This is a genomic window from uncultured Tateyamaria sp., from assembly GCF_947494755.1.
Classification (GTDB): Bacteria; Pseudomonadota; Alphaproteobacteria; order Rhodobacterales; family Rhodobacteraceae; genus Tateyamaria.
Genome location: NZ_CANLVZ010000014.1, coordinates 1 through 113,079, shown reverse-complemented (window position 1 = coordinate 113,079; position 113,079 = coordinate 1). Strand labels below are relative to the sequence as shown.

115 protein-coding genes and 5 pseudogenes (1 of these 120 only partly in view) are annotated in these 113,079 nt (G+C 59.5%); 57 read left to right on the top strand and 63 right to left on the bottom strand.

Annotation, left to right across the window (positions count from 1 at the left end; genetic code table 11):
• The 3 genes in view from Q0908_RS16540 to Q0908_RS16530 are tightly spaced (at most 24 nt apart) and all read right to left on the bottom strand, a layout consistent with a single transcriptional unit that may run on beyond the window.
• Window positions 1-206 carry the beginning of an ABC transporter substrate-binding protein gene (locus tag Q0908_RS16540; RefSeq protein ID WP_299287020.1) on the bottom strand. 1,420 nt of this gene lie to the left of the window's left edge, so the window shows 206 of its 1,626 coding nt (coding positions 1-206); the start codon lies at window positions 204-206; its stop codon lies off the left edge, out of view.
• A 24-nt stretch (window positions 207-230) separates the two neighbouring features.
• Window positions 231-1,727: an amidase gene (locus Q0908_RS16535; protein WP_299287017.1), complete on the bottom strand. Its 1,497-nt coding sequence runs from the start codon at window positions 1,725-1,727 to the stop codon at window positions 231-233.
• A complete protein-coding gene (locus Q0908_RS16530; protein WP_299287013.1) occupies window positions 1,702-3,030 on the bottom strand; it encodes an aminotransferase class III-fold pyridoxal phosphate-dependent enzyme in 1,329 nt (442 codons plus the stop codon). Before Q0908_RS16530 ends, Q0908_RS16535 begins: the two co-directional genes overlap by 26 nt.
• Window positions 3,031-3,144: 114 nt before the next feature.
• Here Q0908_RS16530 and Q0908_RS16525 point away from each other — a divergent pair, with 114 nt between their 5' ends.
• A complete protein-coding gene (locus tag Q0908_RS16525) occupies window positions 3,145-4,089 on the top strand; it encodes a LysR substrate-binding domain-containing protein (protein ID WP_299287010.1) in 945 nt (314 codons plus the stop codon).
• Between the two features lie 317 nt (window positions 4,090-4,406).
• On the opposite strand, the gene Q0908_RS16520 is transcribed toward Q0908_RS16525, so the two are convergent.
• The 5 genes from Q0908_RS16520 to Q0908_RS16500 form a co-directional block, all read right to left on the bottom strand.
• Window positions 4,407-4,805, bottom strand: a complete 399-nt coding sequence (locus Q0908_RS16520) for an MAPEG family protein (RefSeq protein ID WP_299287007.1) — start codon at window positions 4,803-4,805, stop codon at window positions 4,407-4,409.
• 30 nt (window positions 4,806-4,835) lie between these two features.
• On the bottom strand, window positions 4,836-5,150 hold the full coding sequence (locus Q0908_RS16515; RefSeq protein WP_299287004.1) for a DUF1330 domain-containing protein: 315 nt from the start codon (window positions 5,148-5,150) through the stop codon (window positions 4,836-4,838).
• A gap of 10 nt (window positions 5,151-5,160) precedes the next feature.
• Window positions 5,161-6,141, bottom strand: coding sequence for a haloalkane dehalogenase (locus Q0908_RS16510; protein WP_299286999.1), 981 nt, complete (start codon window positions 6,139-6,141; stop codon window positions 5,161-5,163).
• Between the two features lie 32 nt (window positions 6,142-6,173).
• Window positions 6,174-7,118, bottom strand: a complete 945-nt coding sequence (locus Q0908_RS16505; protein ID WP_299286996.1) for an alpha/beta fold hydrolase — start codon at window positions 7,116-7,118, stop codon at window positions 6,174-6,176.
• A gap of 105 nt (window positions 7,119-7,223) precedes the next feature.
• Window positions 7,224-8,090 carry a LysR family transcriptional regulator gene (locus tag Q0908_RS16500; RefSeq protein ID WP_299286993.1) on the bottom strand — a complete coding sequence of 289 codons (867 nt, stop codon included), beginning with the start codon at window positions 8,088-8,090 and terminating at the stop codon, window positions 7,224-7,226.
• Between the two features lie 103 nt (window positions 8,091-8,193).
• Between Q0908_RS16500 and Q0908_RS16495 the strand changes: the two genes are divergently transcribed.
• The 3 genes and pseudogenes from Q0908_RS16495 to Q0908_RS16485 all read left to right on the top strand — a co-directional run.
• Entirely contained in the window at window positions 8,194-9,198 is a 1,005-nt protein-coding gene (locus Q0908_RS16495) for a zinc-dependent alcohol dehydrogenase family protein (protein ID WP_299286991.1), read from the top strand.
• 145 nt (window positions 9,199-9,343) lie between these two features.
• A pseudogene (locus Q0908_RS16490) lies at window positions 9,344-10,230 on the top strand (site-specific integrase).
• A 12-nt stretch (window positions 10,231-10,242) separates the two neighbouring features.
• Window positions 10,243-11,120: pseudogene (locus tag Q0908_RS16485) on the top strand (transposase); the annotation flags it as partial.
• Between the two features lie 38 nt (window positions 11,121-11,158).
• On the opposite strand, the pseudogene Q0908_RS16480 reads toward Q0908_RS16485, so the two are convergent.
• Together Q0908_RS16480 and Q0908_RS16475 are read right to left on the bottom strand one after the other, a co-directional pair.
• Window positions 11,159-11,689, bottom strand: a pseudogene (locus Q0908_RS16480) (IS3 family transposase); the annotation flags it as partial.
• Between the two features lie 68 nt (window positions 11,690-11,757).
• A pseudogene (locus tag Q0908_RS16475) lies at window positions 11,758-12,572 on the bottom strand (IS3 family transposase); the annotation flags it as partial.
• Window positions 12,573-12,678: 106 nt separating this feature from the next.
• Here Q0908_RS16475 and Q0908_RS16470 point away from each other — a divergent pair.
• Window positions 12,679-12,807 (top strand): hypothetical protein, encoded by a 129-nt coding sequence (locus Q0908_RS16470; protein WP_299286988.1) that lies wholly within the window; start codon window positions 12,679-12,681, stop codon window positions 12,805-12,807.
• Here Q0908_RS16470 and Q0908_RS16465 read toward each other — a convergent pair.
• The 3 genes from Q0908_RS16465 to pncA all read right to left on the bottom strand — a co-directional run bounded on the left by Q0908_RS16465 (window position 12,804) and on the right by pncA (window position 15,514).
• On the bottom strand, window positions 12,804-13,424 hold the full coding sequence (locus tag Q0908_RS16465) for a hypothetical protein (RefSeq protein WP_299286985.1): 621 nt from the start codon (window positions 13,422-13,424) through the stop codon (window positions 12,804-12,806). The genes Q0908_RS16470 and Q0908_RS16465 overlap by 4 nt on opposite strands.
• A gap of 136 nt (window positions 13,425-13,560) precedes the next feature.
• Entirely contained in the window at window positions 13,561-14,853 is a 1,293-nt protein-coding gene (gene pncB / locus Q0908_RS16460; RefSeq protein ID WP_299286982.1) for a nicotinate phosphoribosyltransferase, read from the bottom strand.
• Between the two features lie 64 nt (window positions 14,854-14,917).
• A complete protein-coding gene (gene pncA / locus Q0908_RS16455) occupies window positions 14,918-15,514 on the bottom strand; it encodes a bifunctional nicotinamidase/pyrazinamidase (protein ID WP_299286979.1) in 597 nt (198 codons plus the stop codon).
• A gap of 84 nt (window positions 15,515-15,598) precedes the next feature.
• Here pncA and Q0908_RS16450 point away from each other — a divergent pair, with 84 nt between their 5' ends.
• Entirely contained in the window at window positions 15,599-16,519 is a 921-nt protein-coding gene (locus tag Q0908_RS16450) for a rhodanese-related sulfurtransferase (protein WP_299287041.1), read from the top strand.
• A gap of 34 nt (window positions 16,520-16,553) precedes the next feature.
• Here the strand turns inward: Q0908_RS16450 and Q0908_RS16445 are convergent, their stop codons facing one another.
• Window positions 16,554-17,768, bottom strand: coding sequence for an MFS transporter (locus Q0908_RS16445; RefSeq protein WP_299286976.1), 1,215 nt, complete (start codon window positions 17,766-17,768; stop codon window positions 16,554-16,556).
• A gap of 132 nt (window positions 17,769-17,900) precedes the next feature.
• Here Q0908_RS16445 and Q0908_RS16440 point away from each other — a divergent pair, with 132 nt between their 5' ends.
• From Q0908_RS16440 to Q0908_RS16420, 5 genes are all read left to right on the top strand, one after another.
• On the top strand, window positions 17,901-18,725 hold the full coding sequence (locus tag Q0908_RS16440) for a flagellar motor protein MotB (protein WP_299286973.1): 825 nt from the start codon (window positions 17,901-17,903) through the stop codon (window positions 18,723-18,725).
• A gap of 88 nt (window positions 18,726-18,813) precedes the next feature.
• On the top strand, window positions 18,814-20,133 hold the full coding sequence (locus tag Q0908_RS16435) for a flagellar hook protein FlgE (RefSeq protein ID WP_299286970.1): 1,320 nt from the start codon (window positions 18,814-18,816) through the stop codon (window positions 20,131-20,133).
• 45 nt (window positions 20,134-20,178) lie between these two features.
• Window positions 20,179-21,633: a flagellar hook-associated protein FlgK gene (gene flgK / locus Q0908_RS16430; RefSeq protein WP_299286967.1), complete on the top strand. Its 1,455-nt coding sequence runs from the start codon at window positions 20,179-20,181 to the stop codon at window positions 21,631-21,633.
• Between the two features lie 2 nt (window positions 21,634-21,635).
• Entirely contained in the window at window positions 21,636-22,643 is a 1,008-nt protein-coding gene (locus Q0908_RS16425; RefSeq protein ID WP_299286964.1) for a flagellin, read from the top strand.
• Entirely contained in the window at window positions 22,640-23,740 is a 1,101-nt protein-coding gene (locus tag Q0908_RS16420) for a flagellar basal body P-ring protein FlgI (protein ID WP_299286961.1), read from the top strand. Before Q0908_RS16425 ends, Q0908_RS16420 begins: the two co-directional genes overlap by 4 nt.
• Window positions 23,741-23,854: 114 nt before the next feature.
• On the opposite strand, the gene fliP is transcribed toward Q0908_RS16420, so the two are convergent.
• The 4 genes from fliP to fliF are packed head-to-tail and all read right to left on the bottom strand — an operon-like array spanning window position 23,855 to window position 27,095.
• On the bottom strand, window positions 23,855-24,580 hold the full coding sequence (gene fliP / locus Q0908_RS16415) for a flagellar type III secretion system pore protein FliP (RefSeq protein WP_299286958.1): 726 nt from the start codon (window positions 24,578-24,580) through the stop codon (window positions 23,855-23,857).
• A gap of 4 nt (window positions 24,581-24,584) precedes the next feature.
• Window positions 24,585-24,878 (bottom strand): FliM/FliN family flagellar motor C-terminal domain-containing protein, encoded by a 294-nt coding sequence (locus Q0908_RS16410; protein ID WP_299286955.1) that lies wholly within the window; start codon window positions 24,876-24,878, stop codon window positions 24,585-24,587.
• Complete coding sequence (locus Q0908_RS16405) at window positions 24,871-25,470, bottom strand: hypothetical protein (protein ID WP_299286952.1); 600 nt, start codon at window positions 25,468-25,470, stop codon at window positions 24,871-24,873. The genes Q0908_RS16410 and Q0908_RS16405 overlap by 8 nt, the downstream gene beginning before the upstream one ends.
• Window positions 25,470-27,095, bottom strand: a complete 1,626-nt coding sequence (gene fliF / locus Q0908_RS16400) for a flagellar basal-body MS-ring/collar protein FliF (RefSeq protein ID WP_299286950.1) — start codon at window positions 27,093-27,095, stop codon at window positions 25,470-25,472. Before fliF ends, Q0908_RS16405 begins: the two co-directional genes overlap by 1 nt.
• Before the next feature lie 116 nt (window positions 27,096-27,211).
• Between fliF and Q0908_RS16395 the strand changes: the two genes are divergently transcribed.
• The 8 genes from Q0908_RS16395 to Q0908_RS16360 all read left to right on the top strand — a co-directional run bounded on the left by Q0908_RS16395 (window position 27,212) and on the right by Q0908_RS16360 (window position 34,428).
• Window positions 27,212-27,706 (top strand): flagellar basal body-associated FliL family protein, encoded by a 495-nt coding sequence (locus Q0908_RS16395; protein ID WP_366869362.1) that lies wholly within the window; start codon window positions 27,212-27,214, stop codon window positions 27,704-27,706.
• A 10-nt stretch (window positions 27,707-27,716) separates the two neighbouring features.
• Window positions 27,717-28,100, top strand: a complete 384-nt coding sequence (locus Q0908_RS16390) for a hypothetical protein (RefSeq protein WP_299286947.1) — start codon at window positions 27,717-27,719, stop codon at window positions 28,098-28,100.
• Entirely contained in the window at window positions 28,097-28,702 is a 606-nt protein-coding gene (locus Q0908_RS16385; RefSeq protein ID WP_299286944.1) for a hypothetical protein, read from the top strand. The genes Q0908_RS16390 and Q0908_RS16385 overlap by 4 nt, the downstream gene beginning before the upstream one ends.
• Before the next feature lie 17 nt (window positions 28,703-28,719).
• On the top strand, window positions 28,720-29,589 hold the full coding sequence (motA, locus tag Q0908_RS16380; protein WP_299286941.1) for a flagellar motor stator protein MotA: 870 nt from the start codon (window positions 28,720-28,722) through the stop codon (window positions 29,587-29,589).
• Window positions 29,589-31,598 carry a hypothetical protein gene (locus tag Q0908_RS16375; RefSeq protein WP_299286938.1) on the top strand — a complete coding sequence of 670 codons (2,010 nt, stop codon included), beginning with the start codon at window positions 29,589-29,591 and terminating at the stop codon, window positions 31,596-31,598. Before motA ends, Q0908_RS16375 begins: the two co-directional genes overlap by 1 nt.
• Window positions 31,599-31,792: 194 nt before the next feature.
• A complete protein-coding gene (locus Q0908_RS16370; protein ID WP_299286935.1) occupies window positions 31,793-32,191 on the top strand; it encodes a rhodanese-like domain-containing protein in 399 nt (132 codons plus the stop codon).
• Window positions 32,188-33,051 carry an MBL fold metallo-hydrolase gene (locus Q0908_RS16365; protein ID WP_299286932.1) on the top strand — a complete coding sequence of 288 codons (864 nt, stop codon included), beginning with the start codon at window positions 32,188-32,190 and terminating at the stop codon, window positions 33,049-33,051. The genes Q0908_RS16370 and Q0908_RS16365 overlap by 4 nt, the downstream gene beginning before the upstream one ends.
• Before the next feature lie 99 nt (window positions 33,052-33,150).
• Window positions 33,151-34,428 (top strand): acetylornithine deacetylase/succinyl-diaminopimelate desuccinylase family protein, encoded by a 1,278-nt coding sequence (locus tag Q0908_RS16360; RefSeq protein ID WP_299286929.1) that lies wholly within the window; start codon window positions 33,151-33,153, stop codon window positions 34,426-34,428.
• On the opposite strand, the gene Q0908_RS16355 is transcribed toward Q0908_RS16360, so the two are convergent.
• Complete coding sequence (locus Q0908_RS16355; protein ID WP_299286927.1) at window positions 34,425-35,663, bottom strand: Hsp70 family protein; 1,239 nt, start codon at window positions 35,661-35,663, stop codon at window positions 34,425-34,427. The genes Q0908_RS16360 and Q0908_RS16355 overlap by 4 nt on opposite strands.
• A 129-nt stretch (window positions 35,664-35,792) precedes the next feature.
• Here Q0908_RS16355 and Q0908_RS16350 point away from each other — a divergent pair, with 129 nt between their 5' ends.
• From Q0908_RS16350 to Q0908_RS20445, 5 genes and pseudogenes are all read left to right on the top strand, one after another.
• Window positions 35,793-37,271 carry an ABC transporter substrate-binding protein gene (locus Q0908_RS16350; RefSeq protein ID WP_299286924.1) on the top strand — a complete coding sequence of 493 codons (1,479 nt, stop codon included), beginning with the start codon at window positions 35,793-35,795 and terminating at the stop codon, window positions 37,269-37,271.
• An 80-nt stretch (window positions 37,272-37,351) separates the two neighbouring features.
• The gene (locus Q0908_RS16345; RefSeq protein WP_299286921.1) at window positions 37,352-37,540 is read left to right on the top strand and encodes a hypothetical protein; all 189 of its coding nucleotides are present in this window, start codon (window positions 37,352-37,354) and stop codon (window positions 37,538-37,540) included.
• A 188-nt stretch (window positions 37,541-37,728) separates the two neighbouring features.
• Window positions 37,729-37,992, top strand: a pseudogene (locus Q0908_RS16340) (hypothetical protein); the annotation flags it as partial.
• Between the two features lie 34 nt (window positions 37,993-38,026).
• Window positions 38,027-38,176, top strand: coding sequence for a hypothetical protein (locus Q0908_RS16335; RefSeq protein ID WP_299286918.1), 150 nt, complete (start codon window positions 38,027-38,029; stop codon window positions 38,174-38,176).
• 24 nt (window positions 38,177-38,200) lie between these two features.
• On the top strand, window positions 38,201-38,347 hold the full coding sequence (locus Q0908_RS20445) for a hypothetical protein (protein ID WP_366869357.1): 147 nt from the start codon (window positions 38,201-38,203) through the stop codon (window positions 38,345-38,347).
• 361 nt (window positions 38,348-38,708) lie between these two features.
• Here Q0908_RS20445 and Q0908_RS16330 read toward each other — a convergent pair whose 3' ends face one another.
• The gene (locus tag Q0908_RS16330) at window positions 38,709-39,806 is read right to left on the bottom strand and encodes an acetoin utilization protein AcuC (protein ID WP_299286915.1); all 1,098 of its coding nucleotides are present in this window, start codon (window positions 39,804-39,806) and stop codon (window positions 38,709-38,711) included.
• A gap of 111 nt (window positions 39,807-39,917) precedes the next feature.
• Between Q0908_RS16330 and Q0908_RS16325 the strand changes: the two genes are divergently transcribed.
• The 11 genes from Q0908_RS16325 (at window position 39,918) to Q0908_RS16275 (ending at window position 50,260) form a co-directional block, all read left to right on the top strand.
• A complete protein-coding gene (locus Q0908_RS16325; RefSeq protein ID WP_299286912.1) occupies window positions 39,918-40,865 on the top strand; it encodes an ABC transporter permease in 948 nt (315 codons plus the stop codon).
• Window positions 40,862-41,677, top strand: a complete 816-nt coding sequence (locus Q0908_RS16320; RefSeq protein WP_299286909.1) for an ABC transporter permease — start codon at window positions 40,862-40,864, stop codon at window positions 41,675-41,677. Before Q0908_RS16325 ends, Q0908_RS16320 begins: the two co-directional genes overlap by 4 nt.
• On the top strand, window positions 41,674-43,266 hold the full coding sequence (locus Q0908_RS16315) for an ABC transporter ATP-binding protein (protein WP_299286906.1): 1,593 nt from the start codon (window positions 41,674-41,676) through the stop codon (window positions 43,264-43,266). Before Q0908_RS16320 ends, Q0908_RS16315 begins: the two co-directional genes overlap by 4 nt.
• On the top strand, window positions 43,263-44,705 hold the full coding sequence (locus Q0908_RS16310) for an aldehyde dehydrogenase family protein (protein WP_299286903.1): 1,443 nt from the start codon (window positions 43,263-43,265) through the stop codon (window positions 44,703-44,705). The genes Q0908_RS16315 and Q0908_RS16310 overlap by 4 nt, the downstream gene beginning before the upstream one ends.
• Window positions 44,698-45,192, top strand: a complete 495-nt coding sequence (locus tag Q0908_RS16305) for a GNAT family N-acetyltransferase (RefSeq protein WP_299286900.1) — start codon at window positions 44,698-44,700, stop codon at window positions 45,190-45,192. Before Q0908_RS16310 ends, Q0908_RS16305 begins: the two co-directional genes overlap by 8 nt.
• Entirely contained in the window at window positions 45,189-45,908 is a 720-nt protein-coding gene (locus tag Q0908_RS16300) for an SDR family NAD(P)-dependent oxidoreductase (RefSeq protein ID WP_299286897.1), read from the top strand. The genes Q0908_RS16305 and Q0908_RS16300 overlap by 4 nt, the downstream gene beginning before the upstream one ends.
• 69 nt (window positions 45,909-45,977) lie before the next feature.
• Entirely contained in the window at window positions 45,978-46,718 is a 741-nt protein-coding gene (locus tag Q0908_RS16295) for a glucose 1-dehydrogenase (RefSeq protein WP_299286894.1), read from the top strand.
• Window positions 46,715-47,065 carry a cupin domain-containing protein gene (locus tag Q0908_RS16290; RefSeq protein ID WP_299286891.1) on the top strand — a complete coding sequence of 117 codons (351 nt, stop codon included), beginning with the start codon at window positions 46,715-46,717 and terminating at the stop codon, window positions 47,063-47,065. Before Q0908_RS16295 ends, Q0908_RS16290 begins: the two co-directional genes overlap by 4 nt.
• A 46-nt stretch (window positions 47,066-47,111) precedes the next feature.
• Window positions 47,112-48,116: a P1 family peptidase gene (locus Q0908_RS16285; RefSeq protein WP_299286888.1), complete on the top strand. Its 1,005-nt coding sequence runs from the start codon at window positions 47,112-47,114 to the stop codon at window positions 48,114-48,116.
• Window positions 48,103-48,894: an alpha/beta fold hydrolase gene (locus tag Q0908_RS16280; RefSeq protein ID WP_299286885.1), complete on the top strand. Its 792-nt coding sequence runs from the start codon at window positions 48,103-48,105 to the stop codon at window positions 48,892-48,894. Before Q0908_RS16285 ends, Q0908_RS16280 begins: the two co-directional genes overlap by 14 nt.
• A gap of 10 nt (window positions 48,895-48,904) precedes the next feature.
• Window positions 48,905-50,260 (top strand): tetratricopeptide repeat protein, encoded by a 1,356-nt coding sequence (locus Q0908_RS16275; protein ID WP_299286882.1) that lies wholly within the window; start codon window positions 48,905-48,907, stop codon window positions 50,258-50,260.
• Between the two features lie 89 nt (window positions 50,261-50,349).
• Here the strand turns inward: Q0908_RS16275 and dxs are convergent, their stop codons facing one another.
• The 14 genes from dxs to Q0908_RS16205 form a co-directional block, all read right to left on the bottom strand.
• Entirely contained in the window at window positions 50,350-52,263 is a 1,914-nt protein-coding gene (gene dxs, locus Q0908_RS16270; protein WP_299286879.1) for a 1-deoxy-D-xylulose-5-phosphate synthase, read from the bottom strand.
• A 245-nt stretch (window positions 52,264-52,508) separates the two neighbouring features.
• Window positions 52,509-53,633, bottom strand: a complete 1,125-nt coding sequence (pufC, locus tag Q0908_RS16265; RefSeq protein WP_299286876.1) for a photosynthetic reaction center cytochrome PufC — start codon at window positions 53,631-53,633, stop codon at window positions 52,509-52,511.
• 2 nt (window positions 53,634-53,635) lie between these two features.
• Entirely contained in the window at window positions 53,636-54,622 is a 987-nt protein-coding gene (gene pufM / locus Q0908_RS16260; protein ID WP_299286873.1) for a photosynthetic reaction center subunit M, read from the bottom strand.
• A 4-nt stretch (window positions 54,623-54,626) separates the two neighbouring features.
• Entirely contained in the window at window positions 54,627-55,490 is an 864-nt protein-coding gene (gene pufL / locus Q0908_RS16255; protein ID WP_299286870.1) for a photosynthetic reaction center subunit L, read from the bottom strand.
• Between the two features lie 138 nt (window positions 55,491-55,628).
• Window positions 55,629-55,787, bottom strand: coding sequence for a light-harvesting antenna LH1, alpha subunit (gene pufA, locus Q0908_RS16250; protein ID WP_159975336.1), 159 nt, complete (start codon window positions 55,785-55,787; stop codon window positions 55,629-55,631).
• A gap of 14 nt (window positions 55,788-55,801) precedes the next feature.
• Complete coding sequence (pufB, locus tag Q0908_RS16245; RefSeq protein WP_223421471.1) at window positions 55,802-55,945, bottom strand: light-harvesting antenna LH1, beta subunit; 144 nt, start codon at window positions 55,943-55,945, stop codon at window positions 55,802-55,804.
• Window positions 55,946-56,131: 186 nt separating this feature from the next.
• A complete protein-coding gene (pufQ, locus tag Q0908_RS16240) occupies window positions 56,132-56,359 on the bottom strand; it encodes a cytochrome PufQ (protein WP_299286867.1) in 228 nt (75 codons plus the stop codon).
• A complete protein-coding gene (bchZ, locus tag Q0908_RS16235) occupies window positions 56,356-57,879 on the bottom strand; it encodes a chlorophyllide a reductase subunit Z (RefSeq protein WP_299286864.1) in 1,524 nt (507 codons plus the stop codon). The genes pufQ and bchZ overlap by 4 nt, the downstream gene beginning before the upstream one ends.
• A gap of 91 nt (window positions 57,880-57,970) precedes the next feature.
• Entirely contained in the window at window positions 57,971-59,542 is a 1,572-nt protein-coding gene (gene bchY / locus Q0908_RS16230) for a chlorophyllide a reductase subunit Y (RefSeq protein WP_299286861.1), read from the bottom strand.
• On the bottom strand, window positions 59,539-59,730 hold the full coding sequence (locus tag Q0908_RS16225; protein ID WP_299286859.1) for a hypothetical protein: 192 nt from the start codon (window positions 59,728-59,730) through the stop codon (window positions 59,539-59,541). The genes bchY and Q0908_RS16225 overlap by 4 nt, the downstream gene beginning before the upstream one ends.
• The gene (locus tag Q0908_RS16220; protein WP_299286857.1) at window positions 59,717-60,718 is read right to left on the bottom strand and encodes a chlorophyllide a reductase iron protein subunit X; all 1,002 of its coding nucleotides are present in this window, start codon (window positions 60,716-60,718) and stop codon (window positions 59,717-59,719) included. The genes Q0908_RS16225 and Q0908_RS16220 overlap by 14 nt, the downstream gene beginning before the upstream one ends.
• Before the next feature lie 2 nt (window positions 60,719-60,720).
• Entirely contained in the window at window positions 60,721-61,656 is a 936-nt protein-coding gene (gene bchC / locus Q0908_RS16215) for a chlorophyll synthesis pathway protein BchC (RefSeq protein WP_299286855.1), read from the bottom strand.
• Between the two features lie 118 nt (window positions 61,657-61,774).
• On the bottom strand, window positions 61,775-62,887 hold the full coding sequence (locus tag Q0908_RS16210; protein WP_299286853.1) for a methyltransferase: 1,113 nt from the start codon (window positions 62,885-62,887) through the stop codon (window positions 61,775-61,777).
• Window positions 62,887-63,768, bottom strand: a complete 882-nt coding sequence (locus Q0908_RS16205) for a polyprenyl synthetase family protein (protein WP_299286851.1) — start codon at window positions 63,766-63,768, stop codon at window positions 62,887-62,889. Before Q0908_RS16205 ends, Q0908_RS16210 begins: the two co-directional genes overlap by 1 nt.
• Window positions 63,769-63,867: 99 nt before the next feature.
• On the opposite strand from Q0908_RS16205, the gene crtD reads away from it, so the two are divergent.
• Window positions 63,868-65,445: a 1-hydroxycarotenoid 3,4-desaturase CrtD gene (gene crtD, locus Q0908_RS16200; protein ID WP_366869348.1), complete on the top strand. Its 1,578-nt coding sequence runs from the start codon at window positions 63,868-63,870 to the stop codon at window positions 65,443-65,445.
• Window positions 65,442-66,314 carry a carotenoid 1,2-hydratase gene (gene crtC / locus Q0908_RS16195; protein WP_299287032.1) on the top strand — a complete coding sequence of 291 codons (873 nt, stop codon included), beginning with the start codon at window positions 65,442-65,444 and terminating at the stop codon, window positions 66,312-66,314. Before crtD ends, crtC begins: the two co-directional genes overlap by 4 nt.
• Window positions 66,315-66,385: 71 nt before the next feature.
• Here the strand turns inward: crtC and Q0908_RS16190 are convergent, their stop codons facing one another.
• From Q0908_RS16190 to Q0908_RS16180, 3 genes are read right to left on the bottom strand one after another with little or no spacing between them, the layout of a single operon-like run.
• Window positions 66,386-66,868 (bottom strand): TspO/MBR family protein, encoded by a 483-nt coding sequence (locus Q0908_RS16190; protein ID WP_299286849.1) that lies wholly within the window; start codon window positions 66,866-66,868, stop codon window positions 66,386-66,388.
• 5 nt (window positions 66,869-66,873) lie between these two features.
• Entirely contained in the window at window positions 66,874-67,908 is a 1,035-nt protein-coding gene (gene crtB / locus Q0908_RS16185; RefSeq protein ID WP_299286847.1) for a 15-cis-phytoene synthase, read from the bottom strand.
• A complete protein-coding gene (locus Q0908_RS16180) occupies window positions 67,905-69,431 on the bottom strand; it encodes a phytoene desaturase (protein ID WP_299286845.1) in 1,527 nt (508 codons plus the stop codon). Before Q0908_RS16180 ends, crtB begins: the two co-directional genes overlap by 4 nt.
• 98 nt (window positions 69,432-69,529) lie before the next feature.
• On the opposite strand from Q0908_RS16180, the gene crtA reads away from it, so the two are divergent.
• Genes crtA through Q0908_RS16150 form a run of 6 tightly spaced genes read left to right on the top strand, consistent with a single transcriptional unit; the run spans window position 69,530 to window position 74,539 of the window.
• Window positions 69,530-70,237: a spheroidene monooxygenase gene (gene crtA / locus Q0908_RS16175; protein ID WP_299286843.1), complete on the top strand. Its 708-nt coding sequence runs from the start codon at window positions 69,530-69,532 to the stop codon at window positions 70,235-70,237.
• Window positions 70,237-71,241: a magnesium chelatase ATPase subunit I gene (gene bchI / locus Q0908_RS16170; protein ID WP_299287029.1), complete on the top strand. Its 1,005-nt coding sequence runs from the start codon at window positions 70,237-70,239 to the stop codon at window positions 71,239-71,241. Before crtA ends, bchI begins: the two co-directional genes overlap by 1 nt.
• Before the next feature lie 13 nt (window positions 71,242-71,254).
• On the top strand, window positions 71,255-72,904 hold the full coding sequence (locus Q0908_RS16165; protein WP_299286841.1) for a magnesium chelatase subunit D: 1,650 nt from the start codon (window positions 71,255-71,257) through the stop codon (window positions 72,902-72,904).
• A gap of 3 nt (window positions 72,905-72,907) precedes the next feature.
• On the top strand, window positions 72,908-73,792 hold the full coding sequence (bchO, locus tag Q0908_RS16160; protein WP_299286839.1) for an alpha/beta fold hydrolase BchO: 885 nt from the start codon (window positions 72,908-72,910) through the stop codon (window positions 73,790-73,792).
• Entirely contained in the window at window positions 73,789-74,037 is a 249-nt protein-coding gene (locus Q0908_RS16155; RefSeq protein WP_299286828.1) for a hypothetical protein, read from the top strand. The genes bchO and Q0908_RS16155 overlap by 4 nt, the downstream gene beginning before the upstream one ends.
• A gap of 4 nt (window positions 74,038-74,041) precedes the next feature.
• The gene (locus tag Q0908_RS16150) at window positions 74,042-74,539 is read left to right on the top strand and encodes a DinB family protein (protein ID WP_299286825.1); all 498 of its coding nucleotides are present in this window, start codon (window positions 74,042-74,044) and stop codon (window positions 74,537-74,539) included.
• On the opposite strand, the gene Q0908_RS16145 is transcribed toward Q0908_RS16150, so the two are convergent.
• From Q0908_RS16145 to bchF, 16 genes are all read right to left on the bottom strand, one after another.
• Window positions 74,536-75,204, bottom strand: a complete 669-nt coding sequence (locus tag Q0908_RS16145) for a transporter substrate-binding domain-containing protein (RefSeq protein WP_299286822.1) — start codon at window positions 75,202-75,204, stop codon at window positions 74,536-74,538. The genes Q0908_RS16150 and Q0908_RS16145 overlap by 4 nt on opposite strands.
• Window positions 75,205-75,464: 260 nt before the next feature.
• On the bottom strand, window positions 75,465-75,914 hold the full coding sequence (locus Q0908_RS16140) for a c-type cytochrome (protein WP_299286819.1): 450 nt from the start codon (window positions 75,912-75,914) through the stop codon (window positions 75,465-75,467).
• Window positions 75,915-76,026: 112 nt separating this feature from the next.
• Complete coding sequence (hemA, locus tag Q0908_RS16135; RefSeq protein ID WP_299286816.1) at window positions 76,027-77,241, bottom strand: 5-aminolevulinate synthase; 1,215 nt, start codon at window positions 77,239-77,241, stop codon at window positions 76,027-76,029.
• Complete coding sequence (puhE, locus tag Q0908_RS16130) at window positions 77,231-78,040, bottom strand: putative photosynthetic complex assembly protein PuhE (RefSeq protein ID WP_299286814.1); 810 nt, start codon at window positions 78,038-78,040, stop codon at window positions 77,231-77,233. Before puhE ends, hemA begins: the two co-directional genes overlap by 11 nt.
• A 127-nt stretch (window positions 78,041-78,167) precedes the next feature.
• The gene (gene acsF / locus Q0908_RS16125) at window positions 78,168-79,262 is read right to left on the bottom strand and encodes a magnesium-protoporphyrin IX monomethyl ester (oxidative) cyclase (RefSeq protein WP_299286811.1); all 1,095 of its coding nucleotides are present in this window, start codon (window positions 79,260-79,262) and stop codon (window positions 78,168-78,170) included.
• Window positions 79,259-79,555 carry a hypothetical protein gene (locus Q0908_RS16120; RefSeq protein WP_299147401.1) on the bottom strand — a complete coding sequence of 99 codons (297 nt, stop codon included), beginning with the start codon at window positions 79,553-79,555 and terminating at the stop codon, window positions 79,259-79,261. Before Q0908_RS16120 ends, acsF begins: the two co-directional genes overlap by 4 nt.
• An 18-nt stretch (window positions 79,556-79,573) precedes the next feature.
• Window positions 79,574-80,041: a photosynthetic complex assembly protein PuhC gene (gene puhC / locus Q0908_RS16115; RefSeq protein WP_299286806.1), complete on the bottom strand. Its 468-nt coding sequence runs from the start codon at window positions 80,039-80,041 to the stop codon at window positions 79,574-79,576.
• Window positions 80,042-80,047: 6 nt separating this feature from the next.
• On the bottom strand, window positions 80,048-80,680 hold the full coding sequence (puhB, locus tag Q0908_RS16110) for a photosynthetic complex putative assembly protein PuhB (RefSeq protein WP_299286803.1): 633 nt from the start codon (window positions 80,678-80,680) through the stop codon (window positions 80,048-80,050).
• Between the two features lie 66 nt (window positions 80,681-80,746).
• On the bottom strand, window positions 80,747-81,517 hold the full coding sequence (puhA, locus tag Q0908_RS16105; protein WP_299286800.1) for a photosynthetic reaction center subunit H: 771 nt from the start codon (window positions 81,515-81,517) through the stop codon (window positions 80,747-80,749).
• Between the two features lie 24 nt (window positions 81,518-81,541).
• The gene (locus tag Q0908_RS16100; protein WP_299286797.1) at window positions 81,542-82,966 is read right to left on the bottom strand and encodes a PucC family protein; all 1,425 of its coding nucleotides are present in this window, start codon (window positions 82,964-82,966) and stop codon (window positions 81,542-81,544) included.
• Complete coding sequence (bchM, locus tag Q0908_RS16095) at window positions 82,963-83,646, bottom strand: magnesium protoporphyrin IX methyltransferase (protein WP_299286794.1); 684 nt, start codon at window positions 83,644-83,646, stop codon at window positions 82,963-82,965. Before bchM ends, Q0908_RS16100 begins: the two co-directional genes overlap by 4 nt.
• Window positions 83,646-84,545: a ferredoxin:protochlorophyllide reductase (ATP-dependent) iron-sulfur ATP-binding protein gene (gene bchL / locus Q0908_RS16090; protein ID WP_299286791.1), complete on the bottom strand. Its 900-nt coding sequence runs from the start codon at window positions 84,543-84,545 to the stop codon at window positions 83,646-83,648. The genes bchM and bchL overlap by 1 nt, the downstream gene beginning before the upstream one ends.
• A 91-nt stretch (window positions 84,546-84,636) precedes the next feature.
• Window positions 84,637-88,167 (bottom strand): magnesium chelatase subunit H, encoded by a 3,531-nt coding sequence (locus Q0908_RS16085; protein ID WP_299286788.1) that lies wholly within the window; start codon window positions 88,165-88,167, stop codon window positions 84,637-84,639.
• A gap of 19 nt (window positions 88,168-88,186) precedes the next feature.
• The gene (gene bchB, locus Q0908_RS16080) at window positions 88,187-89,737 is read right to left on the bottom strand and encodes a ferredoxin:protochlorophyllide reductase (ATP-dependent) subunit B (protein ID WP_299286785.1); all 1,551 of its coding nucleotides are present in this window, start codon (window positions 89,735-89,737) and stop codon (window positions 88,187-88,189) included.
• 40 nt (window positions 89,738-89,777) lie between these two features.
• Window positions 89,778-91,061 carry a ferredoxin:protochlorophyllide reductase (ATP-dependent) subunit N gene (locus tag Q0908_RS16075; RefSeq protein ID WP_299286781.1) on the bottom strand — a complete coding sequence of 428 codons (1,284 nt, stop codon included), beginning with the start codon at window positions 91,059-91,061 and terminating at the stop codon, window positions 89,778-89,780.
• On the bottom strand, window positions 91,058-91,546 hold the full coding sequence (gene bchF, locus Q0908_RS16070; RefSeq protein WP_299286778.1) for a 2-vinyl bacteriochlorophyllide hydratase: 489 nt from the start codon (window positions 91,544-91,546) through the stop codon (window positions 91,058-91,060). The genes Q0908_RS16075 and bchF overlap by 4 nt, the downstream gene beginning before the upstream one ends.
• A gap of 320 nt (window positions 91,547-91,866) precedes the next feature.
• Here bchF and Q0908_RS16065 point away from each other — a divergent pair, with 320 nt between their 5' ends.
• The 9 genes from Q0908_RS16065 (at window position 91,867) to glpK (ending at window position 101,684) form a co-directional block, all read left to right on the top strand.
• Window positions 91,867-92,649 (top strand): hypothetical protein, encoded by a 783-nt coding sequence (locus Q0908_RS16065; RefSeq protein ID WP_299286774.1) that lies wholly within the window; start codon window positions 91,867-91,869, stop codon window positions 92,647-92,649.
• Window positions 92,646-94,067 (top strand): transcriptional regulator PpsR, encoded by a 1,422-nt coding sequence (ppsR, locus tag Q0908_RS16060; RefSeq protein ID WP_299286771.1) that lies wholly within the window; start codon window positions 92,646-92,648, stop codon window positions 94,065-94,067. Before Q0908_RS16065 ends, ppsR begins: the two co-directional genes overlap by 4 nt.
• 48 nt (window positions 94,068-94,115) lie before the next feature.
• Window positions 94,116-95,015 (top strand): chlorophyll synthase ChlG, encoded by a 900-nt coding sequence (gene chlG, locus Q0908_RS16055; RefSeq protein ID WP_299286768.1) that lies wholly within the window; start codon window positions 94,116-94,118, stop codon window positions 95,013-95,015.
• Window positions 95,012-96,271 (top strand): PucC family protein, encoded by a 1,260-nt coding sequence (locus tag Q0908_RS16050; protein ID WP_299286765.1) that lies wholly within the window; start codon window positions 95,012-95,014, stop codon window positions 96,269-96,271. Before chlG ends, Q0908_RS16050 begins: the two co-directional genes overlap by 4 nt.
• A gap of 4 nt (window positions 96,272-96,275) precedes the next feature.
• The gene (locus tag Q0908_RS16045; protein ID WP_299286762.1) at window positions 96,276-97,454 is read left to right on the top strand and encodes a geranylgeranyl diphosphate reductase; all 1,179 of its coding nucleotides are present in this window, start codon (window positions 96,276-96,278) and stop codon (window positions 97,452-97,454) included.
• A complete protein-coding gene (idi, locus tag Q0908_RS16040) occupies window positions 97,451-97,984 on the top strand; it encodes an isopentenyl-diphosphate delta-isomerase (RefSeq protein ID WP_299286759.1) in 534 nt (177 codons plus the stop codon). Before Q0908_RS16045 ends, idi begins: the two co-directional genes overlap by 4 nt.
• On the top strand, window positions 97,981-98,610 hold the full coding sequence (locus Q0908_RS16035; protein ID WP_299286757.1) for a LysE family translocator: 630 nt from the start codon (window positions 97,981-97,983) through the stop codon (window positions 98,608-98,610). The genes idi and Q0908_RS16035 overlap by 4 nt, the downstream gene beginning before the upstream one ends.
• A 69-nt stretch (window positions 98,611-98,679) precedes the next feature.
• Complete coding sequence (gene glpD / locus Q0908_RS16030) at window positions 98,680-100,215, top strand: glycerol-3-phosphate dehydrogenase (RefSeq protein WP_299286755.1); 1,536 nt, start codon at window positions 98,680-98,682, stop codon at window positions 100,213-100,215.
• A complete protein-coding gene (glpK, locus tag Q0908_RS16025; RefSeq protein WP_299286721.1) occupies window positions 100,212-101,684 on the top strand; it encodes a glycerol kinase GlpK in 1,473 nt (490 codons plus the stop codon). The genes glpD and glpK overlap by 4 nt, the downstream gene beginning before the upstream one ends.
• A gap of 3 nt (window positions 101,685-101,687) precedes the next feature.
• Here the strand turns inward: glpK and Q0908_RS16020 are convergent, their stop codons facing one another.
• Window positions 101,688-102,389, bottom strand: coding sequence for a fumarylacetoacetate hydrolase family protein (locus Q0908_RS16020; protein ID WP_299286718.1), 702 nt, complete (start codon window positions 102,387-102,389; stop codon window positions 101,688-101,690).
• A 250-nt stretch (window positions 102,390-102,639) separates the two neighbouring features.
• Between Q0908_RS16020 and flhA the strand changes: the two genes are divergently transcribed.
• Genes flhA through Q0908_RS16000 form a run of 4 tightly spaced genes read left to right on the top strand, consistent with a single transcriptional unit; the run spans window position 102,640 to window position 106,968 of the window.
• The gene (gene flhA, locus Q0908_RS16015) at window positions 102,640-104,715 is read left to right on the top strand and encodes a flagellar biosynthesis protein FlhA (RefSeq protein ID WP_299286715.1); all 2,076 of its coding nucleotides are present in this window, start codon (window positions 102,640-102,642) and stop codon (window positions 104,713-104,715) included.
• Window positions 104,716-104,741: 26 nt separating this feature from the next.
• Entirely contained in the window at window positions 104,742-105,482 is a 741-nt protein-coding gene (locus Q0908_RS16010) for a flagellar biosynthetic protein FliR (protein WP_299287026.1), read from the top strand.
• Window positions 105,479-106,570 carry a flagellar type III secretion system protein FlhB gene (locus tag Q0908_RS16005; protein WP_299286712.1) on the top strand — a complete coding sequence of 364 codons (1,092 nt, stop codon included), beginning with the start codon at window positions 105,479-105,481 and terminating at the stop codon, window positions 106,568-106,570. Before Q0908_RS16010 ends, Q0908_RS16005 begins: the two co-directional genes overlap by 4 nt.
• The gene (locus tag Q0908_RS16000; protein ID WP_299286709.1) at window positions 106,567-106,968 is read left to right on the top strand and encodes a hypothetical protein; all 402 of its coding nucleotides are present in this window, start codon (window positions 106,567-106,569) and stop codon (window positions 106,966-106,968) included. Before Q0908_RS16005 ends, Q0908_RS16000 begins: the two co-directional genes overlap by 4 nt.
• Window positions 106,969-106,972: 4 nt before the next feature.
• Here the strand turns inward: Q0908_RS16000 and Q0908_RS15995 are convergent, their stop codons facing one another.
• Genes Q0908_RS15995 through Q0908_RS15955 form a run of 9 tightly spaced genes read right to left on the bottom strand, consistent with a single transcriptional unit; the run spans window position 106,973 to window position 111,629 of the window.
• Window positions 106,973-107,455: a flagellar basal body-associated FliL family protein gene (locus tag Q0908_RS15995; RefSeq protein WP_299286706.1), complete on the bottom strand. Its 483-nt coding sequence runs from the start codon at window positions 107,453-107,455 to the stop codon at window positions 106,973-106,975.
• 12 nt (window positions 107,456-107,467) lie between these two features.
• Window positions 107,468-108,217 carry a flagellar basal body L-ring protein FlgH gene (flgH, locus tag Q0908_RS15990; RefSeq protein ID WP_299286703.1) on the bottom strand — a complete coding sequence of 250 codons (750 nt, stop codon included), beginning with the start codon at window positions 108,215-108,217 and terminating at the stop codon, window positions 107,468-107,470.
• Window positions 108,217-108,630 carry a flagellar basal body P-ring formation chaperone FlgA gene (flgA, locus tag Q0908_RS15985; RefSeq protein WP_299286700.1) on the bottom strand — a complete coding sequence of 138 codons (414 nt, stop codon included), beginning with the start codon at window positions 108,628-108,630 and terminating at the stop codon, window positions 108,217-108,219. Before flgA ends, flgH begins: the two co-directional genes overlap by 1 nt.
• Window positions 108,630-109,415, bottom strand: a complete 786-nt coding sequence (flgG, locus tag Q0908_RS15980; protein ID WP_299286697.1) for a flagellar basal-body rod protein FlgG — start codon at window positions 109,413-109,415, stop codon at window positions 108,630-108,632. Before flgG ends, flgA begins: the two co-directional genes overlap by 1 nt.
• A gap of 10 nt (window positions 109,416-109,425) precedes the next feature.
• Entirely contained in the window at window positions 109,426-110,145 is a 720-nt protein-coding gene (locus tag Q0908_RS15975; protein WP_299286694.1) for a flagellar hook-basal body complex protein, read from the bottom strand.
• A gap of 1 nt (window position 110,146) precedes the next feature.
• The gene (locus Q0908_RS15970; protein WP_299286691.1) at window positions 110,147-110,416 is read right to left on the bottom strand and encodes a flagellar biosynthetic protein FliQ; all 270 of its coding nucleotides are present in this window, start codon (window positions 110,414-110,416) and stop codon (window positions 110,147-110,149) included.
• Window position 110,417: 1 nt separating this feature from the next.
• Window positions 110,418-110,702, bottom strand: coding sequence for a flagellar hook-basal body complex protein FliE (gene fliE, locus Q0908_RS15965; protein ID WP_299286688.1), 285 nt, complete (start codon window positions 110,700-110,702; stop codon window positions 110,418-110,420).
• Between the two features lie 25 nt (window positions 110,703-110,727).
• The gene (flgC, locus tag Q0908_RS15960; protein ID WP_299286685.1) at window positions 110,728-111,120 is read right to left on the bottom strand and encodes a flagellar basal body rod protein FlgC; all 393 of its coding nucleotides are present in this window, start codon (window positions 111,118-111,120) and stop codon (window positions 110,728-110,730) included.
• An 11-nt stretch (window positions 111,121-111,131) separates the two neighbouring features.
• Entirely contained in the window at window positions 111,132-111,629 is a 498-nt protein-coding gene (locus tag Q0908_RS15955) for a FlgB family protein (RefSeq protein WP_366869332.1), read from the bottom strand.
• Here Q0908_RS15955 and Q0908_RS15950 point away from each other — a divergent pair.
• On the top strand, window positions 111,607-112,941 hold the full coding sequence (locus tag Q0908_RS15950) for a FliI/YscN family ATPase (protein ID WP_299286681.1): 1,335 nt from the start codon (window positions 111,607-111,609) through the stop codon (window positions 112,939-112,941). The genes Q0908_RS15955 and Q0908_RS15950 overlap by 23 nt on opposite strands.
• Window positions 112,942-113,079: the final 138 nt, after the last annotated feature.

Here is a 113,079-nt window from a genome sequence, read left to right as displayed (position 1 = left end):
GTTTCCATATTGACCCGCAAGGTACCACCGGCAACCGGGGCCGCTGCTGCAGGTGTGGGCAAAGTTGCACCGATAATCCCGTAGGCCGCACTGGCCGAAAGTCCCAGCATCGTAGCGCGTGACAGGAAGTCCCGTCTGCTTAGCTTGCTCTCGGCATATTCGCGGGCATAAAGGGCAATGCCCGGATGGATCTGTTCATTTTTCATGTCAGCGACCTCCAGTATCTGCTGTTATTTTGACGTGTGCAGGTCGTTGCCTGCGGCTGCTTGATTTTGTTCTGCATGCCAGTCTGGCTTGGGGATGATCTGACCAAAGCCACCAAGTTCGGCCTCGTAGGCCAACGCCGCGTCAAAGGCGTCTTGATCGCGAAAAGGTTTGGCCACGATCTGAATGCCGGTGGGGCATCCGTTGCGGGCAATGCCTGAGGGCACCGACAGCACAGGATGGCTGCTGAGCATATTGAAAGGCACAGTCAGCGCCCAGCCAAGAACCGGATCAACAGGCTTTCCGTTGATGCGCAGACGGTCTTGGCTGTGATCAAAAATTGCGTCCACAGCGGGAAGCGCGGTCGTGGGACAGATGAAAACATCAAAGCCGGCCATCGCAGCGGCAAAGTCCTGACCCATCTGTCCTGCGGTGCATAACGCGTTGTAGAACCCTTGCGCCGACCCTGCCTTGCCCTGCTCGATCCACGTTGCGGTGTAGGGACAGATCAAATCAGACTGACCTTCCGACGCTTCCGCCATCCAGCTTGAGAATATATGCGCCAGGTGGGTTTTGCCCGCGTCGATCACGGAGACATCCCAGGGCAGCGCGATTTCGGTCACGGTGGCACCACAGGATTTGAAGATTTCGAGGGCGGCACGCGTGTTGCGGGCAACATCCGCGTCGATCTCAAAAAATCCCAGATCAAGGGAGGTGGCGATACGCAGGCCCGTAAGCGGTTTGACCTTCGCGCTCAGTTCAAGCCGAGGGTGCAGTGTGGTCACATCGCCGGGATGTGGACCGCACATGGCATTTTGCATCAGAACCGTGTCCGCAAGGCTGCGCGCCAGCGGCCCGGTATGGCAGAAGTAATCAAGGTTGAAAGGCGGTGTGACAGGGTTGCGCCCCTTGGGCGGTTTATACCCGACAACACCACAGCAGGACGCCGGGACGCGGATGGACCCGCCGATGTCTGACCCCACCGCGAGCGTCGCGGCCCCGATGGCAAGGCTGGCGGCCGCCCCGCCCGAGGACCCACCCGGCGTCAGATTGCGATTATGCGGATTGCGCGTCACACCGCCTGCGCGGGAATGGGTAAAGAGCGCACCACTGAACTCTGGCGTGCGGGTGGTCCCAATCAGCGCAGCACCAGCGCGCAGCATTGTATCGTTCTCGGGCGATGTCGTTTGGCGCGGTTTTCGGTCGGACGTTAGCGATCCATAGCTGGTGGGCCACCCTGCAAGGTTGCCGGTATCCTTGAGCGCGACGCAAATCCCTTCAAGCGCGCGCGGTGCATCGCCCTTGCCCCCGTAGCGATCCTCTGATGCGCGCGCCATATACAGCGCCGTCTCGGGGGCCAGATGGGCAAACGCGTTGATCCCCTCTTGTGATGCTTCGGCCCGCGCCAGCACCGCTTGCGTCATTTCCACCGGAGACAGCGCGCGCTTTGCAAAAAGCTCCAATGCCGCCACCGCACTCAGATCGCAGAGCGCCGCATCAGCCATGCTGCGCAACCGGGGCATGTGCCTCTGCAACGGACAGAATGCTGTCGGCCATAACATCCATGATTTGATCAATTTCCGCATCTGTGCAGATATAGGGCGGTGCGATGGCGAGCACGTCACTGATTACCCGAAAGAACACGCCGCGCGCCTGCGCCGCGTCGGAAACCCTGCGGCACAGATCGGCGCCTCCGGGCGTGGTGGTGTCAAATTCAACCCCGGCCAGCATCCCTTCGCAGCGCACGTCAAGTACACCGGGAAACTGTCGGATCGCTTCCAACCGTGTCGACATGATCTGCCCGAGCCGTTTGACATGCTGTGGCAAGCCCATCTCTTCGTAGATATCCAGACATTCCATCGCAATGGCAGCACCCACCGGATGCCCGCCGTAGGTGACACCGTGGCCAAAGACTTCCAGTTCCTGCGCCTGGCGCGCCACGGTATCGCGCACTTCATCTGTCATCGCGACGGCAGAAAGGGGGAACAGCCCCCCCGTCAACTGCTTGGCCATCGTCATCATGTCAGGCTCGATACCGTAGGTCTCGCAGGCGAACCATTCTCCGGTTCGGCCAAAGCCGGTGATGATCTCATCCGCGATCAGCAGGATGTCGTGGCGCGCCAACACGTTTTGCACCTCGGCCCAATATCCATCAGGCGGCAAATAAACGCCACCGGAGCCGATTGCAGGCTCACCAATAAATGCGCCGATTGTATCGGCCCCATGCGCGCGGATCAGCGCGTCCAGTTCAGCCGCGCGACGCTTGGAAAAGGCCACCTCGCGTTCGCCCGGAAGCGCATCAAGCAGGTAGTGTGGTCGCCCCGTGCGCAGCACCCTTTCGTCGGGCACATCAAATCCATCATGCGTCGCCGACATCGCGGTCAGCGCCGCACTCATGCTGCCTGACCCGTGATAGGCCGCTTCGCGGGCTATGATGCGCTTTTTGTCCGTCTTGCCACGGGCGTTTTGATAGTAGCTGACGATCTTGGCGGCAGTATCCACCGCCTCTGACCCCGCCGTGCCGAAAAGCACATGGTTCAGCCCGGCGGGCAGTTTTTGCACCAACCGCGCGGCCAGATCCTCGACGGGGGTATGGGTGCGGCCCAAAAAGCTGTGATAATATCCAAGCGAAGTCATCTGTGCTGCTGCACGGTCGGCCAGCCGGTGGTTTGTGAGGCCAAGCGGGCAACACCACAGGGCGGACACCGCATCAATAAATTCGCGCCCATCAACATCAGTCACCCGGATACCGTTCGCCTTGGCCATGCGGTGCGGCGGTGTCGTCTCTGCGCCGATCAAATCGGAAAATGGATAAAGCTGTGCCATGCGTGAAGGGTCCTTGCCGAAGGGCGGATCGAAATTTTCCCCCATTAACCCGCATGATAAATTCTCTGTCAAAAGAGAAAATATCGCGATATGCATGCGCAATAGGAATGCGAAATGCACAACCTGCCAAGTTTGAACATGTTGCTGGTGTTTGTTGAGGCCGCGCGCGTGCAAAGTTTCAGCGTTGCCGCCGAACGTCTGGGCGTGACCCAATCCGCTGTCAGCAAACAAGTGTCCGCGCTGGAAGCGCAGATGGGCCAGCCCCTGTTCACCCGCCACCACCGCCGCGTTGAACTGACCGAATACGGAGCCGAGGTCGCGCAGGCTGCCGCGCCCGCGTTTGAGCATCTGTCAAACCGCCTGAATGCAATCGGCAGCGTCCAGACCCGGCAAATCCGCTTTGTGGGGGATGCCGATTTCGTGCAATTGTGGCTCTTTCCCAAACTGCCCGCGTTTGAGCGGGCGCATCCCAAGATACGGGTGTCGATCCATACCCAGGTTGAGATGAGCAAAGCGCCGGATATGGATTACGACTGCGGCATCATCTGGGGGCGCGGCAATTGGCAGAACTGCCAATACGAACCCTTTCTGACCAACCGCGTGTTCCCGGTGGCCAAACCCGGTTTCTTCGATCATCTGAACCGCGTGCCCCGACTTGACGATATCGACGACAGCCAGTTGATCCATGACCAGACCCGTTTCTGGTGGACGGCGCTGCGCAACGCGGTGGGGTTGCCGGGTTTCGATGCGGATTCGGGGCGCATCTACAATCAAAGCTATCTCTGCCTTGAAGCGGCGGCGCGCGGCGAAGGCGTTACCATAGGTGATGAGGTAACGACACGAGACTATCTGCAAAGCGGTCGCCTCGTCCGGCCCTTCGCAACCGCACTGCCCGCACATGATAGCTATTTCCTCGTGCGACCCCGCCACTCACGAATTTCAGAGCCAACGGAAGCGTTCCTCCGATGGCTGAGACAAGAGGCCGACGCACATGAAAGCTGGTTCAGGAGGTCGAAGGATGCAAACTGCGAAGTTTTGTCCAATGCAAGTCAGTCTTGAAGAATGCTTTGTTTACAACACTAATCCTTGATCGGCGTTAAATAGCATTTCGTTCAAAAAACCGAAAAAGAGGTCGAATGCTAAGATCGAATGCCAAAAAAAATAACATAGGATTGACTACAAGCCACTGAGACCCGGACTGGCCTAAACCGGCCCACAGCCGACATTGAGCCGACAACTTAAATTCTGCAGTCGCTGCCCTTATTCCGGACATTCGCTGCAGGCGCGAACACATACGAATCTTATAAGGCAGGTTTAATTGGCCAATCACAACTCGCTTTCTCGGAAATGTTGGCAAGTCAGCTCAGCTGCGAGGTTCATGCAGCAACAGCGAAGATGCACTGAAACGCCAGATAGAGTGACCCTAGCGAGCCACATGTAAATCCCAGTATTCGAATGAACGGGATGCCTGTGTAGTACAGAAGCACAAAAGCGGCACGTCCGATCACTATGATTGCTGCCGCGAGTGCTGGACCCTCACCTGTGACGCCCAAAAACGTCGCGCCTGCCAATACCGGAACGATGTAGGCTGCAGACTCGACTTGGTTTTGGTAGGCACGCTGAATACGTAGGCCTAGAGGACCTCGTTCTACCAAAGGGCGGTTAGAGGAGAAGCCGTAACCGAAACCCTGACTGATGTAGGCGTAGGCAATTTCAATGGTAAGCGCGGTCATAGTGACAAGCGCAAAGCCTACAAGGGCAAATTCAAAGCTCATATTCCTAGTCTTTCTTCTGTTACTTGGCTGTTAAGCCATTGGTGTCAGCGCAACGAGGGTTGATACTGATTGGTCGGTTGCGGCTTGTCGTGCTTCAATAAGCGGAAGATAATCGGGATCGGCATACCAAGCGTCCAGCGCAACCTGTGACGGGAAGCGCAGAACGGCCATGACGTTGGCTTTGAGTTCTCCTTCCAGCGCAGTCAGCTGAGGGGTGGCAACTATGGCTTCTACACCGTGCCGATCATTGATCACCTTCAAGGGGGCGACATAGCCAGCCTGAAAGCTGCCCATGTCTTCGACTTGAAGAGAGGCGACAAGGAATACCGGAGTTTGTGTGCTCATCTTTCACTCCTCAGCTCGGCAGCCGGTCGACCCAATCGCGCAGCGCGCGACCGATGGCTGCAGGGTGATCTTCCTGGACGAAGTGAACGCAGGGGCCGAGGAACACATCTTCCAGATTGGACGCGTTGGCCTTCACGTATTCGACGACCGGTGGTGGCATCAATGCACCTGGTGCAACGTGAAACATCAGTTTCGGCATGTCGGTAGAGTACAGCCAGTCTCCGTTTGCGGTGATCACTTCGGCGGTGTCCGCAGGCTCGCCGGCGATGGGAACCTGTCGCGGCCAGACCAAGGTGGGTTTGCGGCTCTCAGGCGTTGGGAATGGTGCCCGGTAGTTGTCCAGCACCTCTTGCGACAGCGGAGTCGCGACGGCCATCTTGCCCAAAACTTCTTCGACAAAGAAATTGCCCTGCAACACCGCCTCTTCACCTGCGGGGGAGCGGAGCATGCCAAAGAGTTGCGCACTTGGCTCTCCCATCGCCTCAAGGCTTGGTGCCGGAAGCGCGGGTGGAATCCCTGCTTCCATGAACGCGACGGCCTTTACGTTACCTTCGTTCAGGCGCGCGTATCGCATCCCCAAGACCGAGCCCCAGTCATGGATAACCAAGGTGATGTCCTGCAACCCAAGGGCTTCAATAAAACCGTCGAGATATTCCGCATGGTCAGCGAACGTGTAGTCGATGTCGGGCTTGTCGCTGTCGCCCATGCCGATGAGATCGGGTGCGATGGCGCGATGCGTGTCGGTGACAAACGGGATGATATTGCGCCACAGGTAAGAAGAGGTCGGATTACCATGCAAGAAAAGCACTACCGGGCCATCTCCCTCATCGACATAGGTCATTTTTGAACCGTTAACCTCAACAGATTTTTTCTCGAATGGCATGTCTGCGGAAGGGGTAAACTCTTCGGCGTGCGCAGGAAGCGCCGACATGACGGCGACTGCTGCAGCGGTGCCTTGCAGAACGGAACGTCGGGAAATATTGAGGGTCATACGTCGTCTCCTTGTAGGTCGTGAGTGGTGTATCAATCGGCCCTCGTGGCCAAAAACGTGCGCAACTGACGCACGAGGGCGTCGGGCTCATCGTCTTGCAGATAATGACGCGCTGTTTTGAACTCGGTGACGCCAGCCTGAGGCAAACGTTTCTTCCAGGCGGCCAATGCTCCGATTGGGATCAGCGGGTCTTTCAACCCCCAGAAGATATGTGCAGGGCCGTCGAACTGTTCGACATACGGGCCTGTCTCTTCGAGCAGGATCTTGGCCGCCGGATGCGCGGTGTTGGTCGGGATCATGCGCGGAAACGCCATGACACCGGCGCGTTCCGAACTGTTCCGGAAGATGTCGCGATATGCCCGCTTCGCCGCTCCCTTTCGCTTGGTCGCGGTGGCCATTGTCATGACCTGCCGCTCAAAGAAACCCAAGCGGCGCACCATGAAGTCGCCCATACCCTTGGACCGCATCATGAGGAGCGGTGGGGGCAATTTAAGTTTTTCCGGGTCCATCCCGTCGACCGGTGGATAAAACCCAAATGTGTTCATCACCACCAGTGCCTTGATGCGCTCAGGATGACGGGCCGCGACACCAAGGCCAATTGGGCCGCCCCAGTCTTGCATCACAAGGGTAATGTTATTGAGGTCAAGCCGGAGCACCAGAGCCTCAAGATGATCGATGTGGGCCTTCAGCGTATAGGCGGCTTCGTCATCAGGCTTATCAGACAGACCGAAGCCAATATGGTCAGGCACGACGATGCGACGCTCTGTTGAGAGGCCCTTTACCAGCGCGCGATACAGGAATGACCATGATGGATTGCCATGTACCGCAAGCACTGTGGAGCGCTCATTCTCCGCACCCTCATCGAGGTAGTGCATCTGGCCCATTGGTGTCTGGATGAAGTGCGACTTGAACGGATACGCGTCCTCAAGGCCCAGCTCTTTGATGCGTGGATGCACGTCTTTGAATGTGTCGAGCATAGGAGTTTCCGAACCAAAGTTGCAGCGTTGGTTCAAAAGTAGCAGCGCAATTTCGCAACATCACGGAGTATATTTGCAGATAATTGGTGCATTCTTGCGCCGGACTTACGATTCGCCGATCAGGCGCTTCCGATGCTTGCGCAAGACGGTCTCTGCAAAGACCATGAAGGCCTGCACACGCGCGGTCTGGCGCAGGTCGTTGTGCGTAAGCAACCAAATGTCGCGGCTTTTGACAGGAGCTTTCTTGCCCGCGCGCTGTAGGTCCGGGTCTGCGTCGCCAAACAAGCATGGCAGGATCGCAAGACCTAAGCCCTCGCGTGCCGCCGCCTGTTGCGCCGGGATGGTCGGGAAGACGCCCCAAACGGGGTTATCAGGGAACTCTGATGTTCGGACCCATTCAGGCGCACCTTGCGTCGCCGCCCCCCAACCAAGCCAGCGATATAATTTTGGATTGCGAGACAGATAGTCAGGCGTTGCATAGGCCGCCTCTGTATATGCATAGAGGCGTTTGCCCACCAAAGTGTCCGGCGGGTTGTTGTCCAGCCTGACGGCAAAATCCGCCTCGCGCCGCGCAACGTCCCGGATCGATAATGAGGTGTCAAACCGCAATTCGATTGACGGGTGTTGCGCGGTAAAACCTGGCAACTCCGGCATGAAGAGCACATTGAGCAACGGCTCGGGCATCGTGACGGTCAAGGGACCGGCCAGTTCGTCGTCAAGGCCCGCGATGCTGCGTTCCGCATCAATCAATGCTTCGCTAAAGGTCTGCGCGACCCGGTACAGGGTCTCTCCGGCAGAGGTCAGAAGCAACCCGTCCGGCGTTCGGTTGAACAGGCTCGTACCGAGGCTTTCTTCCAGCGAGTCGATCCTTCGCCCAACCGTGGTGTGATGGACACCAAGAGCTTCCCCGGCCGCACGAACTGTCTTGTGCTGAACGACAGCGCACAGCGTTTTGATGTCTTCCCAGTCCAAACTGACCTCGCATTTTTGCACCACTTAGCTGCCAATACGCTACGTGACCTTGCGAAAAAGCACCAGTAGATTTCTAGAGGAATACGCCTCGAAAGGACAAACCATGCCAATCACCGCACAATTTGACGCGCTTGGAGGCCCTGAGAATATCAAGCTGCTCGATGTCTCCGTTGAACCGCCAGCAGCCGATGAAGTCCAAATCCGCATGCGCGCGGCGGGCCTCAATCGGGCTGAGTTGCTCTATGTGGCTGGTCATTATCTCGTCGAACCACCAATCCCAAATGCACCACTAGGTGCCGAAGGTGCGGGAGAGATCATAAGCGTGGGTTCTGGTGTCGAGGGTTTCGCACAAGGTGACCGGGTTTGCGTGCTGCCGATGATGGATTGGGCACAATACGGCACCTTGGCCGAAGTCGTAAACGTACCAGCCAATGCTTTGGAACGGATTCCGGACAGCATAAGTTTCGAAGATGCCGCCGCATTCTCGATGGCCTATGCAACAGCTTACGGTATGATCGTTCAAGCGGGAGAAATGCCCCTGAACGCAGCGGGCAAAACGGCCGTCATTACCGGGGCGAGTTCCAGCGTAGGAACCGCCGCTTTTCAGATACTGAAGCAGATCGGTGCCACCAGTATCGCAACCACCAGAACGCAGAAAAAGGTTGCCGACCTCAAGAATGCGGGTGCGGATCACGTGATTGTCACGGATGACGAAGATATCGGCGCCCGCCTGAAAGAGATCACAAATGGAAAGGGCGTGGACCTTGTCTGCGACTCAATCATCGGAGATATGATCGCCCCCGCCGCCGAAGCTCTTGTCCCTGAGGGAAATATGGTTCTGATGGGCTTTCAGTCGGGTGAAATTCCGGGTCTTCCCTTCTATCCAATTCTGACCAAAGGCATCACCATCCGCGGCTTTCATCTGGTCTGGCACCTTCTGGATCATGCAGACCGACGCAGAAGAGCAGTCGACTTCCTGCGTCCGCTCTGGGCCAGTGGAGAGCTTAAGCCAATTATCGATCGCGCTTTCCCGCTCTCCGATGTCTCGGGCGCCTATGCGTACATGGCAACCAACAGGCATCTAGGAAAGATCGTCGTGAAAATTTGATGGGTTTCCGGCCCAAGGACTAAGCCGCTTGTCGCGGCAATGGCGCTTGTGGTTGGCGTTTTTCTTTCCACCAGATTTAGGCTCATTTTGAGAGCTGGCTGATCCGCCTGACGATTGAGGTTTCTCAATCGGACAGGAGGTTCCAATGACACAGGAGAAGATGAGCCCGCTGCGTGCGCGGTTGATGGAGGACATGCGTATCCGCGGGATGGGCGACAAGGCTCAGAAGTCGCATATCAGGGCGATCAAGGATTTCGCCAAGTTTTTGGGGCATTCGCCGGATACAGCCACGCCCGAAGAATTGCGCTCCTATCAACTGCACATGACCGATACCGGGGTGACGCCCTCGACCTTCAACACGCGGATCGTGGCGCTGAGGTTCTTCTTCGGCATCACCTGCGGACGAGAAGACATGAAGCGGTTCATGCAGTTCAAGAGCCAGCCCAAGAAGCTGCCAACGGTGTTCAGCGTGCAGGAGGTATCTGACCTGTTGATGGCGACACCGGGGCCGGGTCTGAAGTACCGGGCTGCGCTCAGTATTTCCTATGGTTCTGGTCTGCGCGCGTCCGAGGTTTGCAATCTCAAGATCAGCGATATCGACAGCGATCGGATGTTGATCCACGTTGATCACGGCAAGGGCGGAAAGGATCGCAAGGTGATGCTGTCGCCTGGGCTGCTGGGCCTGTTGCGGGACTACAGGTGCGAAGCACGGCCCGAGGGCCGGCTGTTTCCCGGCAAGTCAAAGATCAACCCGATATCGTCTCGTTAGTTGAACAGGGCTTTCACATCCGCAAAACACATGGCTGGCATTTCAAAACCGGCCACGCTGCAAACATTGCGGCACAGCTTTGCCACGCATCTGCTGGAGGCAAACACCGACGTACGTGTCATTCGGTTTTGCTGGGCCATGCCAAGCTGACGACCACGGCACAGTACACCCACGTTGCCACCAAGACGATCAAGGACACCGTCAGCCCCTACGAGATGCTGGCCAATCTGCAGGATCAGACGCCGCGGCGAAGCCTGGCGTGATGCACCAGGGCGTTGTCCCGCCCAAAGTTGGAGATCGCGGACATTTTCCGAAGCTATGGCCTCGCGTGGCGGCAGGCCAATGCAGGACATGTCAGCCTCAGCCAGCTCAAGGTGATGTCGTCGATTGAAGCTTGTCGAACCGAGGCGCTCGGCGGACATGTGGCCGTGTGCAGCAAATGTGACCACCACCAGATTGCCTATAACTCTTGCAAGAACCGCCACTGCCCAAAATGCCAGGGACCGGCAGCGCGTGACTGGATGGAGGCGAGAGCCGAAGACCTGCTGCCGGTGGAATACTTCCACGTGGTCTTCACAATGCCCGCGGAGATCGCCAAGATCGCTTATGGAACAAGAAGGCGGTCTATGGCCTGCTGTTCAAAGCGTCGGCGGAAACGGTGACGACAATTGCCGCCGATCCAAAGCGCATGGGCGCAAAAGTTGGGCTGACCAGTGCCTTGCACACATGGGGCTCAGCCCTGACGCACTATCCGCACATCCACATGATCGTCCCTGGCGGTGGCCTGTCACCGTACGGCATCAAGTGGGTCGCTTGCAAGCCTGGGTTCTTTCTGCACGTGAGGGTATTGGCGCGGTTATTCCGTTGCCTGTTCATTGACGGTCTGTTGGCACTACGCCAAGCGGGAGAGCTTTCCTTCTTCGGTGATCACGAAGGACTGGTCGACACCGCCACCTTCACCAAATGGCTCGCCCCTTTCCGCAAATCCGAATGGGTCGTCTATGCCAAGCCACCCTTCGGCGGGCCGGCGGCGGTACTGGCCTATCTCAGCCGCTACACCCACCGGGTCGCGATCTCAAACCATCGCTTCAAAAGCGCTGATGCCGACACCGTGGCATTCCGCTGGAAGGACTACCGGGTCAAACGTGGCGATTGGACCTGTCCCGTTTTTGTGCCGCCCCAAGTGCTCGTTTAGGCCACTTTTCGTTCGAAGGCGACGGGGCTTTTCCAGCCCAGTGCTGAGTGTCGCCGTCTCGGATTATAGAATCCGTTGATGTACTGGAAGATGGCCAGCTCAGCATCCCGCCGCGTTTGCCATGACCTTCGCCAAATCAGCTCAGCTTTGATCGTTTTGACGAAGGTTTCGACGGCAGAATTGTCATAACAGTTGCCTTTGCCGCTCATCGATACCCTGAACCCGTGCTGGCGCAGGAGTTTCTGGTAGTCGTGTGAGCAGTATTGCGACCCGCGATCGGTATGATGGATACAGCCTTTGGGGGGCTGGCGTAGTGCAACCGCCATCTTCAACGCACGGATCGCCAAGCCACGTTTCATGCGATTGCTGACTGCCCAGCCGATAACACGCCGAGAATGCAGATCAAGAATGACAGCCAGGTAGAGCCATCCTTCGCGGGTCCACACGTAGCTGATGTCGCCTGCCCATTTCTGGTTGGGCGCTTTCGCTGTGAAGTCCCGGTTCAACAGGTTCGGTGCGGTGTTGAAGGTGATCAGCCCCACTTGAGTGGTCCAAATTGATTGTTAGTGCATGATCGGCCTTTGGTCCATCTGAACGACGGGATGCCACGCAAGATGAACAGGTCGCTCAAGACATCGATGACGTTGCCCGAGTTCAGCTTGCGATCCACGCGTATGGCCAGGCATTCGCGGCTGTACTCGTCGATGATGTTGAGCGTGCGGAACGCTTTCCCGTCGTCGGTGCGGCAATGCACGAAGTCGTAGCTCCAAACATGGTCGCGATGTTCAGGCCGAAGCCGGACACATGATCCGGCATTCAGCCAAAGCCGCCCCTTCTTCGGTTGTTTCATTGGCACTTTCAGCCCCTCCCGCCGCCATAGCCTTTCGACACGTTTGTTGTTCACATGCCAGCCAGCATCTCTCAGCAACGCGGCGATCCGACGATAGCCATAGCGGCCATACTGCCGGGTCAATGCTGTCATATCGGCCAGCAAACGTTCTTCGTCTGGGCGACCAACAGGTATCCGGCGCTGCGTAGATCGGTGTTGTCTCAGAACACGGCAGGCGCGGCGTTCCGAGACATTCAGCTCAGCGCGAACACGATCAATGCAGGCTCGGCGACGAGCGGGGCTTAGAAGTTTCCCTTTGCGGCCTCCGCCAAGATCAGCTTGTCCAGCGTCAGATCCGATACGGCCTTTCTCAAACGCTCGTTCTCTTTCTGTAGACGCTTCAGTTCCTTCAATTGATCCGTGCCCATTCCACCGTATTTCTTCTTCCAGCGGTAGAACGTTTGTTCAGTCACACCAATCTGGCGGATCGCATCCAGACGCGGCATCCCTTGCCCCGTCAGAACCTCAACCTGCCGCAACTTCGTGACAATCTCTTCCGGCTTTGGTCGCTTGTTTGCCATGTGTTTCCTCCGTTTTCCTAAACATAGCGAAGGACCACTTCAGTGGGGGAGGATCAGCGGGTAGACCGGACGCTTACGCTATTTCGGCATTCCGCTGGCTTTTGTATTGGGCTGGCTGTTTTTTGACGAAACCCCGTGGGACGCCTTGTTCCCCGGCGCGCTACTGATCGCGACCGGGGGGCTGATGATCGTCTGGCGGGAACGGCGGCGCGCCCGGGCGGCGCAACGCCTCTAGCGCCGCAAAATAGCGTCTCGTGCCGCTTGGGCTTCGCGTGTCAGTTGGGCTGTTGCGCTCATGTGCCAGTGGAGCCCGGAATGACCTCGGTCAGAGGCATCCTGCAGGTTGGTTTGAACCGTTTCAGTGTTCGATATTGTATCGCTCAGTGCGGCGGCAATCCGGTTCTGGCTTTGACGGATGCTATCGGCCTGTGCGGCATAGTCAGCTTCCGAAATCAGGCCCAAGTCTCGTTCCATATCCAGGTTTTTCAAGCGGGCATTGTGGGTGTGCACTGCTGCCTCGACACTGTCCATCTGGTCGTTCATCGCACGCAAATTGCGCACCAACGCATCCGCGGAGACGAGTTTGTTGCGGCCATCCGTTTGGGCGGCGCTGGTCACGCCGTGCCGTGCCTGCGAGCGGCGCACGAGGGTTTGAGCGAGTGCGCTCAACGCGTCAGCTTCGGTTGTCACGTTAATGGTTTCGCCAATTTCGGCAGGGGCGGTTGACGGCCCGCGCTGTTCCGAAAATCCGATCAAAGACACATCCAGCCGCGATGTCTCTTCTATGCCTGAAGCGCACCCTGCCAAGGCCGCTGCGCTCAGGAACATCCCTGTTTTTACAAAACTATACATGACGCGATTGCCCGTCCTTCTTCGTAATTATCTGCTCTTTGAAGGCGAGATATCGCGCAATTGTGGTTAATTTTGGGCCATTGTATAATTTTGCGAAACAATTGAGGCAGCCAGAGGCGTTTGTGCCAAAGACTGCTCAGACCTCGACGGCTTGCGCCTCTTGCGCGCCCACCTGGAAGACCCGTTTGTACCGCTCGATTTCGGATTGCGGGCCCATCGCCTTGTTGGGGTTGTCCGACAGCTTGACCGTTGGCCTTCCGTTGGCCGAGATCGCCTTGCAGACCAACGAGAATGGTGCCAGCCGATCATCCTTGGTCAGCCCTTTGAAATCATTGGTCAGCATCGTGCCCCACCCGAACGACACTTTGACCCGGCCCGCGAATTGTTTGTGCAACTCAACGATCTTTGCGGCGTCCAGCCCGTCCGAGAAGATGACCAGCTTTTCGCGTGGGTCTTCGCCGCGGGTTTTCCACCACTTGATCGCGTTTTCTGCGCCGGTCGCCGGATCGCCACTGTCGATCCGTATCCCGGTCCAGCCCGCCAGCCAGTCGGGGGCGTTGTCCAGAAACCCTTGGGTGCCGTAAGTGTCGGGCAGGATCACCCGCAGATTGCCATCATGTTCCTCGTGCCAATCGCTCAGGACGTCATAGGGGGCCTGAGCCAGTGCAGCATCATCCTCGGCCAGTGCGGAATAGACCATCGGAAGTTCATGGGCGTTGGTCCCGATGGCCGCCACATCCCGGTTCTTGGCGATCAGGCAGTTTGACGTGCCCACAAAGGCTTCGCCCAACCCTTCGCCCATGGCCTGCACGCACCAGTCCTGCCACAGAAAGGAATGCCGCCGCCGCGTCCCGAAATCAGCCACCCGCAGCCCCTCATGGCCGCGCAGCACTTCGATCTTTTCCCACAGCTTGGTCATGGCGCGCGCATAAAGCACTTGCAGCTCGAACCGGCCCATTTCGTTCAGAACGGCACGGCCGCGCAATTCCATGAGCACCGCAAGCGCAGGGATTTCCCACAACATGACCTCGGGCCAGGACCCTTCGAACGTCAACTCATACTGATCGCCGCGTCGTTCGAGGTGATAGGCGGGCAGTTGTAGGGTTTCGAACCAGTCCATGAACTCGGGCGTGAACATCTGGCGTTTGCCGTAGAATGTGTTGCCGCGCATCCATGTGCTTTCGCCCCGGCTGAGCGACAGTGAGCGGATGTGATCGAGTTGTTCGCGTAGCTCGCCCTCGTCAATAAGGTCGGCCAGCGGCACATGTTTGGACCGGTTGATCAGGCTGAATGTGACTTGGGTATCCGGCTTGTTGCGGAACACAGATTGGCACATAAGCAGCTTGTAAAAATCGGTGTCGATCAGGGATCGGACAATCGGGTCGATCTTCCATTTGTGGTTCCAGACGCGGGTGGCGATATCGACCATTGCGGTGTCCTTGTCGGTGGCTTGACACGTTGTGCCTCAGGTTCGGGGCAAGCTGCAAGCTGCCTCACGTTAACGTAACCCCGGCGTCCTTCATGCCTGCCTTCGCAGTGGCGAGCGATCCATCCAGATCGATGGCGCGGCACAGGTCCAGCCGAACCGTCACATCGAACCCGAGCCTGGCGGCGTCCACCGCCGAAAAGTTCACACAGAAGTCCGTGGCCAGCCCCACAAGCGTCAGCGTGTCGATCCCGCGTGTCCGCAGATAGCCCTCAAGCCCGGTTGCCGTCGTGTGATCGTTTTCGAAAAAAGCCGAGTAGCTGTCGATGCCGGGGCGATATCCCTTGCGCACGATCATCTGTGCGCGTTCGACGTTAAGGTCGGGGTGGAACGCGGCCCCATGGCTGCCTTGGATGCAGTGATCCGGCCACAGCGCCTGCGGCCCATAGGACATATCGATCATATCATAGGCTGCGTGCCCCGGATGAGAGGACGCGAATGATGAATGACCTGCCGGGTGCCAGTCCTGCGTCAGTATCACGGCCTCTGCTGTGTCCATCAGCGCATTGATCCCGCCGACAATCAGATCACCCTCAGGCACGGCGAGCGCACCGCCGGGGCAAAAGTCGTTCTGAACATCGATCACGATCAGGGCATGGGTCATGGGCTTCTCCACTGTGCTGCCCGGCCAGTGTCGCACCGCCTCGCCCCCTTGCACAAGGGTATCCCGTTGCCCTATTTCGCAGATATGTTCACCATCGCTGCTCTTTATCACTTCACCCGGTTTGCCGATATCGGGGCGCTCAAACCGCCATTGGTTGCGCTCTGTACTGCCAATGATGTGCGCGGATCACTGTTGCTGGCCCCCGAAGGCATCAACGGCACCATCGCGGGGCCGCGCGCGGGCATTGACGCCGTGCTGGCCCATATCCGCGCGCTGCCCGGTTGCGCCGATCTGGAGTGGAAGGAGAGCACCAGCCCCACCGCCCCATTCGGCAAGATGAAGGTGCGGTTGAAGCGTGAGATCGTCACCATGGGTCAGCCCGACGTCGATCCCACTGCTCGCACGGGTCACTATGTCGAGGCCGCAAATTGGAATGATCTGATTGGCCGCGATGATGTGGCCGTGATTGACACCCGTAACGACTATGAGGTCGCCATCGGGACCTTTGACGGCGCCGTCGATCCGGCCACTGCCAGCTTTGGGGAGTTTCCGGCGTGGTGGGAGGCGAATAAGGAACGGTTTCAGGGCAAAAAGATCGCGATGTTCTGTACGGGTGGCATTCGCTGTGAGAAATCGACGAATTACCTGCTTGGGCAGGGGGTCGAGGATGTCTATCACCTCAAGGGTGGCATTCTGAAATATCTCGAAGAAGTCCCGCTGGTCGACAGCACATGGCAGGGCGAATGCTTTGTCTTTGATGGGCGCGTCAGTGTCGGCCATGGCTTGGCCGTTGGTCCGCATCTGCTGTGTCACGCCTGCCGTCGCCCGATCCTGCCTGCGGACCGGGACCGGCCCGAATTTGAGCAAGGGGTCGCCTGTCATCATTGCGCGGATGAGACATCGGATGCGGACAAGGCCCGGTTTCGCGAGCGTCAGAAACAGATGGTTCTGGCGCGCGATCGCGGCACCGCCCATATGACCGGTCATGTCACAGACAAGGGCTGAAGTGGGCGGACGACACGTCCGCCTTACGGGCTGATCACGCCGGTTGCATGACCCCTCGGGCTCGGCTGCGTGACAGCAGCCACAGCATGATCGCGATGTTCGCGCCGTTCCAGACGATCCCATTCCAGAACGCCATTTGATAGCTGCCCGTCACGTCGTAAATCCACCCCGACATCCAACCGCCGAGCGCCATGCCCATGATCGTTGCCATCAGCACGAACCCGACCCGCGCGCCAGCCTCTCGTGCGGGCATGTATTCGCGCACGATGATCGCGTAGCTTGGGACGATCCCGCCTTGGCTTAGCCCAAAGACCAGGCTCACCACATAGAGCGAGATCAGCGCATCCGATGGCAAGTAAAGAGCAAGCGCAATGGCCTGCGCGATGGATCCCAAAAGCAAGGTCCGCACCCCGCCCAATTTGTCCGCGAGCAACCCCGAGATCAATCTCGATCCGACGCCGCCCACCAACATCAACGACAGCATCTCTGCCCCCACCGCCGGGCCATAGCCGAGATCAACGCAGTAACTCACGATATGCACCTGTGGCATCGACATCGCCACGCAGCACCCGACGCCTGCCACGCCCAGCAGACAGGCGAGTGCTGTCGGAGACAGCCCTGCGGATCGCGCGTTGGCCGAAGACGCGGCCTCGGCCATTTGGTGCGCACTGTCGGGGACTTGCCGCCGTAACGCGAAAGCCAGAGGCACAACAACCAACACCGTCGCCGCCGCAAGAACGGCGTAAGTGGCCCGCCATCCATCTTCGGCCAGCACGCCCGCCAGGATCAGTGGCCAGATCGCCCCTGACAGGTAGTTTCCGCTTGCCGCAATCGCGACCGCAATGCCGCGCCGTTTCATGAACCAATGCGAGATGTCCGCAATCAGCGGGCCAAATCCGACTGACGTTCCAAAGCCCACGATCAGTTGTGCCAAGGACAGCGCCCAGATCGAGCCTGCGGCCATCGCGAGCCCGTATCCCCCCGCAATGCCCAACGCGCAGACAACCAACACTGGCGTGACACCCCATCGGTCCACCGCTCGGCCCACGATGAAATTACCCGTCGCGAACCCGATCATGGTCAGCGTGTAAGGCAGGCTCGCGTCTGCCCGGCTTACCCCGAATTCGGCCTGAACCGCAGGCATGATGACAATGATCGCCCACATGCCCGCATTCGCCACCATCGCAATGGTCAATGTCAGCGCAAGCCGCGTCCACGAATATCGGCTGTCATGTGTTGATGCGGTCATGCGCTCATCTGTGACCTTAATCGGCACCCATGCAAGCACCGACTTTCATTTCGTACAATTGGATGTGTTAAGCCAAGGGTAAGGCCCCTGCTCTACAAAACTCCTCGGGTGAGAAAAACCGAGGTACGGGCCATGACGGTGCAGGCGAACGCGCAACCGATCATCATCAAGCGAAAGAAAGTCATTCAGGGTGGTGGCCACCACGGCGGGGCCTGGAAAGTCGCGTATGCGGACTTTGTGACGGCCATGATGGCGTTCTTCATGCTGATGTGGCTTTTGAATGCCACGACCGAAAAACAGCGCAAAGGCATTGCCGACTACTTTTCGCCCACAATCCCCATCAGTCGCGTTTCGGGTGGTGGTGATGGCAGCTTTGGGGGTGACAGCGTGTTTTCCGAAAATACGCTGCCTCAGAACGGAACAGGTGCATCTTCGCAGCGCCCCACCGAAGCCCGTGAGGCGCGTGGTGAACTCGGAGAGGACAGAGCCGCCGAAGATGAGGTGTTTCAGTCACTCGAAGCCCGCCTGATCGGGCATGGTGGCGAATCCAAGCTGATGGACAATGATTTCCAGCATATCGTGACGGAGTTGACGGACGAGGGCCTGGTGATTGAGGTCTTTGCAAGCGAACGGTCTGCGATATTTGAGTCGGGCACCGAAACACCCACGCAAATGCTGATCGATCTGACGGAATGGATTGCCGCGTCGACCGCGACGGTGGACAACGGCATCGCAATCAATGGCCACGTGCCGACCCAAGCCATTGTGGTTGCGAACAATTCGACATGGCAATCCTCAGCGGCTCGAGCGACGCAGATGCGAAAATTGCTTGAGCAATTCGGCGTTGCGCCGGGCCGGATGCAGCGTGTGACGGGCCATGCGGATCGTGAACCGGCCGTCCCCAATACCATGGCCGTACGGAACGACCGGCTGGAAATCATTTTGCTGCGCGAATGAATAGGTTGGATTTTATCTGTTAGCCTGACGTTAAGAGCAGAGGCCTAACTGTGGCACCATCAAGTCGATGCAGCAGAAAGGCGTATCCATGACAATTTCTTCGTCGCTCAATGCAGGTGTTGCGGGGCTTCAATCGAATGCCACGCGTCTTGCGTCCATCTCCGACAATATCGCGAACTCGTCGACCTATGGGTACAAGCGTGTCCAGACTGATTTCCATTCCATGGTTATCTCAGGGTCGGGATCGGGTTCATACTCCGCAGGCGGGGTGCGCGCGACAACGTCCCGACTGATTGACCAAAGCGGGTCGCTTGTGTCGACCGCGAACGCCACCGACCTTGCAGTCAGAGGGCGAGGCATGTTGCCGGTGGCGCAGGCCACCGACATCAATAACAGCAACGGCGACAGTCAGATGTACCTGACAACGACCGGCTCGTTCCGTACGGATGCAGAAGGGTATCTGCGCTCCGACTCTGGGCTTGTTCTGTTGGGTTGGCCCGCTCTGCCTGATGGGACAATACCGACATTTCCACGTGATACTGCCGATGGGCTCGAACCTGTACAGATCAACGTGAACCAGTTTTCTGGCGAACCGACGACCAAGCTGTCACTAGGGCTGAACCTGCCCGCAACCGACACGGATCCAGGCGCGCCAGGGGATACCCAGAACCTGTCGGTTGAGTATTTTGACAACCTGGGCACATCGGAAAACATCAACATCAGTTTCACCCCAACTGTGCCGGCCTCAGGGTCTGCTTCTTCGAACGAGTGGACGATGCAACTGTCTGACTCGGCATTGGGCGGCGCGGTCATTGGCGAATACGTTCTGACGTTCGACGACAGCCGGACATCCGGCGGTACATTGGCATCGGTTGCGATGACACCCGCGGCCATTGGGGGCGCCTATGATCCGGCAACTGGCAACATCGTCATTGCAGCCGAAGGTGGCCCTCTGGAAATCAACATCGGACAGTTGGGTGACAGCGATGGGATCACACAGCTCTCCGACAGCTTTGCGCCTGTGTCGATTTCCAAAGACGGCTCACCGGTCGGTAACATGACCAATGTCGAGGTCGATGCGAACGGCTTTGTCACTGCGTTCTTCGACACCGGGATCAACCGGACGATCTATCAGATCCCCTTGGTGGACTTGCCCAATCCCAATGGAATGGTCGCTCTGGATCAGCAGACGTATTTGCCATCCCCTGAAAGCGGAAGCTTCTTTCTCTGGGATGCAGGTGACGGCCCCACTGGTGACATCGTCTCCTATGCGCGTGAGGAATCCGCGGTTGATGTGGCGGGCGAACTTACCGCCATGATCCAGACCCAGCGGGCGTACTCCTCGAATGCAAAAGTGATCCAGACCGTGGACGAGATGCTGCAGGAAACGACGAACATCAAACGTTAACCCGCGGGCTCTCGCGGCCCGCCAACAGAAACGGAACACCTTGCCATGACGATCACAAGCGCATTGAATTCCGCCATGTCCGGGCTGCGGGCTGCCGGACGCGCCTCTGAATTGGTGTCGAGCAATATCGCGAACGCATCAACTCCAGGATACGCGCGCCGAACCCTGTCCATCGGATCCTACAGCATCGGCGACATCGGTGGGGTCAGGATCAACGGAATTCAGCGCCACGTTGACGCACAGATCGTCTCTGATCGACGGTTGGCCGGTTCGGAATTCGGCTATCGATCCGAAACGACATCGTACTTCAACCGGATTGAGGATCTGGTGGGCACGCCCGATCAAGCGGGATCTTTGTCAGCGCGACTGGCCGATTTCGAGAATGCGCTGATCACGGCCAGCAGCCGTCCGGACGCCCTTGAGCGATTGGATAGCGCAGCACATGGGGCACGCGACCTCGGCCGCGCCATCAAGTTGGTCGCGGATGGCATCCAATCAGAACGCACAGATGCGGATCGCAACATCGCGGATCAAGTTACGCGCCTGAATGACACACTCAAAAGTATCGAAACACTGAACGTTCGGATCACAGCGACCAACAACCAGAATATGGATTCGTCCGCGTTGCAGGATCAACGCAGGATACTGATCGACGAAGTCAGCGAAATGGTTCCAGTGCGAACGGTAAATCGCGATCACGGTGCGGTTGCTCTATATTCGACGGGTGGGTCGATCCTATTGGATGGCCGCGCTGTGGAAATCGGTTTTGAGCCCGCCAATATCGTTACACCATATATGTCGATTGACGATGGCACGCTGTCTGGTCTGACAATCAACGGGTTCGCACTCAACACATCTTCGGAGTTGGGGCGACTTCACGGCGGTACGCTCGGAGCTCAATTTGAAATTCGCGACGAACGCGCGCCTGAAGCACAAATCAAGATCGATGCACTTGCACGAGACATTATTGAACGGTTTCAAGATCCTGCCGTCGATCCAACGCTGTCAGCAGTTGACCCCGGCCTGTTCACCGACCGTGGCGCGGCACTTGACCCATTACAAGAGACAGGACTGGCCAATCGCATTGAGATCAATGAATTGGTCGACCCCACGCAAGGCGGCGATGTCTGGCGGATACGCGATGGGTTGGGGGCACTCGCGGCTGGTTCATCTGGAAATGCGATACTTCTCAATGCCTTGTCAGATGCACTGACGATATCTCGCGTGGTGAACTCAGGCGGTTTCGGGTCGCCCCCGCTGACGGCACCCGAGCTGACCGCGCGCTTTTCTTCGCAACTCGGGGCGGATCGGTTGCGAGAGGATCAGCAACTCGGCTTCGCCTCGGCACAGTTTTACGAGCTGACCCAATTGGAACTTGCCGATGGCGTAGATACCGACGCCGAGTTGCAAAACCTGATGATCATCGAGCAGGCATATGCGGCCAACGCGCGTGTCATTGAAACGGTCGATCAGATGTTCGACACCCTCTTAAGGATTTGACAATGAGCAGTTTTTCCCTTGGTGACCTCGCCCAAACTTTTATGCTTCAACGCCAAGGTGCCGCGTTGAAGGCCAACATGACACGCCTCAACGAGGAGTTGGCAACCGGGCAAGTCAGCGACGTGAAATCGGTCCTCGCCGGCAACACCAGCTATCTGAGCGACATCGAACGAGATCTTAAGACGCTGTCGGGTTTTCGCGTGGCGACCACAGAGGCTGCGCAATACGCTGAATCCATTCAGCTATCATTGGAAAGGGTCAGTGATAGCAGTGAGAGTTTTGGGACCTCGCTGCTCAAGATTTCATCAAATGCGACCGGTTCGGTTCTGGACCAGTTTTCCGATGATGCAGAATCTCAGCTGGCCAATATCGTGGGCGTACTGAATACCAGTGTGGGTGGGCGCAGCCTCTTTGCTGGTGATGCGACGAATCAGCGGCCGATGGCAGATGCGGAAGTCATTCTGGACGGTCTCCGCGCCGCGACTGCCGGAGCAGCGACGCCCCAGGACCTGCGAACCGCAGCAGAGATCTGGTTCAATGATCCCGCTGGATTTGTAGCGACGGCCTACACTGGCTCCGCGACCGAAATAGCTCCGCTGCGGATTGGCCAAAACGAGAAGGTTTCCGTGCAGATCAAGGGCGACGATCCGATATTCAAAGACATCATCAAGCAGTATGCACTTGCCGCCATCACTGGAGATGCCGCGTTTTCTTTCAGCGCAACAGATCGTCAGGAACTGCTCGCCGAGGCAGGCCGCAGTCTCTTTTCCACGCAAACCGATATGACCGCTTTGCGTGCCAAGATTGGATCAGCGCAGGCACGCATCGATGAGGTTGGAGCCAGAAACGCGACTGAACAAACATCGCTGCAATTTGCGAAGGGCGCTTTGTTGCAGGCAGATCCCTACGAGACAGCAACTGAACTGGAGGCAGTCCAATTTCAACTTCAAAGTCTATATACCGTCACCGCGCGCATGTCAGATCTATCGTTTGTGAACTTCGTTCGATGAGGTGGCTCTCTTTCTTTCTGATCACTCTTTTCTGCGCTCAGGTCGCTGATGCCAGTTCCGTGCGCATTAAGGATCTGGTTGAGTTCGACGGCGTTCGTGGAAATGACTTGGTTGGCTATGGGCTGGTGGTAGGCCTTGATGGAACCGGAGATGGACTGCGCAACGCGCCATTCACCGAAGACATCATGACCAACATTTTGGAACGTCTTGGGATCAATGTTACCGGCGAGCAATTTCGACCGAAGAATGTTGCAGCTGTATTTGTCACATCCGCGCTGCCGCCATTTGCCAGGAGCGGATCTCAGATCGATGTGACGGTTTCGGCAATTGGTGATGCCAAAAGCCTGTTAGGCGGAACCCTGATTATGACGCCCATGAACGCCGCCGATGGTGAAATATATGCGGTGGCGCAAGGCACCATTATCGCAGGCGGCGCAGTGGCAGAAGGTGATGGGGCACGCGTAACACAAGGCGTTCCAACCTCTGGCGTGATTCCGTCGGGTGCTCGTGTGGAACGTGAGATCGACTTTGAACTCAGCAGCCTCACGGACATGCGGCTCGCCTTGCGCGACGCCGACTTTACCACTGCCGCTCGGATTGAAAGCGCGATTAACAATGATTTTGGACGGCAGGTCGCGACCATGCTGGATTCTGGCACAGTCAGTCTGAACGTGCCTCGGACCCGTATGCGGTCAGTTGCACATGCCTTGGGACGCATTGAAAATATCGCAGTTGAACCTGAACGAAAGGCCCGTGTGGTCGTGGATCAAAGGTCGGGTACAATTGTGATGGGCGATGATGTGCGAATATCGCGGGTTGCTGTGTCGCAAGGCAATCTCACCTTACGTATCCAAGAACAGCCTATCACCGTGCAACCGAATCCCTTCGCGCAGGGCGAGACCGTTGTGGTTCCTCGGACGACGGTCGACATTGAGGACGAAGAAGGGCCCAGCCTCGCCGAAGTGCCAGACGGTGCGTCTTTGTCCGAGGTCATTGCAGGTCTGAATGCGCTTGGAGTCGCGCCTCGCGACATGATCGACATTCTGAAGAGTATCAAAGCAGCCGGCGCCTTGCATGCAGAATTCGTAGTGCGATAAGAGAACATGCAAGGTGTGGAGCCACTCTCTGGATACTTGCCAACACTCTTAAATCCAATACGGCTGTCTTGAAACGACGCCAAATAGTGTCATTTGGCCTTGCCGTTTCGCCCGTCAAAAGTAGCTGCGAACCAAGCTACCGGCAATAAGGCTCCAACCATCTGCGACAACAAAGAACGCAAGTTTAAACGGCAACGAGACGATTGCAGGTGGTACCATCATCATCCCCATGCTCATCAGCACGGCCGCTGCGACCAAATCGATGATTAAGAATGGCAAAAAAATCAAAAACCCGATCTGAAACGCTCTCGCGATCTCGGACAATAGGAAACTGGGCACCAAAACCGACAGCGGGGCATCTGGTGATAGCTCAAGCCCTTGCGTATCTGGTCTGAGGTCGGCCATAGCGCCAAAAGTGTCGGCATCCAGACGCGCGGACATGAAACCGCGAAAGGGTTCAATCGTTCGTGCAAATGCGGTTTCCACGTCTATCAAGTTTTTCGTCAATGGTTGAAGCCCATCGGTCCAAGCCTGCATAAAGACAGGCTCCATCACGAAATACGTGAGAAACAGCGCAAGACTTACGATCAACATGTTTGGGGGCGATTGCTGAAGCCCGATTGCCTGTCTCAAAATGGAGAGCACAGTCACCAGAAAGGGGAAGCACGTTACCATTATGGCCAGCCCTGGCGCGAGGCTCAGCACTGTGATCAGAGCGATGAGTTGCAACGTCCTGGCGCTTAACGAATTCTCATCACCAAGTGAGATCGCGATATCTTGAGCCAAAGCCCCTGTCGGGAGAAGGCAGACAATCCCCAATAAAATGATACGCAGCTTCATCGCATCAAATGCTCGACCCAAGGTCGATGATTTCAGTCAGTCTCACGACCAGCTGGCCATCGTCATCACCGTCGGCCTCTTCCAGCTTTCCGCGGGCGATCAGCTTGTTGCCGACAAAAAGGTCAACCGGGTCATCGACGCGTTTGTCCAAGGTCAGGACCGCATTCGACCCTAGCATAACCAAGTCGCGAACCATGGGCCTGGCCCGACCGACCGACACGGTGATCTCGATTGGGACGGCCGTGAACGGGTTGTGCGTGTCGGAGGCCAGTGTTTGCGTATTGGGTAAATCATTCATCAGTCACCTGTGGCATTTGCGTTTCAAAGAACGTTGAAATTTCGTTTGTGATGTCGGCAACGACCCTGTCCAAATCCACCTCAATCTCTCGGTCGCCCAGACGTAATACGACCTGCGTCGGACCCATCAGATCATCAGCAACAACCTCGAACGGTGCCGGTACGTTGTCAGATAGGACCGCACGCACAGCCTCTTCGTTCGCCGTCGCAATCGCGAGTTCGATGGGTCGATCCAGGTTTTTTCGTGCAGCATCCAAAATGACGTCCTGGATGTGCGCGCCAAGACTCTGTTGCGCAGCCTGCGGGAGAATTTTGCGGGTGACTTGAGTCATAATGGTCTGAACCGACGCCGTCATCGCCGCGCGCAATTCGTGGTACTCAAACGACGCGGCCTGCAAACTTGAAGCCAGACCGCTGGAGACATGCGTCAGCGTATTGGATTGCGCCTTTATCGCGTCCTCCCAGCCAGCCTGATATCCGTTCTCAAACGCTTGCAGCTTGAGTTCCTCGATTTCTTCAACTGACAAAAGCGACTTGCTGGCGGTGGTCGGTCTTATCGTCCCAAAATCCTGAAAGAGGTGTGCTGCTGACATCAAGCGCGCTCCTCTTCTTCAAGCCAGCTTCTCAGGATTTCGACTGTTTCTTCTTGTCGATCACCAATCATGGCGCGCAGCCGGTCGACGGGATCTGCCGACGCGGTCGGCGCACCGCCCGCTTCAGCGGAAAAGTTGAGAGCAGGCAAATCAGATGGTGCAGCCAGGTTTGAGTCCAACGGAATATTCAGAAAGCCATCCGACGCGCCGTCAACCTCGCCCATAAGCGCGGGTTGTTCACCTGATGCCTCACCTTCTGTCGGTGGCAAACTCAAGGGCGCAATTGGGGTCCGCGTCAAGACGGGTCGCACCACGAATAGCCCCAAGACCAAAGCTACAACCGCCAGGACGGCCATTTGGATCGCTGACATGATGTCGATGTGGAAATTGTCCAGAAAAGATGAGTGGACTTGCGTGCCCAAAGGCGCAACCGACTGCAAGGCCATCGATTTAATTGTAATGATGTCACCGCGCGTCTCGTCAAACCCAACTGCGGACGCCACCAACTCGCGCAGTGCTTCGATCTCTTCCTCACCTCGCGGAATGGTTTCAGGCCCCGCACCTTCACCTTCCTGAGTCGCATCGTTGACCAAAACGGCGACCGTCACGCGTTTGATCGCACCAGCCGCACGCACCACTGCCCGCTCTGTTTCGGACACTTCGTAGTTAATCCGCTCGCGTGTTTCTGAGTTTTCGGAAGACGCGCTATCGCCTTCCGCACCGTCCCCATCAGGTAGGTTCGATGCTACGGTTACATTACCATTCCCAGCTTCGTTCGAGTTGCTTGTCCGCTCTTCGGTATCGGTGCTGATCACCACGCGCCCATCCGGGTCGAACCGCCGCTCGCGAATTTCTTCGGTCTCGGTCACCGTGTCGACGCTGACTTCGACGATGGCGTTGCCGGGACCTACGCGCGCCTCCAGCAGACGTTCGACGCGTTCGCGCAGCATTTGCGCTTTGTCATCGGCACCGCCGGTCGGTGCGACGTCTTCAGAACCGCCAATCAGGTTACCATTCGCGTCGATGACAGCGACGTCGTCAGACGACAAACCGGCAACCGCTGACGATACCAAAAAACGAATGGCCTTGCCCTGAGCAGTTGTAAGTCCCGATCCATTTGGGGTTACCGACACGGACGCCGTTGGTGTCACGCTGCGTTGAAACGGATTTGACCCAGTTGAGGCGATGTGAACCCGTGCCATGGCGATGTGAGGTTGAGACGCAATTGTTCGGGCCAACTCACCCTCTTTTGCGCGCCAATAGGCTGCGTCAAACATCTGCGATGTCGTTCCGAAACCTGACAGCGAATCGAGCAGCTCGTAGCCTTGGCTGCTATTGGTGGGCAGACCTTCGCTGGCCAATGTCATGCGCAACTGATCGCGATCAGCACTATCGACAAAAATCGATCCACCCCGCACCTCGAACGCGATGCCGCGTTGCTCAAGGGCACTCACGACATCCCCGGCAGGGCCGCTTTCCAGGCCAGCATAAAGGAGCGTCAGGGACGGTGACGTTGCGATGCGCGACATCGCAAGTACCGCCAAGACGACCGCCAGTGTCGCGACCACCACCGTGATTTGCCGCCGTATATCCAAGCCGAACCAGACATTTAGCAATTGCTGCACAATTTCCTCCGTCCTGCCCCACATTCTGTGTGGCGATGTAACAGCAATGACCGATCAGCCTTAACAATCGGTTAGTTGATCTGTGCCAAAACGGTTTTCGACAAATAGCAGACGGTATGAACATGACGGACGCAGCTGCGGCAGAATCCGATAGCTCTGAAAAAGCATCGAAAAAGCCAATCATTATTGGTTTGCTGGCCGCAATCTTGGCGGGTGGAGGCAGCTTTTACGCGACTTTCGCCGGACTGGTTCTTGCCCCCGACTCGGCGGTTGAAGCGACCGCATCGTCAGGTGAAGGGGATGCGTTGCCGAAGGTGGCATATGTTGAGATGGATCCGCTCGTCATATCGCTTGATCCCACGTCTCACTCTCGTCACCTGAGATTTCGCGCCCAGTTGGAGACGCCTTATCAATACGCTGACGAAGTCAGGTCAGCATTGCCCCGCGTTATCGACATCCTAAACGGATATCTTCGTGCGCTTGAGGCGCGAGATATCGAAGACTCGGCGTCCCTGTTTCGCATTCGAGCGCAAATGTTACGACGCATTCAAGCTGTCACGGGTCCGGGCCGCGTGAACGACCTGCTGATCATGGAATTTGTACTGCATTGAGGGATAAATCATGGATTTGATATCTGATATCTTGCTTATGGCAGGCGCTCTAGGGGCAGGGTTTTACTGCTTCATTCTCGGTCGACGGCTGAAGCGGTTCAACGATCTTGAAAAAGGCGTGGGCGGGGCCGTCGCGGTCCTGTCTGCGCAGGTGGACGACCTCAGCAAGATGCTCGCCGCTGCCCAAGATGTCGCAACAGAGTCAGCCAACACGCTCACACAGGTGGCGGAAAATGCTGCGCAAACCTCGAAACGGCTGGAGCTGCAAATCGCATCCCTTCACGATATTCCGGACAAACCAGAACCTAAAGCGCAACCCGTCCGATCGACTGACAAAGTCCCGCAGCCGGATCAGCCCATGTTCGTTCGGCGACCGGTGGGAGGCAGCAGATGAGCAAAATGTCTAAAGTTAGAAACAGCATGCGTGTTTCCGGTTCTACTCTGATCATTTCATCACTGTTGGTCAGCTCGGCATTTTTGCGCTTTGGCACTGATACTGGGGCCGCCATCGCTCAGACAACGATGTCCGTAATGGAAACAGATGTCGTTTCGACGGAAAATGACACATCAAAACAAGCAGATGCCTCGAGTGGCAGCGCGCAGCTGCTAGAGGCTCTCCTGAAACGAGAGGCAGAAGTTGAAAGGCAGGAAGCCGCCCTTGCGCAGCGCGAGAACAACCTCAAGGCGACCAAGGCAGAAGTCGAGCGCCGCATAGGCGTTCTCGAAGCCTCGGAGGCTCGTCTGAGGCAGATGATCACACAAGCGGAAGCGACAGCCGAAGACGACGTTCTGCGACTGACAACAGTCTATGAGAATATGAAGCCCAAGGATGCCGCGGCTCTTTTTGAAACGATGGAGCCTGAATTTGCCGCCGGATTTCTCGCCCGAATGCAGCCGGAAGCCGCCGCAAAGCTTTTGGCGGGTCTCAATCCAGAAACTGCGTATTCCATCAGCGCGATTGTTGCCGGTCGAAATGCCCGCGCTTCCAATTTGTAGATCGAAAGGGCCGAGACATGATTGGCATAGTTGGAATTATTACCGTATTCGTAATGGTATTTGGCGGATATCTGGCCGCTGGCGGGAAAATGGGGATTATTCTAAAGTCACTCCCATTTGAAATGACGATGATCATCGGGGCGGCAGTTGGCGCTTTTCTGATCAGCAACTCCATGTCGGAGATAAAGCATACTATCAAGGACCTTGGAAAAGTCTTCAAGGGCCCCAAATGGATCGCCGAAGACTATACTGCGCTTCTATGTCTGCTTTTTGAATTGATCCGTCTCGCCCGACAGAACCCGGTGGGTCTAGAGGAACATATCGAGAACCCAAGCGAGTCTGCGATCTTCAACAACTACCCCAAAATCTCGGCCGATGCCGAAGCCGTGAATCTAATCTGCGACACTCTTCGGTCGGCATCAATGAACTATGATGATCCACATCAGGTCGAAGAGGTTCTGGAAAAGCGGCTTAGTTCGAACCTTCATCATTCGATGCATTCGAGCCACGCGCTACAAACTGTGGCAGATGGCCTACCCGCACTCGGCATTGTCGCGGCTGTGTTGGGTGTGATCAAAACGATGGCATCAATCGACCAACCGCCTGAAATCTTGGGAAAATTGATTGGTGGGGCCCTCGTGGGTACATTTCTCGGGGTTTTTCTGGCCTACGGCTTGGTCGGCCCGTTCAGCGCCAAAGTGAAAGCCGTCGTGGAAGAAGATTCCCAATTCTATCAACTCATTCGTGAGGTCCTTGTCGCGAATCTATACAACCATGCCACGAACACGTGCATTGAGGTAGGTCGCCAAAACGCCCCGATCCATCATCGGCCAACATTTACGGAACTTGAAGATGCGCTGAAAGACACCAAACAGAGGGCGGCTTGATGGTATGGCGACTTGCCGTTCTATTTTTCCTTTTTCATCAGCCTGCTCATGGTGCGCCTATAGCGATCCGCGCAGGCGCCCATGATGAATTTACCAGGATCGTATTATACGACGCGGTTGATATGCAGTGGTCGACAATTGTCATGGGCCGTAAGCTCGAGATCCTTTTTGCAGGTCAGGTGCCTGAATTTGACATTGAACAGATATTCGCCCGAATTGACAAGCGTCACATATCCAACGTTTCGGTTGAAGACTCAAGACTTGTCGTAACGATGTCATGTGACTGCGTAGTGCGCCATGTCCCAAGAAGTGATCTTTTGGTTTTTGACATTCTCGAGAAGAGTTTCGAATCTGAAAAGAGGTTAGACCCTAACTCCCTAGAAATCCTACCAGCTGAAGTCCAAGCCGACTCTGCTTCGTTGAACACCGAAGCGGCAAGAAAAGAGACGGTTGGGCCAGAGAATACGTCATGGGAGAAATTCCTTACGTATGGCTATCAAATCCCTAACTTTGAAGAATATCTTTTCGCCAAAAGTACCAACGATAATACATCAATCACAATGTATAATTTCACAATTGGCAATCCAGACGAAATGAAGCCGCAAAAAGAAGACAAAAATAGCAACCAGAAAATGAACAATGCAGATTCAAATTTCAAAATTACGACGGCACATCCTGACAATAAAATCACTCAAACATCAGATGTAGAGAATATACTACGGAGAGCCGCAAATGAGCTCTCAGTAATTGCATCTGACGCGTATAGTGGTCGTTGCTTAGATGACGATAAATTTGAAATAAAAAAATGGGTGGAAGAGGGCGCGACCCTCTCGGAAGTAATATCGCAAACACGCTCTGCGGACTTCGAACGTACATCAGGGTCGAGCGACGATCACAATATCCAAACCATCAGAACATATCTCTACTATGGGTTTGGATTAGAGGCTCGACAACTACTTAACACGTACCCGTCGATAGCTGCGCGACACCCTGAGCTCTTTTGGTTGGCAGAGATTATGGAGCCGAGCTCAAGCACCTATAGTGAGACTGCTTTTTTTCTATCCTTTGAGGAATGCTCCGACATCGCGGCCTTTTGGGCGATCTTAGACTCCAAACATACGGCTAGTTTTTCGAAATCTGTAGTCGAGGGTGCGCAGCGAGGGTTTGCAGCACTCCCATTGCACTTGAAAACGCACCTAGGGTCGAAATTTGTAAATCGGTTGCAGGTCGTTGGAGAGGTAGAGGCTGCAAGTGCTGTCAACAGAGGCCTTGAACTGACCGATACGTATAAAGAGAAGAACATAATCCATCTATTGAACTCAATCGAGAACAAGGGAATAATTGATGTATCTTCTATTGGCGAAACACCCGCAACGGCTCTTGAAAGTCATGTTCGCGCCGAGTTTCAAGCTGGAAATACGATAGATACAGATACAATCACGCTTATCGAGTCATACATTACAGAACTTCAAGACAGCGGTTTGCGAGAGCCTCTGATCAGGATACTCGCAATTGCGCTGAGCACCAGAGGTGATTTCTCTGGTGCCTTTGAAAATATCTCAAGGTTAAGCGACGACGAGAAAAAGCACGCGCTGTTTCGATCAATTTTCAAACGACTTATCAGTGATTCCACAGACATCGAATTTGTTGAGAATATGTATTGTATTGATCCAATGAAACTATCTGACCTCGACAAGGGGCTGATCGACAACACCGTACAGCGCCTAATGTCTCTCGGATTCGATGATCTTGCTGAGAGCGTTGCTTCAAGTGGTTTCACCCAACCTGATTTAGGCAGACAACCGACCTCGGAGGCAGAACGGGTGGCTTTGACCTCTCCCGATCAAGACACAACAATCGATCGACCCAACATGGTGTTAAAGTCGCGTTCGACGGACGATCTGGCATCGAATACCACTCCTCTGGGTCTCGACGACATTCAGGGCATCTTACTTGAAAGCGAGGAATTTAGAATTCGCTCGCTGCGCGACACATTGGGTGGCGAGTGATCCGATCAGACGCGATGAAAGGCAACTTTCATCTCTGATGGTTTTACAGGACGCTGCCCATGCCAAGTTGATCGAGCCTAGGTGAGCAGACATCAGAACCTGTAATCAGACGGGACGACCTAAAGACGAACCTTGAAGCAAGGCGTCCTGGGTGACACACTCTTTTTGTCCCGTGGATATGGGTGAGGAAACTGATGGCCTTAAAACAAACAGCTGCCACGATGGTCGCAGCCGCGCGCGCCCGAATTCAAGAAGTGGAAACCAGCGATGCCATCGCGATGCTGTCCAACCCAGATGTGGTGGTCGTCGACATTCGCGATGTCCGAGAACGTGAGCGCACCGGTTTCATCCCCGGCTCCGTTCACGCACCGCGCGGTATGATCGAGTTTTGGGTTGATCCTGACAGTCCCTATTTCAAGGATGTGTTTGGCCAGCCGAACAAGACATATCTGTTCCATTGCGCATCGGGCTGGCGGTCTGCGCTTACCGTAGCGACACTACAGGACATGGGTTTTGAAGCGGCGCATCTGCGTGACGGATTCGCGGACTGGGTGGCGCACAACGGCCCGGTGGAGAGGAACGAGAAGCCATGAAGGTCAAGCCCTCAGTCACCCCCTTTTTTGACAAGCGTTCCAACACCATTTCCTACATCGTGCAAGAGCCAAACGGCCCCGGATGTGCCGTCATCGACGCAGTCATGGACATTGACTATGCAGCTGGTGCGCTAAACTTTGATGGGGCGGATGCGATGATCGCGCATATCAAAGCCCATGATCTGCGACTTGACTGGATCATCGAAACCCACGTGCACGCCGACCATTTGTCAGGCGCGCCCTATATTCAACAAGCATTGGGCGGCCAAATCGGGATCGGCGCGAAGATAACGGAAATTCAGGATACGTTCGGAAAAGTGTTCAACGAGGGTACAGAATTTCAGCGGGATGGATCGCAGTTCGATGCGCTTTTCACGGATGGCGATACCTACCAGGTCGGCGCGATGACCTGCACTGCGATGCACACCCCGGGACACACCCCCGCGTGCATGGTACATATCATGGGCGACGCCGCCTTTGTCGGAGATACATTGTTCATGCCCGACGGGGGGTCGGCGCGCGCGGATTTCCCGGGTGGCGACGCAGGTCAGCTATATGACAGCATAATGCGCGTGCTCAGCCTGCCAGATGAGATGCGTCTTTTCATCTGCCATGATTATGGCCCCGGCGGTCGGGCCATCGCCTGGGAAACGACGGTGGCAGAGGAACGGGAAAACAATATCCACGTCGGCGGGGGCAAAACCCGCGAGGATTTCATCAAATTCCGAACCGAACGTGACGCCCAACTCGCCATGCCGTCCCTGATCATTCCCGCCCTTCAGGTGAACATGCGGGCGGGCCAGATCCCGAGGGACGACGCAGGCGACATGGCGCTTAAAGTCCCACTTGGCAAACTCTGACAGAGAACCGCAGACGACACGTCGTGGTCCAAGACATCCGCCATAAAAGAGACGGCGCGCGCCCTTGTCATTTCAGAACCGCAGCACAAGACTGGGCATATGACACTGTCCACCCGTATTGATGCCAAACGCGACGATCTGATCGATCTGACCCAGACCTTGATTCGTATCCCGACGCTTAATCCGCCCGGACGGCACTATCATGATATCTGCGCGCTGCTGGATGCCCGGTTCAAGGTGCACGGGCTGACCACTCAGATGATCAGGGCTCATGGTACCCCCGGCGATAGCGACGCATACCCGCGATGGAACATCGTTGCACGCAAGGACGGGAGCCGGACGGGAGCATGCGTTCATTTCAACAGCCACCATGATGTGGTCGAAGTCGGGCATGGTTGGACGCGCGACCCGTTCGGCGCTCAGATCGATGGCGATAGAATCTATGGCCGCGGTGCCTGCGATATGAAAGGCGGGTTGGCCGCATCCATCATCGCCGCCGAAGCGTTCATCGAAGAACATCCCGACTTTGCGGGGGCAATAGAAATCAGCGCAACGGCAGACGAGGAATCGGGCGGGTATGGCGGCGTCGCCTTCCTCGCTGAAATGGGTCTGTTTGCGCCAGATCGCGTGCAACATGTGATCATCCCCGAGCCGCTGAACAAGGACCGGATTTGCCTTGGGCATCGCGGCGGCTGGTGGGCGGAAATTGAGACAAAGGGCGAGATCGCGCACGGCTCCATGCCCTTTCTTGGCGATTGCGCGGTGCGGCATATGGGGGCTGTGCTGGACACATTCGAAAGCGATCTGTTTCCGGCCATGGCCGCGCGGCGCACAGAGATGCCCGTTGTGCCGGACAGCGCGCGCCAATCGACGATGAACATCAACTCAATCCATGGTGGTCAGCCCGAACCCGCAGACGATTACACCGGCCTGCCCGCCCACTGCGTTCCCGACAGTTGCCGCATCGTGATTGATCGCCGCTTTCTGGTCGAAGAAAATGTCGAAGACGTGCGCGCCGAAGTCGTTGGTCTGCTCGAAGGGCTCAAGGCCACGCGGGATCGGTTCGACTATGAGATCCGCGAGTTGAACGTCGTCCTTCCATCCATGACAGACAAGACTGCGCCCGTGGTCGAAACGGTGCACGCCGCCATCGAACAGGTTCTGGGCGTCAGCCCGACATATGTGGCCTCGCCCGGATCGTATGATCAAAAACACATCGACCGGATCGGCAAGTTGCGCAATTGCATCGCTTATGGACCCGGCGAGTTGGAACTCGCGCACAAGCCTGATGAGTGGATCGGGATCACGGACATGCTCGACAGCGCCAAAGTGATGGGGGCCGCGCTGGAAAGTCTATTGCTGCCGAAAGCAGACTAACTTGCGGCCAAGGCCAGACCTTCGACAATGGCGGTCATGGCGGCCCCTCGATGCACTTCGGCGCGGGGCAATAACGTGCGCAGCGCGTCCTCGACCACCTGCATCAGACTGGATCCGCCAACAAAGATCAGCCGGTTCACGGCATCAGGTTCCACCCCACCCATCTCCAGCGTTGTCGCCGCCGCCGCGCGGATTTGATCCGCCATGGGGGCAAGCGTGGATGTCATAGCGATGGGATATAGCGGCACAGTCATGCCGCGCTCGATAGCCGCCAGGTCAATCTGCGGAATGCTGGCCGTCGCGCCATTTGCGCCAATTTTGGCGGCCTCAACCGCAAAGGCCACATCGTGACCCAACTCATCCTCTAGCACGCGCACAAGCCGGTTCAACTTGTCCGGCTCGCGGGCATATTGCGCCAATTCCGCTGCGGCGCGCCGTGTGTCAGGGGCATAGAGAAAAGGGATTTTCTGCCACGTGGCCAGATCGGTAAAGATCGCATTCGGAGCCGCATGGGACTGATCGCCAAACGCATGTTTGATCTGACTGCCCATGCCCAGTTCAGGCATGACAAAGGCCAGGCTCAAGGCTCGGTCAAAGTTCGTGCCTCCAAGGCGCACGCCATGGCTGGCCAGAATATCGATACCCACCCCCTGCCCTTGTCGGAACAAGGTGAAATCAGACGTCCCGCCACCGATATCAACAACCAGCGCCACGTCGCCAGGCTGCAAGGCGGCCCGGTTCGCCAGCGCCGCTGCCTCGGGTTCGGGCATGAAGCGGACCGTTTCAAAGCCCGCCACGTGGTAGCATTCCGTCAGATCGACCAGCGCCTGGGTATTGCGGGCAGGATCAGCCGAATGAAACAGGACTGGCCGACCGGACAGAGCCTCGGTGAATGTCTGTCCTGTCGCGGATTCCGCACGCTGTTTCAACTCTGCCAGAAAGCGGGCAACGATGGTGATGAAATCCAACCGTTCGCCAAGCAAGACCCGGCTTTCGCGCATAAGCGATGTGCCCAGCAAGGACTTGAGGGCACGCATATAGCGCCCCTCATCCCCCGCAATCAGCGCAGCGTTTGCAGGGCGGCCATAGATGGCCTTGCGCGCCTCAAAGTCGAAAAACACGGCCGTGGGCAGGGTCGTTTCACCCGACTCAAGCGGGATCAGATGCGCTTGCCCGTCCACCGCCACGCCCACAGCCGAATTCGACGTCCCGAAATCCACACCCAGAACTGCCATCGCGCCTGCCCAACCGTCCAAAAGGCCGACCGATTACCCCAACGGCAGCCTCAAGCCAAGTGTCCAAGACTGGTCAACGCGCCCCGACTTAGCTAGCCTTTCGCCAAACATCACCCAAGGGAGACTCCCATGTTCCACACCCGCACGCTTATTATTGGTGTCGCCACGGCTGCGCTGATGGCCGGAATGGCCAGCGCCAAGACGGACATCACCGTCGCGATCCAGCTTGAACCCCCCCATCTTGATCCCACATCAGCCGCTGCCGGGGCCATCGACTCGGTGCTTTATTCCAATGTGTTCGAGGGGCTAACCCGCTTTATGGGCGACGGATCGGTTGTGCCGGGCCTCGCGGCAAGCTGGGAGATTTCCGATGACGGGCTGACCTATACCTTTGCACTGCGCGAGGGCGTCACCTTTCACGACGGCACCACGATGGACGCAGAGGACGTGAAGTTCACATTTGATCGCATCCTGGCCGAAGACAGCGCGAATGCTCAGAAGGCGCTTTTCGAAGGGATCACGAGTGTCGAAGTGGTTGACCCTCAGACTGTGCGCATGACCCTTGGTGCGCCCAACGGCAACATGCTGTTCAACCTGGCGTGGGGGGACGCGGTGATCGTTGCCCCTGAATCCATCGAGAACATCAAACAGCAGCCCATCGGCACCGGCCCTTTTAAATTCGACAGCTGGACTCAAGGCGACAAAATCGAGATTAGCCGCGCCGAAAGCTATTGGGGCGATGCCCCCGCGCTGGAAAAGGCGACCTTCAAGTTCATCTCTGACCCGACGGCGGCCTTTGCCTCGGTCATGGCCGAAGACGTGGACGTGTTCTCGGGCTTTCCGGCACCTGAAAACCTGCCTCAGTTTGAGGCGGACCCGCGTTTTCAAGTGCTGATCGGCTCGACCGAGGGCGAGACGATCTTGTCCACCAACAACAAGAAGCCTCCTTTCGACGATGTGCGCGTCCGGCAGGCGCTGGCCCATGCCATTGACCGTCAGGCCATCATTGACGGCGCGATGTTTGGCTATGGGACCCCCATCGGAACCCATTTCGCCCCCCACAATCCCGCTTACGTCGATCTGACAGGCGGGTCGGCGTTTGATCCGGACAAGGCCCGCGCGTTGCTGGCCGAGGCTGGCATGGCGGACGGGTTTAAAACCACGTTGCACCTGCCACCGCCGTCCTATGCCCGCCGTGGCGGCGAGATCATCGCAGCCCAGCTGGCCGATGTTGGCATCACTGCCGAGATCATCAATGTGGAGTGGGCGCAGTGGCTTGAAACCGTGTTTCGCGGCAAAGATTTCGGCCTGACCATCGTGAGCCACACCGAGCCGATGGATATCGGCATCTATGCCAATCCCGACTACTACTTTCAGTACGACAACCCGGCCTTTCAGGAGTTGATGGCGACCCTCAATGCCACGACCGACCCTGATACCCGCACCAACCTGATGGCCAAGGCGCAAGAGACCATTTCGGGTGACGCTGTGAACGGGTACCTGTTCCAACTGGCGCAGTTGTCGGTGGCCAAGGCCGAGGTGCAAGGGCTGTGGGTGAACGCGCCAACCCAGGCGACGGACTTGACCGGGGTAAGCTGGGCCGAGTGATACATCGCTCCAGCCGGTATGAAACAGCAGGGCGCACCAACAGGTGCGCCTTACTTTTTGGCCCCTCAAAGGAACACGTGATGCAGATACACCGCGCCGGGACCCGCCCGACACAACGCGCCAATCCGGACTATTTCACTGGCGCTGTCCGGCAGGATCCGATCATGGCAAGCCAGGCCCCCGCCCGTCTTCACGCCTTGTCCTTGCGGTTCGAACCCGGTGCGCGGACAGCGGGCATACCCATCCTTTGGGCCAGACGCTATATGTGACGCCGGGTGTCGGCTTGCTGTGCTTGCACGGTCAAAGCCCCGAACGCATTCATGCTGGTGATACTGTCTGGATTCCTGATCTTCGCCCTGAAATTCGGACACTGACGTAAGCTGCAATGTGTTGCTGCTGATCTTCAACACGAAGGAGATCAGGAAAGCCGCCGCGGAAGCAACATCATCCGGAATTCCAAGCGACGGTCGCGTTGAAACCGCTGAAAGGCGAAGAAACGGTCAGTGAGCTGGCGCATCGGTTTGGGGTTCATCCCACGATGATCCATCAATGGAAGCGTGCGCGACCTGAAGGGGCGTCTGGCGTCTTTGAGCGCGGCGGCCGCAAAGCACCGCAGGGTGATGAAGAGCAGGTCAAAGACCTGCACGCCAAGATCGGGGAGTTGGCTGTCGCCGACGGTACGGGGGCTTGCGCGGCCCCACTGGGGCCATGGTCCCCCTAGCTTTGGCCAGAAAGCTCGAACCTAAGACCGGAAAGTGAGGCGCAAGATAATTGACCCGAACCTATCGGGCTTGTCCGTGGGAAAGCAGTGCAAACGGCTGTCGATCTCGCGCGCGCCATTTTACCGGGAGCCCAAGGGCGAAGGTGAGATGAACCTCGATCTGATGCGGTTGATCGACAAGTAGTCCCTGGAGACGCCGTTTTATGGCGTGCGTCAGACGACGTGGCACCTGCGCAATGAGGATCATCCCGCGAACGAGAAACGGATCAAACGTTTGATGCGCTTGATGGGTCTCATGCAGATCTATCAAAAGCCCAACACCCGCTACCCGCCAGCGCATGCAACGCATGTGTGAGAGGGGGCAAGGTGGCGAAGGGGCACAAGATTTACCCCTATCTGCAGCGCGGCCTTCGCGTGGACCGACCCAACCGAGTTTGGTGTTCTGACCTTACCTATCTGTCTATGCAACGTGGCTTCTTATATATAGTGCCCATCCTGAACTTGCATAGGCACAAGGTGCTTGCATGGCGGATATTGGCACAGGGCTGCCGCAACCACGCCCATGCCTCATATCGCCATGCAGGAAGCGTTGGACGGCTCGGCCGGAACGTGGCTCGAGCATGTGAGTGATGCGGATTGCGCTGCGTGATGGAGGGGGGCCAGCCCCCCGGCCTTGCGGCCTCCCCCCGCGATTTATCTGGCGAAATGAAGTTGGATCAAAGTGCGTTGACGCGTCTGCGTACCTCATCACTGATGGGGCCGTGCCTTGGACTGTCGGCCAACGTTGTGAACCAGTGATCGGGTGGGTTTTTGCCCCGACGATTGCCGTCGAACCTCAAGTTGCGCAGGATCGTTTCGGACTCTGTCTTCATGCGGTCGGGAATGGCAAATCCATTCAGTGTACCCCACACCCCCGTCCATAAGCGCCCGACAGACCACGGGTTATACCCGCCCCCTCCCAAGACCAGCAGACGGGAGGCGAGGCCCATGATGCTTTGGACAATGCTCCAATGCGCTTGATTCGACAGGGACAGGTGGGCTTGGGGGTCTTCTTCGACCCCGTCGGCACCGCATTGCAAGACGATGGCATCGGGTTTGAAGCTTGCGACATGAGGCAGGATCACGTGATCCCGGATCAGCGCCATGTCGTCGTCATGCAGCCCGCGCGGCACGGCCAGGTTGATGGTGCTGCCCTGTCCGGTCACTCCGGTCGGGCCGCTGCGCGGCCACAATCCATCCTCATGCACCGACACCATCAGCACGTCCGTATCATCGCCAAACGCAACCTCGACCCCGTCCGGATGATGGGCGTCGATGTCGATATAGGCGACGCGGCGCGCCCCGTTTTGGCGCAGCGACAGGATCGCGAGCACCGGATCATTGAGATAGCAAAACCCGCCCGCCCGATCAGGCATACCGTGATGTGTGCCACCTGCGGGATGATAGACGATGCCCCCCTTGGCCAGTAATTCACCTGCCAGCAGCGACCCACCCGCGGCTGTTGCGGGACGGCGATACATCTCGGGGAACACAGGGTTCGACGGGGTGCCGAGGGCGTGGCGTGCCTTGACCGTATCACTGACATGTTGTGCCACTTCTGCGGCGTGTAGTGCCGCGACATAGTCTGGCGTGTGCCAGACCGTCAGCGTATCCGGCTTCGCACGCGGACTGGGCACGTATGCTTGCGTAGGCAACCACCCCAGGGCGCGCGAAAGGTCCATCACCGTCGACACCCGCGGCACGCGCAACGGATGCCAGCCGCCATAAGACGATCCGCGATAGATTTCCGAGCCGATGAACAAGGGGCGTTTCATACCGCGACCATAGCGACTGTGCCCGGATCGGCGAGGGGGCAGGCCGCCGCAGCCCCTTTGCACATCGACCCGCTTGCCTGCCCCTCTGACCACGCCTAACGTCGCGATCATATGTTGCGCTACACCCTCAAACGCTTGCTGTCCTTGATGATCAGCCTTGCCATCGCATCGCTGGTGATCTTTGCGGTGATCGAGGTCGCACCAGGTGATCCCGCATCCTTCATGCTGGGGATCAACGCGCAAGAGGACACGTTGGCCGCCTTGCGCGCCGAGCTTGGCCTAGATCAATCCAAACTTCAGCGGTATCTGGGCTGGGTTGCAGGCATGCTTCAGGGCGACTTTGGCACCTCGTATCAGTACCGCACGCCCGTGGCCCAGATGATCGGGGATCGGTTGTGGGTGTCCCTACCCCTTGCGATCTACGCGCTGACGCTGTCCACCTTGATCGCCTTTCCCGCTGGGATTTACGCCGCCGCACGACGGGGCAAGGCGGGCGACATCGGCGTGATGGGTGCGACCCAGATCGGTGTGGCCATCCCGAACTTCTGGTTTGCGATGATGCTGGTACTCGTCTTTGCGATCAATCTGCGCTGGTTTAGTGCGGGCGGATTTGCGGGGTGGGACAAGGGCACCTTTGCAGCCCTCAAATCGCTGACGTTGCCTGCGATTGCCCTTGCCTTGCCACAGGCCGCGATCCTTGCGCGGGTGATGCGTTCTGCCCTTCTGGATGTGATGGGCGAGGATTTTATGCGCACCGCACGCGCCAAGGGACTGACCCGCGCTCAGGCATTGCGCCGCCACGGGTTGCGCAATGCCATGATCCCGGTACTGACGATCCTTGGCTTGCAGTTGTCATTCCTGCTGGCCGGGGGGATCATCATCGAGCAGGTCTTCTATCTGCCCGGTCTGGGCCGTCTGATTTTCCAAAGCATTTCGGCGCGTGACCTGATCGTGGTGGAAAGCGTGACGATGCTGCTTGTTTTTGCAGTGATCGTGGTGAATTTCCTCGTCGATCTGGCCTACGCCGCCGTTGACCCACGGTTGAGGGCACGCACATGAGCCGCACGTTGATCTTGGGCGGCGCGCTCTCTGTCTTGGTTGTTCTGGCCGCTTTGACGTCGTTCATTTGGACGCCGTTTGAACATACGGCGATGAATATTCCGGCTAAGTTGCAGACTCCGAATGGCACGCATTGGTTTGGCACAGACCACTTTGGGCGGGACATGTTTTCGATGATCATGGTGGGCGCGCGCACCTCGATTGCGGTGGCCTTCGTGGCCGTAGGCATCGGGATCGGGCTGGGTGTTCCCTTGGGCCTCTGGGCCGCAGCCCGCCAAGGGGGTTGGGTAGACGAAGTCATCATGCGCGGCAATGACCTGATCTTTGCCTTTCCCAGCCTCGTGATCGCAATTCTGATCACAGCGATTTTTGGCGCAGGTGCGATCAACGCGATCATCGCCATCGGCATTTTCAACATCCCCGTTTTTGCCCGTGTGACGCGCGGTGGCGCACTGCCCATCTGGGCGCGCGAGTTCATTCTGGCCGCGCGCGTTGCGGGCAAGGGAGCGGCGCGGATCAGCTATGAGCATGTGCTGCCCAATATCGCCAATCTGCTGATCGTGCAGGCGACAATCCAGTTCTCGCTCGGGATCTTGGCAGAGGCGGCGCTGTCCTATGTTGGCCTTGGCGCGCAACCCCCGACCCCAAGTTGGGGGCGGATGCTGGCCGATGCGCAAACGCTGGTCAGCATCGCACCACATATGGCGCTGGTGCCCGGTTTTGCGATTATCTTGACGGTGCTGGGTCTGAACCTGTTGGGCGACGGGTTGCGCGACGCGCTTGATCCCAAGCTGCGCGTGGCCGGGGTATGAGCCTGCTGTCGGTCGAGAACCTGTCCTTGTCGATCCGGGGGACATCCATCCTTCGGGATGTGTCGTTGCAACTTGATGCAGGTGAGGTGGTGGCGATCACTGGCGAAAGCGGGTCAGGCAAATCCATGACCGCGCTGGCCGTGATACAGCTGCTGCCCGAGGGATCAGAGGTTGATGGGCAGATCGTGCTGGATGGCGATGACGTGACAGCCATGAACGAGGCGGCCCTGTGCCGTCTGCGCGGCGACGTCGTCAGCATGGTCTTTCAGGAACCCATGACGGCGTTGAACCCCGTCCAGACCATCGGTGCGCAGGTGGCCGAAACCGTGCGTCTACACCGCCCCGATCTTGACCCGGTAAAGCGCGCGTCCGAGGTGCTGACCCGCGTGGGATTGGCACCCGATCTGATCCCGATGTCGCGCTATCCGCACGAGCTGTCCGGCGGGCAACGTCAGCGCGTGGTGATCGCCATTGCGATCGCCTGTGGGCCAAAGCTTTTGATCGCGGACGAGCCGACAACCGCACTGGATGTCACGACCCAAGCTCAGATTCTCGATTTGTTGGTGCAGCTTGCCGGCGAGGATGGGATGGGCCTGATGATGATCACCCATGACCTCGCTGTTGTCGCCCAAATGGCGCAGCGCATCATCGTCATGCAAAACGGTGAAGTGGTCGAGGCGGGGAACACCTCCACCTTACTCGCCAACCCTCAGCATCCCTATACCCGGGCCTTGTTTGCCGCATCCAACCATCAGGTTACCCTGCCAGAGATTGCGCAAACCACCCCTTTGCTGCGTGTCAAAAACGTGGTGCGCGATTATGTTCTGCCCCGCACCCGGCTCTTTCAGCGCCCCGCCACCCACCGTGCGGTGGATCATGTCAGTTTTGACATCGCCCGTGGCGAACGGGTTGGACTGGTCGGTGAATCCGGTTGCGGAAAATCGACCCTGACCCGCGCCATTCTCGGGCTCGAGGCGGTACAGTCAGGTTCCATCACATTGGATGGTGCGCCAGTGTTCAGCGGCGGTACGCCCGACCTTTCCGTGCGCCGCCGTATGCAAGTCGTATTTCAGGACCCTTACGGCAGCTTCAACCCACGCCACCGTGTTGCGCGCCTGATCACCGAACCCTTTCATCTGCTCGAGACGCGCCCTGACAACACAGATGAGCGGATTGCCGTGGCGCTGACGGCCGTGGGCCTGTCCCCGGACGACGCTGAAAAATATCCACATCAGTTTTCCGGCGGCCAACGCCAAAGGCTCGCCATTGCGCGCGCGCTGATCATCCGGCCCGACCTGATCGTGTTTGACGAGGCGGTGAGCGCGCTTGACGTGTCCGTGCGGGCCCAAATCCTTGACCTGATTGCCGAGCTTTGCGTGCAATACGACCTGACCTACCTCTTTATCTCGCACGACCTGAGCGTGGTGCGCACGATTACGGATCGGGTGTTGGTGATGCAGGCGGGCCAAATCGTCGAGCAAGGCGCGACCGAAGCGGTATTCACTGCCCCCACACACCCCTATACTCGAACCCTGATTGATGCGGCCCCGATCCTGCCTGTGTCCCCCAAGACGAAAGTGATGCCATGACCGACGCCATATGGTTTGACCCCTCACTGATGTTGATTGGCGGCGCGTGGCGTGCGGCAGATTCGACGCTGAGCTTGACCAACCCATCTGACGGGAGTGCATTGGCCCAGATCGCGCGGGGCGGTGCTGCTGAGATTGACGCCGCAGTCACTGCCGCCCACCACGCCCGCCAAAGCGAGTGGGGCCGCATGAGCGCGACCGAACGGGGCCGTATCCTTACCCGCATTGGCAACGCGGTCCTCGAACGGGTCGACCAACTGGCTGAGATCGAAGCGCATGATGTGGGCAAACCCCTGACCCAGGCGCGCGCCGATGCTGGCGCCCTGGCCCGCTACATGGAATTTTACGGCGGTGCGGCAGACAAGGTCATGGGCGAAACCATCCCCTATCTGGATGGCTATACCGTCTACACGCTGCGCGAACCGCATGGGGTGACAGGTCATATCGTGCCTTGGAACTATCCCATGCAGATCATCGGGCGCAGCGTGGGCGCGGCCCTTGCCATGGGCAACGCCTGCGTCCTGAAACCAGCGGAAGAGGCCTGCCTGACCGCGCTCGCCTTTGCCCATATCTGCCAGGACGCAGGGCTGCCCGACGGCGTGCTGAATGTCGTGCCGGGTCTCGGGGCGGAAGCAGGTGCCGCGCTGGCCGCGCACCCGGATGTGCAACATATCAGCTTCACCGGTTCCGTGCGCACAGGCGCATTGGTGCAACAGGCCGCGGGGGCAAACGTGGTGCCAGTCACCCTCGAATTGGGCGGCAAGTCCCCCCAATTGGTGTTTGAGGATGCGGACCTTGAGGCGGCCCTGCCGTTTCTTGTCAATGCAGGCATCCAGAACGCGGGCCAGACCTGCTCCGCCTCTTCCCGCATTCTGGTGCAGCGCGGGATCTACGATGCGGTGTGTGACGGTATGGCAGAGGCCTATGCTGACCTGACCGTGGGGCCAGCGATGGACGATCTGCGGGTTGGTCCGTTGATCTCAACCCGCCAAAAGGAAATCGTGGACGGCTTTCTGGCGCAAGGGGCCGACTTGCAGATCGCGGCCAAAGGCGCGTTACAAAATGCCCCCCACAGCGGAGCCTATGTCGTTCCGACGCTGTTTGCAGACGTCCCCCCCGATCACGCCCTCGCACGTGACGAAATCTTTGGGCCCGTTCAGGTTCTGATCCCGTTTGACACCGAAGAGGACGCCGCGGCCATCGCCAACAGCACCGATTACGGCCTCGTTGCCAGCATCTGGACGGCTAATGGCGCGCGCCAGATGCGGCTGGCCAAGCAACTGCGGGCCGGTCAGGTGTTCATCAACAACTATGGCGCTGGCGGCGGAGTCGAATTGCCCTTTGGCGGGGTCGGTAAATCGGGCCACGGGCGCGAAAAAGGGTTCGAAGCGCTTTACGGCTTTTCGACCCTCAAAACCGTCGCAGCCCATCATGGGTGAGATCGCGCAACTCCATTACCCCAAGGACAGCGCGCAAGTGCTCGATCTGTGCCAGCGCGCAAGCGACTACGTGCGGCTGGAAACCGCGATGGCCCCGGATGCCGCTTACATCCGCGAGACAATGACGGACGCACCGCCCAACGTTCCATCCAATCAAGTCTGGTGCTGGGGGCATCGGTCTGACACGCTTGATGCGATCGCGACCTGCCTCAAAGGGTATTACGAGCCTGACGACTGGTACTTGGGTCTGCTGCTGCTGGATCCCGCCAAACGGGGTGCCGGACTTGGCAAGCGAATGGCACAGCATGTGATCGAACAAGCCCGCGCAGACAATGCAGCCTGTCTGCGGATCGCCGTGCTTGACATCAACCCAAGGGCACGGGCCTTTTGGATGCGACTTGGCTTTGTCCACGAAAAATCGACACAAGCGGGCGATGGGCAACTGCGTCACGTGCATCGGCTGCCACTGGGAAAGGACACCCCATGATATTTGAAAACCGGTTCGCAGGGCGCAGCGCTGTCATCACAGGCGGCGCTGCGGGGCTTGGCGCAGGGATCGCCGCACGGATCGCTGCCGAAGGGGGGCGGGTCGAGGTTTGGGACATTGACGCAGACGCGCTGGCAGGCATCGATGCCCACGCCACCCGGCAGATCGACGTGACCGATGCCGAAGCCGTCAGCGCCGCCATGGCTCAGGCCAGCCCCGATATCCTGGTGTGCTCCGCCGGGATCACCGGCCCCAACACAACCACATGGGACTATCCCGTGGCCGATTGGCTGGCCGTGCAGAACCTCAACCTGAATGCGGTGTTCTATTGCTGCCGGGCCGCCGCCCCGATCATGGCTACCAAGAGTTGGGGACGGATCATCAACATCGCCTCCATCGCCGGAAAAGAGGGCAACCCCAACGCGCCCGCCTACTCCGCCTCCAAGGCCGGCGTGATCGGGTTGACCAAATCGCTCGGCAAGGAGCTTGCCACAACCGGGGTGACCTGCAACGCGATCGCACCAGCTGCCGTGCGCACCGCGATCTTTGAGCAGATGACCCAAGACCATATCGACTTCATGCAGTCCAAAATCCCCATGGGTCGCTTCGGGACGGTCGAAGAAATCGCAGCGATGGCCTGCTGGCTGGCATCCGACGAGGCGAGCTTTTCGACCGGGTTCTGTTTTGACCAATCCGGCGGGCGGGCGACGGGCTGAGGCCGTGCGCCCTTGAAAACTAATGCCACCTGCTCAACCATGCGCAGAGGGTCAGACAAAGGACACAGCATGCAACTAGAGGGCAAGACCGCGATTGTCACAGGGGCCGCCTCCGGTTTCGGGGCCGGGATCGCGCGGGCCTTTGCCGCCGCAGGTGCGCGCGTGCTGGTCGCCGACATCAACGGCAATGGGGCGCAGGACATCGCGGCCGAGGTCAACGGCCACGCAACACAAGTCGACGTCGCAGACGGAACCTCGGTGCAGGCGATGGTCGCCCATGCGCTTGATGTCTTTGGCCATATCGACATCCTCGTGAACAATGCCGGGATCACTCATATGCCAACCGCTCTCGAGGACGTCAGCGAAGAAGATTTTGACCGCGTGTTGGCCGTGAACGCCAAGTCGGTCTATCTGACCGCGCGCACCATTGTCCCGCACATGAAATCACGAGGGGCGGGGACGATCCTCAACGTGGCCTCGACCGCCGGGGTCAGCCCCCGACCTCGTCTGAACTGGTACAACGCCTCGAAAGGATGGATGATCACGGCCACCAAGGCCATGGCCGTTGAACTCGCCCCCGACGGCATTCGGGTGAACGCCATCAATCCGGTCGCAGGGGAAACCCCGTTGCTAAAGTCTTTCATGGGAGAAGACACGCCCGAAATCCGAGCCAAGTTCCTGTCGACTATCCCCTTGGGCCGCTTTTCTACACCAGAGGATATGGGGGCCGCAGCCACGTTCCTGTGCTCGGACGCGGCCTCGATGATCACCGGCGTGGCCATGGAAATCGACGGAGGACGCTGCATATGAAGCCGATCCGTCTTGCAGACAAGCTGGCCCAGTTCAGCACCCATTGGGATCCGCATGTGGTGGCCGACTACAACGACAATGACGTCATGGTGGTAAAGTTTCAGGGCGAATTTCCCTTTCACCTGCATGAGGACACCGATGACTTCTTTCTCGTCCTGGATGGCGAAATGACGATGGATATCGATAACCAGAGCCATACCGTCAAAATGGGCGAGCTATTCATTGTCCCCAAAGGTGTTACCCACCGCCCCCGCGCAGATCAGGAATGCCATGTCTTGCTGATCGAACCCAAAGGTGTGCCAAACACGGGCGATCCCGCCACGGCCGCCCCAAAACCGCGTATCTGAGACTTCTTTTGACCCAAAATACCGCCGCCGGAGGCACGAAATCAAAATGAATCGAGGCCCGCAAAACGCGATCACGGACATCAAGGGGCTGATGATCGGCCACGCGCAGGACGATGCGCTGAAATCCGGCGTCACTGTGCTTACCAGCCACGCGCCCTTCACCGCCTCCGTCTCCGTATTGGGCGGGGCACCGGGCACGCGTGAAACCGACCTGCTGGCGCCGGACAAATCCGTGGCACAGGTGGATGCACTCGTACTCGCAGGCGGCTCGGCTTACGGCCTTGATGCCTGTTCGGGCGTTGTGGCTGGGCTGCGCGATCAGGGGCGCGGATACCGTGTCGGCTCGGCGGTCATCCCACTGGTCCCCGGCGCGATCATCTTCGATCTGCTGTCTGGCGGCGACAAGGACTGGGCGGACACACCCTACCCCGACTTGGGCCGCGCCGCATTGAATGCGGCCAAGGCGGAGACAGACATCGGGACGGTCGGTGCCGGAACGGGCGCAATGACGGCGATGATGAAAGGTGGGCTTGGGACCGCGTCCCTCACGCTCGACAATGGCATAACGGTCGGGGCACTGGTCGTCGCCAACCCGATGGGCAGCGTGACAACCCCCGGTGACAGGCATTTCTGGGCCGCCCCGTTCGAGATTGATGGCGAGTTCGGCGGGCTTGGTCCGGACCCGGCGGCTGGTCTTGGACGCACCCTCGACAGTCGTAAACTCGGCGCAATGATGGAGCGGGCGAACACCACAATCGCGATTGTGGCCACAGATGCAGCGCTCGACAAGGCGCAGTGCCAACGGGTCGCCATCGCCGCCCATGACGGCATCGCGCGGGCCTGTGTGCCGGCGCACAGCCCTGCGGACGGAGACCTGGTGTTTGCCGTGTCGACCTCGGCCAAGCCACTCAGCGCGCCCACGGATCTTTCGCTGATCGGGCACGCCGCCGCCTTGTGCCTGTCGCGCGCCATTGCACGGGGCGTTTACGCGGCCACCCCTGCGCCAAATGATCTGCTGCCCACCTGGAGCGAACTCAATGCCCAAACTTGATCGCGGCGACATCAGCCTGCACTATGAGGTGACAGGCAACGGCCCGCCCCTGTTGATGCTGGCCGGCTTCATGTCCGATCACGCCAGTTGGACACCGCTTGTGCCGCTGCTGCGCGATCATTTCACCTGCGTGCAGATCGACAATCGGACCACGGGACAAACGGCACCTTGGGACGCGCCCGTCTCTATCGGTCACATGTGCAAGGATGCCGTCGCCCTGATGGACGCGCTTGAGCACGAACGCTTTCACGTGGTCGGGCACTCCATGGGCGGGATCATCGCGTTGCATATGGCACAGGAAATACCGGCCCGGCTTGCCTCCACCCACATCGCAGCCTCAGCCCCGATCCGATTGCCGCGCAACACCGCGCTGTTTGCGAACCTCATCGCGATCCGGCGCAGCAACGCAACACCGGACACATGGTTGCGCGCCTTGTTTCCGTGGCTGTTCAACCCGCGTGTGTACCATGATCCGGGTGCGGTGGATCGGGCCGTGGCGGACAGTCTCGCCTATCCGCATGCCCAATCCGCGGACGCGATGGAACACCAACTGACGGCCCTGCGCGGCTTTGACGGGACGGATCTGGCAAGCCCCACATGCCCAACCCAAGTACTGCTCGGTGCGCTTGATCTGATCGTGCCACCCGATCACGTTCTGGCCGTACTCAGCCACCTGCCGCATCATATCATCGAAGGAGCGGGGCATTCGATCCACTGGGATGCGCCCGAAATCGTGGCCGATCACGTGCGCGCCTATGCAGCCAAACACCCGATCTGAGGGGACACTCATGCAAGACCTTTATGGCCTGCCCGTCACGACCGACAACGACGCAACCCGCCAGGGGATCGACGACTTCGTGCACGGTTTCATCAGTTTTCAGACCAAGGCCGCAAACGTGCTCAAGGCGGCCAAGGCCGACCCCGGCAACGGGCTGGCCAACGCCTATGCCGCGATCCTCTACATGCTGCTCGAAGCGCCCATCGCCCCCAAACTCGCACAGCCCTTTCTTGAAAACGCCCAAGCTGCCTCCGGGCTGACGCCCCGCGAGAACGCAGCAGTTGAAGCGGCCCACCTGTTCGTGACCGGCAAGATCCCCAAACTCATCGAACTGTGCGAGGCCACGGTCAGCGCCTATCCGCGCGACATGGTGATGCTGAAGCTCGGACAGTATCACACGTTCAATATCGGTGACTTTCCGGCCATGCTGCGGATCGCGCAGAAAGCGCAACCGGGTGCGGCGGACATCGCGTATGCCCACGGGATGCTGGCCTTTGGTTTTGAGGAATGTCACCTGCTGGACGAAGCCGAAGCCGCAGCCCGGCACGCCATGTCCCTCGACGATAGCGAGCCGTGGGCGCATCATGCGCTCGCCCACATCTACCTCACCCGCGGGCAGATCGCTGAAGGGGCCGCGTTTCTGGAGTCTGTTGCGCGTCACTGGGCCGACCTCAACAGTTTCATGCACAGCCACAACTGGTGGCATCTGGCCCTGTTTTACATCTCTGCGGGGCGAAAGGAGGACGTCTTGGCGGCCTACGACACCCATGTCTGGGGACTGTCCAAGGACTACTCGCAAGACCAGATCGGCGCGGTGTCGCTGCTGGCGCGCCTCGAATTCGCAGGCATCGACGTCGGTGCGCGCTGGCAGGATGTGGCCGATCACATCGCCAAGCGCGGGGCCGATACCACCTCGCCCTTCCTGACGCTGCAATACCTCTACGCGCTTGGACGCACCGGGCGGCCCGAGGCCGAAACTCTGCTCAAGGCCATCGAGGCGCGGGCCGAAGACGACACACAGCATGACGTCAACACATGGCGCGACGTGGCTCTCTGGGCCGCGCACGGGATCGCCGCACATGGCGCGGGCGACTACGACGACACAATCCGGTTCCTGGGCAAGGCCCTGCCACGCTTGGCCGAATGCGGCGGCAGCCACGCGCAGCGGGACCTCTTCGAGCAAATACACCTCGACGCTCTGGTCAAGTCCGGGCGCACATCGCAAGCGCAACAGGTGCTTGAAATGCGGCGCAGCTACGACCCGGACGGCGTGCCGCTCAACACCATGCTCGCAGATGTGTACGAGCAATCCGGCCTGCCTGCACAAGCCTCCCAAGCACGCGCCCGTGCCGCTTCCTTTCGCTAAAAATACCTCCGCCGGAGGCATCTACAGCCGCGCCAAACACGGCGCTCAACCGTACGAACATCCGGCGCAAATCATCCAGACAGGAAACGTCAGGCCGTCAGGTCAACCACGTTGCTGGTGCTCTGACCCAAGGCCGCGCGCACAGTCTCAATGATGCTCTCCGCATTCAGTCCTGCATCGGCGTACATTTCGTCCGGGCCAGCCTGATCGATGAACCGGTCGGCAAGGTGCATCGTGCGCACCTTCAAACCCTGGTCCAGCAACCCTTCGGACGCCATCGCTTGCAACACCATCGCGCCGAACCCGCCCACGGCACCCTGTTCGACGGTGATCAGCGCGTCATGACGGGCCGCCAGATCGCGGATCAGGCCCATATCAAGCGGCTTGGCAAAACGCGCATCCGCGATGCTGACCGAAATCCCCTCAGCCTCGAGCGTTGCGGCGGCCCGTTCGCATTCGTCAAGATGCGTGCCAAGACTCAGCAGCGCCACATCCGATCCCTCCTGGATCATCCGCCCCTTGCCGATCTCCAGCACTTCGCCCTTTTCGGGCATATCCACCCCACGCCCATTGCCGCGCGGATAGCGAAACGCAATCGGGCCGCTGTCATGGGCGGCGGCAGTCGTGACCATTTGCATCAACTCCGCCTCATCAGCGGCGGCCATCACCACCATCCCCGGCAAAGCTGCGAGATAGCCTATGTCAAAGGACCCCGCATGGGTCGCGCCATCTGCGCCCACCAGCCCCGCACGATCGATGGCGAACCGGACCGGCAATCCCTGCAGCGCCACATCGTGGACGACCTGATCGTATCCGCGTTGCAGGAACGTCGAATAGATCGCGCAGAACGGTTTGAGCCCGCTTGCGGCCATACCAGCGGCAAAGGTCACGCCGTGCTGCTCTGCGATGCCCACATCAAACACCCGGCCCGGAAACCGGTTGGCCATTTTGTCTACACCCGTACCGCCCGGCATGGCGGCTGTGACCGCGACAATTTTCGGATCCTCAGCAGCCAAGTCGGTCAGCGTGGTGCCAAAGACGGACGTGTAGGAGGGTGCGTTGCTTTTGCCCTTGGACTGCGCGCCCGTTTCAACGTCGAATTTCGACACACCATGATACTTGTCCGCCGACCCTTCAGCAGGCGCATAGCCCTTGCCCTTGACCGTGCAGGCGTGGATCAACACAGGCCCCGTGGCCCGCGCCCGCGCACCGCGCAGGACGGACAACACCTGATCCATATCGTGCCCGTCGATGGGGCCGATATAGTCAAATCCCAGCTCTTCAAAGAAGGTACCCTTGCTTTCCACGCCCGTCACCATTTCCCGTGCACGCCGCGCGCCGTCGCGCATCGGCTTGGGCAGCGCGCTTTCCATCCCTTCGGCGATGGCCTGCAAAGGGGCGAGCGGGGAATTGCGGGTCAGGTTGGAGAGATACGTGCTCATCGCGCCCGTGGGCGGGGCGATAGACATTTCGTTGTCATTGAGGATCACAAACAGACGGCGGCCCTCGTGGCCTGCATTGTTGAGCGCCTCATAAGCCATCCCCGCGCTGATCGACCCATCCCCGATAACGGCGACCGCATCGCCGGTTGGCATGCCCATGTCGCGGCCCACCGTGAACCCGAGCGCGGCAGAGATCGAAGTCGAGGAATGCGCAGCGCCGAACGGGTCATACTCACTCTCGGCGCGCTTGGTGAACCCGCTCAGGCCCCCCTTCTGGCGCAGGGTGCCCATGCGACTGCGCCGCCCGGTCAGGATCTTGTGTGGATAGCATTGGTGCCCCACATCCCAGATCACCTTGTCGCGGGGCGTGTCAAAAACCGCGTGGATGCCCACCGTCAGTTCCACCACCCCAAGGGACGATCCCAGATGCCCACCAGTCCGACTGACGGCCTCGATCACGTCGCTGCGCAGTTCATGGGCCAGTGCGCTCAGGTCCGCATCCGACAGGCGTTTGAGGTCAGCAGGGCCAGCCACTTTGTCCAGCAACGGGGTATGGGTCATCGCGCACATCCTTTCTCGAGCCCCCGCGCCCGCCTTGCCTGCGGGTCTCTTGAGGGCAAAAAGCGCCGTGCCTGAACAACAAGCACGGCGCCAGGTTCCTGTAGCCAACAGGAAGGGAACCGGAGTCAGGGGACCCCGTGCCCGGACCAAGGAAGCCGATGGTCCGAACCTGGCGTTGCGGGGCGATCAGGCCGCCCGGCAGCATCTTGGGCGTAAGGCGGAGGTGTCCTCCGCCCAACGGCAGGTCACTCTTCGTAGACCGGTGCCTCGCTCGTGGCCAATTCGGGCCAGGCCGCGATCACGTTCATACCTTGCAGCGGGCGTTGATAACCCTTGTGGCAGGTCCGGCAGCCGATCTTGGGCGCATCGGCATAGATCGGGCCGAGGCGCTCGGGTGGATACTCACTCTCAAGCGGGATCAGATATTCAGCGTTCTGCTCAATGACCATCTGACGGCCCAACTGCGCGATGCTCCATTGCGGTGTGTACTGACCCGCATCATAGAACGCGCGACTGTTGTGGCAGAACACGCAATTCACCCCGAGCGAGTTGGAGAAGTAGTTCATAAGGCTGTAGGTCATCTCGGTCTTCTGGATCGAATGCACGTCCTCGGTCAGACCCGGCACACCGGCGACCCGGCTTTCCAGATCGTGCACGTTCACCATGCTGTCATAATCGGTCAGATAAACCTCGAGCGCCGATGAGGGCAGCGAGGTCGACCCGCTCATCGTGGTGGCGCGGTTCTGGACTGCGGACCAGCCTTTGACGTTCTGATTGACCGGCGTGACGTTGAACCAGATGTCGCTTGGCACGTTCTGGCCACGGTGGCAGGTGTAGCAGTTGACCCCCACCTCGGCGACCGCATTGACGTGCCCATCCCAGTTCTCGTTGATGTTCTGGGTCATCTGGATCATGCGGCGGCTGACAACCTTGGTATAAAGGTCATCGGCCCCGTATTCCGAGATGTCGACATCGCCGTGGCAATAGGCGCAACCTTCCTCCGGGCTGACCCATTGTGTCATGGCCAGCATCACCCGGTTAAAGTTATCATCCGTTAACTCGCCCAACACCTGAACATTCTCGTAGATGTCCTTCGCCAGTTCCTCCCCGCCTTCGGGGATATACGGATCTTCGGTGTAGTAGGCTTCAATCGTGGGATCAGCGGCCAATCGCGAGACGTTGTATTCCGGCACCGACATGCCCGTGCCGCGCGGCCCGGTTTGCATGCTTTCGGTCTGGTACGGATTGCCCCATGTGACGATCAGTGCTGCTGCAAAGATCGCCCCGCCCACGACGCCGACCGCAATGGCCGGACCGAAGATGTTGGTGGGGTTGTCCGCGTTCCATTTGTCAAACCACTTGGGAAACATGATCAGTTCTCCTTCCCAATAAAGGTTTCGTATGAGCCATAGTCCTCGTAGCCATAGGCACCGTCATACATGGGCGCAAAGTTGTGTTCCTGTGCCCAGATGAACCAGTTGTCCACGACCGTTCCCGTCAGCAGGATGCCGATGCCGCCCGTGATCGGGGTCAGCACCGCAAACCACCAGGCCCACCGGTGGATGCCTTCCATCGTGGCGTTAAAGCCCATGGTCCAGCGCCAGAACAAGGCCGCACGTTCGGTGGCGGTGCCCCGGTCATAGATCTGCTCCAACTCGCGGTCCCCGCCGTAACGGGTCACCGCCAGAATGGTGCCGCCGTGCATGCAGAACAGCAGGACAGATCCATAGAGGAACACGATGCTCAGGCAGTGGAACGGGTTGTAGTAAAGGTTGCCGTAACGGATCGAAAACGCGGTCGTCCAATCGAGATGCGCAAAGATGCCGTAGGGCACCGCCTCGCTCCACGAGCCCATCAGGATGGGGCGGAACAGACCCAGCACGAGGATCAGCCACAACAGTGCCGCAAAGGCCCAGGCGAGGTGTTTGCCCATCTTGTGCTGCTGCGCCAGTTGATACGTGCGCAGCCACCACGTCACACATCCCGCCAGAAAGAACATGCCTGCGATGATGAATGCTCCACCATCGTTGAGTGGTGGCATGCTCAGTCCGTATTCAGGGCCCGGAGGTTCAAGCGCGAGCCAGAACAGTTGCCGGATGAACTCGGGCACCGACCAGCCGACCTGCGCCAGCATGGAAAAGCCGACGATGTTGAACCAGATCATGAAACACACACACGAGATCACCCCGTAAGAGCTGATGTTGATCGGCCCCAATTGCGCGTTGCCCAGAAGGCCGAAGAGGGTGGAAAAGCGCGGCTTGCCAGCGCGGTCCGCCATCATCTCGCCACTGTCGTCCATGCCCCAGTCCGGAGTGCCCTGAACCTGGACCTGCGCGAAAATATTTTGATACTCAATCATGCGCTCAGCCCCCAAAACCGGATTGATAGACAGGCAACGGGTCGCCGCCCCAGATCGGCATGTTCAGCCACCAGTTCCACCACTCCGGCCACCCCGACGTCCAGACGGGGCCAGAGATGATGATGCACACGGCGCTGAAGAACACGGCGTTGATGGCCAGCAGCCAGCCAACCCGGTGGATGCCAAGCGTACCGACCGAGTAGCCAATATAGTCGCGGAAAAACGCATCCTCATGGTCGGGGGTTTTGGCCAGTTCGCCCTTTTCAGGGTTCGCCGCCGACAGGATCAGACCGCCATGCAGGGCCAGCGCGATCGTGGTCGTAAAGAACAGCGTGACCGCCAGCATGTGCGCCGGGTTGTAGTGGAAGTGCAGATAGGCATAGCCCGTGTTGCTGACCCAATCGAGGTGGCTGAAAATCCCGTAGGGAAATCCATGCCCCCATGCGCCCATCAAAAGTGGACGGAAAATGACGAGAGTGACGTATGCCAGAATGGCGAAGCTGAAGCCGATGGGCACGTGATAGCCCATGCCGAGCTTGCGGCAAATCTCGACCTCCCGCAGGGCCCAACTGATGAAAGCGCCGGTGGCACAGAACGTGATGATCTGCCACAGCCCGCCTTCAAGCAGCGGCGCCATGCCCAAACCATAGGACAGATCCGGCGGCGCGATGTTGATGAGCCAGGGATTGAAGGTGCCTTGCTGCGAGGCACCCCAAAAGATCAGGACCGTGCCCAGAAGGCTGAAGAAGGCAGTCGTGACGCCGAAAAAGCCCACGTAAAAGGGGCCGACCCAAAAGTCGAACAGATCACCGCCGATCAGCGTCCCACCCCGGACGCGATACTTTCTCTCGAAGGATAGCAAGGCCATCTCTCAAACTCCGCAGTTGGCGGCGTGACCCGACAAGGGCCGACAAGCCGTCTTGGTATTTTTGTTGGTTTGTTGCGGGCAGGCGAGGACGCACTGTTCGCCCCGCCCGCAACTTTTTTAGATCCGCAACAACGGGTCTTACTGGGCGCTTTGAGCAGCCAGTTCGAACCAGTTGAAGTGGTCCGTACTCAGCAGGACGAGGTGAATCATCGCCGCCAGCAGGAACAGGAACACGCCTTGTGCGACAAACACACGGCGGGGATCGAAGATGAGCCAGATTTTGTAAAACTTCGCCATTTGCTAATCCCTCCTCAGAACCACGGGCGCCAGATGAACACTGCCAAGTGAGCGACAACGGCAACGGCTGTGAAAAGCCAGAGCCCGCTCATATAGACAGCGTGCAGCTCTTGCGCCTGCTCGTCTGTGAGACCTGTGAAAGACAGGTTTTCAGCCATATTAATTCCTCCGGAATTTTATGCTGATGCCGCGCACCCCGCGGCCGGGTCCATTGGGGTTGCCCCCTCCGGGCTCTGTCCACCTGTTGCCAGGCGTACAGTCTCGTTTCTCAGCAGGCGCACACAGGCCAAGAAATTCGTATGCACACGCCATCTGGCGCGCGCCGTTATGTCGGATCGCCCCGATCAAGCGTTGAAGATCATCGGTGTGATGATCCGGGCTTGGGTCCAGGCACGGGCCATCGGGCCCTTGTCGGTAAAACTGCGCGATTTGATCGCGGCCAGCGCCCATGTGAGGCAGGCCAGCGGCAAAGTCGCCACGAAGATGATCGCGAAATAGACCATGAATTCGGTCTTTTCGCCGCCGCGTTTCTTAGGTGCTTCGGTCGCGATGTTGGACGTCATGTCAGTCATGGTGTTCCTCCCTCGGAAACAGTCTCTGACGATCCGGATGCCCCCGGATCATTCGTCTGGGTCGACCCGGCCAAAGCCGGATCAAGTGCGCGCACGGTTTCGATCACTACCCGGTCGGCACCACTGGCGAGGGCTGCTTGCTCAGCCGCATCGCGTAAGGTCTTTGCCGCAGATATCCGGGTCAGGATGGGATGTTGCTCGACGATACGGTCAAGCATGGCCTGCGCATCCGCGTCCCATGGGAAATCGCGGCGCAGGGTCGTCGGGGTCGCCTCGGCGGCATCCATATCGCTCGCCAAGGGCAAGATGTGGAACAGGGCGTCAAACAGCCCGTTGCACACTTCCTGAATCATATAAGTCGCGCCCGCATAGCCCATAAAAGGCGTACCGGTATGGCGGCGGATCGCGGCACCGGGGAAGCTGGCGGGAATGAACGCGGGGCTAGGCCCGTGCCCTCCCTTCAGCTCTGCCAGATACATTTTCTCATTGATCGAACCAAACACGACAAGCGGGCGCTTCTGGCCCATCCACGCGCGGACTTCCTCGTTGTTCGTCTTCTTGCCCGCAACACGGGCGACCGCAAATGCACAAGGCAGTCCCATGTCGTCCTCAAGGAACAACCGGATGCCGCGGGCATAGGTCTCGTTGGCAACGACCGCAAAGGATGCGGTGGCAAAAAAGTCCTGCGTGACGGACCGCCACAGATCCCACACAGGCTTGAGCGTCGAATGCTTTTCACGCTCGATAAAAGGTTCGGGGTCGAGGCCCACCAAATTCCCCAGTGCGCGCAGGAACTTGGTGGTACTCTCGACCCCTATCGGGGCTTGCAAGTATGGCTTGGCAAGAAGCTCACACAATCCACGCCCGAACTCGCGGTACATACAGATGTTCACATCCGCATTGACCAGATTTCGCATTTCGGCCACGTGGGCACCCAGCGGATGCACCATGTTGACCTCGCAACCGATCCCTTCGACCAGTCGCCGGATCTCGGCCAGATCGGATGGCATGTTGAACGTGCCATACATCGGACCAAGGATATTCACGCGAGGACGCGCACCTTCCTCGCGTTTCTTTTCGGGCGGCATGCGCCCTTTCGTCATGCCGAACTCGGTAAAGATCCAGGTCATGGCACGGTCCGCCGCCTCCCACTGATCTTCATCAATGGTGCGCGGCAGAAATCTCTGGATATTGGTGCCCATCGGCGTCACGCCGCCACCGATCATCTCGGCGATGGAGCCGGTCACGACAACTGCAGGCAAGGCCGGATCGAGCGTGTCCCAGGCGCGCTTCATCGCGCCCTCGGTACCGTCGCGGCCCAATTCTTCTTCGCCCAGACCCGTAGTGACAATCGGCAACTCGTGCGGTGGCAGCGCATCCGTATAGTGAAGCACCGACGTCACTGGCAAATTCTCGCACCCAACCGGGCCATCGATCACGCATTGCAGGCCCTTCACGGCGCAGAACGCATAGACCGCGCCCCAGTACCCGCCAGCCCGGTCATGGTCCATGATCAACATGAGGACACCTCCCCTGCTTCATTTCGCAAAATAAACCGCACGGGGGTGCGGGGGTGTGAACCCCCCGCTCCATCATATGACAAAATCGCCGTCATATCATCTCAGCGCCCTTCGCCGCCTTGGCCTGCCGCTCAAGCTTCTTGAAGTTCTGCGCCCGGAAGTCCTCCCGTACATTCGGCGCGCCCTCCCAGATACCGGCGGTGTCACCTGTTCCAACACCTTCGAAGAATGCCTTCATATGCTCCATCCGCCCCTGGTTGGCGATTGCGGCATTGATCACTTCGGCGAGTGACCCGGCCCCGGCCACGCCCATCAGGGGACGGGCAGAAATCAGGTTGGTAAAGTACAGGCCCGGAATGCCCAGCTCCTTGGCCTTCTGCACCACAGGTGTTGTGCCGATGGCCAAATCAGGCTTGAAAGCCTCCATCGCCGCACAATCGTCTTCCAAAGACGCGCGGAATTTCACTTGCACACCCATGTCTTCAAGCCAGGCCTCATCGGCCTCGTTCCAAAGGGTGCGCGCACAGGCGGTGCCGACATAAGGCACCGTCGCGCCGCTTTCGATGAGCAACCGGGCGACCAGCAACTCCGATCCCTCATAACCTGACAGGGTGATTGTGCCATTGATCGGCTTTGCGGCAAGGGCATTGGTGATGGCCGGCAGCGCCGCATTTTGGGCATCCGCGATCTGTTTGGCGGAGCATCCGTACACCGTTCCAATTTCTGCCAACCAAGTCGCCGTGCCATCCCGCCCCACGGGGGCAGACCCAACGACGGGGCGACCAGCGGCCTGAAATTCACGCACGGCTGCTGTATAAAAAGGATGGATCGCTGCAACGATCGAACTGTCAAGCGCGGCATAAAGCTCCCGCCATTCACGGCAGGGGACAACAGGGCCAGCGGCCAGACCCAACGGCGCCAGCAGCTGTCCGATCATCATCGGATCGGCAGGAAACATCTCGCCCAGCAGGGCGACGGTGGGTCGATCCGACTTGCCGCCGGCCGGGGTGGCGACGGGGCCGGCCTCAACTTCTTCGCGGGCATATTTCAGCATCGCACCCGCCAGCACATCTTTGGCTTCGGCATGGGTCGGAATACCAAAGCCGGGCACGTCAATGCCGACGATGCGCACACCGTTGATCTCGTCCGGCAACAACCGCAGCGGCACACCAGACGCCGTCGGCACACACAGGTTCGTCACGACAATGGCGTCATATTTTTCAGGATCCGCCAGATCATGCACGCTTTCGCGGATGTCTTCGAACAGCTTGCCCGTCACCAGTGTTTCGGAATTGAATGGTACATACCCAACCGACCGGCGCGCCCCATAAAAATGGGACACAAAGGTGAGCCCGTAAACACAACAGGCCGATCCAGACAATACCGTGGCGGTGCGACGCATCCGCAATCCAACCCGGAGCGAGCCGAAAGCAGGACACATCGATTGTGGTTTGTCGTGCGGGCCTTGAGGATAGTCGGCAGAAAATTTTTCCAAAATCTCGGAATTGCCCGCCAAACGCGCGGCTTTTTCCATTTCGGAACCTGAATGGCATCCAAGCCCGTCCATAGGCGCACCGCTTGGCGCGGGCATTTCAGCCTCCTGCGGGTGGCCCTCTATCACCTCAACCGTATCTGCGGCGTCATATGTCACCTTCGCGCTCATGACAGAACATCTCGGGACGCGCGGATAACTTTTACCGAATTCCGCTGCACAAGGTCATGGCGGCTCATCAACTGCCGGGACTTTTCAAGGGTTTTGCCTGACGATTCCACGATGACCGATGTCTTCATTGCGTTGCGCCACGTTTCGGCCAGCGCTTCATGGATTGCTATATCGTCATGCTTCATCATAAATCACCTCCAGTGACGGTTTGGGTTCGGCATTGCTGCCACGCATATCCATGTCGGTCGCCGGTTCCAGAACCACGTCGCCACCCGTTTCGGACGCGTCAAACAGGTTCAACAAACCATCCTGATCCAAAGGCGCAGGGCGGACTGGCGGGGCGACCGCGACATTCTCGCCAAGGGTCGCAAACAGGCTGCCCCATTCGGACTCTGCGGTGCCGACAATCTGGTAATTCGCGGATTTCTTGCGCAAATCATCGTTCTGCGGGATCGAGGCGAGGATCGGAATATCAACCGCTTCGGCAAAAGCGGCGGCTTCCCCGGTGCCATCGTCCTTGTTGATCACCAGACCGGCGACGCCGACATTACCGCCCAGTTTGCGGAAGTATTCGACGGCGGAGCAGACGTTGTTGGCCACATATAGCGACTGAAGATCGTTCGAAGCGACCAGGATCACCTTCTGCGCCATGTCCCTCGCAATGGGCAGGCCGAAGCCACCACAGACGACATCGCCCAAGAAATCGAGCAGGACATAGTCAAAGTCCCAATCGTGAAAGCCCAGCTTTTCCAGCAATTCGAACCCGTGGATGATCCCACGCCCACCACAGCCGCGACCGACTTCGGGGCCGCCAAGCTCCATCGCGAAGACACCGCCGCGCTTGAAGCAGACATCGCCGATCTTCACTTCTTCGCCCGCCAGCTTCTTGCGGGTCGAGGTTTCGATGATCGTAGGGCAGGCCTTGCCGCCGAACAGCAGGCTCGTCGTGTCTGATTTCGGGTCGCACCCGATCAGCAGCACGCGTTTGCCCTGTTCGGCCATCATGTGACTGAGGTTGGCAAGCGTGAAGGATTTGCCGATCCCGCCCTTACCGTAAATTGCGATAATTTGCGTTTTCGAGGTCGGCTCTTCGGCAACGATGTCGGCCAGATCTTCGTGAGCCTCGTCCCGCAGACGTTGATCGAAATCCTTGAGGTTCGGTACTTCGTCTTTCACGTTCAGTGCTCCCAGTCCAAAATCATTTTGAGGCAATCGCTATCGCTGAACGCCTGTTCGTAGGCGGCGCGGGCGTCCGTGGCAGGACGGCGATGGGTGATCAGGCCCCCAAGGCTCAGCGCGCCGCATTCGACCAGCGCACGTGTCGCGGCGAGGTCTTCGCGCGTCCATTCGGCGGCCACGCGAAAGCGCGCCTCTTTCATGAAGGCGGGCGGAAAGGCGAAGGATAGCGGCGCAGAATAGAACCCCGCCAACACGATTTCCCCGCCCTTGGCGATCCGGCCCACAAGATCGTTCAGCAACGCGCCCTGACCGGAGGCGTCATAGATCGATGTGTAGTCGCGCCGTGTGTCCGCTTCGGGATCGAGAACCTCGTAACCGATAGCGCCATCGCGGCGGGCGGGGTCGATTTCCCAGACTGTCGCCGCGGGCGCACCCGCGGCAATCGTCAGGCGAGCCAGCAAACGACCCAAGACGCCGTGACCGACGATCAGGTCCGGCACGGCCTTGTTCATTCCGGCCATGGCGTGGCGCGCAGTCGCGGCCAAGGCCAGCAACGCACCAGACGCGCCCAAGGCCGGGTCGATCCGGGTCACGCGTTCGCTGTCCGTAACAAGCGTGCGGGACGCACCCCCGAACAGACCAAACGCCCCCTCATAGCAATTGGCACCGGGGACAAAGACGCGGTCGCCGGGCTTGAAGCCGGTCATCGGCCCCGCTTCCACCACTTCGCCCGCCGATTCGTAGCCGGGCACGAGCGGGTATCCCATGCCGGGAAAGGGTGGCATGTCGCCGGTCCAAAACAGTTTCTCGGTCCCCGTCGAAATCCCCGAATGCGCGACCTCGACAACCAGATCCGCCGCGCCCGGCGCGGTCAACGCGAGCGTGCCCACGTCGAGATCGCGGGGGCCTTTCAGCAGAACGGCGGAGGTGTGCAAGGGTGGTTCCTTTTTGACGGGGCGGCGCATCACAGACTCGCGAGGCGCTGCGGGGAGTATCTGTCATTCTAGTTAGACATAGCTATGTGTCAATTAAATTGGACACTTTGGTTTTTAATCAGTCCGGACGCCGCGCGGTCAGCGTCCGGGTCACGTAGGCACGTGCCGGAGATGGGCTGTGGATCCCGATAAACCCCGCCTCTTCGAGCAGCGCCTGAATATCCGCCGCAGATCGGGCACGCCCTGTCTGCATCGCCATTGTGTAGAATGCGAAATACACATCGCCCGCGCGATCCGGGCGGGCACCGCCCCCCATCGGCTCGGACACGATCAAGCGGCCCCCGGCCGGCAATGCCTGGAAAACCGCCGCCAACAAGGCGCGCACGGTGTCGTCCGAATGATCGTAAAGCACTCGAATCAAAGACACAGCATCCGCACCTGAAGGAAGCGAATCGGTGCGGAAACTGCCCGGTACGATTCGCACACGATCCGTCATGCCAGCCCCGTCAAAACGAACCTGCGCATCGGGTACGACGGGCGGCAGGTCGAACAGTGTCATCTGCATCTGCGGTGCAACCTGCCCGGCGGCTTCAAGAAATGCGCCCGTGCCGCCACCCACATCCAGCAAGTGTCGCACCCCTTTCAGGGACACCGCCCGCAGCGTGTCTTCGGCCACAAGCCGTTGAGACTGCGCCATGAGGTCAGAATAAATCCCCGCCTCATGCGCGGGCACATCACGGCCAAAGACGTAGGGCCAGAACTGGGACAGCTGCGTTTCCTCTGGGCCGCGCAGCAATGCAACCGGATCACGCAGATCATCATAAAACGCCTTGTGGTGCCGGATCATCGCCTCAAGCCCGGGCACGCCCATCAGCGCTGCACCCTTTCGGGCAAGGGCGAAGCCCCCCCGTTTGCGCTTGAGCAACCCAAGGGCCGCACCAGCTTGCAACAAAATCTGCATCCGGTCGGCAGGCAAGCCACATGCGCGCCCAAGGGTCTCGGCGCTTTGCGGACCTGCGCGCAGACGGCGGAAGAGGTCCAATTCGACCAACGCCATCAACACTTGCGACTGAACAAACCCCTGCACCACATCGAACAACGCAGCCCCGTCCGAGCGGGCACGACCTCTGGTCAGGGGGAATTTGCTGGCCCAACTTTGAAAGCCAGGCCGCGCGATCAGGCGGTTGAGCCAGCCGCCACGCCACGTTGGCAGATCAGCGGCCTCAGACATCACTCACCGGGTACACGGGTTGGGGCAACCACAGGCGTCAGGCGCTCGGCATACATGCGGACCATCTCGGCCAGTTGCGCCTCACCAGGGCAGGCAGGGATGGATGCGATGGCCCCGCTCAGGATATCCTTGAGCCGCGAAATCGCACCCTGCACCCCAAGCTGGCTGACCGCATTCGGGCGGCCGTGCAGATCGTCCTGACCCGCAGGCTTGCCAAGGGTTTCAGCATCATAAAGGGCGTCGCGCAGATCGTCAGCGACCTGAAACGCCTCGCCGATCCGGTCGCCAAGTTCGAACCAGGGCTCTGCATCCTGACCGGCGGCAATCGCACCCATCTGGGTCGCCGCAATGAACAGCGCGCCGGTCTTGGCCTGATGGTATGCGCGCAAATCAATTTCGGCCTCGCTTTCCCAGCCTTGGCCCGCGCAAATTCCACCGGGCATGCCGGTGCGCTGTGAGAGAGTGATAATGAGTTGGGCCACCCGCTCGGGGGCCAAATGCGCCTCGCGTGCCAAAATCTCAAAGGCCAGAACAATCAGACTGTCACCCGTCAAAACGGCAAGCGGCTCCGAATAGGCTTTGTGGACGCTCGGCTTGCCACGGCGCACATCCGCATCATCGAAACAGGGCAGGTCGTCATGGACCAGACTCGCGCAGTGGATCATCTCAAGCGCGGAGGCCGCGGCGTTGGAAACCCTCGGCCGGTCATCCCCGCACGCCATCGCCACGGACATCAGGATTGTGGGGCGAATGCGGGCCCCACCGGGCGCGGTCGCATATTCCAACGCGCTGGCCAGACGGGGCGGCGTGGCGCGACCGGCACCCTGCCCCACGGCCACAGCCTCTGCGATTGCGGCTTCGATACGTGTGCTGAGGCCCATGCAGTTCGCTCCCAAAACCGGATAATGTCATGTAAGTGAGACACTAAAGTGTAAATCATACTGGACACATTGCGTACATGAGTCAACAATCACGCCATCTTGGGCAAACCCGCTGAGACACGCGCGAAAGGGGCATCTATCTCTGCCACCTCACCATCTGAACACGCCGTCATCATAGGCGCTGGCATCGCGGGTCTGGCCTGCGCGATGCGGCTGCGTGCGGCTGGCTACGAGGTGACACTGCTTGAACGGCACGGGACCGTCGGCGGCAAAATCCGAACAATGCCTTCTGCGGCAGGGCCAATTGATGCAGGGCCCACTGTTCTGACGATGCGCCATGTGTTTGATGATCTGTTTGGCACGCTCGGTGCGCGGCTCGATGATCACGTCACGCTGATCCGGCAGGAAACACTGGCCCGCCACTTTTGGCCTGATGGCAGCACAGTTGATCTGTTTGCGGACCGCGACCAAAGCACAGAAGCGGTGCGTCAGTTTGCGGGTCGCAAGGCGGCCCAGCAATTCCAAGCCTTTTGCACCCGGACCGAGCGTCTGTTTGCGGCCTTCGATGGCCCGATGATGCAAGCGGCCGAACCTCGGCTCGGCGCACTCACCGCGCATGTGCTGAAACATCCCGGGCTGATCCCGGCCATGGCCCCCCTGTCGACGCTGCACTCCTTGCTCAAGTCCAGCTTTGACGATCCGCGTCTGCGCCAACTGTTTGGGCGATACGCCACCTATGTGGGCGGCAGCCCGACGCACGCGCCCGCCATTCTGTCGCTGATCTGGGAGGCAGAGGCGGCAGGTGTCTGGGTTGTCAAAGGTGGGATGCACAAGCTGACGCAAGTGCTGGGGACCTTGCTGCAAACGCATGGCACCGAGATCAGAACCAACGCCCATGTGGACCGGATCGAGATGCAAAACGAGCGTGCCGCTGCGGTGCATCTGCAGGATGGAACGCGCCTGGCCTGCGATGTGGTCGTCCATGCGGGCGATCCACGGGCGCTGGCCACCGGAACGCTTGGGGCCAGCACAGCACATATCGCAACGCAGACCCTAAAGGCGCAACGCAGCTTTTCCGCCCGCGTGCTCAGCTTTGCCGCGACACCGCACGGGCCGGACCTGGCCCATCACAACGTGTTCTTCAGCGACCAACCAACCGAGGAATTCGAGGACCTGATGGCCGGGCGCATTCCACGTCACCCCAGTTTCTACATTTGCGCGCTCGACAGGGGGCAAAAAACCACCCCTCCCGCCATTGAGCGCCTTGAGATCATCACAAACGCCCCGGCGACGGTCGGCACATCCACAACACCCGAGGACATCACCCAATGGCTTCATCAGATCACGCGCCAGATGGCGCAGCAGGGTATGACATTCAGCCCGACCCCGACGACGCAATCCGTGACGACAGCCCACGACTTCGCGCAGATGTTTCCGGCAAGCCAGGGCGCACTTTACGGGCAAAGCCCGCACGGGCTGACAGCCGCCCTGCGACGCCCCACCGCCCGCACGGTGATCCCCAATCTTTACCTTGCAGGGGGCGGGACACATCCAGGGGCGGGGATACCGATGGCGACCCTCTCCGCCAAGCACGCGGTCGCGGCGATCTTGAGCGACCAAACTTCAACGTCCAGGTCGGGCCAAACGGCTATGCGTGGTGGTATGTCGACGGCCTGAGCGATTGCGGCACGCGCGCGATCTCGGTGATCGGGTTCATCGGGTCGGTGTTTTCGCCCTGGTATCGCTGGTCCGGCCGCAAGAACCCGCAAAACCATGTGTGCATCAACGTGGCAACCTACGGCCGCGGCGGGCGATTCACCATGACAGATCGCGGCGAATCCGCGCTGCGCCAGACCGCGTCCCGGCTTGAGGTCGGTCCATCCTGCATGCGGTGGTGCGGCGACAGACTGATCATCGATGTGAACGAAATGTCCTCTCATCCGATGATTAACAGGATCACGGGCCAGATCACCATCACACCCAGTGCGCTGACACAGGTCGAACTGCCACTTACGGACGACGGGGCACATATCTGGCGGCCCTTTGCACCACGGTCACGGATCACGGTCGATATCGATCGCAAAGGCTGGCAATGGGAGGGCGAAGGATATTTCGATGCCAATTTCGGCACCCGCGCCCTGGAGGAAGACTTCAGCTATTGGACCTGGGGCCGGTATCCCACGGGTGATGGCGCCACCTGTTTCTACGACGCCACCCGGCTCGATGGATCAGAGCTGGCGGCCGCGTTCCATTTTGACAGCGCAGGCAATGCCCGCTCCATCCCCTTGCCGCCGAAAGCACCCATGCGACGCTCGCTCTGGGCGGTCAAACGTGAAACACGCGGTGATCCGGGGTGCAACGCAAGGCAAGTGCAAAACATGCTGGATGCCCCGTTCTATTCGCGCTCAGCTGTGCAAACAACGCTCGACGGAGAGGCAACAATCGGTGTGCATGAGGCGCTTGACCTCAGGCGCTTCCGTTCACCCTTGCTGAAACCGATGCTGGCTGTCCGAGTGCCCAGACGCTCCAAATGGACGTTCTCCTGATCTTCTTTTCGCCAGAAATACCTCGGGGAGCGCGAGGGGCTGGCCCCTCGTTCCCACGTTGACGACAGGCCTTAACCTTGGGGTTTCAGAGGTGCCGCCGCCGCCTCGCGATTCAGGTTCCAGACCGACGCGTTCAAAGCGGCGGCAATGGTGACCCACACGAGATAGGGGACAAACAACCACCCGGCGAACGTGTCGACCTGCCACAGCGCAAGCATCGTGCAGAACACCGTGACCCACAGCACCCCAATGACCGCCATGCCCAACCGGATATTGCGCAGACCAAAAAACACCGGCGTCCACAGCCCGTTGAACGCGATCTGCATCGCCCAAAAGGCCATCGCAATCCCGTTGTCCGGGGCCATGCCACCCCGGGCACCAGCCCATGACATGCAGACATACAGAACCATCCAGGTCACCGGGAAAACCCAATCGGGTGGCGTCCATGATGGCTTGTTCAGCGCGCGATACCAAGGTCCCGGCGGAAACAGACCGCCCGTCGCACCTACCCCAAGGCAGGCCGCGAAGAAGATGCAGAACAACAGCCAGAACATCACGGTTACGTCGCCCGGGCGCGCGCGCCGATCAGGGCGGCGCGCTCTGATTTGCGTTTCGCCTCAAGGGCGGCAAGGGCATCAAACAGGCTGTCACTGCGCGGGGTCGTGGCCCCCAGAGCGGTTGCCTCGACCAGAAACTGCACTTCGGGCAGCGGCTTTGCAAACAGCACGGGCGAGCGTGGCACGACCATACTCACCCCGCTCATCAACATGGACTGTGCAAGCCAGCCAACCTTTTGACGCTTGGAGGTGCGGGCGCGCGCGGTGATGCTGTCATAGCCCATCGCGTTCAGCTGACCGCCGATACCGGCATAGATATAGCGCGCCGCATAGATCCCGGGACGACTGGCACGCGGCAACGTCCCAAGGCCCGCCTCGGATCGGTAGTAAAGCCGGTTTGCCTCAACGATCAGCCGCTTGGTCATGGCACGAACCGCTTTGGTCGGGCGCGGATTCGCCAGAAACGCGTCGTGTTGAATGCCCGCCTCATCCAGCCAGTCTGTGGGCAGATATAACCGGCCTTCCAACGCATCTTCGCCAACGTCGCGGGCAATGTTGGTCAATTGCATCGCGACACCCAGATCACAGGCCCGAGCGAGCGCGTCGCGATCACGCACCCCCATTAGCACGCACATCATTGCCCCGACGGCTGACGCCACCCGTGCTGAATAGTCCTTGAGGCCCGATAGCGTCCGGTAGGTGCGGGTCTCTGCATCCCAGGCCAAGCCTTCAAGCAACGCATCAGGCAGGGCGCGGGGCATGTCGAACTGTTCCACCACGGCTGTGAAAGCGCGATCGGGGGCGGCATTCCTGGGCGTCCCTGAATAGACCAAATCCAACCGGTCGCGCAGCCGCAGCACGGCTTCGACCTTTTCCGCCCTCAGATCAACCTCATCATCGGCAAGCCTGCAAAACGCATAAAGCGCGAGGGCCGGGTCGCGCACCTTTTTCGGCAACAGCTTAGAGGCGGCGTGAAAGGACAGCGAGCCATGGCGGATCGCTTCGGTGCAGGCCTGTAGGTCGCGCGGGTCCATCATTTGACTGCATCCGGGACAAGTTGGCTGAGAACGTCGGCGCTGGCGATCACACCCGGTACGCCTGCGCCGGGATGGGTGCCGGCCCCTGTCAGATACAGGCCTTCGACTTCTTCACTGACATTGTGCGGACGGAACCAGGCCGATTGCAAAATACGCGGCTCAATCGAAAATCCGGACCCATGGGGGGACAGATACCGATCGCGAAAGGTCTCTGGTGTGAACACTATTTCGGTCGAGATCTTGTCACTCAGCCCCGGCAACAACTGATCTTCAAGCACCTTGAGCATCTTGGCTTTGTAGGCGTCCGCCTCGACCGACCAATCCACGCCTCCGTGACCCAAATGGGGTACGGGCGAGAGCACATAGAACGTGTCATCCCCCTCCGGCGCGACACTGGGGTCGGTGACGGAGGGGCGATGGACATACAGGCTCATGTCGTCGGCAAGTTTGCCCTTGATAAAGATGTCGTTCAGCAAACCCTTGTAGCGGGGCGCGTTCAGGATCGTGTGGTGGCCCACATCGGACCACTGATCGCGCGTGCCTTTGGTCCCGAAATACCAAACGAAAAGCGACATTGAATACCGGGTCCGTTTGAGACGGGCAGGCGTCCACCGTTTCCGAGGCGCATTGCGCATGAGGTGGTTATAGGTGTGACCGGCATCCGCGTTTGACACGACAACATCCGCGCCCAGCTCAAGTCCAGATTTCAGACGCACGCCGCGTGCGCGCCCGCCATCGACCACGATCTCGTCCACGGCAGTGTCCATCAGCAGGGTGCCGCCTTGGTCCTCGACAATCTCAGCCATCCGCGCCGCCATCCCGGCCAGCCCATCCATCGCATAGTGGACGCCAAATTCCTTCTCGAGATAGCTGACAAGGATATACATGCTGGTCACATGGGTCGGATCGCCCCCGATAAACAGCGGATGAAACGAAAAGGCCATGCGCAGTTTCTCATTGCGAAACCGCTTTGCCGCATGGGCATAAACAGAGCGGTCCGCGCGCAGCAGCCCGAACGTGGGCAAGACCTGCACCAGATCCCACAGCTTGTGCATGGATCGACGGCCCAGATCTTCGAACCCGAACCAATACCGCTTCGCCGAGTCCCGTAGGAATTTGTCGAACCCGGCAACATCGCGCGGCTCGATCTTGGCGACTTCGGCGCGCATCGCATCGGTGTCTTGCTGTGCGGTAAAGGTCGTGCCATCCGGCCAGCGAATTTCGTAGAATGGGGTCAGTGCGCGCAGATCCACATCATCTTCAAACCGACGCCCGCAAGCGGCCCACAGCTCGCGATAGAGTTGGGGCACAGTGACAATCGTCGGGCCCAAATCAAAGCGGTGCCCATCCTGCCAAATCGCAGAGCCGCGCCCACCCGGCACATCCAACTTGTCGATCACAGTGACCTTGTATCCTTTGGCCCCCAACCGCATGGCAGACGCAAGCCCACCCAGACCTGCCCCAATCACGATAGCGCGGTTTCCGGTGCGGGTATCCGATTCTATGGGATCAAAACGTGTCATCTCTCTGGAACAATAGATGTGTCTAGTTTAGTTGACAATTTGTTTTGTCGCCGTAGGCTTAATGAGGTGCCAGTGGGCACATCACCAGTGCAAAAGACATGAGCCAGACAACCACAATTTCCTTCTTCCGTTTCGACCGGTGGCGCGACCGGGCGTGGGCACTGGCCATGATGGGCGGGGCGCGTCTGGCCATGGCGCGGGTGCCCGACCTCGGGTTCTGGAAACTGTGCGGATCTGGTACTGGCGAAGGGTTCACACCAGTGCCAAACACAGGCGTTTACGTGATCCTGTGCACATGGCCCGATGAGGATACAGCGCACGCGAGGCTTGCAGATATCCCGATCTTCAACCGCTACAGGGCACGCGCGAGCGAGGACTGGACCGTGTTCCTGTCCCCTACGTCTGCTCGTGGCGCATGGAGCGGACAGACGCCATTTTCCCCTGTATCAGAGCCTAATCCCGGCCCCATCGCAGCCCTCACGCGGGCCACGATCAAACCCAGCATTCTCGCGAAATTCTGGGGTCGCGTGCCCGATATCTCAGCCATGATCGGGTCCGACCAGAACGTCGTGTTCAAGATCGGGATTGGCGAAGTGCCGATGCTGCATCAAGTCACATTCTCGATCTGGCCCGGCACGACCGAAATGGCGCAATTTGCCCGCCACAACGGGCCACATGCCGCAGCCATTCAGGCGGTGCGAGACGGCGCGTGGTTTCGCGAAGAACTCTATGCCCGCTTTGCCATTCTTGGCGACACGGGCACGTGGGGCGGCACCAGCCCGCTCAGACAATTGGACGATACATGATCAAGACCCCCTTTCCGTTTTCTGCAATCGTCGGCCAATCCGATATGAAGCGCGCGATGATCCTGACGGCGATTGATCCCGGCATCGGCGGTGTTCTGGTGTTCGGGGATCGTGGTACCGGCAAGTCGACTGCGGTGCGGGCCTTGGCCGCGCTGTTGCCGCCAATCACCGCCGTTGTGGGCTGTCCGATCAATGCGGGAAATCACGGTGATTGCCCTGATTGGGCCAACATAGAGACGAAAAAGACCCGCAAAATTCCGACCCCGGTGATCGACCTGCCCTTGGGTGCAACCGAAGACCGTGTGGTGGGCGCACTTGATATCGAACGCGCCCTGACGCGCGGCGAGAAGGCGTTTGAGGCCGGATTGCTGGCACGCGCCAACCGTGGCTACCTTTATATCGACGAGGTCAATCTGCTTGAGGACCACATCGTCGACTTGCTGCTGGATGTGGCCCAATCCGGCGAAAACGTGGTCGAACGTGAGGGGCTCAGCATCCGTCACCCTGCCCGCTTTGTCCTCGTCGGCTCCGGCAATCCGGAGGAAGGAGAGTTGCGCCCACAGCTGCTTGATCGCTTTGGTTTGTCCGTCGAAGTGCGCAGCCCAAACGACGTGGCCCAACGGATAGAAGTCATCAAGAGACGCGACAGATTTGAGTCCGATTTCGACGCGTTCATGGCGCAGTACCAAAAGGAAGACGCCAAGATCCGGCGCAGGATCGTGACGGCCCGCAAGCTGTTGCCACAGATCGAAACGCCGGACACGATCCTGCAGGACTGCGCCGAGTTGTGTATCGCCCTCGGGTCTGATGGTCTGCGCGGCGAGTTGACCCTGTTGCGGTCGGCGCGCGCGCTGGCCGCTTTTGACAAGGCCAGGACACTGACACGCGATCATTTGCGCGCGGTCGCCCCTATCGCCCTTTCCCACCGTCTGCGCCGCGACCCGCTGGATGAGGCTGGCAGCACGACGCGCGTTGCCCGCACGGTCGAGGCGGTGCTGGCATGACCTCTCGCCCGGCATGAGCGACGAGAGCTGGCATAACGCATCGCTTGGGTTGCGCTTGCTGGCCCTGGATCCACACGGCCTTGGCGGAGCCGTCATTCGTATGCGCGCCAGTCCGGGTCGCGATGCCCTTCTGGCCGAATTCGAGGGCCCGTTGACGATCCGCAAATTGCCGGTCACCATATCCGATGATCAGTTGTTTGGCGGCATCGACCTCAGCGCCACGCTCGCATCAGCCCAGATGACTACCAGCGCCGGATTTTTCGAACGTCCGTGCATTGCCCTCATCCCGATGGCGGAACGGTGCCCTGCCGCCTTGGCCGCCAAGCTGGCCAGCCTATTGGATCAGTCTCTGACAAAAGGTATTTTGGCGCTGGACGAAGGTATCGAAGCGGATGAGCGCACGCCGGACGCGTTGGCAGATCGCCTTGCATTCCACATCGCCCCTGAAGGGCGCAAACCTGAGCCATCCGGCACGCCACCACCGTCTGAAGCTGATCAAGCAACCCTCGACACCGAAGATGCCCTGACCCAATTGACCCTTCTTGCGGCACGGTTTGGTATTGCGTCCTTACGCGCGCCGACGCTGGCATTGAGGGCCGCGCGTGCGCATGCGCGCCTTCATGGCCGGACCACGTTGACCGAAGGGGACGTGGCCGTGGCCGCGCGCCTTGTCTATCCAAGCCGGGCAACCCATGTGCCTGAAATCGAGGACACCGCGGATCCCCCGCCGCCTCCACCACCCGACACCGATGAGGGGCAAGGTAACAGTGCGGATGACGACACACTGTCGCTTCCAGACACTGACATGCTGATCGAAGCGGTCAAAGCGATGTTGCCGCCCGACCTGTTGAACGGGTTAGTGCCGGGCGGCACGACGCGGGTGTCAGGCGGCACGGGGGCGGGTCAAAAACGAACCTCGAACCGGCGTGGGCGGCCGATGCCGTCGCGCCCCGGTCGCCTTGATGGCACCGCGCGCATCGATTTGATTGCAACCCTACGCGCCGCTGCCCCATGGCAACCCATACGCCACCAACAGCAGCCCGAGCGGTCCGGCCTGCTGATCCGCCCGGCGGACATTCGGCTGAAACGCTATGCCGAGCAATCCGACAGGCTGCTGATCTTTTGTGTCGATGCATCCGGCTCTGCCGCAGTGTCCCGCTTGGGCGAGGCTAAAGGGGCGATCGAATTGCTGCTGGCCGACGCCTATGCCAGCCGCGACCACGTCGCGTTGGTGTCGTTCCGTGGCACTGAAGCAGAGGTCTTGCTGCCGCCCACCCGATCTTTGGTGCAGACCAAACGGCGGCTATCAGCCTTGCCCGGCGGGGGTGGAACGCCGCTGGCCTCGGGGCTGCAAACCGCTTTGCTCCTGGCCGAACAATCGCGCTCGAAGGGGCTGACGCCGACGGTGATCCTGATCACGGATGGGCGCGCCAATATCGCGTTGGACGGAGCCGCAGATCGGATCCAGGCCGCGCGGGATGCCACGAACATGGCTGCAGCAATGCGCGCTCGGGGTATCGCTGCATTGGTCATCGACATGTCCAATCGGCCCCAACCGACGTTGCAGGCTTTGGGCCAGACACTGAACGCGCCCTATGTGGCGATGCCGCGTGCAGACGCACATCGACTGACAGGTGCGGTCACTGCTGCGCTGGATGGCTGAGGGATGGACTGGGCCGACATATCATCCTGGCCAAACGCCGACCTGTCACGACGCGTTCAAGGGCCCATCCACCGCTGGCACATCCAAGAGGCGGGCAAGGGTGAGACGATGTTGCTGTTGCACGGTGCCGGGGGATCGACGCACAGCTATCGCCGATTGATCGCACCGTTGAGCGAACACCAACACGTCATCGCGCTGGATCTGCCGGGTCATGGGTTCACGCAACTCGGTGCGCGGCACCGCTCGACGCTGGACGGCATGGCACAGGCGATCGCCGCACTGTGCGCGCAAGAGGGATGGACGCCCCGCACCATTGTCGGTCACTCAGCCGGTGCGGCGGTCGCGTTGCGGCTTGTTCAGCCCGATCTGACGCCCTCGGACCACGTCCCGATGGTCATCGGATTGAACGCAGCTTTAGGCGAATTCCCAGGGCTGGCAGGCGTCGTTTTTCCCATCATAGCCAAGGCGCTGGCCGCTGTTCCCTTCACCGCCAGCCTATTTTCGGGCGCATCCGGCAATCCCAAGCGGATCGAGGCATTGATCCGTTCGACAGGCTCCACATTGGATGCCGAAGGGTTGGAGTTGTACCGCAGGCTGGTTGCGGATCGCGCCCACGTCGACGGAACACTGCTGATGATGGCGCAGTGGAAACTGCCCCCCCTGCTGCGCGCCTTGCCCGATCACAAGGGGCCGGTGCGGTTTATTGTCGGCGAACAGGATGCGACTGTGCCGCCGACGGTCTCTTTGACGACAGCAAAATCCATGCCCGACGCGCGCGTCACCAACTTGCCCGATCTGGGGCATTTGGCGCATGAGGAGGACCCTGCCACTGTGGCAGATTTGATCCTTGGGTTTGTGGACGCAGCACAAGGCGCGACGCCGACATGACCCTTTTGGAATGTGCAGAACAGACCCGAGCCGTGCCCTTTGCACTGTTTGTCGCAGGGGCATTTGTTCTGGGGCTTTGGATCAAGAGCCGATACAGGCTAACACTGGTTCAAACGATACGGGTGTTTGCGGGGCGTACCCAATCCGGCGTGGTCTTGCCAGCCAAAGCGATCCTCGCGGCAGTGCTTGGGGTGATCGCCTTCGGTCTGATCTGGGGTGCTTTGGTATTGGCTTGCAAAGGATAAAGCTATGCACATGCTGGCGCATCTACGGCTGATGGCGCGCTATAATGCGTGGCAGAACACCTCGTTGATTGCGGCTGCGGATGGGCTGAGTGATGAGGCACGTCATGCGAACCGGGGGGCGTTCTTTGGCTCAATCGCGGCCACGTTCAATCACCTTTTGCTGGACGATGCCCTTTGGTTGGCGCGGTTTGAAGGCGATGCCAGGCCCGAGGCGTGGGTTAAGGGTTCGCTGGACGACCCAGCCGAATGGGCGGTCTTCAAAGCGGCCCGTGCTGATCTGGATAACAGACTTATTGCATGGGCCGATCGCCTCGGACCGGAGGATCTGGAAGGCAACGTCGCGTGGTATCCCGGTGGCGGCGACGTGCGTGTCGAAAAACCGCGTACGGTGTGTTTGGCACATGTGTTCAACCACCAAACCCACCACCGCGGGCAAATTCATGCAATGCTTACCGCAGCGGGTGCTGTACCGGACGCAACCGACCTGCCGATGATGGTCTAGCGATACTTGAGCAAGATCGCTGTCAGACTTCCGTCTTGCTCCATACTTTGCAGAGCAAGGCGATAGTCGCGCGCCGTATCCGATGGCAAGTCCAGACCGCCAACCACGTAAATCGCGTATTCATGGATGCTCGCCCCGGTGTGCAATTTTTCGGCGAAACCGAGCCCATCCCATACGTCCTGCGCCAGATCTGCGGGCAACAACCACGCCCCAATGCGCCGCGCCTGTAGCATCTGTGCGCTCGCTTCCGGGCCCGGGAGCCGTACAATATTGTCAAAGCCCTGGCTCGTCAGGAAGACATCCGTTGCGGCCCCCGCCTCGACACCGATCATGGGTAGTTCCCGCGCCTGATCCAAGGAATTCAACGGTTTGTCCAAAGTCAGGAATTGCAGCCGCGTCGAATCGATCCTGGCCACCCAGGTAAAATCAGGCTCGCGCGCTTCGTTGCGAAACAGCGACGGCATCAGCGCCTCACCTTGCTTGACCAAATGCATCGCACGTTGGAACGGCAGGAATTCGATCGTGATCTCGCGCCCTGCGCGGTGCGCGGCCTCGCGTATGATTTCAATGGCTGACCCGGGCTTGTCGTGAGAGGCATTGATCATCAACGGCGGATAAAAGGCGGCGACGATGCGATCCGGCTCGGCCACGGCTTTCTGCGCCATTCCGACACAAATGGCACAGACCAATACGGCCTGCAGCCCCACGGCTGAAAGGAAGCGGGACGCACCTGATCTTTGCATTGCCAAACAATTGTCTCCGTCCGTGCGTGGGCCCAATCTTGTCGGGCACCGTGGCAGCCAATAGATAACAATCCGTTTACATAAGATCGCCATCCGCAGACGAGAATAAAAAAATGGCCATCGGACTGATCCGACGGCCACCTCATCTAATTTTTGGAATGGGCGTGATGCCCCGCAATGCCTTACTCAGCTTCGGGCGCAGGCGAAATCGACGCCAGATAGGCGTAGATGTTGATCGCGTCTTCTTCTTTGCGGACCTTGTAGGTCATCTTGCTGCGACCATCATCACCCGTTGCTTCACGCAGATAGCCGGTTGGGTCCTGTACATAGGCGACAAAGACCTCTTCGTTGACCACGATATCTTCCATGCCGGCGGCCAGCTGGTTGATGTCGGAATAGCGGAAGTCTTCGACCATCCCGAACTGGTTGCCGATGATGCCGTAAAGGTTGGGGCCGGTCTTGGCCTTGCGCCCTGCCAGCGTCTCACCTTCATCGTTGACGACAACGTGGCAGGAAATGCACTGGCGGAAGGCTGCTTCGCCAGCTTCGGCATCACCGGATGCGGCATGCCCATCGGCAAAGGCGGGGGCTGCGAGCGTGGTCGCAGCGACAACGGCTAGGGTGCGGAACATATGTCTCTCCTTGCAAAGTCCTTGGGTAAGAACGTAGCGGGTTGGTGTTCAAGTCAACAGTAACTTTGAATTGATCACCGGATGGGCGGGAAATGTGACCTCTGTTTCCCCTTCAGGCGACAGCATGGCTGATAGCGCACTGTTTCCACAGGTCTTTCAGCGCAAAGACCAGATGTTCGATATCATCGATGGAGTGCAGTGGGCCGGGCGTAAAGCGCAGCCGCTCCGTCCCCTTGGGCACAGTCGGGTAGTTGATCGGTTGGACGTAAATTCCATAGCGCTGCATCAGGTAATCCGACAGCATCCGGCACTTGACCGGGTCCTTGATCATCACCGGAATGATGTGGCTGGGGTTTTCCAGATGCGGGATACCTTCCTGATCCAGACGCTTGCGCAGATAGGCGACGCGTTCGCGTTGCAGGATGCGTTCCTGGTCAGACTGCTTGAGGTGGCGGATCGACGTCTGCGCCGCTGCCGCCACAGCCGGGGGGAGCGCCGTGGTGAAGATAAACCCGCTTGAGAACGAGCGGATGAAATCGCACATCGCCTCTGACCCGGTGATATACCCGCCGACCACGCCATAGGCCTTGCCAAGCGTACCTTCGATCAGGGTGATCCGGTCGGCCAGCCCTTCGCGTTCGGAGATACCGCCACCGCGCGGGCCATAGAGGCCAACGGCGTGGACCTCATCGAGATAGGTCATCGCGCCGTGCTTTTCCGCGACCTCGACGATTTCCTGCATTGGACAGATGTCGCCGTCCATCGAGTATACCGACTCAAAGGCGACGATCTTAGGCGCGTTGGCAGGCAGAGCCGCCAGCTTGCGGTCCAGATCCTCGGGGTCGTTGTGTTTCCAGATCACCTTGGAGGCCCGTGAGTGGCGAATACCTTCGATCATGGAAGCATGGTTCAACTCGTCCGAAAGGATGACCGCATCGGGCAGGCGCGCTCCAAGCGTGCCAAGCGCCGCCCAATTCGACACATAACCGGAGGTGAACAGCAGCGCGCTTTCCTTACCATGCAGGTCCGCCAGTTCGGCCTCGAGCAGCTTGTGGGCGTGGTTCGTGCCTGAAATGTTCCGCGTCCCGCCCGCACCAGCACCATAGGCGTCCACGGCATCTTTCATCGCCTTGGTCACACTCTCGTGCTGGCCCATGCCGAGATAGTCGTTCGAGCACCACACCGTTACCTCGTCCGGGGCATCCTCGTCATGGCATTTGGCCTTGGGAAAGGCACCGGACTGGCGTTCCAGTTCGGCAAAGATGCGATAATTTCCCTCGTCCTTCAGCGCGTCGATCTGGCTTTGGAACAATACATCAAAGTCCATGATGTCCCCCTTGTTGGTGCTGTTTTTCGGTTGGTTTCTGGGCTGGCAGCATCCACCGCCAAAGCCGTTCGTCAGGGATCGGCAGGACCATCACCCAGTGTTCGAGGGCCGCAAGGACCGTGAGCGCCGTCAGCAGCGCAAAGCCGGTGACATGGCCGGTCGTTTCGGCCGCATAAAGCCGCTCGAGCCAGCAGGCGGCGGCAAAGGTCAGCGCGCTGACCGAGATCGGGAACAGCCAGTTCATGCCGCGCGTGCGGAAATGGCTGGGCAGATGCGCAAGCGCGGCGGGCAGGAAATCGACGTTGATGTGGGGCACGCCAAGGAACAGGTTCAGCTTGGCCGAGATGCGCGCAAAGAACAGCACCGCAAAGGTGTAGAACGCGAAGGGGTTCGGGGCCTGCCACAGCATCAGCGCCAAGACGGCGACGGTCACGGCCAACAGCATCTCGTGATAGGCGACGGTGCCCCAGGCGCGGATGAACCGTTCCCATTCGGGGGTGTGGGGCGGCAACGCACCCGTGTTTGGGCCGGTGATGATACCGGTCAGGAAGGCCAGTTCGATCCAGCCCCACAGCGCCAGCGCCGACAAAAACGCGACATAGATGCCAAAGATGTCCGTCTGCCCCATGGACCAATAGGCACCATATGCGCCAAGGGCCATCAAAGGCAGCGTGATCCATGTGGTCGTCTGGCGCGCCGTGGGTCCTGCGCGATCAGCGTATTTCACGGCCATCAGGATTGTGCCGGTGGAGAACCACCAGACAAACAATGCAATCAGGGCCGCGATCCAGGGGCTCATACTGCGCCCCTGTCTTCAGGCTTTTCCGGCGCAGGCCACGTGGCCATGTGTGCGCATGGACCTGCGCTGCACCCAAAGGGCACAACGCCGCGATCCGCGCCGGAAAAGAGGTATGTGGCGGGCTGTTTCAATACACAGGTTCCAACCGCACCGAGGCAGGCGCCTGATGCTTTTTCACCGGGATCGTGAACAGCGCCACAAAGGCCATACCGGCGCGCACCTGTGCGCCGATCTTTTTCAGACCGGTCGCCCCAGCCATATCCACATTGGCCTTCTGCAAACGCTCGAGGTTGCGCTGCCAGCGTGGGTGTTCGATGTCGAGCGTGATCGGAAAGATCTGCTCGGTCATCTTGGAGGTCTTGGTGAACACCTCGTGCGCATACCAATCAGGGTCCACACCAAGCGCCTTGTGAAAGGCCGGGCGCTGGTGGTCGCGCACATACATCGTCCCGTAGACCGCCGTCAGGAAGAACTTGATCCAGAACACGTTGAACCCGCGCGTCAGCTTGGGGTCGGTCTTCATCAGCAGGGCAAAGGCTTCGCCATGGCGGAATTCGTCGCCGCACCATTCCTCGAACCACTTGAAGATCGGGTGGAACCGATGCTGAGGGTTCGCCTCGAGGTGGCGGAAGATCGTGATGTAGCGCGCATAGCCAATCTTTTCGCTGAGGTAGGTGGCGTAATAGATGAACTTGGGGCGGAAATAGGTGTACTTCTTCTTCTGCGTCAGAAAGCCGAGGTTCACGGCCACACCCGCCTCACGCAGGGCATCGTTGATAAAGCCCGCATGGCGCGCTTCGTCCCGTGCCATCAACTGAAACAGTTGGGTGATGTCGGAATTCGACCCGCGCCGCTTCATCTCTTTATACAGCACACAGCCCGAGAACTCGGCCGTGCAGGACGAAATCAGGAAGTCGAGGAATTCCTTTTTCAGCTCCGGCTCCATCCCGTCCCAATCGACATGATCCCAGTCTTCGTTCTTCTTGAAGTGACCCTTGTTGGGGTCAGCGACCATGTCGGCGATCAGATCGTCCCATTCGGCGCGCACGGGGGTCACGTCGATGCGGTCCATCTCGTCGAAATCGGTGGTGTAAAAGCGCGGCGTCAGCAGCGTGTTCTGCATCGCCAGTTCAGTGGCGGCATCGCTGTCGGCGACCGATTGGGCCTGTTGAAGGGCGAGCGATTCCTCTGCGTCGGTGATGTCGGATGTATGCTTGTTCACAGCGTCACCTCCTCGGAGAAGGAGAATTCGCACAGCTCCATGACCTCGAAATCGCCCGTCAGGCGGGTCCAGAGTTGTTCGAGTTTCGAGGCGCGGATGATGGTCGCTTCGCGGTCCTCGGATACGATCTCACCGAAAGGGGCCATGATTTCAGGCCCGTGCACCTGAACCTCGTCGCCGGGATGTATGACGGCCCCGTTGTTGAACCGCACATGCGCGTGCAGGCTTTCGAATTTGTGAGAGATTTCTACCGTGCAGGGCGCACGTTCAAATTCCTTTGTTAGTAGTCCCATGGTGGCTTCCTCCATTGACTAGGGTTGATCCAGCAACCTGGCGAAGGTGCGGAGATTGTCGGCGCCAAAGCCCATCAGTTCGGCGCTCCAGTTGGTTTCGGGGTCGTAGATGGACAGGCGATTGCCGGCCCGAAGGCGCAGCAGGATGGGGGCATTGGCAGCGCCCCCGGTCTTTTGTCGTTCGCGGATGATGACACGTTCGATGCCGGCGACAAAGCCGCCCTTGTCGGCCGGAAAATCCGCCAGCAGCGCGCCATCGGCATCCAGTACACGAGCCGCTCCGCTGGCCTCGCCCGACAGGTAAATCGCGCGTTCGGTCAGGATGGGGCCTTGGGCTGGCTGGCTTTCGAGCGGGCGATTGGTCAGCGTCGCGATCGTGACCATCGACAGGATTATCAGCAGCAGCGCCATGACCGCGCGCACAAGGACGCGGGGTACCAGTTCTTCTTCCTTGGCGTGGATGCGGGCGGTGTGGGTGTCAGACATCTGCGCTTACTCCGCCGCCACTGCGCTGATCGGAGTAGTGCGCGTCACTTGGGGAACGCTGACCTTTGCCTCGGCGGCATTTGCCAGAATGGTTGCCACCTTTCGGGCGTCAGGGATGCAGCGCAGCGCAGGCTCCGGGTCCGAAAACCGCCAGGGGCGCGCGTGGGGCCAGATCACGAGATAGCTGAGTTTCGTCTTGCCGGTGGTTTCCAGAACGATGGTGCCCGTCCCGCTTTTGCGCAGATCGAGCCCGGCATTGCCGAGCTGGCGGTAGGGCAGGTTCAGCGTCAGCGTCAGCGCCGCCCCAATCCGCATCGCAACGCGGGCATTCGTGATGGTGTAGACCGTCGCACGCGCTTGAATAAGCGCGATCAGATACAACAACCCAACCACGACCGCGCCGAGCAGAACCATGGGCACCGTCGCCCCAAGCGCCTGCCCGAGAGGCATCAGATCGCTCACAGTGATGAACCGCCACACGGTCAAAAGGCCAAAATACCCGATGACCCAATTCACATTCAGCGCCTCGCGCGCCAGCGCGGGGACGGAGGGGCTGCCTTGCCACAGGATTTCCTCGCCCTCCGGTGGGCGTTCCGGCAGCCCTTTGATCGGTTCGACTGCAAAGTCATCGTGAGACATGGCGCGCATCCTTGTCATGGTTGCATGGTGTGGGATGGGCGTCGCCGCCCACCCCGATGATAGGTATCAGAGCTTGGGTTCCTGACGGGCGCTGTCGGCATAAAGCACGCCGCCGCCGTAGTAGCCGCTGATCTTGTCTTCTTCGAGCATGGTGACCTGCGTGGCACTCGCATGCTGCGGCACGGTGCCGAAATGCTTGCCGTAAAGCGTGCGGACATTGACCCGATCCGATTTGATCCGGGCCAGCGTCAGCGGCACCAGACGGTTGCCCGTGCCCCATTTCGGATCCAGCGTGTATTCGAGATAGCGGACAAGCTGTTCGGGTTCATCGATCCACATATCGGTCACACGGCCCACAACCTCGCCATCACCCGACACGACGGGCAGGCCACGCGGGTCACGGCCCGATGCGACGCTGAAAGACTCGTTGGCGGCCATCGGGATGATCTTGGGGTGCCCATGCCCATCGAGTTCCGGCACATCACGGCGCGGTGCCCATGACGCGGGCCCCACCCCGTCGATCATCGGATCGCCGGTCGGTTCCAGCGGATAGCCATTGCCCGGCCCGCTGCGCTTGAGCGGCAGGTTCTCACGCTCGGGCGTCTGGCCGGAGGGGAAGCTGACCGACCCGCGCCCGTGGGGCAGATCAAATGTCTTGTCCTCAGGCAGCGGGAACAGGCTGGGGTTCGACGACTTGTTGCCCTCGTCATCCTCGAGCGGATAGCCCTCGCGCATGTTTTCACGCTGGATGTAGATGATCAGCGCCGCAAAGAAGATATAGAAAAGCCAGAGCGAGAGCGACGCAAGGTCGAATTCGCCAAAGAATGTGCCAGTCATGTTAAATTCCTTTCCTGGACAAGATCATGTGGGAAAATCCGCGAGGCCAAGGCCCTGCGGGTTCTCCGCTTGGGTGAGGGGACCCGAAGTGCGCACAAGCGGTCCCAGGATGACGAGAGTGACGAAGAGCAAGCCGATCTCCGCATGGTAAACGAAAGAATAGCCGGTGGCGGGCGTGTTAAGCGCCTCGCCCCAGGTGCCGGATGTGGCCATGGCACCGATCCAGTCGCGCAATGTGCCACCCAAAGCGATGGCAAGCCCGGCGGCAGTTGCCTGCGCCGCGCCCCACGCCCCAAGTGCCAGACCGCGCCCGGCAGTACCGCGCGACGGCATGGTCATGGCTGCCGTAAGTGTCGAGACAGCGAACAGTCCACTACCGAAGCCAATCAGAGTTGCGCCTGCATAAAACAGCACGTTGGCCTGCATGGGCGCGGCAAAGATCACGAGGCTGAACGCCCAGATGCCCGCCAGAATGCCACCCCCCGCAAGCCGATAGGCGTTTGACCCCTTGGCCAGCCGCTGCCCCGCCCAGGCAAACCCGGCCAAAGCCCCCGCCGCCCAAAGGGCTGTCAGCAGCGTCGTTGCCGACACGGACAGGCCGAGAATTTCACCACCATAGGGCTCCAGCAGCACATCCTGCATGTTGAACGCCATGGTCCCTACGAACACGCACGCGAGAAGACGCCCCGCCTGCCCCCCTTGCGCATAGTCATTCCACGCATCGCGGAACAGGGGTCGGGGTGCCGCGCGTTCTTCGCGGGTCGAAGGCCGGATGGATTCCTGTTTCCAAAGCGCAATCAGGTTCAGCGCAATACCGGCGACCGCGGCCCCCTGCACCACCCGGATCAGGCGCAAATCGCTGTAGTTGCTGAGCAGGCCACCGATGATCAGCGCCGAAATGCCCATGCCGACAAGGAACATCACATAGAGCAGGGCGACGACACGCGGCCGCGTCTCATCCGTGGCGCGGTCACTGGCCAGCGCCAGCCCTGCCGTCTGCGTCATGTGCAGCCCAAGCCCGGTCATCAGAAAAGCGAGCGCGGCGAGGATTTCACCTGCGAATGGCACCTCGTGATAGACATCACCGCCGAGAACCAGCAGGGCAAAGGGCATCACCGCCAGCCCGCCAAACTGCCACAAAGAGCCGAACCAGATGTAAGGCACCCGCTTCCACCCGATGGCCGAGATGTGCGTGTCGGACCGAAAGCCCAGCAGCGCCCGGAATGGTGCAATCAGCACCGGCAGCGCGATCATGAAAGCCACGATCATCGCCGGCAGTGACAACTCCACAATCATCACCCGGTTGAGCGTGCCGAGCAGCATGACCGATGCCATGCCCACCGATACCTGAAACAGCGACAGACGCAGGAGTTGCCCAAGCGGCAGACTGTCCGACGCCGCATCGGCAAAGGGCAGAACCCGCGTGGTAAGGCTGCGCAGTCCGCTCACGCCCGCACCTCCATCGCTTCGGAGATATAAAAGCCGGATGTCACCCGATCGACTGGGCGCAAGGTAGCGCGCACGCCTGCGGCCTTGGCGGCCCTCGCCAGCGTCGGATGCGCGTGCGGTATCATCACCGGCGAACGGTCCGAGCGCGGGAACGCCTTACCCGCATACCACATCACCATTAGCGCAGGTGTGCGCGGCGCAACTGTGAACACCATGGGGCCACTGGTGCGTTTTTCCAAGGCGGCCAGATGCATGCCGATATCTTCGGCAGTGTAATAAATCAGACTGTCCATCGCGATGATCGCGTCGAAATGGCCCAGTTCGGGGTCGAACATATCGCCCGCCCGGAAATCCACCTGACGCTTGAGGGCTTTGGGCAAGCGCGTGCGCGCGATGTCGATCAGTTGGGGCGAGATATCGACGGCAACCACCTGCGCCCCGCGCTCCGCCAACTCTATGGTCGCCGGGCCCGCGCCACAGCCCGCATCCAGAACCCGCGCCCCGCGCAAGTCTTCAGGCAGACGCGACAGCATCAAGGCCCGCATCCGATCCCGACCCGCCCGCACGGTCTCGCGAATCCGTGACACCGGCGCGTCCGAGGTCAAACGCTCCCATGTCTTGGTCGCGGTGCGGTCGAAGTAGTCTTCGACCCGCGCACGGGTTTGGTCATAGGCCGGCATCAATCAAATCCAAGCAACTCAAAGATATCTCGATCTTCCATCGGGGCGGGGGCCATGCCCTCAGTCCCATCGTACAAAAGCTGGGCTAGGCGCATGTATTCGGCGCGGCAGCGCACGATGTCTTCCTCGTCGTCCATCTCGAACAGGGTCTTTTTCTTGAGCCGTGAGCGGCGAATCGCATCGACGTCGGGCATATGCGCGATGCGGTTGAAACCGACCGTGTCGCAATAACGATCCACCTCGTTCGTCTCTTTGGAGCGGTTGGCCACGCAGCCCGCCAGACGCACCTTGTAGTTTTTCGACTTGGCCTGCACCGCAGCGATGATCCGGTTCATCGCATAGATGCTGTCAAAATCGTTGGCCGTCACGATCAGCGCGCGGTCCGCATGCTGGAGAGGCGCGGCAAAACCACCGCAGACCACATCACCCAAAACGTCAAAAATCACCACATCCGTCTCTTCGAGCAGATGGTGTTGTTTCAGCAACTTCACGGTCTGGCCAACCACATAACCACCACAGCCCGTGCCCGCGGGCGGACCCCCGGCCTCCACACATTTCACACCGTTGAACCCTTCGGACACGAAATCCTCGGGCCGCAACTCTTCAGGATGGAAATCGACCTCCTTCAGGATGTCGATGACAGTGGGCTGCAACATGCCTGTTAGGGTAAACGTGCTGTCATGCTTGGGATCGCACCCGATCTGCAACACGCGCTTGCCCAACATGGAAAAGGCCGCAGACAGGTTCGACGACGTGGTCGATTTGCCGATCCCGCCCTTGCCATAGACGGAAAAGACCTTGGCCCCTTCGATCTTGGCACTTTCGTCCAGATGGACCTGCACCGATCCTTCGCCGTCCTGGCCGCGCAGGACGGGGGGAGTTCTGTCGAGTGGGCTCATGCGAGCCTCCTTTCATGGGGCAGAAAGTGCCCTTCATTGTTCTCAAAATATGCCCGCCGGAGGCTCCGACGTATGATCTGGATCAAGAGGGTCATTCGGCTGCGATCCCTTCCAGTTTGTCCTCAAGCGCATCGGCGGCATCCTGCAACGCCGCCAGCGTTGCGGCGTCAGGTGCCCAATAGTTGCGGTCCGACGCCTCGATCAGGCGGTTCGCCATCCGGCTCGACGCGGTGGGGTTCAGCTCAGCGATGCGCTGGCGCATCTCGTCATCCAGCACAAAGGTTTCCGAAATGCGCTGGTAGACCCATTCATCCACCTGGCCCGTCGTGGCCGACCAACCGACCGTGTTGGTCACATGCGCCTCGATCTGGCGCACCCCTTCGGGGCCGTGTTTCAGCAGCCCTTCGAAGAATTTCGGGTTCAGCGCCCGGCTGCGGGTTTCAAGCGCGACCTGATCCTTGAGGGTGCGCACTTTGGCCGTCCCGCGTGTCTGATCGCCGATATAGACCGCCGCCTCGGACCCGCGCGCGCGTTTCACCGCCCGGGCAATCCCGCCGAGCGTGTCAAAGTAGTGATCGACCGAGGTGACGCCCAACTCGACCGACTCGAGATTCTGATAGGCCAGTTCGACATCCGCCAGCGCCTGTTGCAGCAGCTTGGGATTGGCGGCCGACTTGCCGTCCACGCCATAGGCAAAGCTCTTGCGGTTCTCGTAGGCATCCGCCAACTCGTCCTCGTCCCCGAAGGCCGAGCTGTCGACCAATTGGTTCACGTTCGACCCATAGGCCCCTTCGGCATTGGAAAAGACCCGCAAGGCCGCTGTTTCGAGATCAACGCTTTGGGTTTCCGCATAGGCGAGCGCATGAGCCCGGACAAAGTTCTGATCCAGCGGCTCATCCGCCTGAGCACACTTCAACGCCGCCTCGGCCAACATACGCGATTGCAACGGCAGGAGGTCGCGGAAGATGCCTGACAAGGTCATAATCACATCGATACGCGGACGGCCGAGTTCTTCGAGTGGGATCAGATCCGCCCCGGCAAGCCGCCCGAAACTGTCGAACCGCGGCGTGCAGCCCATCAGCGCCAGCGCCTGCGCGATCGGGCCACCGTCTGATTTGATATTGTCAGACCCCCACAGCACCAGCGCGACCGAGCGAGGCAGGGTCGGGTGCGTCTCAAGCAGCAACTCGGCCTGTTTCGCGCCGTCGCGGCAAGCATAAGCGGTCGGCATGCGGAACGGATCGAAGGCGTGGATGTTGCGCCCCGTCGGCAGAATGTCGGGCGAGCGGATCAGATCGCCCCCCGCAACGGGCCGGGTAAACCGCGCATCAAGAGCGTTCATGATCGCGCCCAGTTCCGTCTCGTCCTGTAGCAGCGCGTCCATCCGCGCCCGCGCATCCGCATCGGCATGAGGCATGATGTCGAGGTATTCCGCGCGCGCCGCATCGCTCAGGCGCTGACCGACCACGTGCAGCCCATCGGGGATCAGCGCGTCTTCGGTCTCGAGCAATTTGAGCCACAGCGTGTCCGGTGCCGCACCACCCATATCCACCGCATCCGCCTGTTCGGCGATCAGTGTCTCGATATCGCCGCGAGCCGGATCATCCGCATGCATCTCGCGCCAGCGACACAGCGAATCCTTGAGGTCGGCCATGCCCTTGTAAAGCCCCGATGTCGCCAAGGGCGGTGTAAGATGGCTGATGGTCACAGCGCCCGACCGCCGCTTGGCAAGCGACGCCTCGGACGGGTTGTTGGCGGCATAAAGATAGATATTCGGCATCTCGCCGATCAGCCGGTCCGGCCAGTCGCGCGCGCCCATACCCACCTGTTTGCCCGGCATGAATTCCAGCGCACCGTGCATTCCGAAATGCAGGATCGCATCAGCGGCGTAGGTGTCGCGCAGCCACTGGTAGAACGCAACGAAAGCATGGGTTGGCGCGAACCCCCTCTCGAACAACAGGCGCATCGGATCGCCTTCGTAGCCGAATGCGGGCTGCACCCCGACAAACACATTGCCAAGTTCAGCCCCCAGCACGAACACACCGCGCCCATCGGATTGCACCCGACCCGGCGCAGGCCCCCAAACAGCCTCCACTTCGGCCAGATGGCGCGAGGTGCGCACGATGGTGTCGGCATCTACGTGGGCGGCCACGTTGGCCTGCTGGCCGTATTGGGCCGCATTGCCTTCGATCACCTGAGCACGCAGGGCGTCCACGCTCTCGGGCACATCGACGGTATAGCCACGGGCGCGCATCTCACGCAGCGTGTTGAACAGGCTTTCAAACACGGAAAGATAGGCCGCCGTTCCGACCGCCCCTGCATTAGGGGGGAAGCCGAACAGGACGACAGCGACTTTCTTGTCCGCGTTCTTCGCGCGACGCAACTGACCAAGGCGGCGCGCCTTTTCCACCAGCGAGTCGATCCGCTCGAAACAGGGCACCATCGCTTTGGGCTCAGACCCGGTCTGACATTTGTGCGCGCACCCGGTACACCCCTCAGGTCCAAGCCGCCCACCGAACACAGTCGGGCAGGTCGCCCCGTCAAGTTCGGGCAAGGCCACCAGCATCGTTGTCTCAATCGGGCCAAGGCCGCCCGAGCTGTTGGCCCATTGACCCAAAGTCTGGAACTCGAGCGAATGCGCGGCGATGTAGGGCACATCGAGTTCGCTCAGCAGCGCGACGGCGGCGTCATTGTCATTGTAGGCCGGGCCACCCACCAGCGAAAATCCGGTGAGCGAAACGAGGGCATCGACCTTGCCCATGAAATAGGTCTCGACCGCAGGGCGGGCATCGAGGCCACCGGCAAAGGCGGGCAGAACACGCACACCGCGCGCCTCGAAGGCGCGGATCACGCCGTCGTAATGGCCGGTATCTCCGCTCAATACATAAGAGCGCAACATGACAAGCCCGACGGTCAGGGTCGCACCCTTGGGGCCGGGCACATCCGCAGGATCGACCGTAATGCGCGCGGCCAGATCAGGATGGTAAAGGCCCGTATCAGGGTACTCGACCGGGGCCGCCGCTTCGGGCGCATCGGCCCAGGCCGTGTCGGTCGCATAGCGGTTCAGCAGGAACTGGACCATCGCGCGGATATTGTCATCAGACCCGCCCAGCCAGTATTGCATCACTAGGAACCAGGCGCGCAGATCCTGCGCTTTGCCCGGCAGGAACTTCAGTATCTTGGGCAGGCGACGCAACATCGCCATCTTCTTGGCACCGCTTTCGGTCGAGGGCTTGGAGGAGCCACGCAGCCGCTTCATCAACTTGCCCATGGTGCTGGGTGGGGCCATCATGTCGAGCGTCCCCATGCGGGTCAGCTTGACGACCTCCGCATCGGCCACCACGCCCACCATTGCATCACACTGATCGCGCCGCGCCCGGAGTGCAGGCAGGATGCGGGCAACGTGCTCTTCCAGGAACAGCAGGTTCGCAATGATGATGTCACCATGGCGCACCGCATCCTCGGCTGCCTCGAACGACCCGGGGGTTTCGCCCCACTCGGCGGCCGCATGGATCTGCAAATCAAGGCCGGGGTAGTCGGCGGCCAATGCCTCCATCGCGCGGCAGGCGGGGCCAGCGGCATGGCTGTCCAGTGTGATGATGACCACACGGTAGCCGGGCATGCGCCCTGTTATGCCAGTCTCATCGCGCAAAATGGGCCTTCGCTTCGTAAAGGGTATCGACAGAAATCTCGCCCATACCACGCTCGGCGGCAAAACTCTCGGTGTTGCGGCGCGCCTTGCCACGGACAAAAAACGGGATCTTCTTCAATTCGCGCTCGGCTGCATCCAGCCAAATGACATCGCCACTCTCTGTCTTCTTTTGACCAGAAGTACCGCGGGGGGTTTGGGGGGCTGGCCCCCCCTCTGCGCTCGCCGCAGGCGCAGACCCGCCATGATGGGAGGCTCCCGCCGCATCGTGGAACTCGAAATCGTCGCGGAACATATGCAAGAGATGCTCTTCCAACCCCATGACCAGCGGATGAACCCATGTATCGAACAATACGTTCGCGCCCTCGACGCCCATTTGTGGCGAATAGCGGGCGGGGAAATCCTGCACATGAACAGGGGCCGAAATCACAGCGCAAGGAATGCCGAGGCGCTTGCCGATATGGCGCTCCATCTGGGTGCCAAGGATCATTTCGGGTTGCAACGCCTCGATCACGTGCTCGACCTCGAGGTAGTCGTCGGTGATTGTGGCGGTGATGCCGAAATCCTTCGCCATAGCGCGCACTGGGCGGGCCAGTTCGCGGTTGTAGCACCCCATACCAACGACTTCGAACCCCATCTCGTCACGGGCGACGCGGGCAGCGGCCATCACATGGGTGCCGTCCCCGAAGATGAAGACGCGCTTGCCGGTCAGATAGGTGGAGTCGACGGATTTCGAATACCAGGGTAGGCGCAAACGGGATGTGTCGATATAAGCGTCGCGCCCCGTGATCTCCGCCACTTCGGCGACAAAATCCCGCGTCGCACCAACGCCAATCGGAACAATTTTGGTATAGGGCTGATCCATCTCGCGCTCGAGCCAGCGTGCAGCACTTTCGCCCGTTTCGGGATACATCAACACATTGAAATGGGCGGCCCCCATACGGGCAATGTCTTGCGGAGACGACGTCATGGGAGCCACCACATTGACGCTGATACCCATGTCCGACAGCAGCGCGGTAACCTCTTGAATGTCGTCGCGGTGACGAAAGCCAAGCGCGGTCGGACCGATCAGATTGGCCGAGATCTGCTTGGTCCGCTCCATTGGTTTGGCCAGCGTCTTGACGATCTGAAAGAACGTCTCGTCCGCGCCGAAGTTTTCCTTGCGCTGATAGCTGGGCAGTTCCAGCGGGATCACCGGCACGGGCAGGCCCATGGTTTCGGCCATGCCACCGGGGTCGTCCTGGATCAACTCGGCCGTGCAGGACGCACCGACGATGATTGCCTCGGGTTTGAACCGGTCATAGGCGTCCTGGGCGGCGGACTTGAACAGGTTGGCGGTGTCGGCACCAAGGTCTCGCGCCTGAAAGGTGGTGTAGGTGACCGGCGGGCGGTGATCGCGCCGTTCGATCATCGTGAACAACAGGTCCGCATAGGTGTCGCCCTGCGGGGCGTGCAGCACATAGTGCAATCCGGTCATGCCTGTCGCGACGCGCATCGCGCCGACATGGGGCGGGCCTTCATATGTCCAGACCGTCAGCTTCATCGGGGCCCGTCCATCTGCATATTTTTGGAACAATGAAAGGTCATGTCGCGTCCACCTTCAGCAGGCCCGCGCGGCGCATGGGGCGCGAGAACAGTCCCGCCAGATCGCCCGCCTGTTCGTAGAAATGGACGGGTGTGAACACGAGTTCGATGGCCCATTTGGTGGCCAGCCCTTCGGCTTCGAGTGGATTGGCGAGGCCGAGCCCACAGACCGTCAGGTCGGCGCGGGCGTCGCGGGCGCGGTCGAGTTGAAGGTCGACATCCTGCCCTTCCGAGATCGTTGGACCACTTGCCAGCATATCGAGGTCAGGGCCGACGATACCTTTGTGAATGAATGGCGCGCTGACTTCGATCGCGTCCATCCCGCATTCGCGGGTCAGAAAGCGGGCCAGTGGGATTTCAAGCTGGCTGTCGGGAAAGAAAAAGACCGATTTGCCGCGCAGGTTTTCGGAGGCTTGCGAGATGGCCTTGCGCGCCCGGGCACGCGGCGCGGCGGTGACCTGTCCGAACAGGTCAGGTGCCACGCCGAATTCAGCTGCGATGGCGGCAAGCCACTGCGTTGTGCCCTCTTCACCGAAAGGAAACGGCGCGGGGAGATGCCGGGCCCCACGGCGCGTCAGCGCATCATGCGTATCGCCAAGGAATGGTTGAGTCAGGGCATAAACGGTGCCCGCGCCGACCCCCAGATCATCTGTCGCGCGCGGCGCGGGCAGGACCTTAATGGGCCCGATGCCCATTGCCTCAAGCAGTCCGATGGCCTGTTCCTCCACCACGTCAGGCAAGGCCCCAACCAATAGCAGCTGGCGTTGGTCGTCTTTGGGCAGAACCGGTACCATGGAGGCAAGGCAGGCGTCTTCGCCTTGGGTGAAAGTGGTCTCGATACCCGAGCCAGAGAAGTTCAGCACGCGTACATGAGGCGCATGCGTCTGGCTCATCCGTTCGGCGGCTTTGGCCAGATCCAGCTTGATCACTTCAGACGGGCAAGAGCCGACAAGGAACAGCTGTTTGATGTCCGGGCGGCGTGCCAGCAACTCGTTCACTACCTTGTCGAGTTCATCCTGCGCGTCAGCAAGACCGGCAAGGTCGGTTTCCTCAAGGATCGCCGTACCAAAGCGGGGTTCGGCAAAAATCATCACGCCAGCGGCGGATTGCAGCAAATGGGCGCAAGTCCGCGACCCGACCACCAAAAAGAACGCGTCCTGCATCTTGCGATGCAGCCAGATGATTCCCGTCAGACCGCAAAACACTTCACGTTGACCGCGCTGCTTGAGAATCGGCGTGTCACGGCATCCGCCGGAGGGAGGGAGGCGGGGAAGCTCGGTCATGCCGGGGCCTGCGCATAGGTGGCGGCCTGCAAGCGGGCAGCGCGCAATTTGAGGATGAACTGCACCGCATTGATGAGGTAAGCGCCGTAGGCGGCGAGCGCCAGGATCATCAGTGAAACGGGGGCCAATGCGCCGGTGAAAAGCGCCCAGAGGTAGGCAGTATGCAGCCCGATCACGAGGAAGGAAAACACGTCCTCCCAAAAGAATGCAGGTGCCAGAAGGTATTGACCAAAAACGACTTTTTCCCAGATCGCGCCCGTCACCATGATCAGATAGAGCACACCCGTCTTGATCACGATGGACCAGGTTGCGATGACATATCCGTCGCCTGTCGCAAGGTAGCGCAGCACCAGCACCAAAGAGACGAGGAACACAACAAACTGAACCGGCGCGAGAACGCCCTGAACCGGGGTCCAGATGGTCGCATCGCGCCGCGCGCGCTCCTCAGCCGTGTAGAGGCCCACGGGCACCGTGCGCTGTGACATCCCGGTGGTCATTTTGATGGAACTCTCCCCTTAGCTTACAATTCAGGGTATCGGTGCGAAGGGAAAAGTGTCAATTAAAAGTTACAGTTCAGATGTCAGTCAAAGCCGGTGCAATTTCTGGCAAATATACGCGAGCGGCCTTCATAGTACCTGCTTTTTATAGGCTTTTGGCAGAACGACTCATTGCGCTTGCCGTCAACTTACTGGATGAATGTCAAACACAGTTGACAATCAAGCCGTTGAGGCAGACAATTTTTGACGTATCCGCGACTCTGACGCGCCAGAGTTGTTCATTGCGTTGCTCAGGATCGAGGTAATCCATGGCGCATGACGACCCACATGGCCCGACCCGCTCTGTATTTGAGCACTCAACGGACTTGGAGCCGCTGGCATCTCAGGTCATTTCAATGCTGTGCGAACGTCAGACCGTGACAACAGCAGGTGCCCGTCAGGTCGCCGTTGACTATTTGTTGCGCGCGACGAGCGCCCGGACCGGATTTGATCCCTGCCTTGTACTGGATGAAATGCGCGGCTTTCGACTGACCGTGGACGCCATCATCGATCTTTATATCCCACAAGTTGCCTATGCTTTGGGTGAGTTGTGGCTCAGCTCGGATATGAGCTTTGCCGACGTGACCATTGCGTCGCTGCGCCTGCAAGCCTTGTTGAGCGAGGCGTCGCTTGGGCTGAACGGGGCGCATGCGGATGATCCCGGTGCCATCCACGCGCTTGTCGTGGTTCCCGAAGGCGAACAGCATTTTCTGGGGGCCAGCGTTGTGGCCGCTCAGTTGCGCCGCTTGGGGGGTGATGTCAGCCTATCCATCTCCGAAACCCGCAAGCAGGTCATGGCCCGGGTGATCTGTGATCAGCCGAACATGGTTCTGTTTTCCTGCGCACGCATTGCAGCCCTTGAAAGCATCACTCGGACTGTTAAAACGATCCGGGCATCAGTCGACATCCCGCCCGTGCTGGCGTTGGGCGGATCGGTGCGCGCCAGTGCCGAAGGAATAAAGGGTCAGACAGACGTGGATCTGGTTACGAAGTCAGCGGCAGACGTCTACGGCTTTTGCACAAAACGCATGAAGGCATTGGGCCGGCTATGACGAGGGGCGGCAGCAACTTCTGGAGCAGCGGCAGCGTGCCGCTGATCGAGCCGGAATTCCTGAGCAGCATCGTCGCGGCCGCGTCGGATATCGCCCTTGTTGTCTCTGCGGAGGGCACGGTGCTGTCGGTTTTGCTGAACACCCAAGACGACAGCTTTGGCAATCTCAGCCATTGGGAGGGTCGCCCGATTGTGGACTTCCTGACTGACGAGAGCATCGAAAAGTTTAAGAATGCCCATGATGCGTATACGTCAGGCGGCACGCTCAGGAAGTCAATTGAACTGAACCACGCTGACAACGCCGTGTGGCAATATCCAGTCCGCTATACATTCCACCCCTTTGGTCAGGAAAACGCCGTTTTGCTGTTGGGCCGCGATCTGCGCCCGATTGCGGAAACGCAGCAGCAATTGGTTCAGGCCCAGATCGCCCTCGAGCAAGGCTATGAAGCCCGCCGCGAGTTTGACAGCCGGTATCGCGTGGTGATGAGCAATGTGGACGATGCTGTCGTCTTTGTCTCTGTTCAGACGGGCCGCGTGGATGATGCGAATGAAAAGGCGGCGGCCCTGCTTGGCCTCAAGCGCGAGGCCCTGACGGGTGCGACCTTTGCCAGCCTCTTTTCCGACCGCTCGGGTGCGGAACTGACGGAAAGCCTGATGAACGCGACCCTGTCTGACGATGCAGGTCCCGTGACGGTGCGCGCCACGCGCACCCGTCAAACCTTGTCCCTGCAACCCATCGTGTTCCGCGCGGCTGGCCAACGTATGTTGATGTGCCGTTTGTCCGGCAGCGCGCCCGCCGCCGACACGTCAGACACGCCCATCAATCACGCCGCTGCCCTGTTTCGTGCCACAACGGACTCGGTCGTCTTCATGGACCCGCGCGGTGTCATCCTCTCCGTTAACGAGGCGTTCCTTGATTTGATTGGCGCGGCCCACCTCAGTGACGTCGTCGGTGCATCATTGGCGGACTTCATGGCGCGCGGCCAGATCGACATGAGCGTGTTGCTCGACAACGCCGCAAAAGCGGGGCAGATGCGCATTTATGCCAGCCGCATGGTGAATGATCTGGGTGCGCGTGTGCCGGTTGAAGTGTCCGCCGCCCAGTTAGAAGACCCGGCCAACCCTGCCGTGGCTTTGATCATCCGCGATGTCAGCCGGATGGGCGGGGTGCGCGACGCGGACACCTCGGGCACCGGTCATCTGCCAGACCCCAGCAGCAATGTGATGGATCTTGTGGGTACTGCGTCCCTCAAAGAAATTGTATCGGAAACCACTGATGTGGTTGAGAAAATGTGCATCGAGACAGCGGTGAACCTGACGCGAAATAACCGGGTGGCTGCTGCGGAAATGCTAGGGCTGTCGCGTCAATCCCTCTATGTCAAACTGCGTAAATTCGGGCTGCTCAGCAAAAACGGCTAAGCCGCCCATACTCTTGCGCCGACTCAAGGTGTCAGCCATAGTTGACACATGGATGTCAGTCCCACCCTACACGCACGTCGTTTTCCAGAGCCTGCTGCGGCGCTGCGCCTGATCAAGCCGATCACGTGGTTTCCGCCAATGTGGGCCTATCTGTGCGGCGTGATCTCATCCGGTGTCGCCCCCGCCGGTCAGTGGTATCTTGTCCTTTTGGGTGTGCTGTTGGCTGGTCCGATTGTGTGCGGCATGTCTCAGGCGGCGAATGACTGGTGCGACCGTCATGTGGATGCGATCAACGAACCCGATCGCCCGATTCCGTCGGGTCGTATTCCGGGCCGGTGGGGGCTGTGGATCGCGCTGGCCATGTCGGCGCTGTCGCTGTTTGTCGGCTGGCAGTTGGGCATCTATGGATTTGCCGCGACCCTTGTGGGTGTGGCTGCTGCGTGGGCCTATTCCGCGGAACCGGTTCGTCTGAAGCGATCAGGCTGGTGGGGTCCGGGCCTTGTCGGTCTCAGCTATGAAACTCTGCCGTGGGTCACCGGCGCTGCCGTCTTGGCGGCAGGCGCACCGCGGCCAGAAATCTTGCTAATCGCGCTGCTTTATGGGGTCGGTGCGCATGGCATCATGACCCTCAACGACTTCAAGGCGCTCGAAGGAGATCGGCAAACGGGCGTGAACTCTCTGCCCGTCACGCTTGGGCCGCGCCGCGCGGCGCAAGTTGCGTGTTTAGTCATGGCCATTCCCCAAGGTATCGTCATCGCGCTGCTCGCCCTTTGGGATAGGCCTGCTCATGCTGCCGGGGTTGCGTTGGTGCTCGCCCTCCAATTCTGGGCGATGACGATCATGTTCCGCGACCCGCGCGCCAAGGCCCCTTGGTACAACGGGACAGGCGTGCTGCTTTATGTGTCGGGCATGATGATTGCCGCCTTTGCACTCAGGGGGCTGGCATGAGCGTCGGATGGCCCACTCTGGCACGTCTATGCCTTGTGAATGCGGCCATTGGCGGCCTCGCGGCCTTGCCGGTGAACCTGTTCAATCGTTTGATGACGGTCGAATTGGCATTGCCTGCGCTGCTGCCCGGTCTGCTTGTGGCGTTGCACTACGGGGTGCAGCTGACCCGACCCGTTTGGGGGCACCGCTCAGACGCCAAGGGCGGGCGCACACCTTTCATTCTGGGCGGCATGGCCGTTGTCGGCGCAGGCGTTCTTGGGGCCGCGTGGGGCATTGCGGTGGCTGAGGCATCGGTGCAGTGGGCGCTTGCGATCTGGGCCTTGTCCTACATCGCCATTGGTCTGGGTATCGGCGCGGCTGGTACGTCATTTTTGGCTCTGCTGGCCAGCGCATCCGGGGCGCGCAAAGGGGGCGTCGCCACGACCGCTTGGCTGTTCCTGATCGCGGGCGCGATTGCGGCATCCATTGGCACAGGCGTTGCGCTCGAACCATACTCCCCTGACCGTTTGGTCGTTGTAGTGGGGACCGTCGTTTCTATCGCGTTTCTGCTGTGCGTGATCGCGACATGGCGGGTCGAGGCGCGCGTTCCCGAAACTGCTGCCCCCCATGACACGCCGTTGGTGGTGGCGTTGCGCACGACATGGGCTGACCCCATTGCGCGCCGCTTTACCGGGTTCGTGTTCCTGTCGATCCTCGCCTTTTACCTCTCTGAACTGATTTTTGAGCCCTTCGCAGGGCACGTCCATGGCCTTGGCCCCGAGGACTCCACCAAGCTGTCCGGTGGCAAGGATGGAGCCGCTTTGGTGGGGATGATCGGTGCGGGTGTGCTGTCGCAACTGCGCATTGGCACCTTGAGGTTCTGGGCGGTTGCAGGCTGCGCTATGTCCGCCCTCGGACTGTTGGGTCTTGGCGCAGGCTTGCCGTTGGTCCCAAGCACTGTCGCTCTGGGTCTGGGCAACGGCCTATTTGTCGTGGGTGCGGTTGGATCCATGATGCAACTGGCCGCCGCCCATTCCCAAGCCACCGGCACCCGCATGGGTGTGTTTGGCGCAGCCCAGGCGATTGCCGCGGGCTTGGCCGGGTTGGTCGCCACCGGCATGCTGGATTTGACGCGTTTGGTCCTGCCCGATGGTGCGGCGTACGGCGTGGTGTTCACCTTTGAAGCCGCCTTGTTCCTGCTGGCCGCCGTTGTGGCCGCACGGGTGATGCGGCGCGACGACATGACAGATGATGCAACCTTGGTTCCGGGGGAATGACGCGATGTTTGATGTAGTTGTTGTGGGCGGGGGACCGTCAGGTGCCACCGCAGCCGAAGATCTGGTACGCTCGGGCCATTCGGTCGCCCTGCTGGATCGCGAGGGACGGATCAAGCCCTGTGGTGGTGCCATCCCGCCGCGTCTGATGCAGGATTTTCACGTCACCGAAGATCAGTTACTGACCAAGGTGACGACGGCCCGCATGATCTCTCCAACGGGTCGCCACGTCGATATCCCCATCGAAAACGGCTATGTCGGCATGGTGGATCGCAAGGACTTCGACCCCTTCCTGCGCGCCCGCGCGGCAGAGGCGGGGGCCGAGTATTTCACCGGCACCTTCGTGCGCATTGACCGCCCCGACGGCACGCCTGTCGTGATTTACCGCGACAAGGCCACGCAGGAAGAACGGGAACTGCCTTGCAAGCTGGTGATCGGGGCCGATGGGGCCAAATCCCGCGTCGGTCTGGCCGAGGTCAAGGATGCGGACAAGGTCCCGCTCGTCTTTGCCTATCACGAGATTATCAAGGCCCCACCCAAGACCGAAGTCTATGACCCGGTGCGCTGCGACGTGATCTATGATGGGGCGATTTCGCCCGACTTTTATGGCTGGGTGTTTCCACATGGAGATAGTGCCAGTGTGGGCATGGGCTCAGAGCTCAGCTCGGTGAACCTCAAGCAGGCGACCGCCGATCTGCGGGCCGCTTCGGGCCTGACTGATTGCGAGACATTGCGCAAAGAAGGTGCGCCGATACCGCTCAAACCGCTGGACCGGTGGGACAATGGCAAAGACGTCTTGCTTGCCGGGGACGCGGCGGGCGTCGTGGCCCCGTCCTCCGGTGAGGGGATTTACTATGCGATGGTGGGGGGGCGGGTTGCGGCAACCGCCTGTGCGGCGACGCTTGCATCTGGCCGGGTCAAGGACCTGAAACTCGCCCGCAAGCTGTTCATGCGCGAACACAAGACGGTTTTCCGGGTGCTCGCCTCCATGCAGAACGCCTATTACCGCAACGACGACCGCCGCGAGCGGTTCGTGTCGCTGTGCCATGATATTGACGTGCAACGCCTGACCTTTGAGGCATATATGAACAAGAGACTGGTCAAGGCGCGGCCTATGGCCCACATCAAGATCGGCATCAAGAATATGGCCCATCTGACGGGTCTGGTGAAGGCAAACCACGTATGAGCATCATGATCCCCGCTTGGGTCGATGGCACCCTGACACCCGTTGAAAAGCTGGATGCGCACAAGCGCGGTCTGCGCCACAAGGCGGTGTCGGTGTTCGTGATCCGGGACGTGGCCGTACTGTTGCAACAGCGCGCGATGGAGAAATATCACACGCCCGGATTGTGGGCGAACACGTGTTGCACCCATCCCGATTGGGACGAGGCACCGGATGCGTGTGCCGTGCGACGGCTTGAGGAAGAGGTGGGGATCACCGGCCTGCAGCTTGAGCATCGCCACCATCTTGAATATCGCGCCGAGGTAGGCGGCGGGCTGATCGAACACGAAGTCGTCGAGGTCTATGTCGGGCATGCGCCTGCGGACCTGTCGGTTGTCCCAAACCCGGACGAGGTTATGGCGGTGGAATGGGTGGACTACCACGCCCTTCTCGAAACGCTTGAGCGCAATCCAGAGCGCTTTACTCCATGGCTGCGCATCTACCTCACTGATCATGCCGAAACGATCTTTGGTGCTGATTTGGTGCAGGCGTGAGCGGCGAGACCTATCTGCTTTACCTCGCTGCTGTTGCCGTATTCTTTGCCACACCGCCTGATACCAGTCAGCTTTTGATCGTCTCGAACGCGATGAAACATGGGCTGCGGCGCAGCTTATGGGTGATTGGTGGCGATCTGAGCGCGAACGTCATCCAGATGACAGCCGCCGCCTTTGGGTTGGCCGCTATCATAGCGACATCGGCGGCTGCATTTGGGTGGATCAAGTGGCTGGGCGTGGCTTATCTGGTCTGGATCGGGCTGCAACTGATGCTGTCACGATCCGATCAAGGTGCCGCGACCGCGGCACGATCCGCAGCACCGTTTCGGCTGTTTCGCATGGGGTTTGTGACGTCGATGACCAATCCGTTTGCGGTGGTCTTCTTTGCCGCCCTTTTCCCACAGTTCATCGACCCAAGTGCCGCGATCCTGCCCCAGCTTTTGATCCTTGGGGCGACCTATCTGGTGGTGGACGGGGCGACCTTGGTGCTGTGGGGCTGGGCCGGGGATCGGGTTGCCGCCCGCATGACGCGGCTGTCGTTCACGGGCCTCAATCGCATCTGTGGCGGGCTGATGATCGGGGCCGCCGTACTGCTCGGCTTCAAGGACATCGCGCCGCAGCGTTAACGCTATCGATTGATAGCAGGCCGATCCTGCCCTAAACCGATGCCCAAACCCCAAGCGGAGGGCACATGCGTGGCGGACGACAAGGTATACGATCTCTTTATCATCGGTGGTGGCATCAACGGCACCGGTATCGCGCGTGATGCGTCCGGCCGCGGCCTGAGTTTGGCCCTGGCAGAGGCCGGGGATTTGGGCGGCGCGACCTCCTCTGCCTCGACCAAGCTGTTTCACGGCGGGCTTCGTTACCTAGAATTCTTCGAGTTCGGACTGGTGAAATCCGCCCTCAAGGAACGCGAAGTATTGCTGAAGGCGATGCCGCATATCAGTTGGCCCATGCGTTTCGTGCTGCCCTATGCCCCGGACATGCGGTTCGACAGTGACACACCCACATCGCGCCTTTTGGCCAAAGTCATGCCGTGGATCGAAAAGGGGCGCCGCCCCGCCTGGCTGATCCGGTTGGGCTTGTTCATGTATGACAATCTCGGCGGGCGCGAGATATTGCCGGGGACCAAGACGCTCGATCTGACCACAGCGCCCGAAGGCAAGGGGCTGAAGTCGCGGTTCAAGATGGCCTACGAATACAGCGATGCGTGGGTCGAGGATGCGCGACTGGTCATGCTCAATGCCCGCGATGCCGAGGCGCGCGGCGCGACCATCCTGACCCGCACGGCTGTTAAACAAGCGTCACGGGACGGCGACACGTGGCGTATTGAAACCGAGGGCGGAACCTATCGCGCCAAAGCCCTCGTCAACGCTGGTGGTCCATGGGTCGCTGACATTCTGACCGGTGTGATGCGCCAGAATTCCAAACATGCAATCCGGTTGGTGCGGGGCTCGCATATCGTGACCAAGCGACTTTATGACCATGACAAAGCTTATTTCTTTCAGGGCTCTGACGGTAGGATCATCTTTGCCATTCCCTACGAGCAGGACTTTACCCTGATCGGCACAACCGACGCGGACCACACCGATGCGGATGTGAAACCGCAGATTTCAGACACCGAGCGGGACTACCTATGTGCCTTTGCGTCGGAGTATTTCGAGAAGCCGGTGACGGCGGAAGATGTGGTCTGGACCTATTCCGGGGTCCGTCCGCTTTACGATGATGGAGCGTCATCGGCCACGGCGGCGACCCGCGACTATGTGCTGGCATTGGATGAGAACGGGCCACCCGTCCTCAGTGTGTTTGGGGGCAAGATCACGACCTATCGCAAGCTCGCCGAACAGGCCCTCGCCAAGATGGGGTTGGGGGAGGCCTGGACCGCAGGCGTCCCGCTGCCCGGTGGAGATTTCAAGGTTGCTGATGTGCCTAAGCTGCGGGCCAAGCTGGCGGCTGACTATCCGTTTCTGGATGAAAGATGGGCCGCCCGCCTGATCCGCGCCTATGGGCTTGAGGCATGGGATGTGTTGGGCGACGCCAAAGCGGCAACCGATCTGGGTCGCGATTTTGGTGCCACATTGACCGAAGCCGAACTGCGCTGGATGATGGCCCGCGAATATGCGGTAGCCGGAGATGACGCATTGTGGCGGCGGACCAAACTGGGCCTGCGCCTCAGCGTGGAAGAGCGCGCCGCTGTGGACACTTGGATGAAGGAGGCCGCCACATGACCCATATCCTGGCCATTGATCAGGGCACCACATCGTCGCGCGCCATTGTGTTTGACGCCGACATGAAACCCATCGCCTCCGCGCAAGAGGAATTCACCCAGCACTTTCCCAACAGCGGTTGGGTCGAGCACACGCCCGGCGACCTGTGGGCGACGGTGCAATCCACCTGCGCCGCCGCAATGGACAAGGCGGGTTTGGGCGCAGACGATATCGCCGCCATCGGGATCACCAACCAACGCGAAACCACCGTGATCTGGGACGCAGAGACGGGCGAACCGCTGCACAACGCGATTGTCTGGCAGGATCGGCGCACCGCCGCGATGTGTCAGGAGTTGCGCGATGCGGGTCACGGGGATCAGGTCACAGCGATCACCGGACTGCTGCTTGACCCCTATTTTTCCGCCACCAAGTTGAAATGGGTCCTTGATCAGAACGAAGGGTCCCGCGACCGGGCTGCGTCCGGCAAGTTGCTGTTTGGGACGGTGGACAGTTTCCTGATCTGGCACATGACCGGCAAGACGGCACATGTCACGGACGCGACAAATGCGGCGCGCACGATGCTCTATGACATTCACAAAGGGCGTTGGAGCCCTGAGATGTGCGAGATGCTCGACATTCCCATGCAAATGCTGCCCGAGGTCCGCGATTGCGCGTCCGACTTTGGCGTAACCGATTTGCTGGGGGGCGAGACGCCGATCTATGGGGTCGCAGGCGATCAGCAAGCCGCCACCATCGGTCAGGCGTGTTTTCAGCCGGGGATGCTAAAGTCGACCTATGGCACCGGATGTTTCGCACTGCTAAACACCGGCGATACGCCGGTCACATCAACCAATCGATTGCTGACCACGGTTGCCTATCAACTGGACGGCAAACCGACCTACGCGCTTGAGGGCTCGATCTTTATTGCCGGTGCGGTGGTGCAATGGCTGCGCGATGGTTTGGGCATCATCGGATCCGCTTCGGAGACCGCGGCGCTGGCCGAACAAGGCAGTGGCAACGTCACCTTGGTGCCAGCGTTCACCGGGCTTGGGGCACCCTATTGGAATCCGGATTGCCGCGGCGCTTCCTTTGGACTGACCCGCGATACGGGGCCTGCGGACATGGCGCGCGCAGCCCTTGAGAGCATCGGCTTCCAGACCCGCGACCTGTGGGAAGCGATGCGTGCCGACTGGCCCGAAGCCGGGGACGCAGTGCTGCGTGTCGATGGGGGCCTTAGCGCCAATGATTGGGCCATGCAGTTCCTGTCGAATATGCTTGGTGCGCCCGTGGATCGACCTGCGGGACTTGAAACCACAGCGCTTGGCGCAGCGTGGCTGGCGGGGATGCGCGCAGGCATTTACCCGGACATGGACGGGTTCGCAGATACGTGGGCACGAGATGCCCGGTTTGATCCGGTTATGCCTGAGGATGCGCGCGCCGACGGCTATGCCCGCTGGCAACGCGCAATAGCTGCGACGCAAACGGTCTGACGACTAGGCTGAGGCCGGTGGATCGATTGTCACCTTCAGTGTCCCGATGCCATCGACGCCCCCTGTGATCACATCGCCGGGTTCCACCGCGCCGACACCTGCTGGCGTGCCGGTCATGACCAAGTCGCCGGGCGCAAGTGTCATGGCCTGAGACAAGATCGAGATGTGTTCGCGGACGTCCCAGATCAGGTCAGCGATATCGGCATCCTGACGCGTCTCGCCATTGATAGCGAGCCAGATGCGGCCCTGCGACAAGGATGCGATCGCGCTGAGCGGCACAAGAGGCGACATCGGCGCAGAGTTGTCAAACGCCTTGGCCCAATCCCAAGGGCGGCCCATTTTCTTGGCCTCGGCTTGCAAGTCGCGTCTGGTCAGATCGATACCAACACCGGCACCCCAGATGTGATCCATGACATCCGACTGCGCGATATTCGCGCCCCCTTTGCCGATGGCGATCACAAGTTCGATCTCGTGATGCAGGTCGTGTGTCAGTGGCGGATAGGGAATTGCGCAAGGACAATCCACGACAGCATCCGCAGGTTTGGTGAAGAAAAAGGGCGGCTCACGATCCGGGTCCATGCCCATTTCGCGCGCGTGCGCAGCATAATTGCGCCCGACGCAGAAAATACGGCGCACAGGGAACCGCGCAGGGCTGTCTGCAATCGCGACGGATGCCTGGGGCGGTGGATCGAAAGCGAAGGTCATTTGCGGTCTCCGGTAGGTGCAGCCTGAGGCGATCAGACCCGAATATGGTGGATGCGTCTAGGGGCCAAAGGCAATGACGGCGTCACAGACAGAACGAGGTGAAACACCATAAACTTTTGTTTTATAATTATATTTATACTCTTACCTTGAACCGATCATCCAAGACAGACCTCGGATCGATTAGCCGTTTCTTAATTACCTTAAATTATCAGATGAATTTACGAGTAAGTTGCAGGGGCGCAGACCGACTATGCCAAAGATCAATGCGTTCAGCCCGACGGTTTTGCTGAGCATCTTCTTGATGGGCATCATCATCATGATGATTTTACCCATGCCCGCTTGGGTGCTGGATATGGGTTTGGTCATTTCGATCACGCTGGCGATCCTTGTCTTCACCATCACCCTTTTCATCGAACGACCGCTCGACTTTTCATCCTTCCCAACGATCTTGTTGGCGTCCGTTGTCTTGCGATTGTCGCTGAACGTGTCCTCAACCAAGCTGATCATCAGCGAGGGCCACACCGGCACACAAGCCGCCGGAAATGTCATTCACGGCTTTTCCCAATTCATCATGGGCGGCAGCGTCTTTCTGGGACTGGTCGTCTTTTGCGTCCTGTTGATCGTGAATTTCATGGTCATCACAAAGGGGGCCACCCGCATGGCGGAGGTCGGGGCGCGCTTTGCGCTTGACGGAATGCCGGGCAAGCAAATGGCTATCGACAGCGACATGTCTGCAGGGGCCATCGACCATAAAGAAGCCAAAGCGCGCCGTGAACTCGAACAGGCAGAGACGACATTTTTCGGGTCACTGGATGGCGCGTCGAAGTTTGTGAAGGGCGATGCAGTTGCCGGATTGCTGATCACGATCTTGAATCTGGTCGCGGGCCTGGGCGTGGGGGTCGTCGCGCATGGCATGCCGCTTGGCAGTGCATTTGAAACCTATTCGATTCTGACGGTCGGCGATGGTTTGGTCTCTCAAATTCCGGCGGTCATCATTTCAATCGCATCTGCGCTTTTGCTGGCGCGGGGCGGCGCAAAGGGGGCCGCAGACCTTGCGGTGTTCGGCCAATTGGGCAAACATCCCGCGGCCCTTGGGACCGTCGCGCTCTTGCTTGCTGTCTTTGCCATATTTCCAGGCATGCCGTTCTTGCCCTTCATGGCCGGTGCCATCGGATTGGGCCTGACCGCGTTTTTCATGAAGCGACGTGCCGATGCCGCCCCCCTGCACGACCTGATGGTCGAAGAACTGCCAGAACCGATGGCGGAAAAATCGCTTGGCGACGTGTTGGAGCTTGACGATGTTCACGTCGAATTTGCGCCGGACCTCGTCAATATGGTGCTGGATCCCGGCACGGGTCTGGACGCCCGGATTGCAAACATGCGCACGCATGTTGCGTCCGTCTTTGGCGTAATCCTTCCCGAAATACGGCTGACCGATAATCCTGCGCTGGATACGGGCACGTATGTTTTGCGCATTCAAGGGGTCGAGCAGGCGCGCGGCATTTTGCGTGCCTCTGACATCCTGATATTGACGCCGGGCGAAGACATCCAGCTGCCCGCAGGCGAAGACACATCCGAGCCTGTCTATGGCGCGCCCGCCAGATGGATTTCGCAAAGGCATCAGGAAACAGCGGCCATGTCCGGCGTGACCATTGTGACGCCGACCGAAATCTTGGCCACCCACCTGCTTGAAGTCGTGAAAAAGAACTTCAGCCGCCTGCTAACACTCAAATCCTTGCGCCGCCTGCTTCACGAAATGAGCAACATCTCTGATCAAGGGCGAGCCGAGGCGAACCGGAAAATGCTGGACGAGCTGATACCCGATAAGGTGCCGATCGACGTGCTGCACTCGGTGCTGCGGTTGTTGCTGGATGAACAAGTCTCAATCCGGAACCTCCCACTGATCCTTGAGGCGACGGCCGAGGCGCGAGGGGTCAACGCGCGACCCGAAGCCATTTGCGAGCACGTACGCCAGCGTTTGGGGTTTCAACTTGTGGCCGAGATGCGCCGCACAGACGGCACCCTGCCTCTCGTCCAGCTTGCGCCGGAATGGGAAGACACCTTTGCAAGCTATCAGGTCGATGCGGATCGGGGGCTGGACGTCGCTCTGCCGCCGGAACTGTTCAACCGGCTCGCCGAAAATATGTCGGAAAAATTGCAGGACGCCGCAGAGCAAGGTGTCTTCGCCGCCGTCGTCACAAACACCCAACGTCGTCGGTTCATCAAAACCTTGATGCGGGCCAAAGGGATTTCAAACCCGGTGCTGTCCTTTGAGGAGATCGGCGTCGACGCGCGGCCGTCCTTGATCGGCGTGATTGCCGCGTGAGCGCTGCGGCCGACTTGATCGCCCTTATGCAGGCCGAGCTCTGGTTGGGATTTGTCGTGTTTCTGCGGATCGCCGCCACCGTCGCACTGCTGCCCGGATTTGGTGAGCAATCCGTTTCCATTCGCGTAAAGCTCGCCATCGCGTTGGCCTTTACGCTGATCGTGGCACCCGCCGTTTCACTGCCGGCACTCGACTATTCAACCAACACGCTTGCTACACTCGCACTCACCGAAACGATTTCCGGCCTGCTCTTGGGCATCGGCGTGCGCTTGTTCGTCTTGGCCCTTCAAACGGCGGGTGCGATCGCCGCCCAATCGACATCCCTGTCCCAAATCCTGGGCGGAGCCACGATAGAGCCGCTCGCGGCTATCGGCTACATTTTGATGGTTGGCGCGATGGCCTTGGCGATGATGGCGGGGCTGCACGTCAAGGCAGCCCAGTTGATGATCCACTCCTATGTCATCTTGCCAATCGGGCTGTTCTCAGCCGGCAGCGACGTCGCAGAGTGGGGCATTGCACAAATCGCGCATGCCTTTGAATTGGCTTTTGTCTTGGCCGCTCCGTTCATCATCATGTCGGTGCTCTATAATCTGGCGCTTGGTGTGATCAACAAGGCGATGCCGCAATTGATGGTCGCCTTTGTCGGGGCACCGGTCATCACCTTGGGCGGCCTGTTTCTGTTGTTCTTAGCCGCGCCGACGATGTTGTCGGTGTGGCTGTCCGCGCTGGATCAATTCATGGCCAACCCGATGGGGCACACAAGATGAGCGGCCAAGACGACGATAGTGACAAGCCGTTCGATCCGACACCCCAGAAACTGCTGGAGGCGCGCAAAAAGGGCGAGGTCGCAAAATCGACAGATCTACAAACGGCTGCGGGCTACGCCGGGTTGACCCTAGCATTCTTCGCCCTGGGCGCGCAGATGATCATACCGTTCGGGTCAGCCATGCAAGTGGTCCTGGACCAATCCGCCGAGCTTTCGGATGTCGCCTTTTCGGGCGCTCAAGCCCCGGTTCTGGGTGGTATTTTCTGGGCGACGGGCCTTGCCTTGATCCCGATGTTTGCACTGCCCGGATTGGCAGTCGTCCTGGCGATTCTCGCGCAAAGGGCATTTGTGGTCGCACCCACCAAATTGCAGCCAAAGCTGTCCCGCATATCCCTGTTGCAAAATGCCAAGCAGAAGTTTGGGCGGGGCGGGTTTTTCGAGTTCGCAAAAAGCTTTGTAAAGCTGATCATCTACTCCTGTTGTCTGGCCCTGTTCCTCAAGGCGCGCCTCCCCGAAATGGTGTCGGTCATCCACAGCGATGCTGGCATTGTGGTCGCGTTGCTGGCCGAACTGTGCGTCACCTTTCTGTTGATCGTGGTTCTTGTATCCGCCGCGTTGGGTGCAATTGATGCGCTGTGGCAGCATCACGAACATATCCGCAAAAACCGGATGTCGCGCAAAGAGGTTATGGACGAGACGAAAAATGCAGAGGGTGACCCGCATCTCAAGCAGGAGCGACGCGCAAGGGCGCAGGCTGTGGCCGCGCAGCAAATGATGTCGGATGTCCCGACAGCGGACGTGATTATTGTAAACCCGACCCATTTCGCCGTTGCTCTGAAATGGGACCGAACCTCCGGTGGGGCACCTGTTTGCGTTGCCAAAGGCGTCGATGAAATAGCGTTGCGGATCCGTGAGGTGGCAGCTGAGGCAGCGGTGCCGATCCACAGCAACCCGCCCACCGCGCGGGCCTTGTATGCGGTGACAAAAATCGGCGATGAAATCGCACCCGAGCATTACGAAGCAGTTGCGGCAGCCGTCCGTTTCGCAGACCAGATGCGTGACCGCGTGCGACGGGGGGCCGGCCAATGAACCTGGAACAGTTGAAAACGCTATCGAATCTCAAGTTCCAAAAGAGTGAACAGACAATGGCGACTATTCGTCAACGCGAGCAGGTGCTGCGCGCCGAACTGGCGCGCCTTAGATCGCTTGTCCTCGACACCCAGGCGCAGCACCCGGAACACTCATCGATCCGGGCCATTGGTGCGGACGTCATCTGGCTCAAATGGATCGGTCAGGCACAACAGCAACTCACCACCGAATTGGCGCAGGTGCTCGCGAAAAAGGAATTCTATCTCCCGCAACATCGCCGTGCGCATGGCAAAAAACTGGTCGCAGCGCAATTGGCGGAAGATGCAGCGAAACAGGACAAGCAGCGTCTGCAAGATGACGTCATTCAGTCAGCAATTGATCACTCGCTGCTCGAGTAATGGATCAGTAATCCTGGCGCGCAATCTCGACGATAAGAACGTCCGATATGCGCTCACCCAGGTCTCGTTGCGCAGCGGTCTTCAATGCGTTTCGCACTACATTCAGGTTGGACGGGTTGGTGAATGCGCCGTCAAAGCCTCCAATGTTTGAATGGTCAAACAGCACACGCAAAAAAGAGTCGCGCAACCGTGGCTCTCGCGCATAGACGACGTCCTTTTGCCCGACCGGAACCTCAAGGCTCAACGACATCACAACCAGCGCCTTCACCCTGTCCTCCTTAATAACGGGCACGACAAGCTGGTTGCTCATCTTGAAATATTCATGCGTGCCGTCCTCGACGGTCTCGTCCATCTTGGCTTCGGACTTCGCAGCTTTCGTCGTGACGCCTTCTTCGGTCATATCAGGCTCGGGACGTAGGTAGATACCCGCCCCAACACCTGCACCTGTCCCAATCAAAATCAGTACCAGCGGCAATAGTTTTTTCATTGCGTCGACCCTTTAGAATGGCAACACAGCATCAAGAACCTGCTGCCCGATGCGGGGTTGCTGCACATCCGTAATCTGCCCACGACCACCATAGGACACCCGCGCGGAGGCGATTTTATCATAGGTGATCTCGTTCTGGCGCGAGATGTCTTCGGGGCGGACGTATCCGGACACCAACAGCTCGCGCATCTCGAAATTGACACGCAACTCTTGCGAGCCCGCGATTGACAGGACGCCATTGGGCAGCACATCGACGACCGTTGCCGCCACCCGCAGGGTCAGTTTCTCTTTGCGTTTGACCGACCCGTCGCCACTGGAGCTGCTATTTGAGTCGATTGAAACCAAATCCGAGCTGGTTGCCCCTTCGGGCAGTTTGCGATCAAGGCGCTGCGGCAGACCACCAAGTTGAGGGATTGCTAAACTTTCTGACCCACTGCGCGACCTGTCCGTCTCATTCGATATCTCGGCCTTTTCATCGATTTCAATCACCACGGTCATGATGTCCCCCTGCCGGACGGCCCGCCGGTCGCCCAACAGTGACCCGCGCTGCCCACTCCAGAGCGATGCGCGATCCAGCGGGCCACGTTCTTCGATGACTTCGGGCAGCACCGTGGACACCATCGCGGAGTGCTCTTTGGTATCAAGGGCGTTGGTGAACGAAGGGGCCTTGCCGATATGATCCGACCGCCCGCACGCAGTGATCGCAAAAATCAGGACGAGGGTCGCGAGCTTGCCGAGCGTCTGAGGCGTTGCAAAAGTCATTATTGGGTCACCTTTATAGAGCCGTCCGACTGAACAAAGCCAAAGAGCGTTGCGCGTGAGCTGAGGTTCATGATCCTGACGCGGTCGCCGATGCCACCACGCTCAAGCGCGCGCCCCTCGGTTCGGATCGTCAAACCGCCAGCGTCAAATTGCAAAGGCACGATCTGGTTTCTGTTTATGACGGCTGGGGGGCCGATCCCCTCGAACGGGATGGGACGCCCCGCATAAAGTGCGATGCGTGCCTCCTGGCCCGCGACATCTGAGATGCGGTCGAACATCCCATCCTGAAGGCCCGCCTTGATCGTCAGATCCGCAGCCGTAATCAATGTGCCGGGACGCAGTGTCCGGGTTGGTGTCACGACATCCGCTTGGGCCGAGGTGCATAAGAGAAGAAGAGCGACGAAGTATTTCATCAGCGCACCTGCGTCATTGCGCCCATCATCTGATCCGCGGCCGAGATGACTTTGGAGTTCATTTCATAGCCCCGCTGCGCTGCGATCAGTTCCGTGATCTCTCTCACCGCATCCACCGAGCTGTCTTCCAAAAAGCCCTGACGTAAGGTGCCCAATCCATCGAGCCCGGGGGTGGTGACAATCGGTGGGCCAGACGCCTCCGTTTCGGCAAACAGGTTGCTGCCAAGCGCCTCGAGCCCTTTCGTATTGGTGAAACCCGTCAGGTTGAATTGTCCGATCAGCTGACCTGCAGGAGTATCGGTGAAGTAAGCGTACACCTCGCCATCCCCATTGATAGATATGCTCTGCGCGTCTTCAGGAATGACGATCTCGGGTGAAACGGGATATCCGTCAGACGTGACGATTACGCCCTCGCCCGTTCGTTTCAGCCCACCATCCCGCGTGTAGGCCGTTTGCCCCGATGGCAATGTCACCTCGAGAAATCCGTTACCGTCGATGGCAACATCCAAATCACCGCCTGTCGCGGCAAGCGAGCCTTGGGCAACATGAACCGACACCGCCGTCGGGCGAACCCCCAGACCAAGCTGAACACCCGCAGGCAAAACCGTCCCATCAGAGGCGTTGATCGCCCCCGGCCGAGTCATCTGTTGGTAGTGTAGATCTGCGAACTCGGCCCGACGGGCGTTGTATCCGGTGGTGCTCATGTTCGCGAGGTTGTTGGAAATGGTTTCCACCCGCATCTGTTGGGCCAGCATTCCTGTTGCCGCGATTTTCAGGGCGCGCATCTGCGTCTCCTTATTGTGATTTCAACATTGCATCCATGGCTCGGCGCACACGTTCGTCCTCGGAATCGAGGAAATTTTGCCCCATCTCATAGGCGCGCTGGATCTCGATCATACGGGCCAGCTGTCCGATCGGGTTGACGTTGGAAGCCTCGGTAAAGCCCTGCATCACGCGCGCATTCTCTGCCGGTTCGAACCCATTCTGAGCATCGAACATCACACCCGTTTCACGCACCATGCCAACTGTGTCGGTCGGGGCCACGAGACCGACCTGACCAACCAGCAAACCATCGGCACTGATCGTGCCATCCGGTGATATCGCAATCGTCCCGGTATCCGGCGGGATGAACACCGGTGCGCCGCCTGCATCCAACACCTGATATCCGTCAGGCGTAACCAAATCGCCCTCGGCGTTTGGCGTGAAAGATCCTGCGCGCGTCAATCGCTCCCCGTCGGGGGTTTGGATCAGGAAGTAGCCATCGCCCTCAATCGCCAAATCAAACGTGCCACCGGTCTGAGTCAGCGCCCCTTGTTCGAACGACGTCTGGCGCACATTGGCCTGCCCCATCGACAAGGATGGTCCGCCGTGCATGCCTTTGACAAACTCGGAAAAGACGACGCCCTCTTGGCGAAAGCCTGAGGTGGCACTGTTCGCGATGTTGTTTGCGACAACCTGCATTTCGCGCATCAAGCCCGACTGCCGTGTCAAAGTGATGTATCCGGTGCTGTCCAACTTAACCTCCGATAATCAGTGGAATGATGCGGCCATGAAAGAATGAGACCATCGTCTGAGTCATGAAGCCCATTGACATCCAGAACACGACGACGATGGCGGCCAGCTTGGGCACGAAGGTGAGGGTCATTTCCTGGATCGACGTCAACGCCTGCACCAAGCCAATCGACACGCCGGCCACCAGGGCCACCGTGAGAATCGGGATGGACACCAGCACAGCAACCCAAAGACCTTGCCGTAGGGTGTCGAAAAAGATGATCTCATTAAGCATGCTAGACTGGCATTCTCAGAATCTCTTGGTAAGCTTCGACGACCTTGTTGCGCACCGTTACGGCCGTTTCGACGGCAAGCTCGGTCTGTGCAAGGGCCTGCACCAACGCGTGCGGATCGGCATCGCCAACCATCGCCTGCTGAGCGACGGCTTCGCCTTGCGCCATGGTCTGCGCAAAGTCCATCGCGACCCGGCCAAACATACTGCCGCCGGATTCGGTGCCTGCCTGAGTGGCGGGCCGCGATGCGGCGTAACTTTTGACTGCGGAAAGTGCTGCTGAATCCATTCTGGATCTCCTCTTTATGCGCCAATCAACGGCGCAGCAGTTGCATCAAGCTCGACGACATTTGCCGCGCTTGTTCGAACATTTTCAGGTTGGCCTCGTAGCTGCGTTGCGCCTCTCGCGCGTCGGCGAGCTCGATCAACAAATCGACATTTGATCCATCATAGTGCCCACTTCCATCCGCCATCGGATGGCCTGGATCATAGACACGCTCGAGCGCGCGATCATCCAAAGACATGCGCCCCACCTCGACCCGGGCGATACCGTTTCCAGCGTCAAATTCAGTACGAAACGGGATGGTTTTGCGCCGATAGCCGGGTGTGTCGGCGTTCGATATGTTCTCGGACAAATGACGAAGGCGGGAGGACTGCGCTTGCAGACCGCTTGTCGAAACAGACAGTGCTTTTGAAAATTCACTCATCGCTATGCTCCTTACTGCCGCCCTAGGCTGGATCGCAGAATGTTCATGGCGGATTTGTAGATGGCCAGAGACCGATCATGCTGACGTTTGGCATCGGTGGCGCGCAGCATTTCGGTCTCCAACGAAACGGAATTGCCATCGGGTGCCGCGAATGAACGATCTTCGAAGATCATTCCGTCAATACTTCCGCCCTTTACTCCGTGCAGATGGCCAGCGCGTGTCGCACGCTGAAGCGACGCACCAGCATCTTGCGGGGCGTAGATTTCCTGAAAACTGGGGATATCGCGGCCAACAAACCCGGGCGTATCTGCATTTGCGACATTCTGCGCAATGACTGCCTGTTTTTGACCTGCATGGACGGCCATAGCATGTGCCGTTTCGAAAACAGTTAGGTTTTGGAACATCGGGGCTTCTCCCTCGAGCAATTTCAACCAAGGCTTAACTGTGATTCCTTTAAAAACTGTTTGCACGCATCTGGAGACTCCGATGAAACACGCAATACGGCTCAAATCCTTGCAAACAAATCTGGCTGAAATCGAAGTGGCACGCCCTATCGGACGCATCGCCGCTGTCCAATCTGGTATTTTGACAGTGACCGGTTTGGATCATGATGCGCGGATCGGGGATCGCGCCGAAATTCGGTTCAAGACGGGCAAGGCGCTGAATGGCGAAGTGGTTCAGTTGACCGAAGTCGGCGTGATCGTCTTGCCGGATGATCCTGTTCAGGGGATCGCTCTTGGCGACAGTGTTTTCTTGAAACGCAATGTTGGATTGTCTCCAGATATCGGTTGGCTGGGCCGGATCATTGACCCTGACGGCGCACCACTCGATGGGCGGCCATTGTCTAAAGGTGCGATGTCGCGGCCACTTCTGTCCGCTCCGCCCGCCGCTGCGAAACGTAGACCATTGGGACCGCGTCTTGATACAGGGCACGTCGTCTTCGACACCATGCTGCCACTGGTCCAAGGTCAGCGCATCGGCCTGTTCGCAGGATCAGGCGTCGGCAAATCGAGCCTTATGGGCAAACTCGCACAATATATGTCGGCAGATATCGTTGTGATCGCGATGATTGGGGAACGGGGGCGTGAGGTGCGCCATTTCGTGGATCACATTCTTGGGCCTGAAGGTCAAGCGCGGTCAATCGTCGTCGCAGCGACCTCCGACCAATCGCCGCTGCTGCGACGTCGATGTGCATGGTCGGCAATGGCCGTCGCAGAGCACTTTCGGGACCAAGGCATGTCCGTGCTGCTGCTTGCGGATTCCATCACACGCTTTGCCGAAGCGCATCGCGAGGTCGCTGTTGCCGCGGGTGAAGCCCCGGTTTTACGTGGTTTTCCACCCTCAACATCCCATTTGATCATGTCGCTGTGTGAACGTGCAGGGCCAGGCATATCGGACCAAGGCGACATCACCGCAGTGTTCAGCGTACTGGTGGCCGGGTCTGATATGGACGAACCCATCGCCGACATCTTGCGCGGGGTTTTGGACGGACACGTGGTTCTGGATCGATTAATCGCTGAAAGGGGACGCTTTCCGTCGGTGGATGTCTTGCGATCTGTTTCGCGCAGCCTGCCAAACGCCGCAACAAAAGACGAGAACGATGTGATCGCAAAAGTGAGAAAGCATCTTAGCGTCTATGCCGAGAACCAGATGATGATCAAAGCCGGTCTCTATACGCAAGGGACCGACGCTGAAATCGATGCGGCTGTCGATATATGGCCGTCATTGGAAGAGGCGATGGCAGGCATACATGCAAACGGCTGCAAATATAGTTTCGACCAGCTCAGGCTGGTGCTAAGGCGAGCTGGCCGCGCGGCATAGGCCGAGCTAACAGCGATGACAGCAACTCTATGGTTTCAAACTCAGGCCGGCCGGATCGCAATGACCTGCTCCCCTGAAAAGTCCGGCATTTAGAGTTAGCCTGTTCTCCAACTGAGGAGACAGACGATGAAGAGAAGC

Excerpts from the sequence above, each read along its gene's own strand:
- Q0908_RS16535 (WP_299287017.1), bottom strand. The coding sequence starts at position 1,727 with ATGCCCCGGTTGCGCAGCATGGCTGATGCGGCGCTCTGCGATCTGAGT.
- Q0908_RS16530 (WP_299287013.1), bottom strand. The coding sequence starts at position 3,030 with ATGGCACAGCTTTATCCATTTTCCGATTTGATCGGCGCAGAGACGACA.
- Q0908_RS16525 (WP_299287010.1), top strand. The coding sequence starts at position 3,145 with ATGCACAACCTGCCAAGTTTGAACATGTTGCTGGTGTTTGTTGAGGCC.
- Q0908_RS16520 (WP_299287007.1), bottom strand. The coding sequence starts at position 4,805 with ATGAGCTTTGAATTTGCCCTTGTAGGCTTTGCGCTTGTCACTATGACC.
- Q0908_RS16515 (WP_299287004.1), bottom strand. The coding sequence starts at position 5,150 with ATGAGCACACAAACTCCGGTATTCCTTGTCGCCTCTCTTCAAGTCGAA.
- Q0908_RS16510 (WP_299286999.1), bottom strand. The coding sequence starts at position 6,141 with ATGACCCTCAATATTTCCCGACGTTCCGTTCTGCAAGGCACCGCTGCA.
- Q0908_RS16505 (WP_299286996.1), bottom strand. The coding sequence starts at position 7,118 with ATGCTCGACACATTCAAAGACGTGCATCCACGCATCAAAGAGCTGGGC.
- Q0908_RS16495 (WP_299286991.1), top strand. The coding sequence starts at position 8,194 with ATGCCAATCACCGCACAATTTGACGCGCTTGGAGGCCCTGAGAATATC.
- Q0908_RS16465 (WP_299286985.1), bottom strand. The coding sequence starts at position 13,424 with ATGTATAGTTTTGTAAAAACAGGGATGTTCCTGAGCGCAGCGGCCTTG.
- pncB (WP_299286982.1), bottom strand. The coding sequence starts at position 14,853 with ATGGTCGATATCGCCACCCGCGTCTGGAACCACAAATGGAAGATCGAC.
- pncA (WP_299286979.1), bottom strand. The coding sequence starts at position 15,514 with ATGACCCATGCCCTGATCGTGATCGATGTTCAGAACGACTTTTGCCCC.
- Q0908_RS16450 (WP_299287041.1), top strand. The coding sequence starts at position 15,599 with ATGTTCACCATCGCTGCTCTTTATCACTTCACCCGGTTTGCCGATATC.
- Q0908_RS16445 (WP_299286976.1), bottom strand. The coding sequence starts at position 17,768 with ATGACCGCATCAACACATGACAGCCGATATTCGTGGACGCGGCTTGCG.
- Q0908_RS16440 (WP_299286973.1), top strand. The coding sequence starts at position 17,901 with ATGACGGTGCAGGCGAACGCGCAACCGATCATCATCAAGCGAAAGAAA.
- Q0908_RS16435 (WP_299286970.1), top strand. The coding sequence starts at position 18,814 with ATGACAATTTCTTCGTCGCTCAATGCAGGTGTTGCGGGGCTTCAATCG.
- flgK (WP_299286967.1), top strand. The coding sequence starts at position 20,179 with ATGACGATCACAAGCGCATTGAATTCCGCCATGTCCGGGCTGCGGGCT.
- Q0908_RS16425 (WP_299286964.1), top strand. The coding sequence starts at position 21,636 with ATGAGCAGTTTTTCCCTTGGTGACCTCGCCCAAACTTTTATGCTTCAA.
- Q0908_RS16420 (WP_299286961.1), top strand. The coding sequence starts at position 22,640 with ATGAGGTGGCTCTCTTTCTTTCTGATCACTCTTTTCTGCGCTCAGGTC.
- fliP (WP_299286958.1), bottom strand. The coding sequence starts at position 24,580 with ATGAAGCTGCGTATCATTTTATTGGGGATTGTCTGCCTTCTCCCGACA.
- Q0908_RS16410 (WP_299286955.1), bottom strand. The coding sequence starts at position 24,878 with ATGAATGATTTACCCAATACGCAAACACTGGCCTCCGACACGCACAAC.
- Q0908_RS16405 (WP_299286952.1), bottom strand. The coding sequence starts at position 25,470 with ATGTCAGCAGCACACCTCTTTCAGGATTTTGGGACGATAAGACCGACC.
- Q0908_RS16395 (WP_366869362.1), top strand. The coding sequence starts at position 27,212 with ATGAACATGACGGACGCAGCTGCGGCAGAATCCGATAGCTCTGAAAAA.
- Q0908_RS16390 (WP_299286947.1), top strand. The coding sequence starts at position 27,717 with ATGGATTTGATATCTGATATCTTGCTTATGGCAGGCGCTCTAGGGGCA.
- Q0908_RS16385 (WP_299286944.1), top strand. The coding sequence starts at position 28,097 with ATGAGCAAAATGTCTAAAGTTAGAAACAGCATGCGTGTTTCCGGTTCT.
- motA (WP_299286941.1), top strand. The coding sequence starts at position 28,720 with ATGATTGGCATAGTTGGAATTATTACCGTATTCGTAATGGTATTTGGC.
- Q0908_RS16375 (WP_299286938.1), top strand. The coding sequence starts at position 29,589 with ATGGTATGGCGACTTGCCGTTCTATTTTTCCTTTTTCATCAGCCTGCT.
- Q0908_RS16370 (WP_299286935.1), top strand. The coding sequence starts at position 31,793 with ATGGCCTTAAAACAAACAGCTGCCACGATGGTCGCAGCCGCGCGCGCC.
- Q0908_RS16365 (WP_299286932.1), top strand. The coding sequence starts at position 32,188 with ATGAAGGTCAAGCCCTCAGTCACCCCCTTTTTTGACAAGCGTTCCAAC.
- Q0908_RS16360 (WP_299286929.1), top strand. The coding sequence starts at position 33,151 with ATGACACTGTCCACCCGTATTGATGCCAAACGCGACGATCTGATCGAT.
- Q0908_RS16355 (WP_299286927.1), bottom strand. The coding sequence starts at position 35,663 with ATGGCAGTTCTGGGTGTGGATTTCGGGACGTCGAATTCGGCTGTGGGC.
- Q0908_RS16350 (WP_299286924.1), top strand. The coding sequence starts at position 35,793 with ATGTTCCACACCCGCACGCTTATTATTGGTGTCGCCACGGCTGCGCTG.
- Q0908_RS16345 (WP_299286921.1), top strand. The coding sequence starts at position 37,352 with ATGCAGATACACCGCGCCGGGACCCGCCCGACACAACGCGCCAATCCG.
- Q0908_RS16330 (WP_299286915.1), bottom strand. The coding sequence starts at position 39,806 with ATGAAACGCCCCTTGTTCATCGGCTCGGAAATCTATCGCGGATCGTCT.
- Q0908_RS16325 (WP_299286912.1), top strand. The coding sequence starts at position 39,918 with ATGTTGCGCTACACCCTCAAACGCTTGCTGTCCTTGATGATCAGCCTT.
- Q0908_RS16320 (WP_299286909.1), top strand. The coding sequence starts at position 40,862 with ATGAGCCGCACGTTGATCTTGGGCGGCGCGCTCTCTGTCTTGGTTGTT.
- Q0908_RS16315 (WP_299286906.1), top strand. The coding sequence starts at position 41,674 with ATGAGCCTGCTGTCGGTCGAGAACCTGTCCTTGTCGATCCGGGGGACA.
- Q0908_RS16310 (WP_299286903.1), top strand. The coding sequence starts at position 43,263 with ATGACCGACGCCATATGGTTTGACCCCTCACTGATGTTGATTGGCGGC.
- Q0908_RS16305 (WP_299286900.1), top strand. The coding sequence starts at position 44,698 with ATGGGTGAGATCGCGCAACTCCATTACCCCAAGGACAGCGCGCAAGTG.
- Q0908_RS16300 (WP_299286897.1), top strand. The coding sequence starts at position 45,189 with ATGATATTTGAAAACCGGTTCGCAGGGCGCAGCGCTGTCATCACAGGC.
- Q0908_RS16295 (WP_299286894.1), top strand. The coding sequence starts at position 45,978 with ATGCAACTAGAGGGCAAGACCGCGATTGTCACAGGGGCCGCCTCCGGT.
- Q0908_RS16290 (WP_299286891.1), top strand. The coding sequence starts at position 46,715 with ATGAAGCCGATCCGTCTTGCAGACAAGCTGGCCCAGTTCAGCACCCAT.
- Q0908_RS16285 (WP_299286888.1), top strand. The coding sequence starts at position 47,112 with ATGAATCGAGGCCCGCAAAACGCGATCACGGACATCAAGGGGCTGATG.
- Q0908_RS16280 (WP_299286885.1), top strand. The coding sequence starts at position 48,103 with ATGCCCAAACTTGATCGCGGCGACATCAGCCTGCACTATGAGGTGACA.
- Q0908_RS16275 (WP_299286882.1), top strand. The coding sequence starts at position 48,905 with ATGCAAGACCTTTATGGCCTGCCCGTCACGACCGACAACGACGCAACC.
- dxs (WP_299286879.1), bottom strand. The coding sequence starts at position 52,263 with ATGACCCATACCCCGTTGCTGGACAAAGTGGCTGGCCCTGCTGACCTC.
- pufC (WP_299286876.1), bottom strand. The coding sequence starts at position 53,633 with ATGTTTCCCAAGTGGTTTGACAAATGGAACGCGGACAACCCCACCAAC.
- pufM (WP_299286873.1), bottom strand. The coding sequence starts at position 54,622 with ATGATTGAGTATCAAAATATTTTCGCGCAGGTCCAGGTTCAGGGCACT.
- pufL (WP_299286870.1), bottom strand. The coding sequence starts at position 55,490 with ATGGCCTTGCTATCCTTCGAGAGAAAGTATCGCGTCCGGGGTGGGACG.
- pufA (WP_159975336.1), bottom strand. The coding sequence starts at position 55,787 with ATGGCGAAGTTTTACAAAATCTGGCTCATCTTCGATCCCCGCCGTGTG.
- pufB (WP_223421471.1), bottom strand. The coding sequence starts at position 55,945 with ATGGCTGAAAACCTGTCTTTCACAGGTCTCACAGACGAGCAGGCGCAA.
- pufQ (WP_299286867.1), bottom strand. The coding sequence starts at position 56,359 with ATGACTGACATGACGTCCAACATCGCGACCGAAGCACCTAAGAAACGC.
- bchZ (WP_299286864.1), bottom strand. The coding sequence starts at position 57,879 with ATGTTGATCATGGACCATGACCGGGCTGGCGGGTACTGGGGCGCGGTC.
- bchY (WP_299286861.1), bottom strand. The coding sequence starts at position 59,542 with ATGAGCGCGAAGGTGACATATGACGCCGCAGATACGGTTGAGGTGATA.
- Q0908_RS16225 (WP_299286859.1), bottom strand. The coding sequence starts at position 59,730 with ATGATGAAGCATGACGATATAGCAATCCATGAAGCGCTGGCCGAAACG.
- Q0908_RS16210 (WP_299286853.1), bottom strand. The coding sequence starts at position 62,887 with ATGTCTGAGGCCGCTGATCTGCCAACGTGGCGTGGCGGCTGGCTCAAC.
- Q0908_RS16205 (WP_299286851.1), bottom strand. The coding sequence starts at position 63,768 with ATGGGCCTCAGCACACGTATCGAAGCCGCAATCGCAGAGGCTGTGGCC.
- Q0908_RS16190 (WP_299286849.1), bottom strand. The coding sequence starts at position 66,868 with ATGTTCTGGCTGTTGTTCTGCATCTTCTTCGCGGCCTGCCTTGGGGTA.
- crtB (WP_299286847.1), bottom strand. The coding sequence starts at position 67,908 with ATGATGGACCCGCGCGACCTACAGGCCTGCACCGAAGCGATCCGCCAT.
- Q0908_RS16180 (WP_299286845.1), bottom strand. The coding sequence starts at position 69,431 with ATGACACGTTTTGATCCCATAGAATCGGATACCCGCACCGGAAACCGC.
- crtA (WP_299286843.1), top strand. The coding sequence starts at position 69,530 with ATGAGCCAGACAACCACAATTTCCTTCTTCCGTTTCGACCGGTGGCGC.
- Q0908_RS16165 (WP_299286841.1), top strand. The coding sequence starts at position 71,255 with ATGAGCGACGAGAGCTGGCATAACGCATCGCTTGGGTTGCGCTTGCTG.
- bchO (WP_299286839.1), top strand. The coding sequence starts at position 72,908 with ATGGACTGGGCCGACATATCATCCTGGCCAAACGCCGACCTGTCACGA.
- Q0908_RS16155 (WP_299286828.1), top strand. The coding sequence starts at position 73,789 with ATGACCCTTTTGGAATGTGCAGAACAGACCCGAGCCGTGCCCTTTGCA.
- Q0908_RS16150 (WP_299286825.1), top strand. The coding sequence starts at position 74,042 with ATGCACATGCTGGCGCATCTACGGCTGATGGCGCGCTATAATGCGTGG.
- Q0908_RS16145 (WP_299286822.1), bottom strand. The coding sequence starts at position 75,204 with ATGGCGCAGAAAGCCGTGGCCGAGCCGGATCGCATCGTCGCCGCCTTT.
- Q0908_RS16140 (WP_299286819.1), bottom strand. The coding sequence starts at position 75,914 with ATGTTCCGCACCCTAGCCGTTGTCGCTGCGACCACGCTCGCAGCCCCC.
- hemA (WP_299286816.1), bottom strand. The coding sequence starts at position 77,241 with ATGGACTTTGATGTATTGTTCCAAAGCCAGATCGACGCGCTGAAGGAC.
- puhE (WP_299286814.1), bottom strand. The coding sequence starts at position 78,040 with ATGAGCCCCTGGATCGCGGCCCTGATTGCATTGTTTGTCTGGTGGTTC.
- Q0908_RS16120 (WP_299147401.1), bottom strand. The coding sequence starts at position 79,555 with ATGGGACTACTAACAAAGGAATTTGAACGTGCGCCCTGCACGGTAGAA.
- puhC (WP_299286806.1), bottom strand. The coding sequence starts at position 80,041 with ATGTCTGACACCCACACCGCCCGCATCCACGCCAAGGAAGAAGAACTG.
- puhB (WP_299286803.1), bottom strand. The coding sequence starts at position 80,680 with ATGTCTCACGATGACTTTGCAGTCGAACCGATCAAAGGGCTGCCGGAA.
- puhA (WP_299286800.1), bottom strand. The coding sequence starts at position 81,517 with ATGACTGGCACATTCTTTGGCGAATTCGACCTTGCGTCGCTCTCGCTC.
- bchM (WP_299286794.1), bottom strand. The coding sequence starts at position 83,646 with ATGCCGGCCTATGACCAAACCCGTGCGCGGGTCGAAGACTACTTCGAC.
- bchL (WP_299286791.1), bottom strand. The coding sequence starts at position 84,545 with ATGAGCCCACTCGACAGAACTCCCCCCGTCCTGCGCGGCCAGGACGGC.
- Q0908_RS16085 (WP_299286788.1), bottom strand. The coding sequence starts at position 88,167 with ATGCCCGGCTACCGTGTGGTCATCATCACACTGGACAGCCATGCCGCT.
- bchB (WP_299286785.1), bottom strand. The coding sequence starts at position 89,737 with ATGAAGCTGACGGTCTGGACATATGAAGGCCCGCCCCATGTCGGCGCG.
- Q0908_RS16075 (WP_299286781.1), bottom strand. The coding sequence starts at position 91,061 with ATGACCGAGCTTCCCCGCCTCCCTCCCTCCGGCGGATGCCGTGACACG.
- bchF (WP_299286778.1), bottom strand. The coding sequence starts at position 91,546 with ATGTCACAGCGCACGGTGCCCGTGGGCCTCTACACGGCTGAGGAGCGC.
- Q0908_RS16065 (WP_299286774.1), top strand. The coding sequence starts at position 91,867 with ATGGCGCATGACGACCCACATGGCCCGACCCGCTCTGTATTTGAGCAC.
- ppsR (WP_299286771.1), top strand. The coding sequence starts at position 92,646 with ATGACGAGGGGCGGCAGCAACTTCTGGAGCAGCGGCAGCGTGCCGCTG.
- chlG (WP_299286768.1), top strand. The coding sequence starts at position 94,116 with ATGGATGTCAGTCCCACCCTACACGCACGTCGTTTTCCAGAGCCTGCT.
- Q0908_RS16050 (WP_299286765.1), top strand. The coding sequence starts at position 95,012 with ATGAGCGTCGGATGGCCCACTCTGGCACGTCTATGCCTTGTGAATGCG.
- Q0908_RS16045 (WP_299286762.1), top strand. The coding sequence starts at position 96,276 with ATGTTTGATGTAGTTGTTGTGGGCGGGGGACCGTCAGGTGCCACCGCA.
- idi (WP_299286759.1), top strand. The coding sequence starts at position 97,451 with ATGAGCATCATGATCCCCGCTTGGGTCGATGGCACCCTGACACCCGTT.
- glpK (WP_299286721.1), top strand. The coding sequence starts at position 100,212 with ATGACCCATATCCTGGCCATTGATCAGGGCACCACATCGTCGCGCGCC.
- Q0908_RS16020 (WP_299286718.1), bottom strand. The coding sequence starts at position 102,389 with ATGACCTTCGCTTTCGATCCACCGCCCCAGGCATCCGTCGCGATTGCA.
- flhA (WP_299286715.1), top strand. The coding sequence starts at position 102,640 with ATGCCAAAGATCAATGCGTTCAGCCCGACGGTTTTGCTGAGCATCTTC.
- Q0908_RS16010 (WP_299287026.1), top strand. The coding sequence starts at position 104,742 with ATGCAGGCCGAGCTCTGGTTGGGATTTGTCGTGTTTCTGCGGATCGCC.
- Q0908_RS16005 (WP_299286712.1), top strand. The coding sequence starts at position 105,479 with ATGAGCGGCCAAGACGACGATAGTGACAAGCCGTTCGATCCGACACCC.
- Q0908_RS16000 (WP_299286709.1), top strand. The coding sequence starts at position 106,567 with ATGAACCTGGAACAGTTGAAAACGCTATCGAATCTCAAGTTCCAAAAG.
- Q0908_RS15995 (WP_299286706.1), bottom strand. The coding sequence starts at position 107,455 with ATGAAAAAACTATTGCCGCTGGTACTGATTTTGATTGGGACAGGTGCA.
- flgH (WP_299286703.1), bottom strand. The coding sequence starts at position 108,217 with ATGACTTTTGCAACGCCTCAGACGCTCGGCAAGCTCGCGACCCTCGTC.
- flgA (WP_299286700.1), bottom strand. The coding sequence starts at position 108,630 with ATGAAATACTTCGTCGCTCTTCTTCTCTTATGCACCTCGGCCCAAGCG.
- flgG (WP_299286697.1), bottom strand. The coding sequence starts at position 109,415 with ATGCGCGCCCTGAAAATCGCGGCAACAGGAATGCTGGCCCAACAGATG.
- Q0908_RS15970 (WP_299286691.1), bottom strand. The coding sequence starts at position 110,416 with ATGCTTAATGAGATCATCTTTTTCGACACCCTACGGCAAGGTCTTTGG.
- fliE (WP_299286688.1), bottom strand. The coding sequence starts at position 110,702 with ATGGATTCAGCAGCACTTTCCGCAGTCAAAAGTTACGCCGCATCGCGG.
- flgC (WP_299286685.1), bottom strand. The coding sequence starts at position 111,120 with ATGAGTGAATTTTCAAAAGCACTGTCTGTTTCGACAAGCGGTCTGCAA.
- Q0908_RS15950 (WP_299286681.1), top strand. The coding sequence starts at position 111,607 with ATGAAACACGCAATACGGCTCAAATCCTTGCAAACAAATCTGGCTGAA.